Annotated in this window: 82 protein-coding genes and 2 pseudogenes; 38 read left to right on the plus strand and 46 right to left on the minus strand. The window is 64.9% G+C overall.

Annotated elements, in window-relative coordinates; genetic code table 11:
- Window positions 1-358 precede the first annotated feature (358 nt).
- From gad to D9V34_RS14070, 7 genes are all read right to left on the minus strand, one after another.
- The gene (gad, locus tag D9V34_RS14040) at window positions 359-1,759 is read right to left on the minus strand and encodes a glutamate decarboxylase (protein WP_121689127.1); all 1,401 of its coding nucleotides are present in this window, start codon (window positions 1,757-1,759) and stop codon (window positions 359-361) included.
- A gap of 72 nt (window positions 1,760-1,831) precedes the next feature.
- Entirely contained in the window at window positions 1,832-3,778 is a 1,947-nt protein-coding gene (locus tag D9V34_RS14045) for a YhgE/Pip domain-containing protein (protein ID WP_121689128.1), read from the minus strand.
- On the minus strand, window positions 3,775-4,623 hold the full coding sequence (locus tag D9V34_RS14050; protein ID WP_220700599.1) for an ATP-binding cassette domain-containing protein: 849 nt from the start codon (window positions 4,621-4,623) through the stop codon (window positions 3,775-3,777). The genes D9V34_RS14045 and D9V34_RS14050 overlap by 4 nt, the downstream gene beginning before the upstream one ends.
- A 459-nt stretch (window positions 4,624-5,082) precedes the next feature.
- Window positions 5,083-6,579, minus strand: a complete 1,497-nt coding sequence (locus tag D9V34_RS14055; protein WP_121689129.1) for an amidase — start codon at window positions 6,577-6,579, stop codon at window positions 5,083-5,085.
- Window positions 6,580-6,617: 38 nt separating this feature from the next.
- On the minus strand, window positions 6,618-7,217 hold the full coding sequence (locus D9V34_RS14060) for an energy-coupling factor transporter transmembrane component T family protein (protein WP_121689130.1): 600 nt from the start codon (window positions 7,215-7,217) through the stop codon (window positions 6,618-6,620).
- Window positions 7,214-7,900: an energy-coupling factor ABC transporter ATP-binding protein gene (locus tag D9V34_RS14065; protein WP_121689131.1), complete on the minus strand. Its 687-nt coding sequence runs from the start codon at window positions 7,898-7,900 to the stop codon at window positions 7,214-7,216. Before D9V34_RS14065 ends, D9V34_RS14060 begins: the two co-directional genes overlap by 4 nt.
- A 3-nt stretch (window positions 7,901-7,903) precedes the next feature.
- The gene (locus D9V34_RS14070; protein WP_121689132.1) at window positions 7,904-8,542 is read right to left on the minus strand and encodes a biotin transporter BioY; all 639 of its coding nucleotides are present in this window, start codon (window positions 8,540-8,542) and stop codon (window positions 7,904-7,906) included.
- A gap of 81 nt (window positions 8,543-8,623) precedes the next feature.
- On the opposite strand from D9V34_RS14070, the gene D9V34_RS14075 reads away from it, so the two are divergent.
- Entirely contained in the window at window positions 8,624-9,208 is a 585-nt protein-coding gene (locus tag D9V34_RS14075; protein ID WP_121689199.1) for a TetR/AcrR family transcriptional regulator C-terminal domain-containing protein, read from the plus strand.
- Window positions 9,209-9,283: 75 nt separating this feature from the next.
- On the opposite strand, the gene D9V34_RS14080 is transcribed toward D9V34_RS14075, so the two are convergent.
- The gene (locus D9V34_RS14080; RefSeq protein WP_121689133.1) at window positions 9,284-10,075 is read right to left on the minus strand and encodes an SDR family NAD(P)-dependent oxidoreductase; all 792 of its coding nucleotides are present in this window, start codon (window positions 10,073-10,075) and stop codon (window positions 9,284-9,286) included.
- Window positions 10,076-10,211: 136 nt separating this feature from the next.
- Here D9V34_RS14080 and D9V34_RS14085 point away from each other — a divergent pair, with 136 nt between their 5' ends.
- Window positions 10,212-10,721, plus strand: a complete 510-nt coding sequence (locus D9V34_RS14085) for a MarR family winged helix-turn-helix transcriptional regulator (protein ID WP_121689134.1) — start codon at window positions 10,212-10,214, stop codon at window positions 10,719-10,721.
- Between the two features lie 72 nt (window positions 10,722-10,793).
- Here D9V34_RS14085 and D9V34_RS14090 read toward each other — a convergent pair whose 3' ends face one another.
- The 4 genes from D9V34_RS14090 to D9V34_RS14105 are packed head-to-tail and all read right to left on the minus strand — an operon-like array spanning window position 10,794 to window position 13,923.
- Window positions 10,794-11,351, minus strand: coding sequence for an OsmC family protein (locus D9V34_RS14090; RefSeq protein ID WP_121689135.1), 558 nt, complete (start codon window positions 11,349-11,351; stop codon window positions 10,794-10,796).
- A gap of 53 nt (window positions 11,352-11,404) precedes the next feature.
- A complete protein-coding gene (gene trxA / locus D9V34_RS14095; RefSeq protein WP_121689136.1) occupies window positions 11,405-11,770 on the minus strand; it encodes a thioredoxin in 366 nt (121 codons plus the stop codon).
- Window positions 11,771-11,803: 33 nt separating this feature from the next.
- On the minus strand, window positions 11,804-12,904 hold the full coding sequence (locus tag D9V34_RS14100; RefSeq protein WP_121689137.1) for a flavin monoamine oxidase family protein: 1,101 nt from the start codon (window positions 12,902-12,904) through the stop codon (window positions 11,804-11,806).
- Window positions 12,901-13,923: an alcohol dehydrogenase catalytic domain-containing protein gene (locus D9V34_RS14105; protein WP_220700600.1), complete on the minus strand. Its 1,023-nt coding sequence runs from the start codon at window positions 13,921-13,923 to the stop codon at window positions 12,901-12,903. Before D9V34_RS14105 ends, D9V34_RS14100 begins: the two co-directional genes overlap by 4 nt.
- 122 nt (window positions 13,924-14,045) lie before the next feature.
- Between D9V34_RS14105 and D9V34_RS14110 the strand changes: the two genes are divergently transcribed.
- The 3 genes from D9V34_RS14110 to D9V34_RS14120 all read left to right on the plus strand — a co-directional run bounded on the left by D9V34_RS14110 (window position 14,046) and on the right by D9V34_RS14120 (window position 16,146).
- A complete protein-coding gene (locus D9V34_RS14110) occupies window positions 14,046-14,966 on the plus strand; it encodes a LysR family transcriptional regulator (RefSeq protein ID WP_121689138.1) in 921 nt (306 codons plus the stop codon).
- 97 nt (window positions 14,967-15,063) lie between these two features.
- Complete coding sequence (locus D9V34_RS14115; RefSeq protein WP_121689139.1) at window positions 15,064-15,345, plus strand: hypothetical protein; 282 nt, start codon at window positions 15,064-15,066, stop codon at window positions 15,343-15,345.
- A gap of 30 nt (window positions 15,346-15,375) precedes the next feature.
- The gene (locus D9V34_RS14120) at window positions 15,376-16,146 is read left to right on the plus strand and encodes an SDR family NAD(P)-dependent oxidoreductase (protein ID WP_121689140.1); all 771 of its coding nucleotides are present in this window, start codon (window positions 15,376-15,378) and stop codon (window positions 16,144-16,146) included.
- Window positions 16,147-16,315: 169 nt separating this feature from the next.
- On the opposite strand, the gene D9V34_RS14125 is transcribed toward D9V34_RS14120, so the two are convergent.
- The gene (locus tag D9V34_RS14125; protein ID WP_121689141.1) at window positions 16,316-17,065 is read right to left on the minus strand and encodes an SDR family NAD(P)-dependent oxidoreductase; all 750 of its coding nucleotides are present in this window, start codon (window positions 17,063-17,065) and stop codon (window positions 16,316-16,318) included.
- Between the two features lie 88 nt (window positions 17,066-17,153).
- Between D9V34_RS14125 and D9V34_RS14130 the strand changes: the two genes are divergently transcribed.
- A complete protein-coding gene (locus D9V34_RS14130) occupies window positions 17,154-17,744 on the plus strand; it encodes a TetR/AcrR family transcriptional regulator (RefSeq protein ID WP_183091982.1) in 591 nt (196 codons plus the stop codon).
- A 10-nt stretch (window positions 17,745-17,754) separates the two neighbouring features.
- Here D9V34_RS14130 and D9V34_RS14135 read toward each other — a convergent pair whose 3' ends face one another.
- From D9V34_RS14135 to D9V34_RS14150, 4 genes are all read right to left on the minus strand, one after another.
- Window positions 17,755-18,882, minus strand: a complete 1,128-nt coding sequence (locus tag D9V34_RS14135) for an AI-2E family transporter (protein WP_121689143.1) — start codon at window positions 18,880-18,882, stop codon at window positions 17,755-17,757.
- A gap of 237 nt (window positions 18,883-19,119) precedes the next feature.
- Window positions 19,120-19,635, minus strand: a complete 516-nt coding sequence (locus tag D9V34_RS14140; RefSeq protein ID WP_121689144.1) for a GNAT family N-acetyltransferase — start codon at window positions 19,633-19,635, stop codon at window positions 19,120-19,122.
- A gap of 9 nt (window positions 19,636-19,644) precedes the next feature.
- Window positions 19,645-20,337 carry a uracil-DNA glycosylase gene (locus tag D9V34_RS14145; protein WP_425454454.1) on the minus strand — a complete coding sequence of 231 codons (693 nt, stop codon included), beginning with the start codon at window positions 20,335-20,337 and terminating at the stop codon, window positions 19,645-19,647.
- A 191-nt stretch (window positions 20,338-20,528) separates the two neighbouring features.
- A complete protein-coding gene (locus D9V34_RS14150) occupies window positions 20,529-21,254 on the minus strand; it encodes a type 1 glutamine amidotransferase family protein (protein ID WP_121689145.1) in 726 nt (241 codons plus the stop codon).
- A gap of 141 nt (window positions 21,255-21,395) precedes the next feature.
- Between D9V34_RS14150 and D9V34_RS14155 the strand changes: the two genes are divergently transcribed.
- Window positions 21,396-22,952, plus strand: a complete 1,557-nt coding sequence (locus tag D9V34_RS14155) for an MFS transporter (RefSeq protein ID WP_121689146.1) — start codon at window positions 21,396-21,398, stop codon at window positions 22,950-22,952.
- A gap of 50 nt (window positions 22,953-23,002) precedes the next feature.
- Here D9V34_RS14155 and D9V34_RS14160 read toward each other — a convergent pair whose 3' ends face one another.
- The 4 genes from D9V34_RS14160 to D9V34_RS14175 are packed head-to-tail and all read right to left on the minus strand — an operon-like array spanning window position 23,003 to window position 27,031.
- A complete protein-coding gene (locus tag D9V34_RS14160) occupies window positions 23,003-23,896 on the minus strand; it encodes a nucleoside hydrolase (RefSeq protein ID WP_121689147.1) in 894 nt (297 codons plus the stop codon).
- A 44-nt stretch (window positions 23,897-23,940) separates the two neighbouring features.
- Window positions 23,941-24,798 (minus strand): carbohydrate ABC transporter permease, encoded by an 858-nt coding sequence (locus D9V34_RS14165; RefSeq protein WP_121689148.1) that lies wholly within the window; start codon window positions 24,796-24,798, stop codon window positions 23,941-23,943.
- Window positions 24,795-25,745, minus strand: coding sequence for a carbohydrate ABC transporter permease (locus D9V34_RS14170; RefSeq protein ID WP_121689149.1), 951 nt, complete (start codon window positions 25,743-25,745; stop codon window positions 24,795-24,797). Before D9V34_RS14170 ends, D9V34_RS14165 begins: the two co-directional genes overlap by 4 nt.
- Window positions 25,742-27,031 carry an ABC transporter substrate-binding protein gene (locus tag D9V34_RS14175; protein WP_183091983.1) on the minus strand — a complete coding sequence of 430 codons (1,290 nt, stop codon included), beginning with the start codon at window positions 27,029-27,031 and terminating at the stop codon, window positions 25,742-25,744. Before D9V34_RS14175 ends, D9V34_RS14170 begins: the two co-directional genes overlap by 4 nt.
- Window positions 27,032-27,228: 197 nt before the next feature.
- Between D9V34_RS14175 and D9V34_RS14180 the strand changes: the two genes are divergently transcribed.
- A complete protein-coding gene (locus tag D9V34_RS14180; RefSeq protein WP_121689151.1) occupies window positions 27,229-28,236 on the plus strand; it encodes a LacI family DNA-binding transcriptional regulator in 1,008 nt (335 codons plus the stop codon).
- 7 nt (window positions 28,237-28,243) lie between these two features.
- On the opposite strand, the gene D9V34_RS14185 is transcribed toward D9V34_RS14180, so the two are convergent.
- The gene (locus tag D9V34_RS14185) at window positions 28,244-29,020 is read right to left on the minus strand and encodes an SDR family oxidoreductase (protein ID WP_121689152.1); all 777 of its coding nucleotides are present in this window, start codon (window positions 29,018-29,020) and stop codon (window positions 28,244-28,246) included.
- A gap of 293 nt (window positions 29,021-29,313) precedes the next feature.
- On the opposite strand from D9V34_RS14185, the gene D9V34_RS14190 reads away from it, so the two are divergent.
- Entirely contained in the window at window positions 29,314-30,642 is a 1,329-nt protein-coding gene (locus D9V34_RS14190; protein ID WP_121689153.1) for a bifunctional o-acetylhomoserine/o-acetylserine sulfhydrylase, read from the plus strand.
- Window positions 30,643-30,728: 86 nt separating this feature from the next.
- Here D9V34_RS14190 and D9V34_RS14195 read toward each other — a convergent pair whose 3' ends face one another.
- Window positions 30,729-31,598 carry a hypothetical protein gene (locus D9V34_RS14195; protein WP_121689154.1) on the minus strand — a complete coding sequence of 290 codons (870 nt, stop codon included), beginning with the start codon at window positions 31,596-31,598 and terminating at the stop codon, window positions 30,729-30,731.
- A gap of 173 nt (window positions 31,599-31,771) precedes the next feature.
- On the opposite strand from D9V34_RS14195, the gene metX reads away from it, so the two are divergent.
- The 4 genes from metX to D9V34_RS14215 all read left to right on the plus strand — a co-directional run bounded on the left by metX (window position 31,772) and on the right by D9V34_RS14215 (window position 36,192).
- Window positions 31,772-32,983 (plus strand): homoserine O-acetyltransferase MetX, encoded by a 1,212-nt coding sequence (gene metX, locus D9V34_RS14200; protein WP_121689155.1) that lies wholly within the window; start codon window positions 31,772-31,774, stop codon window positions 32,981-32,983.
- A 10-nt stretch (window positions 32,984-32,993) separates the two neighbouring features.
- Window positions 32,994-34,259: a sensor histidine kinase gene (locus tag D9V34_RS14205; RefSeq protein ID WP_121689156.1), complete on the plus strand. Its 1,266-nt coding sequence runs from the start codon at window positions 32,994-32,996 to the stop codon at window positions 34,257-34,259.
- A gap of 114 nt (window positions 34,260-34,373) precedes the next feature.
- Complete coding sequence (locus D9V34_RS14210) at window positions 34,374-35,552, plus strand: hypothetical protein (RefSeq protein WP_121689157.1); 1,179 nt, start codon at window positions 34,374-34,376, stop codon at window positions 35,550-35,552.
- On the plus strand, window positions 35,542-36,192 hold the full coding sequence (locus D9V34_RS14215; protein ID WP_030148896.1) for a response regulator transcription factor: 651 nt from the start codon (window positions 35,542-35,544) through the stop codon (window positions 36,190-36,192). Before D9V34_RS14210 ends, D9V34_RS14215 begins: the two co-directional genes overlap by 11 nt.
- 138 nt (window positions 36,193-36,330) lie before the next feature.
- On the opposite strand, the gene D9V34_RS14220 is transcribed toward D9V34_RS14215, so the two are convergent.
- Window positions 36,331-37,566, minus strand: a complete 1,236-nt coding sequence (locus tag D9V34_RS14220; RefSeq protein ID WP_121689158.1) for an MFS transporter — start codon at window positions 37,564-37,566, stop codon at window positions 36,331-36,333.
- A gap of 189 nt (window positions 37,567-37,755) precedes the next feature.
- Between D9V34_RS14220 and D9V34_RS14225 the strand changes: the two genes are divergently transcribed.
- Window positions 37,756-38,295, plus strand: a complete 540-nt coding sequence (locus tag D9V34_RS14225) for a GNAT family N-acetyltransferase (RefSeq protein WP_121689159.1) — start codon at window positions 37,756-37,758, stop codon at window positions 38,293-38,295.
- Here D9V34_RS14225 and D9V34_RS14230 read toward each other — a convergent pair.
- Window positions 38,243-39,703 carry an MFS transporter gene (locus D9V34_RS14230; protein ID WP_121689160.1) on the minus strand — a complete coding sequence of 487 codons (1,461 nt, stop codon included), beginning with the start codon at window positions 39,701-39,703 and terminating at the stop codon, window positions 38,243-38,245. The two genes, D9V34_RS14225 and D9V34_RS14230, sit on opposite strands and share 53 nt — an antisense overlap.
- Before the next feature lie 76 nt (window positions 39,704-39,779).
- On the opposite strand from D9V34_RS14230, the gene D9V34_RS14235 reads away from it, so the two are divergent.
- From D9V34_RS14235 to D9V34_RS18300, 5 genes and pseudogenes are all read left to right on the plus strand, one after another.
- Window positions 39,780-40,355, plus strand: a complete 576-nt coding sequence (locus tag D9V34_RS14235; protein WP_121689161.1) for a TetR/AcrR family transcriptional regulator — start codon at window positions 39,780-39,782, stop codon at window positions 40,353-40,355.
- A 196-nt stretch (window positions 40,356-40,551) separates the two neighbouring features.
- Window positions 40,552-41,442, plus strand: a complete 891-nt coding sequence (locus D9V34_RS14240) for a sce7726 family protein (RefSeq protein WP_121689162.1) — start codon at window positions 40,552-40,554, stop codon at window positions 41,440-41,442.
- A 20-nt stretch (window positions 41,443-41,462) separates the two neighbouring features.
- Window positions 41,463-42,398 (plus strand): sce7725 family protein, encoded by a 936-nt coding sequence (locus D9V34_RS14245; RefSeq protein ID WP_245992028.1) that lies wholly within the window; start codon window positions 41,463-41,465, stop codon window positions 42,396-42,398.
- Window positions 42,391-43,425 carry an RES family NAD+ phosphorylase gene (locus D9V34_RS14250; protein ID WP_147441699.1) on the plus strand — a complete coding sequence of 345 codons (1,035 nt, stop codon included), beginning with the start codon at window positions 42,391-42,393 and terminating at the stop codon, window positions 43,423-43,425. The genes D9V34_RS14245 and D9V34_RS14250 overlap by 8 nt, the downstream gene beginning before the upstream one ends.
- Before the next feature lie 14 nt (window positions 43,426-43,439).
- Window positions 43,440-43,583 (plus strand): annotated as a pseudogene (locus tag D9V34_RS18300) (phosphotransferase); the annotation flags it as partial.
- A gap of 24 nt (window positions 43,584-43,607) precedes the next feature.
- Here D9V34_RS18300 and D9V34_RS17875 read toward each other — a convergent pair.
- Together D9V34_RS17875 and D9V34_RS14265 are read right to left on the minus strand one after the other, a co-directional pair.
- Window positions 43,608-43,835, minus strand: a complete 228-nt coding sequence (locus tag D9V34_RS17875) for a hypothetical protein (RefSeq protein WP_183091984.1) — start codon at window positions 43,833-43,835, stop codon at window positions 43,608-43,610.
- Window positions 43,836-43,868: 33 nt separating this feature from the next.
- Window positions 43,869-48,788: a DUF7927 domain-containing protein gene (locus D9V34_RS14265; protein ID WP_183091985.1), complete on the minus strand. Its 4,920-nt coding sequence runs from the start codon at window positions 48,786-48,788 to the stop codon at window positions 43,869-43,871.
- Between the two features lie 264 nt (window positions 48,789-49,052).
- On the opposite strand from D9V34_RS14265, the gene D9V34_RS14270 reads away from it, so the two are divergent.
- Together D9V34_RS14270 and D9V34_RS17640 are read left to right on the plus strand one after the other, a co-directional pair.
- Window positions 49,053-49,946: an alpha/beta fold hydrolase gene (locus D9V34_RS14270; RefSeq protein ID WP_121689167.1), complete on the plus strand. Its 894-nt coding sequence runs from the start codon at window positions 49,053-49,055 to the stop codon at window positions 49,944-49,946.
- Window positions 49,947-50,714: 768 nt separating this feature from the next.
- The gene (locus D9V34_RS17640; protein WP_147441700.1) at window positions 50,715-51,356 is read left to right on the plus strand and encodes a hypothetical protein; all 642 of its coding nucleotides are present in this window, start codon (window positions 50,715-50,717) and stop codon (window positions 51,354-51,356) included.
- A gap of 156 nt (window positions 51,357-51,512) precedes the next feature.
- Here the strand turns inward: D9V34_RS17640 and D9V34_RS14280 are convergent.
- Window positions 51,513-51,650, minus strand: a pseudogene (locus D9V34_RS14280) (thiamine-binding protein); the annotation flags it as partial.
- 874 nt (window positions 51,651-52,524) lie between these two features.
- Between D9V34_RS14280 and D9V34_RS14285 the strand changes: the two are divergent.
- Genes D9V34_RS14285 through D9V34_RS14300 form a run of 4 tightly spaced genes read left to right on the plus strand, consistent with a single transcriptional unit; the run spans window position 52,525 to window position 56,320 of the window.
- Window positions 52,525-53,820 carry a DNA cytosine methyltransferase gene (locus D9V34_RS14285; RefSeq protein ID WP_121689169.1) on the plus strand — a complete coding sequence of 432 codons (1,296 nt, stop codon included), beginning with the start codon at window positions 52,525-52,527 and terminating at the stop codon, window positions 53,818-53,820.
- Window positions 53,821-53,822: 2 nt separating this feature from the next.
- Window positions 53,823-54,638: an endonuclease gene (locus D9V34_RS14290; RefSeq protein ID WP_121689170.1), complete on the plus strand. Its 816-nt coding sequence runs from the start codon at window positions 53,823-53,825 to the stop codon at window positions 54,636-54,638.
- Window positions 54,639-54,646: 8 nt separating this feature from the next.
- A complete protein-coding gene (locus D9V34_RS14295) occupies window positions 54,647-55,459 on the plus strand; it encodes a hypothetical protein (protein WP_121689171.1) in 813 nt (270 codons plus the stop codon).
- Between the two features lie 6 nt (window positions 55,460-55,465).
- A complete protein-coding gene (locus tag D9V34_RS14300) occupies window positions 55,466-56,320 on the plus strand; it encodes a DNA-processing protein DprA (RefSeq protein WP_121689172.1) in 855 nt (284 codons plus the stop codon).
- Window positions 56,321-56,368: 48 nt separating this feature from the next.
- Here D9V34_RS14300 and D9V34_RS14305 read toward each other — a convergent pair whose 3' ends face one another.
- Window positions 56,369-57,247 (minus strand): SMEK domain-containing protein, encoded by an 879-nt coding sequence (locus D9V34_RS14305; RefSeq protein ID WP_121689173.1) that lies wholly within the window; start codon window positions 57,245-57,247, stop codon window positions 56,369-56,371.
- 445 nt (window positions 57,248-57,692) lie between these two features.
- Here D9V34_RS14305 and D9V34_RS14310 point away from each other — a divergent pair, with 445 nt between their 5' ends.
- Window positions 57,693-58,106: a recombinase family protein gene (locus D9V34_RS14310; RefSeq protein WP_121689174.1), complete on the plus strand. Its 414-nt coding sequence runs from the start codon at window positions 57,693-57,695 to the stop codon at window positions 58,104-58,106.
- A 500-nt stretch (window positions 58,107-58,606) separates the two neighbouring features.
- Here the strand turns inward: D9V34_RS14310 and D9V34_RS14315 are convergent, their stop codons facing one another.
- From D9V34_RS14315 to D9V34_RS14325, 3 genes are read right to left on the minus strand one after another with little or no spacing between them, the layout of a single operon-like run.
- Window positions 58,607-58,933: a thiamine-binding protein gene (locus D9V34_RS14315; RefSeq protein WP_121689175.1), complete on the minus strand. Its 327-nt coding sequence runs from the start codon at window positions 58,931-58,933 to the stop codon at window positions 58,607-58,609.
- Window positions 58,934-58,945: 12 nt separating this feature from the next.
- Complete coding sequence (locus D9V34_RS14320; RefSeq protein ID WP_121689176.1) at window positions 58,946-59,134, minus strand: thiamine-binding protein; 189 nt, start codon at window positions 59,132-59,134, stop codon at window positions 58,946-58,948.
- 1 nt (window position 59,135) lies between these two features.
- Window positions 59,136-60,389 (minus strand): glycosyltransferase family 87 protein, encoded by a 1,254-nt coding sequence (locus D9V34_RS14325; protein WP_121689177.1) that lies wholly within the window; start codon window positions 60,387-60,389, stop codon window positions 59,136-59,138.
- A gap of 83 nt (window positions 60,390-60,472) precedes the next feature.
- Here D9V34_RS14325 and D9V34_RS14330 point away from each other — a divergent pair, with 83 nt between their 5' ends.
- Together D9V34_RS14330 and D9V34_RS14335 are read left to right on the plus strand one after the other, a co-directional pair.
- Window positions 60,473-61,087, plus strand: a complete 615-nt coding sequence (locus D9V34_RS14330; RefSeq protein ID WP_121689178.1) for an HAD family hydrolase — start codon at window positions 60,473-60,475, stop codon at window positions 61,085-61,087.
- Between the two features lie 23 nt (window positions 61,088-61,110).
- Window positions 61,111-62,193 (plus strand): NADH:flavin oxidoreductase/NADH oxidase, encoded by a 1,083-nt coding sequence (locus tag D9V34_RS14335; protein ID WP_121689179.1) that lies wholly within the window; start codon window positions 61,111-61,113, stop codon window positions 62,191-62,193.
- 60 nt (window positions 62,194-62,253) lie between these two features.
- Here D9V34_RS14335 and D9V34_RS14340 read toward each other — a convergent pair whose 3' ends face one another.
- Entirely contained in the window at window positions 62,254-63,318 is a 1,065-nt protein-coding gene (locus D9V34_RS14340) for a hemolysin family protein (RefSeq protein ID WP_121689180.1), read from the minus strand.
- A complete protein-coding gene (locus tag D9V34_RS14345) occupies window positions 63,315-64,763 on the minus strand; it encodes a hemolysin family protein (RefSeq protein WP_121689181.1) in 1,449 nt (482 codons plus the stop codon). The genes D9V34_RS14340 and D9V34_RS14345 overlap by 4 nt, the downstream gene beginning before the upstream one ends.
- Before the next feature lie 283 nt (window positions 64,764-65,046).
- Between D9V34_RS14345 and D9V34_RS14350 the strand changes: the two genes are divergently transcribed.
- The 3 genes from D9V34_RS14350 (at window position 65,047) to D9V34_RS14360 (ending at window position 70,219) form a co-directional block, all read left to right on the plus strand.
- Complete coding sequence (locus D9V34_RS14350) at window positions 65,047-68,790, plus strand: multifunctional oxoglutarate decarboxylase/oxoglutarate dehydrogenase thiamine pyrophosphate-binding subunit/dihydrolipoyllysine-residue succinyltransferase subunit (protein WP_121689182.1); 3,744 nt, start codon at window positions 65,047-65,049, stop codon at window positions 68,788-68,790.
- A gap of 94 nt (window positions 68,791-68,884) precedes the next feature.
- The gene (locus tag D9V34_RS14355) at window positions 68,885-69,670 is read left to right on the plus strand and encodes an alpha/beta fold hydrolase (RefSeq protein ID WP_121689183.1); all 786 of its coding nucleotides are present in this window, start codon (window positions 68,885-68,887) and stop codon (window positions 69,668-69,670) included.
- Between the two features lie 180 nt (window positions 69,671-69,850).
- Window positions 69,851-70,219 (plus strand): hypothetical protein, encoded by a 369-nt coding sequence (locus D9V34_RS14360; protein WP_121689184.1) that lies wholly within the window; start codon window positions 69,851-69,853, stop codon window positions 70,217-70,219.
- A 72-nt stretch (window positions 70,220-70,291) separates the two neighbouring features.
- Here the strand turns inward: D9V34_RS14360 and D9V34_RS14365 are convergent, their stop codons facing one another.
- The 8 genes from D9V34_RS14365 to D9V34_RS14400 form a co-directional block, all read right to left on the minus strand.
- On the minus strand, window positions 70,292-71,272 hold the full coding sequence (locus D9V34_RS14365) for an ROK family protein (RefSeq protein ID WP_220700601.1): 981 nt from the start codon (window positions 71,270-71,272) through the stop codon (window positions 70,292-70,294).
- Complete coding sequence (locus D9V34_RS14370) at window positions 71,269-73,056, minus strand: dipeptide ABC transporter ATP-binding protein (protein ID WP_121689185.1); 1,788 nt, start codon at window positions 73,054-73,056, stop codon at window positions 71,269-71,271. The genes D9V34_RS14365 and D9V34_RS14370 overlap by 4 nt, the downstream gene beginning before the upstream one ends.
- A complete protein-coding gene (locus tag D9V34_RS14375) occupies window positions 73,053-73,955 on the minus strand; it encodes an ABC transporter permease (RefSeq protein WP_121689186.1) in 903 nt (300 codons plus the stop codon). Before D9V34_RS14375 ends, D9V34_RS14370 begins: the two co-directional genes overlap by 4 nt.
- Complete coding sequence (locus D9V34_RS14380) at window positions 73,952-74,947, minus strand: ABC transporter permease (RefSeq protein ID WP_051701935.1); 996 nt, start codon at window positions 74,945-74,947, stop codon at window positions 73,952-73,954. The genes D9V34_RS14375 and D9V34_RS14380 overlap by 4 nt, the downstream gene beginning before the upstream one ends.
- Before the next feature lie 29 nt (window positions 74,948-74,976).
- Window positions 74,977-76,788, minus strand: coding sequence for a peptide ABC transporter substrate-binding protein (locus D9V34_RS14385; RefSeq protein WP_121689187.1), 1,812 nt, complete (start codon window positions 76,786-76,788; stop codon window positions 74,977-74,979).
- A gap of 133 nt (window positions 76,789-76,921) precedes the next feature.
- Complete coding sequence (locus D9V34_RS14390) at window positions 76,922-77,683, minus strand: copper homeostasis protein CutC (protein ID WP_183091986.1); 762 nt, start codon at window positions 77,681-77,683, stop codon at window positions 76,922-76,924.
- Window positions 77,684-77,733: 50 nt separating this feature from the next.
- Window positions 77,734-79,224 carry a M81 family metallopeptidase gene (locus D9V34_RS14395; RefSeq protein WP_121689189.1) on the minus strand — a complete coding sequence of 497 codons (1,491 nt, stop codon included), beginning with the start codon at window positions 79,222-79,224 and terminating at the stop codon, window positions 77,734-77,736.
- Between the two features lie 117 nt (window positions 79,225-79,341).
- Window positions 79,342-80,622 carry an ROK family transcriptional regulator gene (locus tag D9V34_RS14400; protein ID WP_245992029.1) on the minus strand — a complete coding sequence of 427 codons (1,281 nt, stop codon included), beginning with the start codon at window positions 80,620-80,622 and terminating at the stop codon, window positions 79,342-79,344.
- A 159-nt stretch (window positions 80,623-80,781) separates the two neighbouring features.
- Between D9V34_RS14400 and D9V34_RS14405 the strand changes: the two genes are divergently transcribed.
- The 3 genes from D9V34_RS14405 to D9V34_RS14415 all read left to right on the plus strand — a co-directional run bounded on the left by D9V34_RS14405 (window position 80,782) and on the right by D9V34_RS14415 (window position 86,979).
- Entirely contained in the window at window positions 80,782-82,239 is a 1,458-nt protein-coding gene (locus D9V34_RS14405; RefSeq protein ID WP_121689190.1) for a 3' terminal RNA ribose 2'-O-methyltransferase Hen1, read from the plus strand.
- Window positions 82,240-82,372: 133 nt separating this feature from the next.
- Window positions 82,373-85,195: an AAA family ATPase gene (locus D9V34_RS18200; protein ID WP_121689191.1), complete on the plus strand. Its 2,823-nt coding sequence runs from the start codon at window positions 82,373-82,375 to the stop codon at window positions 85,193-85,195.
- Window positions 85,196-85,254: 59 nt separating this feature from the next.
- The gene (locus tag D9V34_RS14415) at window positions 85,255-86,979 is read left to right on the plus strand and encodes a cation:proton antiporter (protein ID WP_121689192.1); all 1,725 of its coding nucleotides are present in this window, start codon (window positions 85,255-85,257) and stop codon (window positions 86,977-86,979) included.
- Between the two features lie 81 nt (window positions 86,980-87,060).
- Here the strand turns inward: D9V34_RS14415 and rsrA are convergent, their stop codons facing one another.
- Together rsrA and D9V34_RS14425 are read right to left on the minus strand one after the other, a co-directional pair.
- Window positions 87,061-87,309 carry a mycothiol system anti-sigma-R factor gene (gene rsrA / locus D9V34_RS14420; RefSeq protein ID WP_030148920.1) on the minus strand — a complete coding sequence of 83 codons (249 nt, stop codon included), beginning with the start codon at window positions 87,307-87,309 and terminating at the stop codon, window positions 87,061-87,063.
- Complete coding sequence (locus D9V34_RS14425) at window positions 87,306-87,923, minus strand: sigma-70 family RNA polymerase sigma factor (RefSeq protein ID WP_051701974.1); 618 nt, start codon at window positions 87,921-87,923, stop codon at window positions 87,306-87,308. The genes rsrA and D9V34_RS14425 overlap by 4 nt, the downstream gene beginning before the upstream one ends.
- A gap of 136 nt (window positions 87,924-88,059) precedes the next feature.
- Between D9V34_RS14425 and aroA the strand changes: the two genes are divergently transcribed.
- From aroA to bcp, 3 genes are all read left to right on the plus strand, one after another.
- Window positions 88,060-89,448 carry a 3-phosphoshikimate 1-carboxyvinyltransferase gene (gene aroA, locus D9V34_RS14430; RefSeq protein WP_121689193.1) on the plus strand — a complete coding sequence of 463 codons (1,389 nt, stop codon included), beginning with the start codon at window positions 88,060-88,062 and terminating at the stop codon, window positions 89,446-89,448.
- Window positions 89,449-89,479: 31 nt separating this feature from the next.
- On the plus strand, window positions 89,480-90,544 hold the full coding sequence (gene rsgA / locus D9V34_RS14435) for a ribosome small subunit-dependent GTPase A (protein WP_121689194.1): 1,065 nt from the start codon (window positions 89,480-89,482) through the stop codon (window positions 90,542-90,544).
- A gap of 98 nt (window positions 90,545-90,642) precedes the next feature.
- Window positions 90,643-91,122, plus strand: a complete 480-nt coding sequence (gene bcp / locus D9V34_RS14440) for a thioredoxin-dependent thiol peroxidase (protein ID WP_030148924.1) — start codon at window positions 90,643-90,645, stop codon at window positions 91,120-91,122.
- A gap of 150 nt (window positions 91,123-91,272) precedes the next feature.
- Here bcp and D9V34_RS14445 read toward each other — a convergent pair whose 3' ends face one another.
- On the minus strand, window positions 91,273-91,812 hold the full coding sequence (locus D9V34_RS14445) for a MarR family winged helix-turn-helix transcriptional regulator (RefSeq protein WP_121689195.1): 540 nt from the start codon (window positions 91,810-91,812) through the stop codon (window positions 91,273-91,275).
- A gap of 59 nt (window positions 91,813-91,871) precedes the next feature.
- Here D9V34_RS14445 and D9V34_RS14450 point away from each other — a divergent pair, with 59 nt between their 5' ends.
- A complete protein-coding gene (locus D9V34_RS14450) occupies window positions 91,872-92,798 on the plus strand; it encodes a DMT family transporter (protein WP_183091987.1) in 927 nt (308 codons plus the stop codon).
- Here D9V34_RS14450 and D9V34_RS17880 read toward each other — a convergent pair.
- Window positions 92,795-93,125, minus strand: a 331-nt coding sequence (locus D9V34_RS17880) for a hypothetical protein (RefSeq protein ID WP_121689197.1), incomplete at its 5' end; no start/stop codon positions are given. The two genes, D9V34_RS14450 and D9V34_RS17880, sit on opposite strands and share 4 nt — an antisense overlap.

The raw sequence follows: 93,125 nt of genomic DNA on the forward strand, positions 1-93,125 counted from the left end.
GACGCCGCCGTGTTGTCAAAGTGCCAGATGTTCATCGCGCTGCCCAGCACAAACAGCGCCGAGCCGATCATGAACAGGGCGCTCTGCCTGCTCAGGGTCGGCACCAGGAACGGCAGCGAGGCCGGCTGTGCCTGGGGGAAGGGGGTGCTGCTCTGGGTCATGAGTGACGCTTTCTCTCTGCGAGTCCCGGTCCCGCCCACACGATCTGGGGTGTGGGCGGGACCGGGAGGGTGCCTAGTGAGCGAACGAGGTACGGGCCTTTTCGCGCGGACCCTCAGGTACGTGCGGCGGCATGCCTAGTGAGCGAACGAGGTACGAGCCTTTTCGCGCGGACCCTCAGGTACGCGCTGCGGCATGCCTAGTGAGCGAACGAGGTACGGGCCTTTTCGCGCGGAATCGGTGCGTCCAGGTTCTCCAGGAACGCCACCTCCTCCTTGATCGCGGCCAGCAGCAGCTCGGCGAGGTCCTTGCTCAGTCCCAGGCGCACCACGATGCGCTGCACCACCAGGGCCGACAGGTCATCGGGCATCGGGTAGGCGGGCACCAGCCAGCCGCGCATGCGCAGGCGGTCGGCGAGGTCGTACAGGTCCCAGTTGCGCTTACCCGGGTTCAGCTTCCAGGCGAACACCGGGATGGTGTCGCCGCGGCTGACCAGCGAGAACGGATCCAGCTTTTCGATCTCCGAGGACAGGTAGGTGGCCACGTCGATCGAGTTCTGCTGCACCTCGCGGTATCCCTCGCGACCCAGACGTAGGAACTGGTAGTACTGCAGCAGCACCTGGGCACCGGGACGGGAGAAGTTCAGGGCCAGGGTCGGCATGTCGCCGCCGAGGTAGCTCACGTGGAACACCAGGCTCTCCGGGCACACCTCCTTATTGCGCCAGACAACCCAGCCCACACCGGGGTAGACCAGGCCGTACTTGTGGCCCGAGGTGCTGATCGAGTTGACCCGCTCAACCGTGAAGTCCCACTCCAGGTCGGGCTGGCAGAACGGGGCGACCATCGCGCCCGAGGCACCATCCACGTGGATGCGCACGTCGAGGCCGGTGGAGGCCTGGATCTCGTCGAGCTTGGCGGCGATCTCCTTAACCGGCTCGTACAGGCCGGTGTAGGTCTGACCGAGGATCGCGACCACACCGATGGTGTTCTCGTCCACGTACTTTTCCAGCTCATAGCCATCGAGGACCAGGTGGTCCTCGGTGACCGGCACATAGCGGGCCTCAACATCCCAGTAGTTGCAGAACTTCTCCCAGACTACCTGCACGCCGGCGGAGAGGATCAGGTTGGGCTTCTCGGTGGACTTTCCCTCGGCCCGGCGGCGCTCCTGCCAGAGACGCTTGAGCGCCAGGCCGCCGAGCATGCAGGCCTCGGAGGATCCGATGGTCGAGGTACCGATGGTGTTGTGCGGGTCCGGCACGTGCCAGAGGTTCCCGAGGATGCGCCAGCAGCGGTCCTCGATGGCCGCGGTGGCCGGGTACTCGTCCTTGTCGATCATGTTCTTGTCGGCGGCCTCGACATAGAGCTTGCCCGCGTTGTCATCCATCCAGGTGGAGACAAACGTCGCCAGGTTCAGGCGGGAGTTCCCATCCAGCATGGCCTCATCGTGCACCAGCTGATACGCGGTGTCGCCGGACATCTGGTTCTCGGGAAGATCAAAGCGGGGCAGCACCGTGGCTTCACCCGGACGCGCAAACACGGGATTGATCGAGATCTGCGACTCGTCCTCGCGTTCGGCGGCATTGCGATACAGCTCTGACATGGTGGTCCTTTCTGATTGACGGAAAAGCTCGCGACACTAAATTCTGAGAAAAACGCTGCAGGGCACTGCCCGCTACACCTCGATGGGTGGGTAGAGCCGGTCCATGTTGTACTGGCGGTTTCGACGCGCGGCCCAGGTGGACACCGCCAGGAACACCAGCGTGAGTGCCCCGATCACGGCGAGCGCGACCCCGAATCGATAGTCGATCCCGCCCATGATCAGCTGTCTGAGCCCGGTCACGGTATAGGTCATCGGGTCGAAGGGGTGCAGCCACTGGAACAGCGGACTGGTGGTCTGGACCGGGTAGATGCCGCCCGCCGAGGTGAGCATCACCATCAGCAGGGCCAGGGTGGCCACGCGGCCCACCGCCGCTCCGAAGAGGGCATTGAGCATCTGGATCATCGCCAGGAACATCGCGGACATCAACCACATGAACGCCAGCGTGCCGATCGGATACTCGGGTTTGAGTCCCAGCCCGAAGTAGATCACCAGGAACAGGATTGTGCCCTGGATTCCGCCCACCGCGAGGGTGGGCATGAACGAGGCCAGCACGGTGCGGAAGGATCCCAACCCCTGCGCCAACGGACGTGCCTGAAGCGGGGTGAAGAGCATCCAGGCGATAATGCTGCCCACAAACAGGGCGAGTCCGAGGAAGAAGGGCGCAAAGCCGTAGGCGAAGGTTTTGGCCTCGTGCTCGGTCTTCTCGAGCAGCTTGACCGGTTCGGCCAGCGTCTGGATCACGCTGCGCTCCTGGTCCTTCCCCCACTTGGGAATCAGGCTCAGGCCGGTCTTGGCGGCCTCGGCCAGCTGCTCGGTTCCGGCGGCCAGCTTGGGGGTGCCCTCGGCCAGGGTGTTCGCCCCGGCGCTGAGTTCCCCGAGTCCGGTGCGGAGCTGGTCGGCACCGCTGCGCAGCTGATCGGCACCGCTGCGGGCCTTGTTCAGGTCGCCGACAACCTGATCGTTTTCGATGGCCTGTAGTACCACGTTGAACTGGGTGCCCGGGCTGTTGAGCTGGCCGGCCAGCAGGTTGGTGTCCCGCCGTACCTCGGCAATGGTGGTGTTCGCCTGGGCTACCTGAGGGTTCGCGGCGATCGAGTTGCGCACACCCTGGATCTGGTCGGCCAGGCCGCCCTCCCCCTTGGCGCGCAGGTCGGCGATCACGGCGTCCAGATCCTGGGCGGCCTTCTGCTGTGTGGCGGCCGCATCGTTGAGCAGCGTGGCCGCGGTGTTGACACCCGCGTCGATGCGCTGCACGGCCGAGCGGACCTCGGCACCGGAAATGCCCGATCCCTGGACCAGGCCCTGAGCCTTACCGATGATGCCGTCCAGCCCGGTCACGATCTCGTCCACCGCCCCGGCCAGCTTGTCGCTCCCGTCCTTCGCGGTCACCAGGTTGGTCGCGAGTTCCTGCGCGCCCTGGTTGGCCTGCTGCATGCCGGAGTTCAGGGTGTCCACCCCGTTGGCCGCCTGGATGAGCTTGGGAATAGCTCCCTTGGCCCCGTCCAGTGCGGCTTCAAACACCTGGCTCCCCACCTGGGCACTGACCTGGTTGATGACCTCCTCGGCGGCGTCCTGACCGATCACGGTGGAGAGGTAGTTGTTGGTTTCGTCGTAGGTGAAGATCAGGTCCGCCGAGCGCGGGTTATCTCCCGAGACCGAGGCGATGGCGGTGGAGAAGTCCGCGGGGATCGTGATCGTGAAGTCGTACTTGCCGTGGGACAGTCCGGTTTTGGCCTCCTCCTCGCTCACCTCGATCAGGTTGAGCTGCTTGGAGTCGATCAGCCCCTTGACCACCTGCGGACCGGCATGAATGCGCTGTTTGCCGGCATCCGCCCCGGTGTCCAGGTTCACGATCGCCACGGGGACCTTGTCCACGTTGCCAAACGGGTTCCAGAAGGCCCAGAGGTAGAGTGCGCCGTACATCAGCGGCATGATCAGGATGACCAGCAGGGCCAGCCGAGGCATGGTCCCGCGGTAGTACCGTTTGAAATCGCTTCCCGGGGAGAATGCGGCGATCATCGGGCTTCCTCAACTTCCTCGAGGGCCAGGCTCACAAACTGTTGGTTGGTGAGATTGGGCACCTCCACGTAGTCATCGGCGATCACCGAACCGCGTCGGCCGTTGACATCGGCGGTGATCACCGTCTGTTCTGTGCCCAGCGCGATCAGGCGCTCCAGGAGCTTTTCCGAGGCCTGGTCGCTGGAGAGGTTGTCCACCCCGCCCACCACGAGCAGCTCGGGTTTGCGCACGTTGGCCGCGGCGATGCGGAACAGCGCGGCTGTCAGTTCGGGGAGCTCCTCGACCATATCGTCGAGGCCGGGCAGTGCCAGATCGCCAAAGACCGGGCGGCACATGCGCTCCAGATCCTCCTCGCGGGCGACGCGGACCCAGCGATACCAGGGAGCACCCCAGCGCAGCTGCTCGGTCACGATGTCGCGGACGCGGATGGCCTGCACCACCTCGTCCACCTCATCGATCCAGCCCAGGGCGGCGTTTTTGAAGAGGTGACCGGGATTGTTGTTCAGCCCGAAGGAGACCACGGTGCCGCTTGAGGCACGCATACGGCCGGCAAGGGTCAGCAGCAGCGCGGTTCGACCGCGTCCGCCGTGGCCCACCAGGACGGTGGTGCCCCCGCGCTTGACCGAGAAGTTCACCGGCCCAAAAATGTGTCCCCAGGAGGCGCGCACGCTGACCTCGGAGAGGGTGAGCAGGTTGTCGGGACTCGCCCCGTGTCGGCCGTGAGGCTCTGCGGCCTCATGCATGTCCCGGGACTGCCGTTCCTGGGCCTCGATGATCGCCGTTTCGACGGTTTCCACGGGCGGCTCGGCTTCGTGCTGGCCGCCGTGTGCCGGGTGTGAACTCATCGTGCGCACCCTCGACCCGCGCGAGGCCCACGGCCTCGAATTTGACCAGAATTGCGCGCTACAAATGCGCCGGCCTGAGCCAGTTCCCCCATTGAATACGATCCATTCTCGGGATGTTTCCCCATCAAAGTCCGATCAACGTACCATCGTTTCGCGACAGGAAGATAGAACTATCTTTTTGGAGGTTTTTCCGATATTTTCCCGGACCGAACCACTTTTTATTGTTGGTCTCAGACAAAAAAGGGCGGAATTCTTTCGGTCCCCTCGACGAGCCCCGCGGGCATGGGGGACAAAATATTGATGCCACAATCCGACGTCACCGCGGGATCTCCCCTCGCCATACTCGCCCCGGCGCGGGATACCCCGGGATTCGGGCACACAAAAATGCCCCACGCGGGAGAAGGCTCTCGCGCGTGGGGCATTCATGGGGGACAAATTCCCCGACGGCCGGCTTGACCGTTAGGCGAAGTCGGCGGGCACCCGTTCGTGCCAGCCAATTCGATTCTCCAGCTGCGCGCCAAGGCTCAGCAGGGTTAATTCGTCGCCGGGGCGACCGATCAGCTGAATCGCCGCGGGCAGACCCTGCGCATCCTGGCTGACCGGCAGCGCGATGCCCGGCAGCCCGGTAGCGTTCACAAACGAGGTCCAGGGCGAGTACAGCACCTGCTGTTCGAAGCTCAGGTCGGGATCGGTCTGGCTGTACCAGTCCAGAGTCCGCGGGCTCTGACCGAGCGCCGGGGTGAGGATCGCGTCAAACCCGGCGAACTGATCGATCACGTCGCGTTCGAAGCGCGCGAAGAAGCCCAGGGCGGCGATCAGATCCGTTGCGCGCACCTCCTTGCCCGACTCGCGCAGCTGCGCGGTCACCGGCTCCAGCAGCGCCTCGGCCCCCTCGGGCAGCGGGGCGGCCGCCGGGAAGCTGCGCCACAGGGTGCGGAAGGCGTTGGAGTATCCGGCACTGCGTTCCAGCGGAATCTCGGTGAGTACGTGGCCGAGGGCACGCAGGTGCTCGATGCCCTCGGAAAAGGCCAGTTCACCGGACTCGTCCAGGCCGATCGAGTACTCATCCGCCCACGGAGAATCGCGCAGGATGCCGATGCGGAACCGGCCGTGCGGGGTGTCGGCGGCGCGCAGCAGCGCACCGGGTTCCAGCTCGGGGGCGCGCAGCGCGAAGCGGGCGGGGGCCGGGGTGCCGATCATGCCCTCGAGCAGCAGTGCCGCATCGCCCACGGTGCGGGCGATCGGACCGGCCACACCCAGTCCGCCCACGCTGCCGATGCCCGATCCGCCGGGGACGCGGCCGCGGGAGGGCTTGAGCCCCACCAGGCCGGTCGCTGCGGCGGGAATGCGGATCGAGCCGCCCCCGTCCGATCCCGGAGCAAAGGGCAGCAGTCGGGCAGCCACCGCGGCGGCCGCTCCCCCGCTGGAGCCACCGGCGTGCAGGCTGCGGTCCCAGGGGTTGCGGGCAGGACCCGCGACCAGGTTGTCGGTGAAGCCGTGCTGCCCGAACTCGGGGGTGTTGGTTTTACCGAGGCTGATCGCGCCGGCGGCATCCACGGCCTCGACGATCTCGTCACTCTGCTCCGATACCACCCCGGCAAACACCCGCGAGCCATAGCTGGTGGGCAGCCCGGCACGGGCCTCCAGGTCCTTATCGGCCAGCGGCAGGCCCCAGAGCACCTGGTCGGGGCTCTCCCCGGGGGATTCGATTCGGAAGTGCTCGGGATCGCTCAGACTAAACGAGCCGGTGGGGGTGGAACGGGGGTGCCCGGTGGCCTCCAGCGCGGCGGCGCGCTCGCGGGCACCGTCGGCATCCACCACGATGAACGCGCCGATGGACGCACCGTGCTTCTCGATGCGATCCAGGTAGTGCTCCACCAGCTCACTCGGACGCAGGGCGCCGGTTCGCAGCAGGAAGCTCTGTTCACGGGCGGTAAGTTCGTGCAGCTGTGCCATGTCCCCAGCCTATTCCGGTTTCGAGTTTGGTGCACACGCTAGGAGCGCAGGCCCCGGGCCACCAGCGCCTCGCCCAGTTCGTCGGCGAAGCGCATCGTGTGGACCAGCAGCGGCACCACAAATGTGCGCGGGCCCGGGCGCACCCCGCGGGCGCGGTGAGCGGTGATGATGTCCCGGGCAAAGCCCAGGATCACCGGGATCACGGTGATGGTCAGTGCCAGCAGCAGCGCTATCCGATCGGCCCGCACCCCGATCTTCGACAGCGGGGTGAGGCCACGCTCGATCGCGTCGAGCATTGCCGAGGTCTGCGTGGTCAGGCTGATCAGCGCCGCGCACAGAATCACCAGCAGGATCCGGGTGGTGGTGATCGTCGCCGCCTGCCAGGGCACAAAGATCAGCTGAAACACCCCGGTGAAAACGATCAGCATCCAGACCATCCGCACCTGACGCCAGAGCCCGGAAAACCCGAGCCCGGCAATCAGGTATCCGGCAACCACGATGGCCGCCGCGATACCGAGGGTCCACAGCGTGTGTGGAAAGATCGAGATGACCAGAACCAGCACCCCAATCAGAGCGAGCTTGCGTCCCGCGGGCATCCGGTGCAGCGGGCTGGTGCCCGGGCGATAGAGGGAGATCACGCGTAGGCCTCGCTGTAGCGGGTGATGATCTCGGCCGGATCGCCGTGCTCAAGCAGGCGTCCGTCCTCGAAGCGCAGCACCACGTCGCAGCGCGCGGCGAGGTCGAGATCGTGAGTGACCAGGACCAGCTGCGGTACCCGTTCGGAGAACAGGTGGTCGATGATCAGCCTCCGGTTGCGGGCATCCAACAGCGCGGTGGGTTCATCGGCGATCACCAAGTCCGGCCGGGTGATCAGCACCGCACACAGCGCCAGCAGCTGTTTCTGCCCGCCCGAGAGCTCGTGCGCGGGTGCGTCGGCCAGCGCGCTCAGTCCGAATACCTCTAGCTCGGCGGCCACCCGCGCGGCGATTTCGGCCTTGGGCACCCCGCGACCGCGTAGTGAGAACGCCACGTCCTCAGCCACGGTGGGCATGATGATCTGCGCATCCGGGTTGGCAAACACGAACCCTGCGATCTGGCGCACCCGGGCGGCCTCGGCGCTCGGGTTGATCCCGTGCACGCGCACCTCCCCGGCACCGGGCAGGACGAGCGCGTTGAGCATCCGGGCGAAGGTCGACTTGCCCGAGCCGTTGAGCCCGATGATGCCGATCCGCGCCTGGGTCAGCGTGATCGTCACATCCCGCAGCGCATCGTGGTCGCCAAAGCGCACGCCGACCCGGTCAAAGGTGATGGTACCCGCCACGCGCTAGGCCTGCGGGGTGGTGGGGGCGGATTCGTTCACGGAGGTAACTGTATCCGACGATGCCGACGGGCGGCGCGAGGTTTGCCCGAACGCACGCGGGTAGGCCCGCCAGAGCGCGAGGGTCAGCGCGACGGCGATCACGGCCTTAATCAGGTCGCCGGGGAGGAAGAGCAGGCTGGAGAGGAAGGTCGGCCCGAAGCCCAGGCCGGTGATGCCCGCCTGGAAGGGGATGCCGAACGCATAGATGGTGACGATGCCGCCGAGTACCACGCCGATCGAGGTACGCAGGATCGTGGGGCGGCGGCGGTCGGCCCGCACGATCAGGCCGATCACGATAACTCCGGCGATCCAACCGATCAGGTAGCCCACGCTCGGCCCGACAAAGACACCGGCGCCGCCGCGCCCGCCGGCGAGAACCGGAAGTCCGGCAAAGGCCAGCAGCTCCAGCACCAGCACGGCTGCCGCGCCACGCCAGGGGCCGAGGATGGTACCGGCGAGCATCACACCGAGGGTCTGCGCGGTGATCGGGACGGCCCCGCCAAACGCGGCGATGGCCGGGGGCATGCCGAGGACCGCGATCAGCGCGGCGAAGACGGCGATGCGGGCGAGGTCTGCGCCACCAAACGAGGTACGGGTGGTCATGGGGATCCTTCCGACGGGGAGTGCCTGAACGGTGTTCTCCTGAACGGTGTTCATGTGGTGTTCACTGAGTATAGTATGACCATGACGAGTTCACGCAACCCCCGGTCCGCGCCGACCCGTCACTCCCGGGAGGACGTGGCCGATGCGGCCCTGGATATCCTGAACTCCTTCGGCCTCGCCGACCTCACGATGCGCCGCCTGGCACAGTCCCTCGACGTGCAGCCCAGCGCCCTGTACTGGCACTACGAGAATAAGCAGAGCCTGCTGGCGCACCTGGCGGATCTGATCGTCGAGGTGCCCTCATCCGAGACTTCCCCCGGCACCGACCGGGTGCGCGCCCGCTGCCTGGCCCTGCGTGAACGCCTGCTCGCCTACCGCGACGGCGCCGAGGTGGTCGCCAGCACGCTCGCCCTCGGTCTGGGCGCCGAGGCACCGGGGATCGACCTCACCGCGGCCCTGGTGGATGCGGGCACCGACCCGGAAACCGCGGCGCGCGTCTCCGGCGTGCTGCTGCACTTCATCCTCGGCCAGGTCTCCCACGAGCAGCAGCGCGCTCAGGCGGGCTCGCTCGGCGCCGCTGCACCCACCGACACCTCGGAGAGCGAGAGCGCCGAGTTCGGCTTCGGCATCGACCTCATCCTGGGCGGGCTCGCGACCCTGCGGTAGGGCCCCACAGCGTCGGCGACGCGGTCTGCGCCACACAGAGCCGTTTTGACGCTCGAGTCGTCGCACCCTCACGGCTTACAGCATCGTTGTGAGCACACCCCCGTCGACCCGAATCGCCGCTCCATTGGTGGCCGATGCCCGTGGGCTGGCGAGATACGTCACCATGTTCGCAATCTCGGATGGCTCGATGAACCGCTCCAGGAGGGTTGTTCTGTTCTGGTCGATGATCGCCCCCTTGACCTCTTCCACGGAAGCGGACTGCGCCCCCGCAAGCGACTCGACGGCCGCCGCGACGCCATCTGAGTAGGTGGGGCCGCCCAGCACCGTGTTTACCGTCACGCCGGTGCCGCGAGTGAGCTTAGCCAGCCCATTGCCCAGCGCAATCATCGCCGCCTTGGTTACGCCGTAGTGCACCATGTCCGCCGGCACGTTCACCCCGGATTCGCTGCTGATGAACAACATGCGCCCCCACCCGCGCTGCAGCATGCCGCCCAGCAGATGACGCGAGAGGCGCACACCACTCATCACGTTGACGTCGAAATACCGCATCCACTCGGCGTCGGAGACCGACTCGAACTCGGCGAGTCCGAAGAGCCCGACGTTGTTTACGAGGATGTCCACATCCTCGAGCCCGTCCAGCAGGCGATCCACCTCGTCGGGAGCGGCGAAGTCCGCGCTCAATCCCGTGTGGTCGGCGTCCGGATACTCGGCGCGGAGCTTCCTCACGGCATCCTCGACACGATCGGAGGACCTTCCGTTCACGATCACTCGCGCCCCTTCGGCGGCCAGACCGGACGCGATGGCGAAGCCGATCCCCTGCGTCGATCCGCTCACAAACGCCGTCTTACCGCGCAGCTGTAATTCCATGTATCGCTCCCTCTCAGACTGTTCCATGCAGGCAATTCACTTGCCTGAGCAAGTAACACTATGTGGATTTACTTTCCCAGGCAAGTTAATCGGCGTGGCGAGTGAGCGGCTCTGGGCCGTGGCATAGCCTGGTGTCATGCAATACTCCTCCAACGAGCCCGGGCTGAGTGCTAGCCAGCTCGAAGTATGGGCGTCGGTCGCGACCCTGATCGAGCGCCTTCCCACAGCGCTCGATGCACAACTGCAGCGCGACAGTGGGCTGACCCACTTCGAGCACGGCCTGTTGTTTGCGCTCGACACCGCACCCGAGCGAACGCAGCGCCTGAGCACACTCGCCGGCTACGCGAGCAGCACGCTCTCACGGCTGTCGCGCGCGATCTCCCGGCTGGAGAAGAAGGGCTGGGTCCGCCGAGAAATCGACCCGACCGACGGGCGCGTAACCCTGGCCGTGTTGACGGACGCGGGGCACGAGCACGTCCTGCGGTCGACGCCGGCGCACCACGCCCTCGTCGAGAGACTCGTATTCGAATCGCTCACCGATCAGCAGGTGCGCCAACTCGGCGTGATCAGTACGCGCATCTCCCAGGCGATCGCCCCCGCCACCGCCGCCTGGAGCCCAGGCGGAGATCGACCCGCATCATCATAACCCTCCCGCCGGAAACGACAGTTTCTGGCTAGCTCGGCGCTGAGTGATGTCGCCCCGGGTAAGGGGCGAGCATCACTTGAGGTGAGTGATGACCTCCACCGGGTGCGCGAGGGTGTATCGCACAGTGGAGGTGCGCTCGACTTCAGCAACCAGATCTTCCAACTGCTGGCGGTCGGCGTTCGAGGACGTGGCCGTGATCGCAGCGCGAATCTGAGTCAGGCCGGGGGTGACGGTTTCATCGACCCCGAAGAAGGCTGCGAGGTCAACGTCACCGTCAATGTCGATGGTGTAGGAATCCAGAGCGATGCCCCGCTGAGCTGCGGTGGTTGCCAGTCCCACGGTGTAGCAGGCGGCAAGCGCCTGAAGTACGTACTCGACGGGGTTGGGTCCGGCGTCGCTTCCCAGTGGGATCGGCTCGTCACTGGTCATCGTGAAGCGGCCGGCACGGGCCGTGTCGTGAAAACCGCCCATGTGTGCTGAGCCTGTGGTGGCTGTCATTTTGCTGCCACCGTCCCAGGATCCGGAAACTGCAAAGGAGAACTTGGTGGTCGAGCGGTCCTTTCGGCCGTTCTCGCCTAGTTCTGCGAGTGCGTCGAGGTTTACTCCGTTGAGGGGTGCATTTGCGGTCATTTGTAGTCCATCCTTCGGCGAAATTATCGTTGTGAATTGAGAGTGAGTGAGGTTTAGCTTTGGGGGCTGGAGGCGATCTGAGCGCGGACCTCGTCCATGTCCAGTTCGCGGATCTGCGCAATGAGGTTTTCCAACGCAGCTTCCGGCAGCGCTCCTGCCTGCGAGAAGACTCGGATACCGTCACGGAAAGCCATCAGCGTGGGAATCGAGGTGATTCTCATAGCTCCGGCCAGTTCTTGGTTGGCTTCGGTATCGACCTTGGCAAACACCACGTCAGGGTGCTTCTCTGCGGCCTTTTCAAAGACCGGGGCAAACATGCGGCATGGGCCGCACCACGCGGCCCAGAAGTCCACGAGCACTATCCCGTCTGAGAGCGCGGTAGTTTCGAAATTTTCTTTGGTGAGATCGTGGGTTGTCATAGTGGTTTCCTTGCAGCTCGTCTATTGGTTGGTCTATCGGGGCGCAGATCTGGTCTGATCGAGGATGCGGCGAGCTGCACTGTGTCCTGCTCGGATCGCACCTTCAACATGACCGGCATACGCGGTGGCTGTTTCGGTGGATGCAAAATGGATGTGTCCTCCAATCGCCTCGTTGAATTGCGATGAACCGTATGTTGCGGTCGAGGATTGCTGCGCAATCACCGTTGGGGTCGTGTATCGCTCGCGGCTCCAATCCTGGACATACACACGGGTAGCCCCTCGTGCATCGGCTCCGAACAATCGTTCAAGCTGAGCGAGAAAACTGTGCTTCGCGTCATCGAGGCTCACTCCGGCAAATGCGTCGGCCGAAGCGAAAGCAAAAATGGCGGGCGGCGCAGAGTCAGGGCCGCTGTGGTCATGGAATTCCCTAAATGGTCCGCTGTAGCTAATTGCGGATCCAGAGAGTCCTTCGCTTTGCCAAAACGGTGTCGCGTACACCGCGACGGCCTTGACCGTGGACCCCATCCACACTGTGGTTGATTCTGCGATGCGGCGCAGCTGTGGGGGCAGGTCCGGTTCGAACCGGATCTGCTCGGCGGCGAGAGCGGGTGGCACCGCAACGATGACGTGTTGTGCGAGCAGCCTCGTGTGGAGGGCTTCGACTCGAACCCCGTTCGGGGTGAGGGTCAAAGCTCTTACCGGGTCTTCGAGACGGAGCGTGCCGCAGCTCAGACGATCTGCGAGACGTTCTGGCAGAGATTGCATGCCGTCACTCAGGCGGTAGGCGGGAGAGTCGATGGGGTTTCCATCTAACCGTTGTGCTCCCTCGTTGGGCGTTTCAAGGAGAGCATCCCCCGCGGTTCGCTGCGGGAACGCCTCTAGCCCAAGTTCTGTGCGTGAGGTCTGAACCGTGGGTTCGTTCGGCCAGAACCAGGTTGCTCCAAGGTCGAGGCGTTGTTCACCGGCAGGGGTGCTCAGTGCGCGGCCGCCCACTCGGTCGCGTGCTTCCAAGACCATCACGGTGGCCCCTGCACTTGTAAGAATATTGGCAGCACTAAGACCAGCGACCCCGGCCCCGACAATGACAACATCGCAGCGTGCCAGGTCGTCATCGTTGAGGGTGACGTGGTTCATCGGCTCGCCGTCGCGTCAAGCACGATGCGGAACCTGGGAGTTCCCGCGGCAAGCTCCGCTACCGCTCGTTCGGCCTGCTCAATGGGCATGCGTTCGATGAGCGGCCGCACGTTGTTGAGCAACGCAAACTGCATTGTTTCTTCAATGTCCCGCGGGCTACCAGTGAGGTGGCCGGTGACAGTCAACGACTTCATGACTACCTGCGCCACCGGGACTTCCACGACGCCATCATCCACGCCCAAAAGCATCAGCTTCCCGCCAACTCGCAAGCCCGCGATCAGTTCAGAAACCGGCTTCGTGGTCGCGGCGGTGCTGATAATCAGATCGACCCCGCCGAGCTCCTGCAAGGCGGCACCAGGTTCCCTATCCTCACTGTCGATGTAGTGCTGCGCACCCAAAGACCGGGCCAATTCTTCACGCTCGGTTCCGCGGGCAATCGCCACAACTTCATATCCCATACGTGCGGCGAACTGCACCGCAAGATGCCCCAGCCCCCCGATGCCGAACACTGCAACTCTCCCGCCCGCAGGAACGTCCGCGACACGCACGGCATTGAACGTGGTCACGCCAGCGCAGCCCATAGGTGCGGCATCAAATGGGTCTAAGCCCTCCGGGATCCGAGCCAGCGCATCGGCCGGGACGATCACCGATTCAGCCCACCCTCCGGGGTAGGAAAGTCCAGGAATCTTCCGCTCTGCACAGTGAACGACATCACCGCTGCGGCAGAAATCACAGTGTCCACAGCTTCCACCAAACCAGCCCACGGCGACGTTTTCACCGAGGCCCCATCCTTTGACGCCCTCTCCCAGCGCGTCAATTACACCGGCGATCTCGTGCCCCGGTGTGACCGGCAAACTGGCACCGTGAGCTTTCACGGTGTTGAGGTCCGCGTTGCACACACCGCTTGCGGTGATGCGAATACGCACCCATCCTCGCGGCGGCGTGGAGAGTTCCACCCGTTCTGCGACGAGTGGCCCGCGTTCGGTATGAACCCTCATCATCATGCCGGTATCAGTCATGGGTGCTCCAGTCTTTGCCACGAAAGTGGTCAGCAGGGAAAGTCGGTCAATGAGACCGAGACTAGAAGCTCCGCCACACATGGAGTAGGGGTGATCCGCGAATCTGGTGATAACTTTAGGTAATGACTGAAAAGTTCAGTGTTGAGAGCCTTCGCTATGCCCAAGCTGTATCCGAGACCGCATCATTCAGTGCGGCGGCACGTGCCTATGGCGTCTCACAACCGGCGCTGTCAAACGGTATTGCCAAGCTCGAAGAGCGACTGGGAGAACGGCTTTTTGATCGCTCACCTCGCGGAGTCCAAGCGACTGCCTTCGGGGTTCAGATGCTCCCCCTCATTGACCGAGCACTCAAAGCGCTCGATGAGATTCCCGCGGAAGCGGCCCTGTGGAAAGGACCAGCCACGGGTGACATTCGCATCGGCGTCTCGCCTCTGATAAACCCGGCGCTTATTGCTCGCGCTTACAGTGCCGTGTGCTGCCTCGACATGCTGCCCGGCCCTCGACAACTCGTTCTTAGAGAGGCCAATGTTGCTGAGCTGCGAACCGCTCTGCTTGCCGATGAGCTGGATCTCATTCTGATCCCGTCTGTGGCCCCGATGCCACGCCACAAGCACCGAATCATCGACTCAGAACCGCTGGTGGTTGTGGAATCTTGGCCACGGAGCCTGAACCAAATTGAATTGGCAGAGCTGACGTCAAAGCCACTCATTCTGATGCCCAATACATGTGGTCTTACGACGTTTACCCGCGACCTCTTTTCGGCCCACGACTTAGCGCTGCGCGAGTACCCTGGCGAGGCCGCCACCTACCGAGTGCTTGAAGAGTGGGCAAAGCTTGGACTCGGCGCTGCGATTATCCCGCGCTCGAAACTAGCGACCCCCGACGCCGCGCACCGACCCCTGTACGACGATGGTATTGAGGTGGAAATCTTCTACGAAGCAGTCTGGAGTCCAGAGAGCTCACTGGCCACGGACATAGAAGCCCTTACGGGAATGCTGTCGAACGGAGCCGCCTCGCCAGAAGTCATAACGAAGGGCTATTGATTCATTCATCGCGGCCTCCTACCGCACCTGCTTCGCTCCACCTATCGTCGGAAGTCGGCGGGCCACACCGCCACCCCGACCTAGGAGGAAGCCAAGCATGGCCTATTTGCAGATCACCCTTGCCGTGAACGACAGCGACCGCGCCGCCGCGGCCGCCGTTTACGCCCAGTACAAGCAGCCCTTCCTGGACACGATCACCGGTGCCCAGAGCAAGGAACTGCTCATTCGAGACGAAGACGTGCAGGTGATGCACGGCTTCGACACCGTCGCCAACGCCCAGGCATACCTTGCCTCTGAACTGTTCACGACCGACGTCGTCGGAGGGCTGTCACCGTTCCTTCAGCGCGAACCCGAAGTTCGTATCTACGACGCCGCTTAAGACAGACCAGAACCAGAGGAAAACAAAGACATGACTTTTGAAAACACGAAGCTTGTGGTCATCGGCGGATCGTCGGGAATGGGCTACGCCATCGCTGATCGGGTTTCTTCCGAGGGAGGCAGCGTTGTCATCGTTGGACGTAACGCGGCCAAGCTGGAAGAAGCGCGCGGCAACCTTGCCAAGCACGGCAACCCGGTGGCTGCTCTGGTTGCAGACCTCAACGATTTCGATGCAGTCGCACACCTCCGTGAGCAGCTGACCACCGAGCACTCAGATGCAACGCTCCTGGTCAACGCCGCAGGCGTATTCGTACCTAAGCCGTTCATCGAGCACACCGAGGCCGATTACAACTCCTACCTCGACCTCAACCGGTCCACGTTCTTCATCACCCAGACCGTTGTAGCAAACATGATCGCTGCGGGTCAGGGCGGTTCGATTGTGAACATCGGCTCCATGTGGGCGCAGCAGGCTATCGCTGCAACACCGTCATCCGCGTACTCAATGGCCAAGGCCGGTCTGCACTCGTTCACGCAGCACCTCGCTATGGAGCTGGCAGGAGAGAAGATCCGCGTCAACGCCATTGCCCCGGCCGTCGTTCGCACTCCGATCTATGAGGGCTTCATCCCCAAGGAAGAGGTTCAGGAGGCTGTCAGCGGCTTTGACTCCTTCCACCCAATTGGCCGTGTTGGCACCTCGGAAGAAATCGCCGCTATCGCTGCGTTCCTGCTCTCTGATAACACGGGATGGGTCACCGGTGCCGTCTGGGACGCTGACGGTGGGGTCATGGCGGGCCGCAACTAATCTGCGAAGCGACTAGATGTAGGTCGAGCCTCGCTAAGCTCACGTAGCAGACAGGGACGGAACCATTTTAAGGTTCCGTCCCTGTCTTCGGTCATGGCTTACCTACTCCGTGCGGAATTTCCGATATCTCGGCCCACATGCCGGAAGTCACTTCACACTCGCACCTCGTCTAGATCGCCGACCAGCCGCCATCGGAGGCCAGAATCACGCCGTTGATGTTGGCGCTGTCACCGCTGGCCAGCCAGGTGATGGCGGCGGCGAGTTCCTCGGAGCTCGCCGGTGCGGGCACAACAGACTGCATGATCGGCCCGAGCACCGCGGCCGCACGCTCCGAGTGGAACGGTGCCTCAATGTTGGTGGCCACCGCACCCGGCGCGACCGCGTTGACGCGGATGCCGTCCTTGGCGTAGAGCACCGCGGTGTTCTTGGTGAGACCAACCACCGCGTGCTTTGAGGCCGTGTAGGCCGCACCCGAGGTGGCGCCGCGCAGAGCGGCCTCGGAGGCCACATTGACGATCGTGCCACCGCCCGCCTCAACCATCAGGGGCAGAACGGCGCGGCTCAGGCGCATCACCGCGGTGACGTTGACCGCAAATACGCGATCCCAGGTGGCATCATCCACCTCGCCGCCCGCGAGGAAGCCGTCCATGATTCCGGCGACGTTGGCGAGCGAGTCAACGCGGCCGTCCGCGGCCGCAACGATGGCCTCCACACCGGATTCGGCCGTGATGTCGCCCACCACGGGGACGATATCGAGGTCCGGGTTTTCCGCCACGAGGGCATCCAGACGCGGTGCAGACACCTCGGCCGCAATCACGCGCGCACCCTCACGGGCGAATCGGAGGGCACTCGCGCGCCCAATTCCCGAGCCCGCTCCCGTCACGATAACCGTCTTGCCTGCAAATCGTTCAGTGGTCATGATCGCTGCCTTTCCGTGTGTGCGTCATTGCCTTACACATATTATGACACTGAGTGCCATTAATAGCCAGGGTGGGTACGATGGGGACATGTCCGATTCGCAACCCGCACGCGGCCGGCCCAGTCACATCGACCCGGCCGCCATCGCCGATGCAGCGATCGCGCTGTTTCAAGCGCACGGATATGACGCCATCAGCATGGATCGGGTGGCCGAGGAGGCCGGAATCAGCCGCCGCAGCCTGTTTCGCTACTTCCCGGCGAAGGGCGACCTGGTGTGGCACGGATCTGCTCCGGTCGAGGCGCGGCTGCACGGCATTCTCACCGCCCTCCCGGCCGGCGCACTCACCTACGCCGTCCTGACGGACGCCGTGGTGGACTCCCTGCACGCGCTCGATCACCGCGAGGGGGTGACCCGCGCCCGGCTGCGCCTCATCGCCAGCCATGCGGATCTCCTCGCTCAGGGCCCCACCAAGCTCGCCACGTTCTGGACTGCGCTCGCAGACTTCCTCACCGCCAAGCTCCGTGATCCGCACCGCGCCCGCGTGCTGGCTCTGGCCATCAGGACCGTCGTCTTTGACGCACTCTTGCGCTGGGCGGCGGGCGAGGAACACGACTTCTCGGCAACCGTGAGCACCGCACTGGAGAGCCTCGGCACCCTGGGCACGCTCTCCGAGTGCTAGCGGCTCCGCGCTAAACCTCTTCGGGGCGTTTTTGCTGGGCCGGGATGGCGGGGGTGTTTTCGCCGTTCCAGACCGAGATGATGCCCCAGGCGACCGCGGCGATCGGCACAGCCAGGACGGCACCGATGATGCCGGCGATCAGCGTGCCGGCGGTCAGGGCGAGCAGCACCACCAGGGCGTGCAGCTTGAGCGAGCGGGCCATCAGGACCGGCTGCAGGAAGTTCCCCTCAAGCTGGTTGACCAGGACCACGATACCGATCACGATGATCGCGGCCACCGGACCATTGGCCACCAGGGCCACCAGCGCGGCAATCGCCCCGGCCAGTGTTGCACCCACGATCGGAATAAACGCCATGATGAACACCACCACGGCCAACGGCAGCGCGAGCGGAACGCCCACGATGGCCAGACCGATCCCGATCCCGATCGCATCCACGGCAGCCACAGCGGCGGTCCCGCGGAAGTAACCGCCCAGCACGCTCACGGTTTTGTCGCCGACCCGGCGCGCACGCTCATAGCCCTCACCGGTGAAGGGACGCAGCAGGAACTCCCAGATCTTCGGGCCGTCCTTGAGGAAGAAGAACAGCACCACGATCATCAGCACCAGCCCGGTGAAGAAGCTGGTGGCCGCCGAAACCCCGGCCAGGGCACCGTTGCCAAACTGTGCGCTGGTGAGGAACCCGGTGATGGAGTCCTTGAAATCATCCAGCTGGTCGTCGGAAATGGTGAAGGGCAGATCCTTGAGGTAGCCCTGGAGCGCACTCAGGCCGTCGGAGGCGGAATCGACCAGATCATCCCACTGGCTCTGCACAGCCCAGACGATCAGCCACACCACGGTGCCGAGGATGATCACGATGGCCAGCAGCGCGATCCACGTGGCCAGCATCGTATGGATGCCGCGACGGCGCATCCACGAGACAAACGGTGAAATCGCGGCCGAGAGAATCAGGGCGAGGAGCACCGCGATCAGGATCACGCTGACCTGGGACACCAGATACAGCACCGCGGCCACGAGCGCGAGCACCACCAAAACCTGCAGGCTGCGGGTCGCGACCCGGCCAAACCCGTCGGTCCACAGCGTGGGCTTTTTCGGAATCGGCGCAGCCTGCGAGGACCGGCGACGGGAAAACAGGGGCATACGGGTGCTCCGTTCGATAGGCTACGGCATCCACACCCATCACGATCTGGATGCCCGGGCTGTCACGTCAGGCTGTCACGTCTGCGTCCGGGAAGCAAGGATGCGGCGGGCGCGTTCCTGGTTACGCCGCGCGCGATCACGCGGCCCGCGAGCATCCGGAAGGCACGATTCGCCGGGCTGCGAGTCCTCGATCAGGCACCGCACGGCCGGCACCGCGGCGAAGCCGCCAACCGGGGGTCAGGCCCCGGGCTGCGGGATCTCGCGTTGGAAGAAACGCACCCCGACCCAGCGGTCAAACTTATACCCGACCCGAGCCAGTGCACCGGCATCGGTGAATCCGAAACGGCGGTGCAGGGCCAGGGAGGCTTCGGTCCCCTCGTCGGTGATCACCGCGATCATCTGGCGCAGACCGGCGGCGGCCGAGGCATCCAGCAGCGCACCGAGGAGAAGCGACCCGAGCCCCTGACCGGCGGCGGCCGGGTCGAGATAGATCGAGTGCTCGACGGTATAGCGGAAGGCCGACTTATCACTCCACGGGTTGGCCACGGCGTAGCCGAGCACCGCGTTGGTGTCCGTCTCGACCGCGACCAGGAACGGGAGCCCGGCCGCATCCGCCCGCGCGATCCGCGCCTCCCAGTCGGCGACGGGACGCGGCACCTCGTCAAAGGTGATCGTGGTGGTGGCCACATAGTGGTCGTAGATCGCGGCGATGCCGGGGGCATCCTCCGCGCGAACGGGACGAAGCGAGATCATGGGGAAATTCTAGAACAGGGTGTCCTCGGGGAGCGACCAGTCCACGGGTTCTTGTCCCGCCGCGACCAGCGCCGCATTCGCCGCCGAGAACGGCCGAGACCCAAAAAAGCCGCGCGAGGCCGATAGCGGACTCGGATGCACACCCTCGATCACCGTGGTCCCAGCCAGTGCGGGGGCCAGAGTGCGCGCATCGTTACCCCAGAGGATCGCGACCGGTGGCTGCGGGAGCGCCGCCAGGACCGCAATCGCCCGGTCGGTGAACTCCTCCCAGCCGCGACGACGGTGGGACCCTGCTCGTCCCGGGGCCACGGTTAACACCCGGTTGAGCAGCAGCACGCCGCGCTCGGCCCAGGCCGAGAGGTCGGCCGAGGCGGGCGGGGTGATGCCTAAGTCGGTGTGCAGCTCCCTGAACATGTTGGCCACGCTGCGCGGGATCGGGCGCACCGCGGGATCGGCCGAGAAGGCCAGGCCCACCGGGTGTCCCGGAGTGGGATAGGGGTCCTGCCCAACTATCAGCACCCGGGTGTGCGCGGGCGGACGGGCAAACGCCCGCAGTACCAGCTCGGGCGCGGGCAGAAACTCCGGCTCTTCCGCCAGGCTCGCGACCGCCCGCGCATACGCCTCCGCGGCCGGCGCGAGCGCCGCAGCCCACTCGGGGTGCAGCAGCCCACGCTCGGCCGCGGAAGAAAGCGTTGCAGGCAGCAGCACATTGTCGGACTCAGGCGCCGGGTGCAGCAGCCCACGCTCGGCCGCGGAAGAAAGCGTTGCAGGCAGCAGCACAGTGTCGGACTCAGGCGCCGGGTGCAGCAGCCCGCGCTCGGCCGCGGAAGTAAGCGTTGCGGGCAGCAGCCCGTGCCCGTCCGACGAAGCGGGCGTTGCCGGGAGGCTCAAGCTCACGCGCCGCGGGTGGAGACCGTGACGCCGTGCTCGGAACCGATGACCTGCCACAGGCTGCCCTTGCCCACAACCTCGAGGCGGCCGTCGGCGATGATCAGCGCGGTCTCGGTGTCGATTCCGATACCGCCGGGCACCAGCGCGCCCTCGGTTGCGGCGACCAGACGGCCGAGGCTGCCGGTGGCGGCGGGGGCGGTCACGACGCTGAGGTCGAGCAGACCGAGGCCCTGGGCCACGGTCACCTCGTCCAGACCGAAGCCGTACTCCTCGGGGCTCACCGGCACTCCGCCGATCCGCCAACCGCCGATCAGGGCCTTCTCGGCGGCCACGATCGCGCCCGCCCCGATGCCCAGGTAGGGGGTGTCGGCAGCCACGCGACGACGGATCTCCCCGTCGATCGGGGCCAGGGCCGCACGCACGGCCTCGGGCTCGCCATCCACCACCACGATGGCGCTGGCAACCGCGATGGCCTGCAGGTCAAAGGTGTCGGAGGTGGTGACCACGCTGAAGCGTGCATCCCCCTCACGGTGAGCGGCCTCGACCAGCTCACGCGCCTGGTTGGCCGCGGTGTCCCCCACCGCGAGCACCACGATGCGGGTGTCTTCCCCGGCCTGGCTGCGCACGTCGGCGATGAATCGGCCCCACAGCTCCGCACACAGGCTTCCGGCCGCGGCGGCGGTTCCAGCCGCCGGTACGCGAAGCCCACCGGTCAGATAGATTCCCATTGTTTGTATCTCCTGAAGATTGAGGTTTGCCGGATGGGTCGCATCCCGCCTGTTCAACCGTAGCTCGCTCCCGCCGTAATCCGAGGACTCGGTTGGGCATGCCGCGGCATGAACCCTCGACTTTACCCCTACTATTTCGACATGGTCGAATTACAGGGACGTTTTGCCCGAAAGGGAGGCCGGGCGCTGGGCGTCACCGCCTCGCTGATCGGTTTTTTGGTGCTGGTGGAAATCTGCAGCGGCATCATCCAGGGCTACTACATTCCCCTGGTTCCCGACATTGTGAAGCACCTGGGCATCCACGATGCCGACTTCAACTGGTTTGAGGCCTCGCAGCTGCTGCTCACCGCCATCGTGGTGCCGATCATGGCCAAGCTTGGCGACATGTACGGGCATAAACGCATCCTGCTGATCGCCACCGTGTTTACCGCGATCGGAAGCTGGGCGCTGGTGGCCGCCGACTCATTCTGGGTGTTCCTGGGTGCCTGGGCGATCCAGGGGTTCTTCTCGGTGTGGCTTCCGCTGGAAATCGCCCTGATCTTTGACCGCGGCCGCCGCACCGGCAGCGCCGCCGGAGATACCCGCCGCGCGGCGGGCCTGCTCGTGGTGGCGCTGGAGCTCGGTGCGATCCTCGGGGCGCTCGGTGGCGGGCGCATCTTTGAGGCGCTGGGTGGGGATGTTCCGACCACCCTGGCGATCCCGGCCATCGCGGTCACCCTGGTGTTTTTTGTCATTCTGTTTGGGGTGCGGGAGTCCGAGCCGCTGCCCGAGAAGCGCACGCTGGATCTGACCGGGTTTGTGCTGCTGAGCATCAACATCGCGCTGATCACCGGCGGGCTCTCGCTGCTGCGTCTGAACGGCGTGGAGACCTGGTGGGTGTGGATCCCGATCGCGCTGGGCATCATCGGCTTCTGGCCGTTTGGCCGCTATGAGCTCAAGCAGAAGGACCCCGCCATCGACCTGCGTCTGATGCGTCAGTCGCGCATGTGGCCGGTGCAGCTCACCGCGGGCCTGGTGGGTATCAGCGTACTGGGCGCGCAGGTGCCGCTGAGCACCTACGCGGGCACCCCGCGCGAAAACGGCTACGGGCTGGGGCTGCCCGCCGGACAGCTCTCGCTCCTGATCGGTGCCTATCTGATTTCGATGATCATCGGCGCGATCCTGTTCCCGATCGTCTCCAAGCGGGCGACCCCGCGAATCGCGCTGATCGCCTCGGCGATCTCGGTTGCGGTGGGCTACCTGCTGCTGATCCCCTTCCACCTCGAGGTGTGGGAGGTGGTGATGTGCATGATGATCGCCGGGGTCGGATCGGGTGCCCTGGTGGGTGCGCTGCCCGCCGCCGCGGCCGCCGCCGCTCCCCCGGGCCGCACCGGCATTGCCTCGGCACTGACCAGCACGTCCAAGACCATCGGAGGCTCGTTCTCCTCGGCGATCTTCGGCATCGTGCTGATCGGCGGCGCGGCCACCACGGTGACCGCCGGCGCATCCTCGCTGGCCGGATACATGACCGTCTGGGCCGTGTGTGGCCTGTCGGCCGCCGTGGCCGTGGTGCTGCTGCTGTTTGTGCCCAAGCTGTCGTTCTCGGATGCACCGGAGGGCGGTGCACCGGACGATGGTGCGTCCGAGGGCGGTGCGCCAGCGGAAGCCGCCCCAGCAGAAGCCGCCCCAGAGGGCGACACCCCCGCCGACGCACGCTAGCCTAAACACAACAACGGCCCTCCCCACTCGGGGAGGGCCGTTGTTCGTTATTAGCCCTTGGCGGCGCCGGCGATGCCGATCGCGGTGACGATCTCCTCGCCCACGGCCACGCCGTCCACATCGGTGGCCACCCGCACGGTTCCGGCGGCATCGAGGTGGAACAGGCTGCGGCCGTCCTCCTCGCCGCCCTCGATCATTTCGATCCGGCCCTGCGGGGAGAACCCAAACAGGTCGGGACGGGTCATCGTGAGCACGGTCACCGGGTCGTGCGGCACGTTCCAGGTCTCGTTCCAGTAGTCCCACCACTGCTGCACGTCGGCGCGCAGCGCGGCACCGAGCTCACCCGAGCGGCCGATCTCCTCCAACTGGTCGGCACGGATCTCGATCTTCCGGGTCACCTCCAGCCCGGTCACGGTGGTGGGAATCCCGGCGCCAAACACGATGTTGGTGGCGGTGATATCGCTGCGGAAGTTGTGCTCGGGTTCGGTGCTGGTGAACGCACCACCCATGATCCACAGGTGACGCACCGAGGAGGCGAAGTCCGGGTGGGCCTGGATCGCCGCGGCAATGTTGGTCAGCGGACCGATCGCGATCACGTCGATCTCGCCCGGACGTGCGGTCACGGTGTCCACCAGGAAGCGGATCGCCTCGCCCTCGTGCACGCTCTCGCGCTCGAGGTTCGGGTGCAGGCTCCCCTCGTGTCCGGGCCACCACACCTCGCGGCCGGACATGGTTTCGCGCAGCCCCGAGTACACGGGGATATCGCGGCCGGCCATACCGGCCAGGCGCCGTGCGAGGCGTCCACGCAGCAGGGTGTCGCCGTAGACGGTGGTCACGCCCAGCAGGGTCACGTTGGAGGTACCCAGCAGCTGGGAGAGAGCCAGGGCGTCATCAACATCGGAGCCGATATCGGTGTCGAGGATGACGTGGTGAAGCGAGGTCATGAAGGGGTTCCTTCTGGGTTGAAGCGGGTGTCGGGCACGGGGGGCTACTTGAGCCCGGACGTGCTCACCGACTGAATGAAGTAGCGCTGGCAGATCATGATGATCAGCAGCGGGATGAGGGTCAGGATGACCGAGGCTGCAAACATCACGCCGTAGTCCACGTTGAACTGGCCCTGCAGGTTGGACAGCGCCACCGGACCCACGATGTGGTTCTGATCGGTGCCCATCAGCAGCGGCCACATGTACGCCTGCCATTGGAAGAGGAACAGGGTCAGCCCGGCACCGATCAGCGCCGGCCTCGAGAGCGGCAGGTAGATCCGGCGGAACACGCCCCACCAGCCCAGGCCGTCCAGGCGCGCGGCCTCGACCAGCTCGGTGGGGATCGCTAGGAAGAACGTGCGGATCAGGAAGATCGCCATGCCGTTGCCGATTCCCGGGAGAATCAGGCCGATGAACGTGTTTTGCAGGTTCCAGTCGCGGAACATGTCCGCGAGCGGAATCGCGATTGCATCAAACGGGATCAGGAAGGAGAGGATCACGATGCCAAAGATCGCCCCGCGTCCGCGGAACGGAATGGCCGAGAGCCCGAAGGCCGCCATCGCGCAGATCAGCAGACCCGCCACGACCGTGACCACGCTGATGAACAGCGAGTTGCCGATTGCCCGGCCCAGGTCCCCGCTCAGCAGCGTGACGTAGTTGTCGAGGTTGGGACTCAGCGTGAAGAAGGTCTGCCAGCTCAGCGGGTTGAGGAAGGCGAAGGTGTCGCTGCCCGGACGCAGCGAGTTCACCAGCGTCCACCACAGCGGCAGCAGGAAGGCCAGCCCGATCAGGGCCCCCACCAGCGAGAGCAGCAGATAGCCGGTGCGCAGTCGGCGCGGACGCCGGGTCACGGTCGCACTCATGCGGCGTCCTCACTCTTGAGCAGGCGGAACTGGACCGCGACAATCGCCAGGGTCAGCAGCACCAGGATGATGACCTCGGCCTGGGCCGTATTGAGGTCCCCGAGCGTATAGGCGCGGTTGAAAATATCGTGCATGAGCAGGTTTGTTGATCCCTCCGGGCCCCCCTTGGTCAATATCTGAACCGGTGCGAACACCAGGAAGTTGGACACCGTATCGGCCACCAGCACAAAGGCCAGCGGGCGGCGCACCAGCGGGAAGGTGATCGTCCACAGCTGACGCCAGGCACTCGCCCCATCCAGGGAGGCGGCCTCATACAGCTCGGTGGGGACGTCGTTGATGCCGGCAATCAGGAACAGCATCCAGTAGCCCACCCCGACCCAGCTGAGCAGCACCATGATCGCGGTGAGCGACTGGGTGGGCGAGGTGAGGAAGGGCTGCGCGGGCAGGCCCAGCATCCCCAAAAACGCGTTGCCCAGGCCGTCGGGACGGTAGATGACGCTCCAGATGACCGCGGAGACCGCGGGCGGAACGGCGATCGGCAGGATCACCAGCGAGCGCCAGAATCCCGATCCCGCCGCCCGCCGGGTGTACAGCACCGCGAGCAGGAACGCGATCGCGACCTGCACCGGGTTGATGATCACCGTAAAGAGCAGGGTCACCAGCAGTGAGCCGATGAAGTCGGCGCTTGAGAACAGCTCAACATAGTTGTCGAGGCCCACGAAATGTTCACCCCCGGAGAGGATGCCACCACCCTGCAGGCTCTGCCAGAACGCGACCACCGCGGGGGCGAGGCGCAGCAGCACCAGGCCGATCAGCGCGGGCGAGAGGAACGCCAGCGCGACCAGCGTGGGCCGCCAGACCAGGCGGGAGCGCCGGCGCGGGCGCCGCGTCCTCGAGAGGGAGGACGCGGTGCCCGGGCGCTGAATGCGTGCGCCGGGTGCGGTCATCGCAACTTTTTCCAGGCGGCTTCGATCTGGGACTGGGCGTCCTTCAGGCGTGCCTCCACCGGGGAGCCGTTACGAATGTCGGCGAAGGCCTTGTTCATCATCGACTCGAACTGCACATAGCCCACCGAAACCGGACGCGGGACGGCGGTGTTCTTGATCTCCTCGGTGATCAGATCGGCGACCCCGGCGCTGTGGGTACCGCCGAGGGCCTCGAGAGTCGGCAGGTACTTGGCCTGCGCCTCGGTGTTGGCGGGGATGATCGTGGTCTTCTCGGTGGTGGCGAGGTTACCGGCGGGGTTCAGCGCGGCGAACTCCAGGAACTTCTTGGCGGCATCCTTGTGATCCGAGGCGGGATTGATGCCCCAGGACCAGGAGCCGTTGGGGGTCACGGCCTTTCCGCCGGCAAACGCGGGCATCGGGACGACGCTCCAGTTGAACTTGGCGTTCTCGGCGAACTTGCCCACGTCCCACGGCCCACCGATAAAGAAGGGCACGTCGCCGTCGGCGAAGACCGGGCTGGTCTGGAATCCGCCCACCCCACGCGGGGAAACGTTGTTGGAGTAGAGGTCGGCGTACCACTGCATGGCCTTGGTCCAGCCGGGGTTGGTCACATCGGCGGTCAGCATGTCCTTGCCGGTGATGCCCGAGCCGCCGCCGAGGGATTCGGCGAGGGGCTGCAGCTGGTAGTACCCCTCAACCTGCTCGAACAGCAGGCCCCACTTGCTGCCGGCGGCCTGTGCGGCCTTACCGGCGTCCACCGTCTGCTCCCAGGTCCAGCGATCGGCCGGGTTGGCGCTGGGGGCGGCGATGCCGGCCTTGGCCAGGGCGTCGTTGTTGACAAACATCATCTGGGTGGAGTTCCAGACCGAGAGCGCCCAGAGCTTGTCCTGGTACACGTTGACCGAGTACTGCTCGGGGGTTGTGGCCTTCTTCGCCTGGTCCTTCAGATCGCTGAGGTCCTCAAGGAATCCCTGCGCGGCGAGCTGGGACACGTTGGGCTGATCGACCGTGTAGACGTCGATGTCCTTGTCCTTGGCGGCCAGCCGCTGCTGCAGCGTGCTGGAGAGCTGGTCGAAGGGCACCTGGGTGTACTTCACGGTGGTGCCCTTGTTTTCGGCCTCGAAGGCGGAGATGACCGGGGCGAAGGTGGCCGGGTCCTCGGCACCGAGAAGCTTCACCACGGAACCATCCGCGGAACCGGAATCACCCGAGCTGGCCGAGCAGCCGGAGAGTGCGAGCGCCGCGGTGGCCGACAGGGCTACCAGCGCGAGGGAGACACGCCTCATGTGAGGAGTCCTTTCACGAGAGTGAGGGGTGGTGTGAACTTCAGGGGGGATCATCCACACCACCCGGATCTAACCGCATAGACTAAGCGGTTAGATGACCCTACCGCGCGGGCGACGCGCATGCAAGCGGATCCCGACTCCCGTGAGCAGCCGCGCTAGGATCGTGATATCTAACCGAGTAGAAACAGGGGTGCCCCGTGGCCACAGGCAGGGACGTAGCGCAGCTCGCGGGAACCTCCACCGCGGTCGTCTCCTACGTGTTCAACAACGGCCCGCGCAATGTCTCCCCGGAGACTCGGGAGCGCGTGCTCGCCGCCGCCGCGGAGCTGAACTACCAGCCCAACGCGCTCGCCCGCGCACTCAGCGCCGGTAAAACCTCCTCGATCGGGCTGATCGTGCCCAACATCGCCAACCCCTACTTCGGCGAGCTGGCCCGGGCCCTGGAGGATGCGGCCCTCGCCCACAACCACCTGCTGATCATCGCCGACTCCGCCGGAAACCCCGAGCAGGAAACCCGGCACTGCGCGTCCTTCCTCGGCCGCCGGGTCGACGGGGTGATCCTGGTTTCACTCTTCGATAACCCCGATCTCAGCGCATTCCGCCGCGAGAATGTGCCGGTTCTGGTGCTGCACCCGATCGATCACGCACACGGGGTCAGCTCGCTCACCATCGATTACGAGGCCGCCGCCCGGGACGCCACCGCCCACCTGCTGGACCACGGCTACGACAGCATCGGCATGCTCAACGGGCTGGGCGAAACCGCCGGTGCCCAGCAGCACCGCGCGGGCTTTGAGGCCGCGCTGGCCCGGCATGCCGAGCGCAATCCGGGAGTCACCGTGCGCGCCGAGGAGCGTCCGGCCGAGATCTCCCGCGCCGCCGCGGCCCGGATCGCGACCGCCTGGCTGGCCGAGCCCGACCGTCCGCGCGCGATCTACTCAACCACCGATGAGCAGGCCTTCGGGGTGCTCTATGCGGCACACGTCAACGGGCTGCGGGTACCCGAGGACCTGGCGATCGTCGGATTCGACGGCACCGAGCAGACCGAGTTCGCGGTGCCCCCGCTCACCACGATCGCCCAGCCGATCCGGCAGATTTCCAACCGGGCCATCGAGCTTCTGGTCCGCTATGTCCCCGACTCCCCGGTCCACGAGCTGTTTGCCTACACGCTCACCCGGCGCTCCTCCTGCGGGTGCGAGCCGAGCTAGCCCGAAACTAGCGCTTCATCTTCAGCTCGCCCTTGGCGACCTTATGCGGGGCGGCCTGGGCGACCGGCTTGACCGTGAGGTGGTCGATGTTGACGTGGCCGGGCAGTTCGACCGCGTGCACGATGGCCTCGGCGATATCCTCGGCGCTCAGCGGGTTGGGCACCTCGGCGTAGACCGCGTCGGCGCGGGCCTGGTCGCCGCCGAAGCGCACCAGCGAGAACTCCTCGGTGTGGACCATGCCCGGGGCGATCTCGATCACTCGGATCGGCTCGCCGGAGAGTTCCAGACGCAGCACGTCCAGCAGCGCACGCTCGGCAAACTTGGCCGCGTTGTAGCCGCCACCACCCTCATAGGCGGTGTGTCCGGCAATCGAGGTCACCCCGACGATCGAGGCGGTCTCACCGGCCGCGGTGCTGCGGCGCATGGTGGGCAGCAGGGCCGAGATGACCCGCTTGGTGCCCAGCACGTTGATGTCGAACATCTTCTGCCAGTCCTCGACCGAGGACTCCTCGATACTGGCCAGTCCGAACGCGCCCCCGGCATTGTTGATCAGGATCTGTACGCCGCCGTTTGAGCGCACGTATTCGGCGAGCGCCGCCACATCGTCCTCCGAGGTGAGGTCGGCCGCAAACACGTCGGCACCGGTGCGCTTGGCCAGCTCGGTGAGCTTATCGGCACGGCGGGCCACTCCGAGCACCTCGTATCCCTTTTCACGGAACAGGGCGACGGTTGCCGCCCCGATTCCCGAGCTTGCTCCGGTTACCACTACGCGCTGTGAAGTCATGAGAATAGAGTACGCCCGCCGGGGTCAAAACACCGATCCTGCAAGGATGCTCGAATCCGCCGGACACACCCCCGACGGACCCCCACACACGATAGTGTTTCGGTGGGCGAATCACCCCGCACCCGCGTCCCCGACACAATCGCCGGATGCGGACACCGTGTCCCCCAGTCTCCGCGCATGACGTCGTGTGTCGGTCGGGGGTTCCCTCGGGCGGCGGGTTCGGTTTAGCCTCAACCCACTTCTACTTTTTCGATCAGCCCGATCGCCACAGTTTCCGACCCGTGAGGACAACCATGACCGATGCAGCAAACGCCGCCAACTGGCGGTTTGAGACCAAGCAGATCCACGCCGGTGCCGCACCCGACCCGGTAACCGGTGCCCGCGCCACCCCCATCTACCAGACCACCAGCTACGTGTTCCGCGATGCCCAGCACGCCCAGAACCTGTTCAGCCTGGCCGAGCCGGGCAACATCTACACCCGCATCCAGAACCCCACCCAGGACGTGGTTGAGCAGCGCCTCGCCGCCCTCGAGGGTGGATCGGGTGCCCTGCTGGTTGCCTCGGGTCAGGCCGCCACCACCAACGCGGTTCTCAACATTGCCCAGGCGGGCGACCACATCGTGTCCTCCTCCTCCATCTACGGTGGAACCTTCAACCTCTTCAAGTACACCCTGGCGAAGCTCGGCATCGAGACCACCTTCGTGATCAACCAGGACGACCCCGAGGAGTGGCGTCGCGCCATCCGCCCGAACACCAAGCTGCTCTTTGCCGAGACCATCGGTAACCCGCAGATCAACGTGCTCGACATCCGCGGCGTCTCGGACATCGCTCACGCCGCCGGCGTTCCGCTGGTGGTGGACAACACCATCGCGACCCCGTACCTGATCCGCCCCTTCGAGCACGGTGCGGACATCGTGGTGCACTCGGCCACCAAGTTCCTTGGCGGTCACGGGACCGTCGTGGGTGGCGCGATCATCGACGGTGGCCGCTTCGAGTGGTCGAAGAACGCCGAGCGTTTCCCCGGCCTGACCACCCCGGATGAGTCCTACCACGGCATCACCTACTCGGAGGCCGTGGGCGACGCGGTGGCCTACATCATCAAGGCCCGCGTGCAGCTGCTGCGCGACATCGGTGCGGCGATCTCGCCGAACAGCGCCTGGCAGCTGCTGCAGGGCATCGAGACCCTGTCGCTGCGGATCGAGCGTCACGTATCCAACGCTCAGCAGATCGCCGAGTGGCTGGAGAACAACCCGGATGTGGCCTCGGTCAACTACTCGGGTCTGCCCTCAAGCCCCTGGTATGCCTCGGCCAACCGCTACGCCCCCAAGGGTGTCGGCGCGGTGCTCTCCTTCGAGCTCAAGGGCGGCGTGGACGCGGGTCGTGCACTCGTGGACAACCTCTCGCTGTTCTCGCACCTCGCCAACATCGGTGACGTGCGCTCGCTGGTGATCCACCCGGCCTCCACCACTCACGCGCAGCTGAGCCCCGAGGCCCAGCTCGCCGCCGGTGTGACCCCGGGTCTCGTGCGCCTCTCGCTCGGCCTGGAAAACATCGACGACATCAAGGCCGACCTCGAGGTGGGTCTGGCCGCGGCTCGTGCGCTGGTGCTCTCGCGCGCCTAGCCTGCACACACACAACCGGCCGGATGCATCAGCATCCGGCCGGTTTTGTGTTGCGTGAGACTGGGCGTTCCGAAGACTCGTCCAGGCTAGGCGTGGCTCGGGGCGGGGGCGAGCGGTGCCGGTGTGGGCTCGGCCGAGTCCAACACAAAGGAGATGTCGGCCCGGGCCGGCCACTCGGGCTCACCCAGCATCGGCTCCTCGTACATGCCGTTGGGGTCATCGATCAGCTCGGTGACCAGGCGGCGCATGCGGCCATCTTCGATCTCCAGGCTGGCCTCAACCGGGATCCCGTAGGAGCGGAAGCGCGCCTTGACCGGGAAGACGAAGGTGTGCGGGACCGCGCGCGGGGCGCTCTCGTCCACGCTCAGGATGACGGTGTCCCCACCATCCACGCCGAGCAGCGGGATGGTTTCGCGAGCCACCGTGAGCTGGGAGCGCAGGGCCTTGGAGGAGTGGTCGGCGGTGAACTCCAGCATCCCGGCGATCACATCATAGGCACCGGCCTCAAGTTCCACCGTGTGTTCGGGGTGCTCATCGTGGGCGGTGATGGTCATGGTGTCGCGCATGTCCACGGCGCTGGCCGCAAGCGAGAGAGCACCGGTGGCACCCGCCAACAGGAGGCGCGGATTGCGCACGCGCCGGGTGACCAGGGCGCTCATCACGGCGGCGTCCATCTTCTCGCCAACCTCGGCGAAGGCCATGGTGGCGCCGGCGGCACCGACGGAGACGCCGAGCCGGGCCAGAGGGTTACGGGCGAGGCCATCTTCACGGCCGAGGCTCACCCAGGTGAGCACACCGGTGGTAACGCCGAGTCCGGCGCGAAGGGCAAGTCGGCCTGCTGGGGAGCGCTTGGCCGGGTCGATCAGGGTCAGGGCACCAAGAATTCCGGCCGCCGCCAGCGCATGCTGGGGCGAGGTGGGATCCATCAGTCGACGAAGGAATCGGGGCTGCTGCATGCGCTTAGTCTAGCCCCGGTTCCAGATTCGGGCGTGCGCGCGGAGGGAACGCCCAGTTCTGACCGGTGGTCGGTGCGTCATATCCGCCCCGCACGCCCGGTTATTTTCTCAGTTCCGTTCGGATGCGACGTCACAATGTCGCATTGATTCCGGGAAGCGGCCACAATGGGGGCATGGACTGGCAGACACCCGAAGAATCCGTGCCCTCGAGTATGATCACCGAGGATCTGGCACGGGCGCTCATGGGTAAGCCTCCGGCAACGGGGGCGTGGCGTGACGGGGATAAGCCCGGCAACCGTCAGTTCGCGGGCCTGGGTGCCTTTGAGCCCGAGCGCGGTGGCCGGCTGCCGTTTGTGCGCATCGCCTATGAGACCTTTGGGGAGCTCTCCCCCGAGCGCGATAACGCGATTCTGATCATTCACGCCTTTACCGGAGACAGCCACGTGCGCGGTGAGGCCGGCCCGGGCCACTACACCGCGGGCTGGTGGTCGGAGCTGGTGGGTCCGGGCCTTGCCATCGACACCGACCGCTATCACGTCGTGGTGCCCAACATCCTCGGCGGTTGCCAGGGGTCCACCGGCCCCGCATCCTTCGCCCCCGACGGCCGTGAGTGGGGTGAGCGTTTTCCCTATCTGACCGTGCGTGATCAGGTGCGCGCGCAGGCGCTGCTCGCCGACCACCTGGGCATCGAGCGCTGGAACGCGGTAATCGGCGGTTCGATGGGCGGCATGCACGCGATCGAGTGGGGTGTCACCCATCCCGAACGCGTGGCCCGGCTCGCGGTCCTCGCAGCCCCCGCGGCGATCAGCGCCGACCAGATCGGTTCAAACCTCACCCAGCTGCAGGCGATCACGATGGATCCGGGCTGGGCACAGGGCCGCTACTACGATGCCGATGACGGCGAGGGTCCGCACGCGGGCCTCGCGCTGGCCCGGCGCATCGCGATGCTCAGCTACCGAGCACCGGACGAGCTCAACGCGCGCTTTGACCGGATCTGGCAGTCCTCGATCAGCCCGCTGGGTGATGGTGGCCGCTTCGCGCTGGAATCGTACCTGGATTTCCACGGCAATAAGTTCACCCGCCGCTTCGATGCCAACTCCTATCTGACCCTGCTGCAGGCGATGAACTCTCACGACGTGGGCCGGGATCGCGGCGGCGTCGAGGCGGCCCTGGCGCGGGTCACCGCACCCACGCTGGTCCTGGGCATCGATTCGGACCGGTTGTTCCCGGTGGAAACCCAGCATCGAATCGCCGCCGGAGTCCCGCGGGCACTCGATGGGGATACCGCCACCGTGATCAACTCGATCTACGGCCACGACGGCTTCCTGATCGAGTTTCCCGCGGTGGGCGCGGCCATCACGCGACTGTTATCCACTGAGCCCTAAACTGCCAGGTATGGACCCCGAGGACGCGACCACCCCCGAGCTGCCCGGTCGGCACCTGGGGCGGGCACCGCGCCGCTCCCCCGCGCTGGGACTCAGCGAGGCCGACCACTCACGCTTCCTCTGGCAGCGGGCCCGGCTGCTCTCGGGCACCACCCTGTCCTTCGCGATCGCCGCCGAGCTCACCGTACTCCTCGCGGTTTTTGCCCCCGGCGCGATGACCACCACCGGGCTCGGGATCACCCTGTCGCTGATCCTGATGCACCTCGCCGCACACGTCATGCTCGCCGGACGCCCCAGCATGTTCCGCGTGCTCACCGCCTTTGGGCTGGGCCAGGCGGTGATGCTCGTGCTGTGGAACGATCCGGCAGGCAAATCCGCGGTGGCAACCATCACCGCGGTCATCGCCATCGCCGGATGGGGGCTGGGATCAGTGGCCACGATTCTGGTGTCCACCCGCGGGGAGACCCTGATCCTCGCCGGGCTCTTCGCCGCAACCCTGGCGCACCTGATGATCGCCCTGCACGCGATGCAAACCAGCGTGTTTGCCCCGCTCGTACTGGTGCTGGGTTCCTGGGCGGTGTCACTCGCCTTTGGGATCTGGCTCAATCAAACCTTCCCACGCATCATGCGTCGCATCTCAGGCATCGGCGGGGCCTACCTGGCCGAGCGTCAGGGCAGCGAGCGTGAGGCTCAGCGGCACCGGGATGCCCGACTGCTGCACGACACGGTCCTGGCCACGCTGACGCTGCTGGCCCACTCGGGACGCGGAGTGGACGAGAACGCCCTGCGCGCCCAGGCGGCCTCGGATGGCAAGCTGCTGGAGCGCCTGCGCACCGGCGAGGAGGTGCACCCCCAGGCCTCGGGCGACTACCTCCTGACCACCACCGAAGCCTCGGCCCCCGACTATGAGCTCAAGCTGCTGCGCGAACGCTTCGAACGGGCAGGCCTCACCGTCTCTATCCACGGCAGCGCAAACCTCTCCGCCTACACCCACAGCGGTCAGGCGATCCTGCTGGCCCTCGCCGAAGCCCTGGAAAACGTGCGCCGCCACGCGGGAGTGTCCACCGCCGATGTGACCCTGAGCGAGACCGACACCGTGGTGCGCGCCGTGGTCACCGACAGCGGTGTCGGATTTGACCCCAATGCCGAGCGCGATCCGAACCGACTGGGCATGTCCGAGTCGATCATCGGCCGCGTGGGTGAGGTGGGCGGAACCGCACGGGTGTTCAGCGCACCGGGTGCCGGCACCACCATCATGCTGGAGGTCCCGCGATGAACCAGCGCAGCCACCACAACACGCACGGCACCACCACCACGCCGGAGGTCCCGCGATGATTCAGCGCAGCCACCACAACACGCACGGCACCACCAGCACGCCGGAGGTCCCGCGATGAACCAGCGCGAGAATCATCCCCGGGCCCCGCGCTCCACCGCGCGGCTCAGTACCGTGCACCTGGGGACCGGTCTGGCCCTCGCGGGCACAATCGTGGTCGCGGTCTCCTACCTGCGCCTGATCGAATACTGGTCGCGGTATATGGTGTCCCTGCCCACCCGTTTTGCCTGGATCCTCCTGGGCTGCGTGGTGGTGGGTACCGTGCTACACCTGCGTAAGACATCGGCGCGTCTGGGGCCGGTAGCCTTCCGCGTGATCGTGACCCTGCTGCTCAGTGCGGCCGCCCTGGACTTTGCCGGGGTCTGGGATATCGCCGACAACCCGGTCTATCCCACCGCCGCGGTGGCCGTGGGCGGGGTGCTGGTGGCGATGACCACGCTGCGTCCCACCGGCGAGATGATCCTGCCCGGAGCACTCCTGACCGCGGGATTCGCGTTTCTCCTGATCATCCAAACCGCCTATGAACCTCACCGCAGCCCTCCCGAGGGCGTGATGATGGTGTTTGCGCTGGTGCCGCTGGCGATCGCGATCACCATCGTCGGCACGTATCGCCGGATGGTGACCCAGGCCCTCGACCGGGTACTGCTGCAGGCCACGATCGAGCTACCCACCTACGGCCCCGGCTCGGGCACCTCGGCCGGACTGACCGCGCTGGACCGCGAAGTAGAGGAGATGTTTGCGCGGATCGCCGACGGTACCCTGACCCTGCCCCTCGATCCCGAACATGCCAAGCGCGCGGGTGAGCTGGCCACCGAACTGCGTGCACACCTGATCGCCGGACACCAGCAAACCTGGCTCGCCCACGCGATCTCCGAGTCCGCGGTTTTGGCCGGTCGGCTAAATGTTATCGATCCGCAACGTTTGGCCGCGAAGCTCAATCGAGAACAGCGCGACGGGCTGCTGTCGGCACTCTGGCTGCTCGCCGTGACCGATGGTGACACCGATCCGAGGGCCACGATCGAGTTCCGCGATGAGGCCCCGGATGCGCCTCAGATCACATTTGTCATCATTATTGATGTGGATGGATTGACACGTTTGGAAATTGAACCGGCGACGTGGCCCGGTTTGGACCGTGTCGGACGCTATGGTGTTAGCAATACCGTTACCGGAGTTCAGATATCCGTGCGGGTGGCAAACCCTGTCTTGGGGACGACGAGAGGAAGCTATGAGCCGTGAAGACGCTCACATTCGGTTGGCGATCATTGACGATCACCGGATGCTCTTATCGGCCCTGACCGAGTGGATTCGCGCCGCCGCCGAAGACATCGTCCCGGTGGCCGCCGTGGCAACCTGGCCCGACCTGCTGGGCCACCCCGAATTCCCGGTAGATGTGGTTCTGCTGGACCTGGACCTCAAGGACAACATCCCGATCTCGCTGAAGATCGCGACCCTCAACACCACCGGCGTTCGCACCGTGCTGATGAGCACCTACTCCGAGCCCGCCGTGGTTCGAGAGGCCCTCGCCGCCGGCGCCATGGGCTACCTGGCTAAGAGCGAGGATGCCACGATGATTGTGGAGGCGATCCGCGCGGCTAACCGCGGCGAGAACTTCGTCTCCGCCGAACTCGAGGGTGCCCTGAACAACACCGCCCAGGGTGGTGCCCCCAAGCTCAGCGCACAGGAGCGTCGCGTGATGGCGCTGTACGCCTCCGGCGAGCCGGTCAAGTCCGTCGCCTTCGAGCTGAGCATCTCCGAAGAGACCGCCAAGAGCTACCTCAAGCGCATCCGCGAGAAGTATCGCGGTGCCGGACACGACGTGGGCACCAAGGTTGCGCTGCGCAAGCGCGCAATCATCGACGGCATCATCGTCGACTAGTACGCACACAAATGGCCCCGTCTTTCGACGGGGCCATTTTTGCTGCCTCACGAACGATAGTCGCGCTCACGCAGAGTGCCAGACTGCCGTCTCACGAACGATGGTCGCGCTTAGGCAGGAGACGGTGCCGCTCTGGCGCTAAACCCGCTCGTGCGGGGCCAGGTGCCGCTGGGCGCGGTAGGAGGCCATCACGATCAGGATGCCGGCGATGGTGAGCGCAAGGCCCACCCAGATCGGGGCGCGGTAGCCCAGCTGGGCACCGATCACCAGGCCACCGAGGAAGGCACCCACGGCGTTACCGATGTTCATGGCCGAGTGGTTGAGGGCCGCGGCGATGGACTGGGCGTCGCCGGCCACATCCATCAGGCGGGTCTGCACGGCCGGGCCGATACCGCTGGAGGCGAAGCCCACCAGGAAGATGAAGATAAACAGGCTCGGTGCCCATCCGGCGGCGAAGTACAGTCCGATCAGCACCACCACCATCATCAGGAAGTAGCCGTAGAGGGTGCGGCGCACGCTGCGGTCCACAAAGTGTCCGGCGGCGAGGGTTCCGATGGTCATACCCAGACCCATCGTGGCCAGCAGCCAGGGGATGTGGGCGGGGTCGATGCCAGCCACGTCGGTCCCGAGCGGTGCCAGGTAGGAGTAGACGGCGAAGAATCCGCCGAATCCGATGGCGCCGATGCCGATCGCGAACCACACCTGGGGACGCTTGAACACGGTCAGCTCACGGCGCAGGGTCTGCTCGGAGTTTCCCTTGACCCGCGGGATGACCAGGGCCACGGCCACGGCGGTGAGGGCAAAGATGCCGGCCACCAGCAGGAAGGCCGCCCGCCACCCCATGCTCTGACCAATCGAGGTGGCCAGGGGCACACCGATCACGTTGGAGACGGTGAGGCCGGTCATCACCAGGGTGATGCCGCGACCGCGCTTCTCGGGGCCCATCAGGCGTGCGGCGACCAGGGCGGCGATGCCGAAGTAGGCACCGTGCGGCAGACCGGCGAGGAAGCGGGCGGCGAGGATCCAGCCGAAGCTCGGCAGGACCGCGGTGGCCAGGGTACCCACGGTGAAAGCCACGGCGAGCCAGAACAGCACGGTCTTCCGGGAGAACCGGGCAACACCGGCGGCGATGGTCGGCGCACCGATCACCACACCCAGGGCGTAGAGGGTGATCATCCAGCCCGCATGGGAGTTGGCCAGTTCGGGGTTGGTGGCGTACACGTCGGGCAGCAGGTCGCGGGCAATATCGGGCAGCAGGCCCATCGCGACAAACTCGGTGGTACCGATGCCAAAGGCCCCGATGGCCAGGGCGAAGAGGGAGAGACGGACCCGGGCCGGAGTAATACTCGCCGGGTCGACATAGGTGCGGGACATTACACCCATTTTACGGCATTACTCAAATCGATTCGACCGTATTACCAAAGGTTCATTCGTGCAGATTATTTGTGTGGTCAAGCGGGGCCCTGCCCACTTGGGGGCCGAGGCACCCGAGCGGCACACGGATAGGATTGTTGACGTCATCTTCGTCTTTGAGGTCCGTCCACAACGCAGGAGCGCCACCGCATGGATCAGCCGGGATCCCCGCCGCCGATCATTCGGCTTGGCAGCACTCACCGTCACGCTGCCCTCCGGCTACTCGTGCATGTGTTTGACCGGGATCCGGCCTGGCGACGAATCATCCGCTGGGCACCGGCCCGCGCGCTGGTGCTGCGGGTGTACTACCGCCGTGCAATGCGGGTGGCCCTCGCCGAGGGTCGGGTCGACCTGATCACCGGCCCCACCGGCACCCCGCTCGCCCTCGCGCTGTGGTTCCACCCACACCCGAGCTCCGGTGCCGCGGATGTCTGGCATCTGGAAGCGATCGTGGTGGCCGAGGCTGCCCGCGGGCGCGGCCTCGGCGGACACCTCATCCGGCACGCCCTGGCCGACATCGACGCCGCGGGCGCCATCGCCACCCTGGATGCCAGCACCCCCGACAGCCAGCGCCTCTATGAGCGCCTGGGCTTCACCCCGGTCGGCCCGGTGCCGCCCTGGCCGTGGCCGCGTGATCTCAGGATGCGGCGTGAAGCTCGCGCAACCGGCGCCGAAACAGCAGCGCCGTAAGTAGCGCCCCGCCCACGAAAATCCCCGCGGTAATCGTGTACACGACGGCGTAGCTGTGGACTGCGGCATCGGCCATCACCTGCGGGGTGGCCGGCACATGCCCCACCAGATAGGCGGTCATTGCCGAGGCGGCGAGGGTGTTCAACAGCGCGGTTCCGATGGATCCACCCACCTGCTGGCTGGTATTGACCAGTGCCGAGGCTACCCCCGCATGCTCACTCCTCACCCCCAGGGTTGCCGTCTGAATCGACCCCGGGAAGATCGTGCCGATCGCAAAGCCGAGCACAATCATCGGCGGCATGATGTCCGCGACATAGGTACTGGAGAGATCCAGTGTTGTCAGCCAGGCCATGCCGAGGGCCGCGAGCACAAATCCGATGGGCACCAGGATCTTGGGTCCAAACCGGGGAAGCAGCAGGTTTGTTTCCAGCTGTGCGGCGATTACCAGGGCCCCGATCAAGGGCAGGAACGATGCCCCCGTCTGGGTCGGAGTGTAGCCGAGGCCGGTCTGCAAATAGTAGGTGAGGAAGAGGAAGATCGCGAACATCCCCACACTCGCCAGCAGCAGCGCCGAGTAGGCGGCACCGCGGTTGCGGTCGAGGACGACCGAGGGGTGCATCAGCGGGTTGCGGGCCCTGAATATCCACACCACGAAGGCGACCAGCAGGACGCCCGCGGCGATCAGCATGCCCCAACTACTCGCGGCACCCCAGCCGTCGGTGTCCGCGTTCGAGAATCCGAAGACCAGGAAGAACAGCCCGCCCGAGACCAGCACGGTGCCCAGAATATCCAGGGGCGTGCGCTCACCGGGTGCGGCCGCCGGGCGAATAAAGAGGAGGGCCCCGATTCCGGCGATCAGCGCGATGGCAATGTTCACAAACAGGGTCCAGCGCCAGTCGAAGTGCTCCGTCAACATCCCGCCGAGCAGCAGTCCGAGCGCACCACCGGCACCGGAAATGGCGCCCCAGATCCCAAACGCCCGCGAGCGCTCCCGGGACACGGTGAAGGTGGTGGTCAGCACCGAGAGTGCGGTGGGGGCAAGCAGCGCACCGAAGGCACCCTGGAGCGCGCGGGCCACAACGAGTACCCCGAAATCGGGCGCAGCGCCGCCGATGGCCGATGCCAGCGCAAAGCCGATCAGCCCGATCATGAAGGCCCGGCGACGGCCGACGAGGTCGGCGATCCGACCACCCAGCAAGAGCAGCGAGCCAAACGCCAGCGCATAGGCGGTGATCACCCACTGTCGTTCGCCGTTGGAGAACCCCAGGTCTGCCTGGGCCGAGGGGAGGGCGATGTTCACGATTGTGGTGTCGAGATTCACCATGAGTTGAGCGAGTGCGACGGTGGCCAGGGTCAGCCATCGCCTCGGATCGGGGACGGTGCCAACGGGCGGGGTGGTGCGGTTCATGTCTGCTCCAGCTAAGATAAGGACTATCAGTCCGTTTAGCATACGGACTACCGGTCCGTTTAGCAAGGGAAGTGTCATGACGAGTCTTCGAGCCGACGCCGCGCGTAACCATGCGGCCATCCTTCGTGCCACCGGCGAGCTTTTTGACGACGCCGCAAACCCGCAGAGTATCTCCATGGACGAGATTGCCGCCGCCGCCGGGGTGGGCAAGGGCACGCTGTTTCGACGCTTCGGTGATCGACAGGGGCTCATCTGCGCCGTGGTCGAGGAGCGCAGCAAGCCCTTCCAGGCCGCCGTCCTGTCGGGCCCGCCACCACTTGGACCCGGAACCCCTGCCGACGAGCGCATCCTCGCCGTGCTGGATGCGATCATCACCTTCAAGCTGGAGACGCTGCGCCTGAGCCTGGCCAGCGAAACCGTAGCCGCCGATCCCTATCTGCTGCCGATTTACACCTGGTGCCACACCCTTTTGGTCTCACTCCTGCGCGAGCTGGGCCGCATCGAGGACCCCGATTTCACCGCGCACATGCTGCTGTCCCCCACGCGCGTCGACTTCCTGGTTCACGAAATCGAGGTGGCCCATTTCAATCCCGAGCAGATTCGCGCAAGGATACGCGCAACCGTGGCCGCGCTGATTCGTCCAGCGGCCTAGCACCTACGATTCCATGGAGGTTGAGATCCGGACGGTGAACCAGCCGACAGCGCGATGCTGCGAATGATCGTCGAAAACTGCCCGGCGATCTCGGAGGTCGCGGACAACCAGGCCAAATCGGAACCTCCGTGGTCCACCGATTCAACGTGGGCGAAGCTAGGATGAGACAAGCCACGAAACGCCGGAGGAGGTGCCCGTGAGCAGCACATCGACCGGAGAGCTCACGGCGCTCTCGCGCATTTTTTCGGCATCGGCGATCCGGGAAATCGGGAGTCGGGGATACTCACCGGCCCTGGCCCGGGCACTATCTGAAACGGCGATTCCTGAGCGACTTCCCGCGCACGCGACCCTGGCCGAGGCCTACACGATGGCGTTTCACACGCTGCAAAAAATCGGCAACCGAGACGACTACGTGTACCGTTCGGCGCTGACACAAAAAATTCTGCTGGGTCGCCACAATCTGCGCACAGCGACCGTTCTCAACGAATTCCGTGCGGGCCGATCCAAGGCTGACCTCGTTGTCCTCAATGGCACGTCGACCGCATATGAAATCAAGTCCGAACGCGACTCGTTTCAGCGTCTCCATACCCAGCTTTCCGACTACCGATCGGTCTTTGGAAGCGTGTACGTCATAACCAGCCCCACCCAGGTTAAGGCCGCGCTCCGCCTCACTTCCGAGGATGTTGGGGTGCTCACACTGTCGGATCGGTTCCGAATTCAAACGGTCAGACCAGCCCTCGATCAACCCGAGCGCACCAGCGCCCTATCGATTCTCGAAACCCTGAGGTTCGATGAAGCACTGAAGGTTCTAGACGGCCTGGGGATAGACTTCCCGGAAGTTCCCAACACTCGGCGCTGGGGCGCACTTCGACACATCTTCGCAGCACTCGATCCGGCAACCGTTCACGCACACACGGTAGCGGTGCTTCGGGAATCACGATCCCAGGCACACCTGGAATTCTCAATCAGGGAACTTCCGCGGCCATTGACCGCGGCGATCTTGGCAACTAATCCGTCAGCATCGGCCCGACACAACATTCGGTTGGCCACCCGCCAACCGGTCTCGGAAGTACTCACCTGGAAATAGCGTCACCTGGAGTTAGGACAATGATGTACTACCCGTTTTTTCGCGGTAAGCAGTTTGAATTCCTCGCGATCAGGGAGCTTGCGCCCGTGATCGCACGGGCCGGGTTCACCCCGATCATCGAGCCGGTGCACGAATCGTTTACGACGCTCAACCGGACCCTAGACGAACTTATTCTCCACGGAGCCACGTCCACGGTGATTGTGAATCCGCGTCACGGAGCCTATAAGGACGACGGAGAGGACCTTGCCGCTGAGCTGCGGGACGTATTTGGAGATAATGACGCGGTCATTCCCGCGCTCCTTCTCACTCCTACGATGAGTCTGGAACGTGCCCGTGCCCTGATCACCCAGTATGAGGAGCGCCCGTTTACCGTCATCCACGCGGGTTTCTCCGACGGTAAGGGCCTAGCAGAACATCTACCCGACACCGACATCACCCATGTTTTTCTAGACGCACAGAACACGCTTTATCGCAGACCCTTCCGCGGTGGACGCAGAGTCCTTATCTCCGACGGATTTATCCGAAAAAAGAACGCCGACTATGACGAGGTGGATCGCTTCTCCGATCTGCACGTAACCTATAGCGAACTGGGCGGCGACGGGTACGGGGACTTTCTCACCGTTGGTGATTTCTTCGCCCAGGGCGGCGGGCCCGCCTATGCGGTGGCTATCCACCTGACGTATATCGATCCCAGCCAGGATGATCAGATGTTCGTGGCGCACTTCAAATCGGATTCAAACGATACGCCGCTTGATCCCGCAGGCAAGTTCAGCCAGGCACTAAATAAGCTCGTGGCAAAGGTTGATGAACCGAATTCGCCAGTGGCCAACACCAGCGCCGTAAGGGAGTTTCAAGAGCTACACGAGCGCGGGCATTTCCCCGGACTCGGGTACGTGAAGAAGCTCTCGATCAAGCACCACATCGAGACCCTTGCAGGGTTCCACGGTCGTGTCTGAACGCCGATGCTGTGCTACCTGTTTTGGTGACCGGCTGATTCGTGAGCAGTTCATTGCACAGTGTAATCCGCTCTCCCAGACTTGTGATTATTGCGGAAGCGCCGGTATGGAATGCGTCCTACCTGAACAACTGAGCTTGTGGTTTAACACCCTGATGGCGACCTACCGGGTTGTCCGCGATGGAAAACCCATCATTGACCTCCTCAGGGAAGAGTGGGGTCTCTTTGAGGGATCAGGGTTGAGCACTGCCGATGCGATGTGGCTGTTGGCAGATGTCTTAGATGACGGTCAAATAGTACGAAAGTCCTTCGAGCCGATCCAGGATCCCGCTGCAGGTCAGCTTCACCGGTGGGACGACCTGCGCGATGAGATGATGCATGAGAATCGCTGGTTTCTGAATCAGCCGATGAATCTTGATCGGCTCAAGGAGTTGCTTGGTGGGCTCACAACTTCCCGCGCCGACCTCGAAGGTCTGAACTGGTACCGCGCACGGCTAATGAGCGGTTCGACTCCGTTTCATCTGTCCGAAATGGGCGCGCCGCCGCGCCATCTAGCCGGTCATGGGCGCGCGAATCCGGCGGGCATTCCGTACCTGTACCTCGGCTCCACCATCGAGACGTCGGTGGCTGAGTTGCGCCCTCATACGGGCGAAAGCGCGAGTGTTGCAACATTCCAACTTGCGCAGGAGGACCTGAAGTTTGCGGACCTTCGCGATCCGCGCCGTCTGCTTTCACCGTTCATCTGGGACGAGACGGGAATCATCGAACTGCGCGCCGATCTCCCACTCATCGCGCGCCTCGGTTTCGAACTTACCCGCCCGATTCATCCGCGAGGTGCACCATATGAGTACATTCCCACCCAGTATCTCAGCGAGTTTGTGAAGTCCTGCGGTTTCCACGGGGTCCTGTATCGCAGCTCGGTCAGCAGCGACGGCGGGGTCAACGTTGCATTGTTTGACCCTGCGCGCGCGACCCTGATCGATGTACAGGAGGTTGCCGTGAAGCAGGTCAGCGTTCAGCTTCGGTAGGGGGGCGTCCACAGGAGCTCGAGGTACGCACGCGTGCACGCGAAATCGTGGACGCGTTGGCAGAGCTCCCTCCCGAAACTCCGGTGCTCTCACCCAGAGACCTCGGGGGTCACAACGTGTTGTGGAACAACGGCCGAGTAAGCGGGATTCTGGATTGAGACCTCGCCTCCCCCAGCGACCGCTCAACCGATCTGGCGAGCCTTGGAGTGTGGCACGGCGGGAACAGGCTTGCCCGGATTGCGCCCACCGATCAGGTACATCGCGCCCTGATTCGCCGGCGCACGTTCTGGCTCCAACAGCTCGGCTTCCTGCTGGTGTCCAAACACCCGGAAACCGAGATCTCCCCGGTTGCCGCCCGGGCTTCCCGGTGGCTGAGCGAGGAGGAAACCCGCTGAACCGGGGCCATTCATGATCACACCATGGATGGCCCCGGGTTCACTCCACTACCCCGGTGACCCGGCTCGGGCCCGGCGCAGCATCACCGCGCCACCCAGCATCAGCAGGAGCGCCGCGAGGAACAGCATCTCCAGTGGCGACTGCGAACCGGTTGTGGCCAGCCCGCCCGGAGGCGGGGTGCCCGCGGGATCCCCGGGGGTGACGGTCGGAGGTGTGACCACCGGGCTCTCGGGCTTGGGCGGAACCGGGTGCTCGGTGTCGGCCGGCGGCGGCGTGATCGGCGGCAGCCCCGGCGGCTGGGCGCTAGCGGTCACCCGGTTTTCCAGGAGCTCGCCCCCGGCGTTCTGGTTGACGGTCACCGAGTAGGTGATCTCCACCGTCTGTCCCGCGGCGAGCGCACCGGTCCACACCAGGGTGGCCTCCTCGGGATCAACAACCGGGTCAACCGTGCGGAAGCCGTTGATCGTGGCCACCGCATCATCGTTGTAGGTGACAAACTCCCACAGCCCGGCCATATCGTCCTCGATCACCACCGGATCCAGCACCGTTTCACCGGTGTTGGCACCGGTGACCGTGTAGGTGATCCGGCTTCCGGGAAGAACAACCGTGCCCGATGCGGGATCGGCACTCTTACCCAGCTCGAACCCCGGAGTGGGAACCGGATGCTCGGTTTCACCCGGCGGCGGCTCGATCGGCGGCAGCCCCGGCGGGGTCGCCTCTCCGCTCACGCGGTTGCGGAGCAGCGCACCCGAGGCGTCCTGGTTGACGGTCACCGAATAGGTGATCGTCACGGTTTCGCCCGGTGCCAGAACCCCGGTCCAGACCAATGATTCGCCGTCCTCGCCGGGAACCAGGGTCCCTGCCGGATCGGTTCCGTTGATGCTCGCCGCGGCATCCTCGTTATAGGTGACGTGCTCCGACAGTCCGCTCAGATCATCGGTAATCACCACCGGATCCAGCACCGTCTCACCCGTGTTGATCCCGCTCACCGTGTAGGTGATGGTGTCCCCCGGATGAACGGCAGTGCCGTTTTCCGGATTGGCTGACTTGCCCAGCTCGAACCCCGGGGTCGGCACCTGGTGTTCGGTATCCACGGGCGGCGGAACAATCGGCGGCAGTCCCGGCGGGGTTGCCGTGCCGCTGACGTGGTTGTTCAGGGTCTCGCCCGACGCATCCGCGTTGACCGTCACCGAGTACGTGATCGTGACGGTTTCGCCCTCGGCCAGCACACCGGTCCAGAGCAGCGTTGCCGCCTCGGGGTCGTGTGTCAGGGTTCCGGCGGGATCGGTACCGTTGATGCTCGCCGCGGCATCATCGTTGTAGGTGACGTACTCCGACAGCCCGCTCAGATCATCGTTGATGACCACCGGGTTCAGGATCGTCCCTCCGGTGTTCTTCCCCGTCACCGTGTAGGTGATGGTGTCACCAGGGTGAACGGTGGTTCCGCTCACCGGATCGGCGGACTTGCCCAGCTCAAACCCCGGAGTCGGCACCGTGTGCTCGGTGTCCACCGGCGGCGGAATAATCGGAGGCCGCTCCGGCCCCGGCGGGGTGGCGGACCCACTCACGTGGTTTTCCAGCAGCTCGCCCACCGCGTTCTCGTTCACCGTCACCGAGTAGGTGATGGTCACCGTCTCGCCCGGGGCCAGCGCACCGGTCCAGAGCAGCGTGGCCTCGTCGAGGTCGGGCGTCAGCGTTCCCGCGGGGCCCGTCCCGTTGATCTTCGCCTCGGCATCGTTGTTATAGGTGGTGTAGTCCGAAAGACCGGCCATCTCGTCCAGGATCGTGACCGGATCCAGCACGGTACCGCCGGTGTTACGGCCGGTCACCGTGAAGGTGATCTTCTCTCCGGGGTTCACATCCGCGCCCGAACGCGGCACCGAGGTTTTGCCCAGCACAAATCCCGGGGTGGGGACCGGATGTTCGGTGTCCACCGGCGGGGGCTCGATCGGCGGCAAGCCCGGAGGCGTTCCGGCACCGGTCACCCGGTTTTCGAGCGTGTGCCCCACGGCGTTTTCGGCAACCGTCACCGAATACGTGATGGTCACACTCTCACCCGGGTCGAGTACCCCCGTCCAGACAAGGTTCGTTACCACCGGTTCCGGAGTGAAGGTGCCTGCGGGGGTGCTCCCGTCAATGGTCGCGGCGTGATCGTTGTTATAGGTGGCAAACTCCAGTACCCCGGTGAGGTCATCCTCGATCACAACCGGGTCCAGCACGGTCTCCCCCGTGTTGGTTCCCACCACCGTGTACTTGATGATCTGGCCGGGATGTACCTCGGTGCGATCCGCGGGGTTCGCCACCTTGGTGAGTTCAAAGCCCGGAGTCGGGACCGAGTGCTCGGTATCCGTGGGCGGCGGAGTGATGGGGGGAACGCCAGGCCCCGGCGGCTGCGCCGAACCGGTGACCGCGTTCTGCAGCTCCTGACCGATGGCGTTGGGGTTCACCGTCACCGAGTAGGTGACGGTGACGGTTTCGCCGGGTTTCAGCGCGCCCGCCCAGTCGAGTTTCCCCGTGGTCTTGTCCAGGGTGAGGACTCCCGCGTCCGTGGTCCCGTCGATCGTCGCAAACGCATCGTCGTTGAAGGTGACGTACTCCGAAAGCCCACTCAGATCATCGTGAATCTCCACCGGGTCGAGGATGGTTCCGCCTGTGTTGACACCCGTCAGCGTGTAGGTGATGGTGTCACCCGGGTTTACCTCGGAACCGTGCGGCGGGTTAGCGGTCTTGCCCAGGGTGAACCCGGGGACGGGCACCGGGTGCTCGGTCTCCCCGGGCGGTGGGGTGATCGGCGGGCCCACCGGCGGCACCGCGGTGCCGGTTACCCGGTTCTCCAGCACCTCACCGAAGGCATTGGGCTTGACCGTCACCGAGTAGGTGATGGTGACGGTTTCACGGGCGTTCAGGGCACCGGTCCAGCCGAGCTGCGCGTTCTTCGGATCGGTGTTCAGGGTGCCCGCCGAGGTGGTTCCATCGATGGTCGCGAACGCGTCGCCGTTGTAGGTCACGTAGTCCCAGAGATCATCCAGGTCATCGGTGATGGTGACGGGGTTCAGCCGGGTGTTTCCGGTGTTGGAACCGGTCACCGTGTAGGTGATGACATCCCCCGGCGCCACGCTCTCCCCGTTGGCCGGGTCGGAGCTCTTGCCCACCACGAATCCCGGTGCCGGGGCGGGCAGCAGGGTGTTGGTGACCACCACGTTCACGGGGTCCTCGGACTGACCGTCGGCGGTGATGGTGAGGGTCGAGGGCACCACGCTCGCGGTTCCCCACACCCCTCCGGGTACCGCCGGGGGCGTCGACTCGGTCAGGGTCAGGATGGCCCCCACGGGAAGCTCTCCGCTGGTTTTCACCTCGCCGTTGGCGGGCAGAAGAAGGGTCCCGCTGCCGGCCGGGAATGATCCATCGGCGGCCGCGGGGTAGGTGTAGTTCAGGCGGAAGTCGGCCAGCCCCGAGGGTGCCAATCCGTTGGCGTCCACCAGGACCTTCCTGGCCGAGAATGCGCCGACCGAGGGCTCCTCATAGTTCGCCTCGTTGGTCACCCGATAAAAGGTGAGGGCTCCCAGGTTGCCGTTTGCGGAGGTAAACGTCACGTCAAAAACGCTGTCGCCCTCCGAGCCGGGAATGGGGTTTCCGCTCGCATCCACGAGCTGGAATTCACCGTCCCAGACCACGTTCTCGGGCTCGGTCGGGGTGACCTCTTCGCCCACCACTCGGGTCCCCGCGGGGAAGGAGCTGGACCATGTGGTCTTGCCGGGGCGCAGCGTCAAGGTCCCGTCCATGCAGCCGGGACCGGAGTGCGAGGCGTGGTTGTATCCGGGCTTGGTGGTATCGCACGCCTTGTAGTTCACGCCGTAGGCGGTGGGGAGATCGGGATCGCGCTCGGCGGTGCCGGTGATCTCCTTCTCAAATGCCAGTCGGCCCTGATTGGTGCCCACGGCGCCGCCGCTGCCGCTCTGGTTGGTCACCGAGCCGTCGACCTCGGTTCGCTCTCCGTCATCACCCACGATGATCGTGGCGCTGTTGCGATAGGTGCCCTGGGCACCGTGGTCCAGGGTCTGAACCTTCCAAGTGACCCAGTACACGCGGCCCTTGAGCCCGCGCTCACCCTCGGGAAGGGTGGGGTCTTGGTAGCGGTTTCCGGTGGCGGTGATGAAGTCTACCTGTGTACCGCCTTTGCTGACGGTGAACTCATCCTCGGGCAGAAAGGTTCGTGAGTAGAAGTTAAGCTCTTCGCGGCCGTCCGGCTCCACGACCACAACGTCGAAGTACTCAACGTAGGGGCTGCCTGGCAGGACCTCGTAAATGGAGGTGTCGATCTCGTCGATGACGGTGACCGGAACGCCGATCTCCATGCCGTCCGATCCGGGGGTAGGAACACGAACCTCCCACCCGATGGTGTCGTCGGTCTTGTCGTACCAGCCGATCTTTGAGCCATCCTCAGGATCGAGCTCACAGTCCTCCTCACACTGACTGCCTCCCGGGCGAATGGTCACCTCGTTTGTGAAGTTGTCAACGATGGGGAAGCGGACGGTCTCATCCTCGGTGTTGCCGTTGATGACCGTTACCTCAAACTTGAAGAACCCCTCCATGTTCTGCGGGTGCTCCTCGACGTAGTCGTCATCGAGCTCGCAGTACACGGACGTAGTGCTCACCGTGCAGGTTCCGTTCGGTGTGCCATCGGGTGCGTAGAGTGTGATGGTCTCGGGCTCACCGCGAAGCTCTCCGGGGAGCGGAATCGTGCCGGAAACCGGAACGACCGCGTCTCCCGGGATGGACATCTGGATGTCCAACCACTGCTTGGTGCCATCCCGGAACTCATCAATCTGCACACCCTCTTCGGTGACAAACGTGATGCTATCGATGTTGACCTGATTGGATGCAGCGACCGCGGCGGAACCAAACCCCACCGCCGTCCCGAGCATCAGGGCCACACTCGCGATCACCGCCGCGGTTTTGCGTAGCAAGCCCCGTTTTTGGCGTCGATAATTACCGCTGGAAAGTCCAGGCATGGCTGTGTAATTCCCCCCGTTTCGCTGCCCGCATACCGATCGCACTGCGTCATGTCGGTGCGCCCCCGCGGACAGCTTGTACGAATGTTATCCATACCTGGCACACAAAGCTAGGGTGTGTTTTGTCCGGGATTTTGGTATGGGGAGCCACGCCCCTGGGCATAGCCTGGCTGTAGCGGTCGAAGCGTTTGGCCGCGAGCCCCGATCAAAGGACTCCGCATGCCCATCAGCGACGTCGCATTTGTCGACACGCCCACGCTCCGCATCGGCTATGAGGAGCTCGGCGATCCGGCGGGCCGCCCGGTGCTGCTCCTGCACGGGTTCCCCTATGACGTCCGCTCCTACGACCGGGCGGCCCCGATCCTGGCAGACGCGGGGATGCGCGTGATTGCACCGTACCTGCGCGGGTTTGGTCCGACCCGGTTCCGCTCCGACCAGACGCCACGCTCGGGCCAGCAGGCGTCGCTCGGCCGGGACGTCATCGACCTCATGGATGCGCTGGGCATCGAGCGGGCAATCGTTGCCGGATACGACTGGGGTGGACGGGCGGCCTCGGTGGCCGCGGCGCTGTTCCCCGAGCGGATCGACGGCCTGGTCACGGTGTCCGGCTACCCCATCCAGGACATTGCCGGATCGGTTGAACCCGACCTGCCCGCCGAGGAGAAGCTGTCCTGGTATCAGTACTACTTCCACTCCGATCGGGGTCGGCGCGGCCTGGAGCGATACCGCGAAGACCTATGCCGCGGGCTCTGGCGCGACTGGTCGCCGGAATGGGCCGAGGCGGACACCGCGTTTGCGGACACCGCGGTCAGCCTGCACAACCCGGACTTTGTGGACGTGGTGATCCACTCCTATCGGCATCGCTGCGGACTGGCCGAGGGAGACCCACGCTACGACGAGCTGGAAGAGCGCCTCGCCCGGCGACCAGCCATCACCGTCCCCACCGTCTCGGTAGACAGCGGGGCGGATGGGTTCGGCTGGTTCGACTCCTCGGAGCACGCGTCCCTCTTCTCCGGCTCCTTCCGGCGCGTGATCCTGCCCGGTGTCGGACACAACCCGCCACAGGAGGATCCGGCAGGATTCGGTGCCGCGGTCCTCAGTCTCATCGGCTGAGGCCGCAGAGCCCGACGCTCCGAGACCCGATGTGTAGAAGTCTGATGCCTCCGGCGCCGGGGAACAATTTGTCTGAGCATCGCCTCTCGGCTACTCCGCAAGCACCTCTTCCAGGTGATCCAGCTTGGAACTCAGCTCGCCGCTGTCGCGCGGGCGAATGCCCGCCTTGAGCGCCAGCGAAACGCGGGATCCAAACGCGCCCACAACCCCGGCTTAGCTCCAATCGTCCTCGATGATGGTGAGGGCGTACGCCCTACCTTCGGACAGACCCGAGTCCCTTCGGCTGGCCAGTTCCATCGGTAGGAGGATTTGTGCCATGAAATGATGCATAAGATTCGTTAGTTTCTCGATCGACCCATGAACCGCAACCGTCTCAATGAACTTCCCTCCGCTCATCGCTCAACGCTCAACGCTCAACTCAGATTTGACCTCATCTGCCCCATTCACCCTCTGAGCGCTTCCTATGAGGATAATCTCCCTGCAATCCCTGAAAGATTTGGTGAAGTCCTGCGGATTTGACAGTTTGCTATGTCGCAATTTCGTCAGTTGCGACGGCGGAGTTAGCATTGCATTCTTTAAACCAACCCGCGCGACGGTAGTGGGGGCGCAGGCGGCCGTCGTAACGCGGGTCAGCGTACACATCGATTAGCAGCGGAGAACAATTCACCTTTCCGACTCGATCAAGACCCACAGCAATCCCAAAATAGATGAACTCCGACCCAAAGTGGGGCTATTGCAGCCGGGCAACAAAATGATCTGATTGCAACCATGGTCAATCTAGGTCGGAAACTCGCAGATGGGCTGTATGGAAAACTCGAATTTGATTTTTCGTGCAACCGTGGTCACGCATTTGGTGAACACTATCTTCATGGCGTTTTGAATGAGATTCTCGCTTCTCATATTGCCCCCAATGAAACAAGCCTTGAACCAAGTTTCGCTGCACCTGCGTTACAGAAACCTAACTCTCCGGGACGCAAACGAGAACTCGATTTCGCACTTGTAGACAGGGAAGATAACTCGTCTTTTGTTCATATCGAGGCCAAATGGGCTGGCAGTTCCCACTGCAAACCGAACACGATTCTGAATGATTTGGGGCGACTTGTAGTAATGAAGAATTCTAACCCAGGTTCTACGAATTTGTTCGTTCTTGCTGGCGGTAAAGATCGAGTTGATCACTTGCTAAACAGCGGCTTACTCGCGCCCCAAGGTGCCAAACGGCAACGTCTCTTGGCCTATCCATTCGATAGCCGTGTCCGTACCTTCAATTTCGACAGAAATCTCAGGCCGACTGTCAAAGCGGAACTATCTTCACGACTGCCGTTTTTACCTTCAGGCGTGCACTCTACGCTTTACAAACCTTCTCATGACAATGTGCCAAATTGGCGCGTCTTGGTTTGGCGAGTGCAGTAGTAGCGTTTGATGAGAGAATCCTGTACTTGGCCACACAGCTGTCATTGCCCTAGCGATTTTCCAACGACAAAGCGACGAAGACAATCAATTGCTACCGCAGAATTGCCATCAAATCGCGCATTTAGGATAAGTCCAGGTCTGTAAGTCCGGATCGACCTAAATTCCCAGCGACTCTTCCAGGCTGTTCAACTTGGCCGTCAGCTCGCCGCTGTAGCCCGGGCGAATGTCCGCCTTGAGCACCAGTGAAACGCGCGACCCAAATTGGCCCACGGCTTCGGTGGCGGCCTGCGCGACGCGGTTGCCCCGATTGTTTTCATCATGTACCGATCCGGCACGGTACCATGATCCGAGAAGCGGCACACTCAGATCTCCCCGAGATCAAGCTCGAGCAGCAGCCAAATCGTGAAGAGTTCGCAGAGCATTCCTCGCAGACAAGCACATATCACGATGGTCTTCGCGCGAAGGGCCCCGAGCGCTCCCCTTCCGAATCCTCCACCCCATGCGCTGGAACAGGTATTCGCCGCTGTTTAGTACGTCAACCGTCTCACATGCGATGGCTAGACCTTTTGTCCGGGAACGTAGGAAAAAGTATCTTACGATCCCCTCAGGAATCTGTCACAGGAGTTCGATCTCATCAGCGAGTTGGCAATATAGCCGTTACCAAACTCCCCGCACCCTTTCCCTCCAAAATGCTCTCCAAAGCCGGAGACGCTCTGCCAGTCACCGTCATCTTAATCAAGATAGTCGCCGGACGCACCCAGGCGCAAAGTGCGCCGCACTGGAGATCGGGAATCTTTTCGAATACGCGTTCGTACTCAGCGCCACACATAGGGTGATTTCGTCACGTATGGGGATGTACTGGTGGTTCAGACATCAGAGTCCTTCGCAAGCCAGCGAAAGGCAGCACTACCCGCCGTAAGTGTCGGGCCGCTCGCGACTAGTCAGCCTGCGATGCAGGGGGCAAGGCACTAACCCAGAAGGTCGAGGCAGTGTCATAAGTGGCGACTACGGTCATGCTGAGGTCTTCTTATGAGCAGGGGACACCTCTGTCTGCGATCTGCCCGGAGCTAACTTTAGCGGAGACTGGAGCTCGGATACGAGTAAAAAGACACCCTCCATCGTCGCGCAAACCAGGCGAACATCGATCGTTTAGGATAGTCTTTGCATTATGCTAATCGATGTTCGCCGCCCCCTCGCTGTTGATCTTTTTGCCGGTGCCGGAGGCCTCTCTCTCGGGCTCGAACAGGCCGGATATGAGATTGCGGCGGCAGTTGAGTATGATCCCATCCACGCTGCCGTACATGAGTTCAACTTCCCGTACGGCAAGACTTTCGCTGACGATGTATCGAAGGTCACAGGTGCCAAAATCCGTAAGGAATCTGCCATCGGGGACCGTGAGATCCACCTCGTAGCTGGCGGCCCACCGTGCCAGGGCATCTCGATGATCGGACGCCGGGCGATCGACGATCCGCGAAACACGCTCCTCAAAGAGTTCATCCGCGTCGTGCTGGAGCTGGAGCCGCGCTACTTTCTGATGGAGAACGTGGCCGGGCTAATGGTGGGGGGCCACCGCCAGCTCATCGACGAGGTTGTCGAGATGGTTGAGGCTAGCGGGAAGTATCGAGTGAAAACGCCGATCAAGGTTCTTCAAGCGGCTGACTATGGATCGCCTCAGTCACGACGTCGTGTCTTCCTTGTAGGCGCACGCAATGACGTCGTCCTGCCCGAATACCCTGAGGCGACACACACGCCTCGCACAATCAAGGGTGAAGTCCCCAAGAACCCGACGCTCCCGGTCGGCCCGAGTGTGTCTGAGGCTCTCGGCGATCTCCCTGATGCTGACCTGTTCGACGAGCTGCTGCACGACGACAACGTCGAGTCTGTCGAGTACGGGAAGGCGAGCGAATATGCGGCGCGGCTGCGTGGCTCGAAGGCAGACCCGACCGACTTCTCGCGTCCCCGTCCGCGCTTGGCAAGCGGGCTCACTTCGTCGACTCGAACTGTACACACCAAAAAGTCGATCGACCGGTTCAAGGAGGCCGAGCCGGGCACAACCGAGACCGTGAGCAGGTTCCTTCGCCTGCACCCGGACGGGGTCTGCAACACGCTCCGCGCTGGCACTGCATCGGACCGCGGAGCGTTCACAGCGCCTCGCCCCATCCACCCGGTGCACCCGCGTGTGATCACTGTCCGTGAAGCCGCTCGACTCCATGGATATCCCGACTGGTACAGGTTTCACGTCACGAAGTGGAACGGCTTTCGCGAGATCGGGAACTCCGTCCCAGCTCGTCTGGGACGCGCTGTCGGCGCAGCGATTCTTGCCGCCGATAAGGTCACGCCGATCAAGGGCAAGCCGGTGAAGCTTGGGTCCGCCGATCTCCTCTACATGACGGCTGGCCAGGCACACACCTATTTCGGGCTCACTGAGCGCGTGATTCCGCAGCGCGACCGAAAGGTGGGTTGAACATGGCGACGCCCAAGTCACCGCCTCGTTATGAGCAGATCCTCAGCTGGGTGTTCGAGAAGCGGCATACTGCCGGCTCATTGCAAGTCTCTTGGGATCGTGAGGACCTCGATACTGGGGCTGAGGTCCTCGGGCTGAAGCGCGTAAAGAATCTCGGAGACATTCCCTATACATATCGCTTCCGGAAAGACATGCCTGCTTCGATCAACGGGACGGCACCGGCAGGGATGGAGTGGATCATCCGAGGTGCCGGAGATGGAAAGTATCGATTCGATGCGATCCCGACCCAGATCCAAATTGTGCCGAATCCCTCACTGAGTGTCACGAAGATCCCAGATGCGACGCCAGAGATCATCACGGCGGCTGCTCTCAACGATGAGCAGGCGCTGCTTGCCAAGGTTCGATACAACCGGTTGATCGATATCTTCCTCGGTGTTGCGTCTTACTCGCTCCAGAGCCACTTGCGAACGAAGGTGGCTGAAATTGGCCAGGTTGAGGTCGACGAAATCTACGCCGCCGTTGACCGCTACGGGCGACAGTTCATCCTCCCTGTGCAAGCCAAGGGGGGGAGTGACCGACTCGGAATCACGCAAGTTGAGCAGGACATGGCAGCCTGTGATGTTCGTTGGCCGAACATGATTTGTCGGAACATCTCGGTACAGTTCGCTGGCGATCTCATCGCCCTCTTCGACCTCACAGTCCAAGATGATCGGGTTGTTATCCGCCGAGAGGCACACTACAAGCTAGTGCCGTCGAACGAAATTACAGTCGCAGATCTCCAGAGCTATGGCCTAGCTGCGGGCCCCGAAGATGCCTAGGAGGACGCATGGATTCATCAATTCAATTTCCGCCGTTCTCCGCCGACAGCCGCGGGAACAAGCTGAAGAGCTACGACATCCGGGACCACAAGGGCGACCCGAACTCGATGTTGATGTTGTGCGGCCCCGAAGAAGTGATTGCTCAGATCGCCGCAGTGGCCAAAGGTTCATGCGTGGAAAGGTCGCTGAACGGCAAGGGTCGAGAACGATGGACGCACGCACTTTACTTCCAGAACGGCGTCTCTCAGGAGATCGCAGACCTTTGTGAGGATCTCACCGAGCTGCTCTCTATTCCGAACAGCGCCAGCATCGACCTTTCGTTGAGCCTGGATTGGTACAAGCAGGCCGATGATGAGGGCGAGTTGGTCCACACGCCCGCGGGCCAACTCATCTATCGCACAAAGTACGCGAACAATCCAACGTGGAGCAGCTCACGGCAGGCACGACGTGATCTACTGAAAGCGATGAGTAGCACTATCGAGACCCACCCAATTCTGGCAAGGTCACAGGTTATATCGGCTCCGCCAGGGAGCAAAGGTGACGGGACCAGCTTCGGTGAAATCCTTGGTCAGGACGTCGCGAAGCAGTCGGGGCGAGAGTTTATGCCGATGATCGGACCGGCGCGCGCGCCTCAAAAGGAGCAGATCGGCAGGAACGTTCGCGACGACTTCGAGCTGAGCGAAGTAGACTGGGGGGCGGTTCTCCTCATTGACGATGTGTTTCACACGGGCGTCACTCTTGAGTCAGCGGCACGAGCAGCACGACGCGCGGGTGCCAGTGAGGTGTTCGCACTCACCGCCGCGCGAACGCTGAGAAAGTGACAGCCCGTGATTGACATCCTAGAGCTCGCACTCTCAGCGTTCGAGACCCTGCGGACACCGGGACGGATTACGTCCGCGCTTCGCCATGGCGGTATCGCCGCGCTTGAGCACGAACATGCCAAGCTTTCCCCCGCAGTTCTCGACGACATAGAGAAGAAGGCCCACGAGATGCGGCGCAACGACGTCGGAGTCGTCATCTTCACGATGCCCGACTTCCCGAGCAGTTTGCTCTCGGAGCAAAGACCAGTCGCTCCGATCATCTTCTACCGAGGCAACAAGGACTTGTTCTACCGGGATGGCATCGGCATGTGCGGGTCACGGCATGCGAGCGCTAGAGGTCTGGAAGCAGCATCTCGCTGTGGTGCCCTAGCGACGCTGAAGGGGATGACCGTCGTATCCGGCTATGCAGCGGGCATCGATACCGCGACACACCTGGCAGCCCTCCGTAAAGGTGGAAGCACAGTTGTGGTGCTTGCCGAGGGAATGGACCATTTCCGCGTAAAGCGCGACTTTGCTGACGCATTCGACTGGGATCGTATCCTCGTGCTGTCCCAGTTCGCTCCGTCGCAGCCGTGGAGGGCACATGCCGCAATGGCGAGAAACGGGATCGTCTTCAGCCTCCCCAAGGCGCTGTTGGTGGTGGAGGCAGGGGAGAAGGGCGGCACGCTCGCAGCCGGAGAAGGTGCTCTCAAACTCGGTCGCACGGTCCTGACGGTCGGTTTCGGCGACGAAACTCCCCCAGGCAATCGCATCCTGATCGAGAAGGGGGCCACGGCAGTCAGTTCACCTAAGGAGCTGCGGGATTCATTCGACGAAGTACGATCCGCCGAGCCCGTGGTGGATCTACCAACCTTGTTCTAGCTGGACTGGCTCGAACCCCAGCTCGCCTCGACGAGGTCGATGACTCCTCTAGTCACCCGACCACACCCGAATCCGTCGACCGTGGTTGTTCGCGTCGCAGAAGGCGTTCACCAAGTTGACCAATTCGTGCCTCATTAAATCGACCTTCGTTGCAACCTTCCACGGAAGGTAGTCAGTTGTTTTGGTGTTCCGCTGGACCAAACTGCGCATGCGACCAACACTCTCATCGATTTCGAGGAGGATGTCCTGATACTTCTGTGAGTAAAGCGGGAGCGGTTTAGCGAGATGACGAGTCCCCGGAATCTCGCCGCTGTTTACTATCCGTTTGATGTCCATCAGGCCTGTGGTCATGGCCCCGAAGTCGCCTTCCTGAGAGGTCTCGTGCCGAATAGCGTCGCGATCAAGGATCCCCATGACTACGTCAAAACAGTGTCGGTCGGACATCTCGACGAAGGCGTGCCAGGAGATGCTTTGCGCAAGTCGCGAATCGAGGTGTTCTAGCTGCTGCAAATCCAGGTTCTCAAGATTCAGCAGCTTGCTCTGGGACCAAATTTCTGCCCACAACTCAAGCTTGCTCGATGTCTTCAGCGATTCGATACCGATGAAAATAAGCTTGTCGTACGCCTGATCGAGTTTGTGATCTTGAAAAGCCTTCTGGGTCTTGACGATCTTCGTGGTGTCGCAGGTTGCTGTCACTTGGACGGCAATTCGCTGACCTTCGTCGTGTAAGTCGACTGCGGGGAAATCGTGTTGTCCGAAGTTCGCGGAAGTCAGGTTCCAGCCTCGTGTCATGTTGAGCACCTCCCGATAAAGGGTTTCGATCGCAGTGCTCGCATCATTCAAACCGTGCTTTGTGCGGCCCTTTACATGCGCGTCTATCACACTCATCCGGTCGACGATTCGTCTCTTCAAATCGTCCTCGCGCATTCTGTTCTCCTTATCAGGTGCTTGCGTTTGGTCATTATGACAGACAGGCGTCACACGTTCAGGCTACGTGCTCACGGTATCGAGATTTCGAGAGCTTCGTTCGACTCCTCGGCAGGTTCTTACCAGCTCGACTAAAAATCAGGTCTCTGAAATTGTTAATTGTGTTATACCCCGCGGATCACCGAGTAATACATCGGAATTACTATCAGTCTAATTGATGTCGCAATACCGGTGGGTGTAATTGGCGAAAGGTCTAGACATTAGTGACCAAAACGGCAGTCTGAAAGGGGCGCGTCAACGCTGCTGGCCAAAACAAGGCATGGCAACCCGAAGCGCGCGGTGACGTCGACGAGGTGTTTTTGGAAAAGAACTCGGGCGAGTGCATAGCCGACCGCGCGCAGGTCAACGGAATCCTTGCGAACGTCCACGCGGTGACCAAGCGCGCGTGAAATCGCCGGACCTATCGACCACGCCCACGGCCGGCCTGCTGAGTCTCGTCGAGCTGCTCAAGTCGCAGAACGTCGTCCTAAAGCTCATCGACAACCCGGCGCTGAACGGCGGCACTCCCCGGGCCAAAACCACACTTACAATAATTACGGCGAGATCGCAGTTCGAACAGAAGCTGATCCGGGACTGGAAAGTCGAGGTATTAGTCGTCACAAAACCCAAGAAAGGATATGGCCAGGTGCCGAAGTTCAGCTCAGCGCAGATCAAGGAAACACGCCATCGGGGCACTGCCGACGTGCCGAAAGCAAAAGCGAATCAATATCTTAGCGTGTCCCGTCAGACACCGACTGCGGTGCTAAGCGACAGTGGCAGGTTTGCGTTGTTGTTACTGAGTTGTCAGCACAATAACTAAAAGCAAAACAACGATGAGTACCCGCACTCAAGTGGAAGTTTTGCAATTCGCGCCACTTTCCCATCGATCATACGTTTTCCATCGGTCATAGGCGAAGAGTGCGCGGCCTTCCTCGCTATAAATGTCAAGGGCGCTTCCCGGCTATCCGCCGCCTCCGAGTAGGTTCGGTCGCGGCGAAAGTCACACCACGACGAGGATTTTGCTAAAGGGGATGACGTGCGGGCTACCGCTTGTATCTAGGCGCATCCAAAGTATCGGAGGTCCGGACTCGCAATATCAAAAGTCAAAGCAGCCGCAACACAGGTCCCTAACGCACTCATCATAAGCGAGAACATGAACGACGAAGCGCGAGCCTGGCACGCACATCAAGTGGATGCAATTTTTCTCTCGCGCATACCTAGGAAGACGGAAAGGAAGAAACAAGTGTCGTGCCGTGGCTTAACCTAGATTAAAAGAATCACCCATGAGGTGCCGCAACGCGCGAACTACAGCCCAGACTATTAGTACTTGATCGCCGCTCCAGATACGCCTTCGATTGCCTGCTCCAGGCGCTCAACCTTCGCATCGATCTCGCCCTCGTATCCGGCTCGGATGTCGGCCTTGATAACGAGCGAAATGCGTGATCCGAACGGTGCAACTGCGTCAGTAGCACGCTTGACCACGTCGAAGACCTCGTCCCAGGAACCTTCAATCTCAGTGAACATACTGGTGGTCCTATTGGGCAAGCCCGAGTTACGGACGACTTTGACAGCGGCAGCGACAGCGTCGTGGACGGAGCCGTCCTCATGACCTGTGCCGGATGGAGCAACCGAGAATGCAAGCAGCATGATCGAACCTTTCTAGAACAACGATGAGTGGACAGGGTGACCAAACCTTTGATCGACGCCCTCGATGGTGGTAAACATCGAGTCGGTGTGGTTGGGCAGGCCCGAGTCACGGACGATCTTGACGGCGGCGGCTACCGCGTCGTGCACCGAGGCGTCGGCGTTGTCGCTGCCACTGGGTGAAACCGAAAATGCAACCAGCATGTTAGCTCTCCTTGGTAATGGGGGTGGCCGCGGCCTGAGCGGCAGCGGCACGGGTCTCGGCGCTGGGCAGCACGTGCGGGGCACCCAGGCGCCACAGCTCGCGCACGCACCAGACCAGTAGCACCAGCGTACCGATGTTACGCAGGGTGATCGTGATGACCGCCCACAGCTCGGCCCGCAGCAGCGACCCGTAGAGGTACGGATAGAACAGCTGGGTCAGCAGGCCCAGCACCAGGGCCAGCACCGCGGGGAAGCGGAAGCGTTCGGCCGAAACCACCAGGCCGAACACGATCGGGGCGATCAGCCACACCATAAACTGCGGCGATCCCACCTTGTTCACGGCGATCATCGCGGTCACCAGGGCCAGGACCAGCACCGGCAGAATGCGCAGCGCACCGGTGCGGGTGCGCTGGGCACGCCAGGCGAGAACCGCGATCAGTGCGACCACCAGCACGAGCACCGGAGTCATCACGGCCGAGAGCGTTTCCACACCCTCACCGCGCACCTGATAGGTGAGGATATCGCGGTCATAGTACAGCTCGGCGTTGCCCCCGAGCGAGGCGATCCACAGGTAGGGCACCGCAACCGGGGCCTCGATCTGAATGCCACGACCGGTCTGCTGGGTAATGAAGGACAGCACATTGGGGAATCCACCGATGAACAGCGCGGCTACCAGCACCACCAGGGTCGTGTAGATCCCGCCCACCAGAATCTTGACCCGCTGGCGCAGCACCAGAATCGCCGCTCCGATGGCCGCGGCCGGCCAGATCTTCATCCAGGTTGCGATGCTCAGGATGACCGAGGCGACCATCGGATGCCGCGAAATGATCAGCAGCGCCACGATCGCCATCGGCACGGTCACCGCGTCGATCCGGCCCATCACGATCGGCCCCAGCACCACGATAAACGCCATCCACCAGACGGCAGCCCGCTTACGACCGAGTGAACGTCCGTTACCCAGCAGTACCGCGTAGGCGATCGCGTTGAGTACCGAACACATCACCAACCAGCCCACCGCATAGAGTTCGTGGCCGAAGGCCAGCGGCGGGATCATCGGCAGCAGCGCCAGGATCGGATAGACCCAGGGCTGGTTGATGCCCACGATCGACCCACCGTTCATGGCCTGCTCGGACCACGGCAGGTAGACGATCGTGACGTCTCCCAGCGGGTACCCCGAGGAGGTCAGCGCGAGCCAGAATGCCCAGAGGTGGACAAGGACAAAGATGACCCAGTACGGGGTAAGTCGGGAATTCACATCCTCATCCTAGGTGGCGCGCGTAACGATTCCATGAGTTTGGCAGGCAAACGGATACGCTGGGCCCCAAAGAAGGGACACCTATGAGCCTCAACCTGAACCCCCGCACCGTCGTCTTTGACTACGGGGATGTCATCTCACTTCCGCAGAACGCCGAGGATTTTGCCCGCACCGTCGAGCTGACCGGCCTGGACGCAGAGACCCTGCTGCCGCCGTATTGGAAGCACCGCGCTCCGCTGGATCAGGGCACGATCAGCGTCCTTGAGTATTGGCGACTCATCGCCGAGGAGCTGGGTACCCACTGGGATGAGGCCCGGATCCAGGAGATCTGGATCAGCGACTTCCGCAGCTGGCTCTCGATTGACCCCGAGGTGTTTGCGATCATCCGTGAACTCTCCGAGGGTGGCACCCGCCTCGCCCTGCTTTCCAATGCCGGGGCCGATTTTGGTGGCTACTTCCGTCACGGCCCGCTCTCGGGCTACTTCGATGAGTTTGTTGTCAGCGGCGAGATCGACATGATCAAGCCCAATCACGACATCTACGTTCACACACTGAACCTGCTGGGAATCGACGCCGACCGGATGGTGTTTATCGATAACAAGGAGGAGAACATCTCCGCCGCACGCGAGCTCGGCATCACCGGCCACGTGTACACCTCCCCCGGCAGCCTGCGCGCGTTCCTGACCGAACTCGCCTAGCTCCGGCCAGTCAAAAGGTTTTCATGTCATCACCCTTTAGCCCGCTGACCCTGCGCTCGATCACCGCACGCAATCGCATTTGGATTGCCCCGATGTGTCAGTATGCGGTGGAACGTCAGGACGGTGTTCCCACCGCCTGGCATGCCGTCCATCTGGGACAGCTTGCGATCGGCGGGGCCGGCATCGTCCTGACCGAGGCCACCGCGGTCTCGCCCGAGGGGCGCATCTCCCCGCAGGACACCGGCATCTGGAACGATCAGCAGGCCGCCGCCTGGGCACCGATCACCGCGTTTATCACCTCGCAGGGGGCACTGCCGGGGATCCAGCTGGCTCACGCCGGGCGCAAGGCCTCGGTCTATCGTCCCTGGGGCACCGATCAGACCGGCAGCGTACCGGAGTCCGAGGGTGGCTGGGCCACCATCGCCCCGTCGGCGATCGCCTTTGACGGTTACAACAGCCCGCGCGAGATGACGACCGCGGATATCGCCGGAGTCGTGCGCGACTTCGGTGCCGCCGCACGGCGCGCGGTGGATGCCGGCTTCAAGGTGATCGAGATTCACGCGGCCCACGGCTACCTGCTGCACTCATTCCTCTCCCCGCTGTCCAACACCCGCACCGACTCGTTTGGCGGCACCCCGGAGAACCGGGCCAAACTGCTGGAGCTGGTGATTCGTGAGGTGCGCACCCGGGTCGGCGACCTGCCGATCTTTGTGCGTCTGTCGGCGACCGACTGGGCCGAAGGCGGCCTCACCGAGGAGCTCATCACCGACATCGGTCGCCGCGCCGAGGCCGCCGGTGCCGATCTGCTGGACGTCTCGACCGGCGGACTCGTCGCCCACCAGCACATCCCCGTTGCCCCCGGCTACCAGGTGCCCTTCGCCGCGAGCCTGCGTGCGGCAACCGGCATCCCGGTCGCCGCGGTGGGCCTGTTCACCACGCCCGAGCAGGTGGCTGAGACGCTGACCGAAGCACAGGCCGATGCGATCCTGATCGGCCGCGAGGCGCTGCGCGATCCGCACTTCCCGCTGCGGGCGGCGCACATCCTGGGGGCCGAGATCGACTACGTCCCGGGACCCTATGGACGGGCCGCCTACCCCTCGCACTAGGGGTCATAACTACAGCGCCCCCGCCGAGAATTCTCGGCGGGGGCGCTGTGGTGTTGGGAATTAGCTGTCACGGCGGGTGGCGTCGTGCACCTCACCCACCAGCTCCTCGATGATGTCCTCGAGGAAGAGCACACCGGTGGTCTGCCCCTCGGTGTCGATCGCGCGGGCCAGGTGCGAGCCCGAGCGACGCATCGTCGCCAGCGCGTCCTCCAGGTCCTGGGTCTCGGGCAGCGAGATCAGCCGGCGGATCCGACGCAGCGGGATCGGCTGATCCGGCGAGTCCTCGTCGCCCCCGGTATCAAAGCGCAGCACGTCCTTGAGGTGCAGGTAGCCGAGGAGGTCGTGTTCCTCCCCCTCACCAGACCCGGTGATCACGTAGCGCGAGAAGCCCTTCTTGGCGACCGCCCGCTCCAGCTGCGAGGTGGTCACACCCGCGGGCAGGGTCACCAGCTCGGCGGTGGGGATCGCCACATCGGAGACCTTCTTGCCGGTGAACTCAAACGCCGCAGTTAGCGCGCCCGAGTTATCGGTCAGCACACCCTCACGGGTGGACTGGGACACGATCGTGGCAACCTCGTCCAGGGTAAAGGTTGAGTTGGCCTCGTTCTTGGGCACCACCCGCATTGTGTGCAGGACCAGGTTCGCGAACCAGTTCAGCCCCCAGATGATCGGCTTGAACACGCGGGCGATGAACACCAGCGGCGGGGCCAGGATCAGCACCGCGCGGTCGGGTACCGAGAAGGAGAGGTTCTTGGGAACCATCTCACCAAACACCACGTGCAGGTAGGACACCAGCAGCAGGGTGATGATGAACGCAACCGTGCTCACCACACCGTCCGGCAGTCCGGTCAGCGCCAGCGGATACCCCAGCAGGTGGTGGATCGCCGGCTCGGACACGTTCAGGATCAGCAGCGAACACACGGTGATACCCAGCTGGCTGGTGGCCAGCATCAGGGTCGCGTGTTCCATCGCCCAGAGCGCGGTGATCGCGCTGCGCTTGCCCTTTTCGGCCAGCGGCTCGATCTGCGAGCGGCGTGCGGAGATCACCGCAAACTCGGCGCCCACGAAGAAGGCGTTACCCAGCAGCAGAATAAACAGCCAGGCGATTCCAGCCCAGTCACTCATCGCTGCACCTCCCTATCCGTCGGGTCGTCATTCGGGCGGGTGATGGCCTCCGGGATCAGGGTGACGCCGGTGCGCGGGGCGCTGTTTTCGGCGTCGGACACCGCGGGGGCCACGGTCTCGGCCTCGCCGGTGGCGGCGGCATCGGATTCCAGACGTTCGGTGCTGCGGAAGCGGATCCGGTCGATCCGGTGTCCGTCCATCCGCTCCACCCGGAAGGTGCCGTGCTCGGCGGCGTACTCGTCGCCGATTGCCGGGACGCGTCCCAGCATCGCCATCAGGTAGCCGGCAACGGTCTCATAGGGGCCCTCTTCGGGCACCAGAATGCCGGTGCGCTCGCGCAGTTCGTCGGGGCGCAGGCTGCCCGGGAAGAGCACACCCTCCACCGAGTTCACCACGCCCGCGCTGGTGCGGTCGTGTTCGTCGGATACCTCACCGACGATTTCCTCGACCAGGTCTTCCAGGGTCGCGACGCCGGCGGTTCCGCCGTATTCGTCCACCACCACGGCCATCTGCAGGCCACGGCCGCGCAGTTCGCCCAGCAGGAAGTCCAGGGGCATCGTCTCGGGAACACGCAGTACGTCAACCTGCAGGGCCGACACCGGCACGTCCGCGCGACGCTCGCGCGGAACGCCCACCGCGTGCTTGAGGTGGACGATGCCGACGATGTCATCGATATCGGTGTCGATCACCGGGAAGCGGGAGAATCCGGTCTCGCGGGCGAGATCCAGGACCGCCTGGGCAGGATCGGTGCGGGATGCGGCGACCACGCGCAGGCGCGGGGTCATCACATCGGAGGCGTCGTGAGCCGAGAAGCGCAGGGTGCGATCCAGCAGCGTCGCGGTGTCCTCTTCCAGGGTTCCCGCCCCCGCCGAACGGCGCAGCAGGCTGGAGAGCTCCTCGGCGGTTCTGGCTCCGGAGAGCTCCTCTTTGGGCTCAATGCCCACCGAGCGCAACACGCCGTTGGCGCTTCCGTTCAGGACTTGTACAGCGGGTCGAAAGATTGCGGTGAAGGCGGTCTGGAACGGCACCACAACCTTCGCGGTTGCCAGCGGCAACGCGAGGGCGAAGTTCTTGGGAACCAGTTCACCAATCACCATCGAGATCAGCGTGGCGATCACGATGGCCACCACACTCGAGATTGGCCCGATCGCGTCCTCGCTCACACCCCAGCTAATAAAGGGATCGGCGAGCAGCCGCGAAATACCGGGCTCCAGGGTGTAACCCGCGAGCAGCGTGGTGAGCGTAATGCCCAGCTGCGCGCTGGAGAGGTGTGTAGAAGTATGGCGCAGCGCGCCAATGGTGCGGGTGAGCTTTTGCTCACCACGGTCGCGTCGGGCCTCAAGATCGGAACGATCGAGGTTCACCAAGGCGAATTCGGAGGCAACGAAGAATCCGGTACCTACCGTCAGCAACAAACCGATGCCCAGCAGCACCCATTCCGACATTTAGATCACCGCCGTGAGGGCGTGTCTATGTCGAAGGTGGCCGGGCATGAGAGATCGAGGAGGGTCATCCATTGTGCCAAATAGCATAACAAACCGCGCCGAACCCCGCACAAGAAAGTCCACAAAATGTCTGCGTGACAAGACCCATGACGGAATTCTCACCTCACCGGGCCCGAACATTCCTGGAACATAAAAAAAGGTCTAGGCTTGTGCAGTAGATATGCAGCGTCGCAACCTACGTCGCTGAGTTCGCAAATGTCACGGAGAGAGTGGTGGTCTGGCGGTGTCAAGCCAGTTGACCGGAGTCGGAGCCGGGGACGGTTCGTCCGGAGAGTTCGGTGCCAACGAGTGGTTGGTCGAAGAGCTTTACGAGAAATTTTTAGCGGATAAGAACTCGGTGGATGAGTCGTGGTGGCCCACGCTAGAGGCCTTCCACACGAGCCAACAAGCCGGGCAGACCGGAGCGGTCGGCGGTGGTGTCCCTGCGACATCAGCCCCCGCAACATCGGCTCCGGCGCAGCCGACCGGTGCGCAGCCGGCACCCCCGGCCCCCACCACCGGCGCGCAGCCGGTGGCACGCACCACCGCGCATCAGCCCAATGCAAACCCGATCCCCGCGCAGGCCCCGCGTCCGGCAAAGAAGCCCGACGCCGACGCCACCAGCCCCGCGGTGGAGCCCGCAGAGGACGTGGTCACGCCGCTCAAGGGTCTGGCCAAGACCCTCGCCAAGAACATGGATGCGTCGGTTGCGGTTCCCACCGCCACCAGCGTGCGCACCATCCCCGCCAAGCTGATGATCGACAACCGCATCGTCATCAACAACCATCTGGCCCGTGCCCGTGGTGGCAAGGTGTCCTTCACCCACCTGATCGGCTGGGCGCTGATTCAGGCGATCAAGGAGACCCCGAGCCAGAACGTCTACTACGCCGAGGTTGATGGCAAGCCGAGCGTTGTGGCTCCGGCACACATCAACCTGGGTATCGCAATCGACGTGCCCAAGCCCGATGGAACCCGCTCGCTCGTGGTTCCCTCGATCAAGGCCGCCGACACAATGAGCTTCAGCGAGTATCTCTCCGCGTATGAAGACCTCATCAAGCGCGGACGCAACAACAAGCTCACGATGGCCGACTATGCCGGCACCACGATCTCGCTGACCAACCCCGGCGGCATCGGCACCGTGCACTCGGTCCCGCGTCTGATGTCCGGCCAGGGCTGCATCATCGGTGCCGGTGCACTGGACTACCCGGCAGAGTTCCAGGGCTCCAGCCCCAAGACGCTGGTGGACCTGGGCATCGGCAAGACCATCACCCTGACCTCCACCTATGACCACCGCGTCATTCAGGGTGCGGGTTCGGGTGAGTTCCTCAAGCGTGTGCACGAGCTGCTGCTCGGTCAGCGTAACTTCTACGAGGACATCTTCGCCGCCCTGCGCATCCCCTATGACCCCATTCACTGGGCACCGGACATCTCGGTGGATGTCAGCGGATTCCTGAACAAGACCTCCCGGGTCCAGGAACTCGTCAACGCCTTCCGCGTGCGTGGACACCTGATGGCCGATGTGGACCCGCTGGAATACGTCCAGCGTCGCCACCCCGACCTCGACATCTCCAGCCACGGCCTCACCTTCTGGGACCTGGACCGCGAGTTTGTCACCGGTGGCCTCGGCGGCACTCAGACAGCCAAGCTGCGCGACATCCTGGGCATCCTGCGCGACTCCTACTGCCGCACCATCGGTCTGGAGTACATGCACATCCAGGATCCGGCCCAGCGTCAGTGGATGCAGGACAAGGTCGAGCGTCCCTATGCCAAGCCGACGCGCGATGAGCAGCTGCGCATCCTCGGCAAGCTCAACGAGGCCGAAGCCTTCGAGACCTTCCTGCAGACCAAGTACGTGGGTCAGAAGCGCTTCAGCCTCGAGGGCGGCGAGTCGGTTATTCCGCTGCTCGATGCCATCCTGCAGGGTGCGGCCGAGGCAAACCTCGACGGCGCGGCCATCGGTATGGCCCACCGTGGACGCCTGAACGTCCTCACCAACATCGCCGGCAAGACCTACGGTCAGATTTTCCGCGAGTTTGAGGGACGCACCAACGAGAACATCTCCGGTTCCGGAGACGTCAAGTACCACCTGGGCACCGAGGGCACCTTCCACGGTGCCGGCGGGGAGCAGCTGCCGGTTTATCTGGCCGCCAACCCCTCGCACCTCGAGGCCGTCAACGGTGTCCTGGAGGGCATCGTGCGCGCCAAGCAGGACCGTCAGCCCATCGGCACGTTCACCACGCTGCCGATCCTGGTGCACGGTGACGCAGCGATGGCCGGACAGGGTGTGGTCCTGGAGACCATGCAGATGTCCCAGCTGCGCGGCTACCGCACCGGTGGAACCATCCACGTGATCGTCAACAACCAGGTGGGCTTCACCACGACGCCGGGCGAGGGTCGTACCTCGACCTACTCGAGCGATGTGGCCAAGACCATCCAGGCACCGATCTGGCACGTCAACGGGGATGATCCCGAGGCCGTGGTCCGGGTGGCCGAGCTCGCATTCGAGTTCCGTCAGAAGTTCCACAAGGACGTCGTGATCGACCTGATCTGCTACCGTCGTCGCGGTCACAACGAGGGCGATGACCCCTCGATGACCCAGCCGTTGATGTACAACCTGATCGAGGCCAAGCGCAGCGTTCGTAAGCTCTACACCGAGGGCCTGGTTGGCCGAGGCGACATCACCCAGGAGGAGTACGAGGCCGCCCACCGCGACTTCCAGGACCGCCTGGAACGCGCGTTCATGGAGACCCATGCAGCGCAGACCTCCTCCAACGTGCTGGTGCTGCCCACCGAGGGTGAGGGTGAGGACGACGGTTACACCGGCGAGCCCGCCTCGACCGGTGTCAGCGAGGCGCTGGTTCACCAGATCGGCGACGCGTTCAACAACAAGCCCGAGGGCTTCACCGTGCACCCCAAGCTGCAGCAGCTGCTGCAGAAGCGCCTGGATATGAGCCGCAACGGCAGCGTGGACTGGGGCTTTGGCGAGCTGCTCGCCCTGGGTTCACTGCTCATGGAGGGCACCCCGGTGCGCATGAGCGGTCAGGACAGCCGCCGCGGCACCTTCGTGCAGCGTCACGCGGTCCTGCACGACCGGGTGAGCGGCCAGGAGTGGCTGCCGCTGGCGAACCTCTCCGAGTCGCAGGCTCGATTCTGGATCTACGACTCGCTGCTCAGCGAGTACGCGGTGATGGGCTTCGAGTATGGCTACTCGGTTGAGCGTCCCGATGCCCTGGTGCTGTGGGAGGCACAGTTTGGTGATTTCGCCAACGGTGCGCAGACCATCATCGACGAGTTCATCTCCTCGGCCGAGCAGAAGTGGGGCCAGCGTTCCAGCGTTGTGCTGCTGCTGCCGCACGGATTCGAGGGTCAGGGACCGGACCACTCGTCCGCCCGGATCGAGCGCTTCCTGCAGCTCGCCGCCGAGAACAACATGACCGTTGCGCGTCCGTCGACCCCGGCCAGCTATTTCCACCTGCTGCGCCGTCAGGCCTACGCACGTCCGCGTCGTCCGCTGGTGGTCTTCACGCCGAAGGCCATGCTGCGTCTGCGCGGTGCGACCAGCGAGATCAGCGATTTCACCTCGGGCAAGTTCGAGCCGGTTATCGACGACGCCAGGATCACCGATCCCGCCGCCGTGACCCGGGTCCTGCTGCACGCCGGCAAGATCCACTGGGACCTGGCCGCCGAGCTGGCCAAGAACCCGGACGAGAAGATCGCCCTGGTGCGTCTGGAGCAGTACTACCCGCTGCCCGGCCACGAGCTGACTGCGGTCGCCGAGCGCTACCCCAACGCCGAGCTGGTGTGGGTGCAGGATGAGCCGGAGAACCAGGGTGCTTGGCCGTTCATCGCCCTGGAGACCCGCAAGCTGCTGCCCGAGCGTCGCGTTCGCGTGATCTCGCGTCGCGCCTCGGCCTCCCCCGCTACCGGGTCGGCCAAGCGTCACGCCGCCGAGCAGACGGCGATCATCACCCGCGCACTCGAGCAGTAGGCTCGCGCACACGAACGGCCCGTCGGTTTCCGGCGGGCCGTTTGTGTTGCGCCCTGTGTCGGGGCGCGTCGGCGCCCGCGGCTAGGCTGGGCGCATGCATGCGATTGAACGTGGCGCGGGCACACCGCTGATTCTGCTGCACGGATTCGGGGTGGATCACCGCAGTCTGCTGCCGCTGGACCCGGTATTTGAGCGGGCAGGCGGCTGGCGTCGCCTCTACCTGGATCTACCCGGCACCGCCGGCACCCCGGTGGGCGAGGTGCGCAGCACCGCGGACATGGTGGACGCCGTGGCCGCCGAGATCACCGCACGGATCGGTTCGGAGCCGTTTGCGCTGCTGGGGTACTCGTTTGGCGGGATGATCGCCCGCGCGATCGCGCACCGCCTCCGCGATCGGGTGATCGGCCTGGCCACGGTGGTGGGCGTGGTGGTCTCCCGGCATGAGGTGCGCGATGTGCCCGAGCCGACCGTGCTGCGCCACGACCCCGAGGCTCTCGCCCTCGCCGGGGATGCGGCCTCCGCCTACGCCGAGCTGGCGGTGGTGCAGAGCCCCGAAAACGTGCGCGCCTTCCTCGACCACGTGCAGCCGGGCCTCGCCTCGGTCGATCCGATCGGCCTGGGCCGGATCGCCGCCCGCTATACACTGCCGATCGAGCCCGAGGCGGCCTCCCCCGAGCCCTGGACGCGGCCGGCGCTGTTCCTCACCGCCCGGCAGGACAACGTGGTGGGCTATCGGGACACCTGGGCAACCCTCGACCACTATCCCCGCGCGACCTTTGTCGCCCTGGACGCCGCGGGCCACAACGTCCACCTCGACCGGCCAGAGCTCACCGCGGCTCTGCTCGACGACTGGGCGGCCCGGGTGCGCGCCGAGCGCTAGTGAGACATTGAGGACAACGCCACGGCTGCCCACCTGTGCGATTGCTGAACTTCCAAGGCGGTGCTTGTCGGGGCGCGATGGGCGGCGTAGCGTGCCCTCAACGGTCACTTACTAGGAATCGGGGGATTCTCTCATGACCATTCAGCTCCCTTCTCTGCACCCAGGTCTGGGTCCTCGGCGATGAGGGAAACGAGCTGGCGCTCGATCGATGCGCCGCCCGAGATCCCCGCCCCTCCGCGTCCGCCGGGGTCGATTACCGCTGGTTTTCTCACCGGGCTCGGCGGTTTCCTCGGTTCCCGCAGTCCCATCCTGCCGACCGTGGTGTTTGCGCTCATCATGCTCTCGAGCTCGCTTGCGTCTTTGTGGCTGACCGGCAACAGCGTCCCGGGCGTTCCGATCGGCCTGGTGCTCGCCTGGGGGTTCCTCGCACTGTACCCGCGCATCAGAAAACGGGATCAGGCGCTCATCGAACGCCGAGACCGCGAACGGGATCAGGCCGACCGGGTGGACCGTAACTCGGTCGAACCGAAGCCTCCCGTCGTTCCCTAACCGCCGCATAACAGCAACGCGCCGGACCCCGCATCGGGTCCGGCGCGTTCTTGTGTGTGGAGAGAGGTGAGGCTAGCCGGCGACGGGTGCGGCCACGAGGGCGCGGGCGCTGCTGGCGGCCCCCAGCGCGACCGCGTGTGAGCCCAGCTCGGCGCGGCTGATCACCAGGGTGCGGCCGCTGACCGGCGGGTGCTCGGCGAGGTAGGTGCGGATGCCCGGTTCGATCAGGTCCCAGGCGCCGCTCACCCCGCCGCCCACGACGAGGTGACCGAGGTCAAGGGTGGCCGCCAGGGTCACCGCGGCCTGGCCGATCATCAGCCCGGCCTCGGCAAACACGTTGGCCGCCGCGCCATCGCCCGCGCGGGCACGGGCGGCCAGGGCTGCACCGTCGCCCACCGGCAGATCCGCGGCGCTCTGCCCGGCGCGGGCTCGGTAGCGGCGCTCGATCGAGCGTCCCGAGGCGATCGACTCCAGGTGCGCCGACTGCCCACACGTGCACGGCTCCTCACCGTGCCCGGGCACCACGTAGCTCGGGCTGTGCCCCAGCTCACCGGCGGCACCCTCGGGTCCCTCCCAGAGCGCCCCATCGAGATAGATCGCGCCACCCACGCCTGTGCCCAGGGTGATCCCGGCCACGTTATCCAGCCCACGAGCAGCCCCGAAGGACAGCTCGCCCAGCAGGAACGCGTTCACGTCGTTGACCAGCGAGTTGGGGATGCCCAGCTCGCGGTCCAGGTGCGCGCCCACGCTGTAGCCCGCCCAGCCCGCAAACGAGGCGCTGGCCGCCACGATGCGCCGAGTCTGAGGATCCACAACCCCGGCCGCACCGATGCCCACCGACGCCGGGGACAACCCGGTCTCGGCGCTCAGCTCGGCAATCAGGTCCACCGCGAGCTGCACCATCGCCTCGCCACTCACCAGCGCGGGGGTTACCCCGCCACGCTCGGCGACCACGCGGCCGTGCTCATCCACAAAAACCACCAGGGTGGAGGTGCCGCCAATGTCGACACCCGCAACCACGTTTTCCCCCGAGGCGGCTACGGCAGCGCTCACGCGACGCTCTCGGCGAGAATCGCGCGGGCCGCGCGGCGACGCGCCTGCTCGACCGGATCCGGCGAGGGCGCCGAGGCCAGCAGTCGCTTGCTGTACTCGTGCTGCGGCCGGACCAGGACGTCGGAGCTCAGGCCCTCCTCAACGATGCCGCCGCGATACATCACCGCCACGCGGTGCGCGATATCGTGCACCACCGCGAGGTCGTGGCTGATGAACAGGCACGCAAATCCATAGCGCTCCTGCAGCTCACGCAGCACCGCGAGCACGCTCGCCTGGACCGAAACGTCCAGGGCCGAGGTCGGCTCATCGGCGATGATCAGTCCCGGCTCAAGCGCGATCGAACGCGCCAGACCCACCCGCTGCCGCTGTCCACCGGAGAGCTCATGCGGATAGCGGTCGGCGAAGTCCTTGGGCAGCTCGACCGCATCCAGCAGCTCGGCCACACGCTTGCGGCGCAGCGCCGAGGAGGCTCGCTTACCCTGCCAGCCGTGCACCACGAGGGGTTCGGCGATACAGTCGGCGATGGTCATCCGCGGATCCAACGAGGAACCCGGATCCTGGAAGATCACCCCCACCCGGGCGCGGGCTGCACGCTCGCGCCGGTTGAGCAGCGCGCGGTCCCGGACCGGCTGCCCGAAGATGTTGACGTGTCCGCCGGCCAGCGGGGCAAGTCCCAGGGCCGCGCGACCCAGGGTCGACTTGCCCGAACCCGACTCTCCCACCAGACCGACGATCTCGCCGCGGGCGATGGTCAGGCTCACGGCGTCCAGCGCGGTGAAGGTGGAACCCTTGCGGGTGTACTGCACGGTGGCATCCACCAGTTCCAGGGCCGCATCGGACCCGCCCTGGCGGGCAAATTCGGCCTCGGTTACCGGCGTCGCCCCGTCCACGGCGGGCTCGCTCACCACACCATCCATCTGAATGACCTGACCCGGCACGCCCTCGGCGATACCGGCGATCTCACTCCAGGCAGCCTCGGGCAGCTTGGGCACAGCATCCAGCAGGCGACGCGAGTAGTCGGCCTCGGGGGCCAGCAGCACGCGCTCGGCCGGGCCCTCCTCGACCAGGTTTCCGCGGAACATCACGGCCACCCGGTCGGCCACATCCGCCACCACACCCATGTTGTGGGTGACCAGCAGGAACGCGGTGTTGGACTCGGCGGCCAGGCCGCGAATCAGGTCGAGGATTTCAGCCTGCACGGTCACGTCCAGCGCGGTCGTGGGCTCGTCGGCGATGATGATGCGCGGGTTGCAGGCCAGCGCGATCGCGATGACCACGCGCTGGCGCTGCCCACCCGAAAGCTCATGCGGGAAGCCTTTGGCGCGGCGCTCGGGCTCGGGAATACCGACCCGGCCCAGCAGCTCAACCGCGCGCTCCCATGCCTGGTCCTTGGGGCAGATGTTGTGGTTCAGAAGCACCTCGGTGATCTGCTCGCCGATGCGCATGGTGGGGTTCAGCGCCGTCATCGGCTCCTGGAACACCATCGCGATGTCCTTCCCGCGCACCCCGTTCATCTTGGCCTCGCTGAGGGTGGCCAGATCGTTGCCGGCAAAGCGGATGGTGCCGCCCACCCTGGCGGTACCGGGCAGCAAGCGCAGCACGGCCATCGAGGTGACCGACTTGCCCGAGCCCGACTCGCCGACCAGGGCCAGCACCTCGCCCGGATACAGGTTCAGCGAGATGCCCTTGACCGCGGGAATCACACCGTTATCGGTGTGGAAGTCGACGGTGAGGTCGGTGATTTCCAGCACGGGCTCGCGTGCGGAGGTGTTTTCGGAACTCACTTGAGTCGTCCCTTCACGTCGAAGTAGTCGCGCAGACCGTCACCGATGCAGTTGAACGCAACCACAACCAGGACGATGCAGAATCCGGCGGGCAGGATCAGCCACCAGGCGCCGCCGTAGGTGTAGGAGATACCGCTGGTGAGCATCGCTCCCCAGTCGGTCGCGGGCTTTTGCACACCCATGCCCAGGAAGGAGATGTAGGCAACCAGCAGGATCGCGTCAGCCACCTGGAAGGTCGCGTTGACGATGATGGTGCCCACCGAATTGGGGATGATGTGGCGGGTGATTGCGCGGGAGTGGGTGCCACCCATCGCCCGGATCGCCAGCACGTATTCGCGGGACTTCAGCGAGATCGACTCGGCCCGCACCAGACGGGCGGGTACCAGCCAGGAGACCAGGCCGATGACCAGGATCATCAGCGGGACACTCGGCCGGGCGATGGTTGAGATGATCAGCAGCAGGAAAGTCGCGGGGATCGCGATACCGGCGTCCACGATGCGCATCATGACCGAGTCGACCCAGCCGCCGACGTATCCGGCGATGGCACCCCAGAAGGAACCGATCAGGGTGGCCAGCACACCGGCGGCCAGACCGATGATGATCGAGGTCTGACCGGCGATCATCAGCCGGCCCAGCACGTCATATCCCACGTCATCCGTGCCGAGCAGGTGACCCCGCTCGCCGGGACGCAGCGAGGCTTCGGAAAGGTTCGTGTGCACCTGGTCGGTCTGATAGAACAGCGGACCGAGGAAGCAGAAGATCAGGAACAGCACCAGGACGATCAGTCCGAAGACGGCCAACCGGTTCGAGGTGAAGCGGGCGAGGGCCCGGCGTCCGGGCTTCGCGGTGCGCGGCTGCGGCGCGGGGGTCGCGGCCGGGGTTGCGGTGACGTCGCTCATGCGAGTTCCCCTCTGGTTCGTGGGTCAAGCAGTGCCTGGATGAGGTCGGCGAGCAGCGAGCCCACCACGGTGGCGATCGCGATGATCAGCACACAGCCCAGCAGCACGGGGTAGTCCGAGGTCTGGGCGGCGGTCCAGAACAGCAGGCCCATTCCCGGATAGTTGAAGAGGGATTCGACCACGATCATGCCGCCGAACATCACCGGCAGGTAGTAGCCGAGCATCGCGATGACCGGGGTCAGCGAGTTACGAACCACGTGCCGGGTCACAACCACGGTGACCGAGGTGCCCTTGGCGCGGGCGGTGCGGACGTAGTCCTCGGAGAGGTTGTCGATCGTGGCCGAGCGCATGTAGCGCGAGAAGGTCGCGATAATACCCAGCGCCATGGTCAGCACCGGCAGCACGAGCCCCGCCGGATTGGCGAGCACCTCGCCGACGGTCGAGCCCTGTGGGGCCTGGGCGGGGAACCAGCGCAGCCACTGGCTGAACACGATCACCAGGATCAGGCCCAGGAAGAAGGAGGGCGTGGAGTAGATCACAAAGTTCCACGCTGTGAGGGCCACATCGCCGATCTTGCCGCGGCGGGTGGCCTGGTAGATACCCATCGGGATGGCCACGATCAGGGCGACGATCATGCCGATCAGGGCGAGGGCCATGGTCTTGGGCAGGCGCTGACCGATCGCCACCGAGACCGGCTTATTCAGGGTGAACGAGGCCCCGAGGTCTCCGTGCAGCAGCTGCCACAGGAAGTTCAGGTACTGCTGCCACAGGGGCAGATCGAAACCGTTTTTGTGGTTGAAGGCGTCGATCTGCTCCTGTGTGGCCTGCATACCCAGGACCCCGAGTGCGGGGCCCTGGGGCAGGGCCAGGTGTAACAGTGAAAACACGATGAGCGTGACGATCAGGATCACGATCACGGATTGGAATATCCGTCGCGCGAGGAACGTACCGATGTTTCCCCGTGGTCGCTTGGTTTTTGTCAGTGTGCTCATGGTGCTTCCGTTAGAGGGGTGTTATCCGATTACTTCCAGGACCAACGCTGCGGGTAGAACGAGGCTCCCGGGTCCTGCTGTCCGCCGATGTCCAGGCCCTTCTTGATGACCGAGACCTGGTATACCGGGTTCGGCATCCACATCACGGGCAGGTCCTGAGCCAGCAGCGCCGAGTACTTCTTGGCGATGTCCTTGTCGGTCGAGAAGGTCAGATCGGTGATCAGCTTCTCAGCCTCGGGGTTGTCGTACTGGCCGGCGTTCCACTTGGTGTCCTTGGCGAACACGCGCTCACCGTTGGGGTAGGCGGAGAAGTACCAGCTACCGGCGGTGCCGAAGAAGACCAGCTCCCACTTGCAGTCGCCACCGGTCTTGCAGCTCTGAGCCTCGGTGAGTACCGAGTCCAGCGGGATCGCGTCGATGGTCATGTTCACGCCGACCTTCTGCAGCGAGGACTTGATCTCGGCCATCATGTTGTCGGTCTCCTGCGAGCCGTTCTGGGTGGTGACCACGATGTTCATGGCCTGGCCGGCGGCGATTCCGTCACCACACTGGTCGGCGCCGGAACCGGCGTTTTCACAGGTCAGGACACCCTGGGCGTTCTTCTTCCAGCCGTGGTCGGTGAAGAGCTTCTCCGAGGCCTTGAGGTCGAACGGATACGGGTTGTTCTTCTGCTCATCGGAGAGGTAGTCGGTGGCGGGGTCCTGCGGGATCGGGCCGTAACCCGGGGTCGCGGCACCCTTCCAGATGACATCCGAGATCGACTTCTGGTCGATCGCGTGCTGCAGGGCCTGACGCACGTAGAGCTGCTTGTATACCGGGCCCATGGTGGGGTTGGCGAAGTTGTACGGCATGTAGGTGATCGACCAGCCCTTCCAGGGGTCAATCTTGTAGCCGAGGTCCTCGAACTGAGCCTTGGAGCTCAGCTGAGCCGAGGTGATGTAGCCGTAGTCCACATCGCCCGAGCGCACCACGTTCATCTCGGCGTCGGCCGAGGTGAAGGGCATGAACGTGACGTTCTTGATCTTGGCCTTGTCCACGCCGGTGTACTTCTCGTTTGCGGTCAGCTCAACCTGGCCGGCATCGGTCCACTTGCCCACGGTGTAGGGCCCGTCCACGGTCTTCCACAGCGGGTTGGTGGCGTAGGTGGACATGTCTTCGGCCTGCTTGAACAGGTAGTCCAGAACCTTCTGGGCACCGGCCTCGTCGCGGTCGTAGTCGCCCACGGCTTCGCTATCGGAGGTCTTGTCCCAGACGTGCTGCGGCATGGGGTACATCAGGGTCAGCTGGTTGGCCAGCAGGAAGTCCTGGTTGTACACCTTGTCGAAGGTCAGGGTGAAGTTCTTGTCGTCGTTGATCTCGAACTTCGTGACGTTATCGGGCATGTTTCCAGCCGAGTAGCCACCGATCTTGGTGTTGTTGTAGCGGGCCAGGTTGTACCAGAACTCCACGTCGCGGGAGGTGACGGGCTTGCCGTCGCTCCAGTCGAGGTCGTTCAGGGTGATCTTGACCGAGGTTCCGTCGGCTGAGAACTCGTAGGACTTGGCGGCCGAAGCCTTCTTGTCCCAGCCCATCGCGCCGCCGGTGCCGTCGTATTCAAACAGCGGAACCCACATGGTGGACTTCAGCGCCTTGTTGTGGGTGGCCATCTTGTCCGGCGGGGACATCGGCAGCAGCCAGTTGGGGCCGGTGCCCGCGGGCAGGGCGTAGGTCACGTTGTCCTTGTTCGAGGCCCCGCTGTCACCGCCATTGTCGGCACCGCCGGCACAACCGGCGAGGATCAGTGTTGCCGCGGCCGCGGCGGCCACGGTGGCCACCCAGCGACGGGTCGATAATGTACGCATCAAACCTCCTTGTTTTGGCATTGCCAAATTTACTCAAAAGTTGCTTCGAAAATTGGCGTAAGTAAACTGTTACACGAATTAAGCCCCCTCCGATAGTCGGAGCAGGTTACGTTCGGATAACTACGCCTGAGGGTTAGTCCCGGGTGCGCAGGAGGCGCACAAAGGTTTTGGCCCGGGCACGGTCGGTCGCCCACACCATGCCGGGTCCGGATCCGGTCGCCGAGCCCAGGGAAACCCCGGCCTCGGCGGGCCTCGCCGAGCGTGCCGAGAAGTGCAGGGCACCCACCCCGGTCGCCGCCACGGCCTCGCAGTTTTCGGGGCTGAGCCCGCCACCGGCCATCAGGGTGATGTCCCCGGCCAACGGCACCAGCTCCCGCAGCCGCGGGAGTGCATCCCCCACGCTGCTTTCCCCACCCGAGGTGAGGATGCGCCCGATCCCCGAGCCCCGCAGGGACTCCAGGGTGCGCGCCTGATCACGGACGTAGTCGAAGGCGCGGTGCAGGGTCACAAAGACCCCGTCCGCCGCTTCGATCAGCCGATCGAGAGTGTCTCGGTCCAGCTCGCCGTCGCGCAGCGCACCGATCACCACCCCGTCCACGCCGCGGCGCGCATAGGAGCGCACCTCGGCGACCATCACGGCCACCTCATCCTCGGTGAAGTCGAATCCACCGGGGCGGGGCCGCACCAGCACGTGCACCTGAGCGGGGGTAACCGCGGTGTGTGCCAGTTCGAGGGCGGTCTCCACGAGACCGTCCGAGGGCGAGAGCCCGCCGAGCTCCAGCCCGGCGCACAGCTCGATTCGATCCAGGCCCAGATCCGTGGCGATACGGATGCCGGCGAGGTCGCCGACCGCCATTTCCAGGGTCTGGTGGGTCGTGTTTACGGTCGCGCTCATGGCAGGATCACTCTCGTTCGAGTTCAGTGCGGGTCCGCTGTTGTTCGCGCTCATGGCAGGATCACTGCTTCTAGTGCGGGTTCATGATCGAACGTATCGAAGGGGAACATCGGCCGGTCGATCCGGTGATGGCCGAGACGTTCGAGGTCTTGGTCGACGCCGCCCGGGGTCAGGGCGAGGGTCCATCCGCGCTGCACATCGTAGAGTTCGGGTTCCAGGTACCCGATCTTGGTGACCACAATCTGGGCGTCGGCGGGCGAGAGCCCGATCGCCGTGAAGTCGGTCACCGCGTGATATGCCTTGCGGAATTCGGTCACGATCACGTGCAGCCCGCCCACCCGGATGACGGCGATGCGGCCGGCGGCCGGGTCGCCCTCGTGGAGCGAGTGCAGGATGCCCACCACGCGGGCGGGGCCGGCTGGACCAGAGTCCACGCGGGCACCCACGGCGATGTCGACGGGGGCACCGATCGGGGTCTGGGCGAGTACCTCCAGGGCCTCGTGGTCAAAGACCGAGGCGCACAGGGTGATCGGGGAGTCTTCGGCGGTCAGTCGCTCGTCGGCGAGCAGCTGGGTCAGGGTCCAGGTCACATCCCCGGTACCACCGGCGCCGGGGTTGTCGCCCGAGTCGCTGATCAGGTAGGGGTGAGTGGCGCTGGCCAGGCCCGCGTCCACGCCCTCGGCCAGGGTGCCGGGAGGGCCCACAAATTCGAACTCGTCACGCACATCCCAGAAGGCGCGGGCCAGCTCGTGGGCGCGGGCTGCGATGACCTCGCGGTCATAGCCGGTGACCACAACGGTCGCGTTGCAGCGGGGCTCATCGGCCCAGGCGTAGCCGACCCAGATGGCCGCATCCACAACCTCGGGCAGCGCCTCGATTGCCGGGATCCGCTCATACAGGCTCTTCGCGGGCTCGACCCGAGTGCTGGTCTTTTCTCCGGGCAGCAGGATCGGCACGCGCACCCACGCCTTGAGCGGAGTGCGGCCCTGGCGCAGCGCGTCCACCAGGTTGATGATCGCGCGGTCGCGGGTTTCCCAGGCGTCCTCATGCGGGGCCAGGCGGAAGCAGGTGATGAGGTTGACGGCGTCCAGCAGCGGCTGGGTCACATTGCCGTGCAGGTCCATTGCCGCCGAGATCACGGTGTCGGGTCCCACCAGGGCACGCACGGCCGAGACAAAGTCACCCTCGGCGTCGTCCATACCGTCCACGCTCATGGCACCGTGGATGTCGAGGAAGACACCGTCCAGCGGGCCCTCGGCCAGCAGTGCGGCGAGGCCGTCGAGGATCTGGGTGCGGATGCTGGCGTAGACGTTCGCCAGGACCGGACCACCGGGGATGGCGCGGGCACCGAGCACCGGCAGCCACTGCGCGGCGTCGCGCAGTTGTGTGCCGGGGGCGATCGAGGCGTAGCGGTTCACGAGGGCGTCGCCGGTGACGATCGGGAAGTCGCGGAAGTCGGCGCGGTGCGGCGAGAAGGTGCTCGATTCGATGGCGAACCCGGCGATCGCGATGCGCGGAAGAGTGGAGGACGAAGTGCTCATATCCCCAGCATCGGCTCACTCGGGCATTCGAGCAAGCCCCGAAGGCTAAATCTCCAAAAACGTAACAAGCACGTAATATATTTCGTAAATTCCGAACTAAGTTTCTACGAATTCGAATTAACTACCGCTGGTACGCAATTCCGCATCGATCCGCGCCGGGTCAATAATCTCCTCAAGCAGGGCCCAACCGATCCCCTGCACTCCTCCGGTCCAGCCAATCTCACTCACCGAGACGTCGAGGAAGTCGGTCGCCATCGGCAGACACTGCGTATAGATCGCCTGGCGCACCCCGGCCACAAACGCCTCGGACTGCGAGAGCTTGCCGCCCAGCACCAGGGCCTCGGGATTGAAGAAGTTAACAATCGTCGCCAGCACCTCGCCGGTGCGTCGTCCGGCATCACGCAGGTAGCGGGTGGCCAGGGGGTGGGCATCGCTGGCGATCGCGATCAGCTCGTTCATCGACTCAACCTCGACCCCCTCCTCGCGCAGCGAGTCGAGGATCGCCGATCCGCTCGCGATCACGTCGAGGCACCCCAGGCGTCCGCAGGAACACGGGATCGGCTCGGCATCGCTCAGCGACACGTGACTGATGTCCCCGGCGATCCCGCGGAACCCGCGGTGCAGGGCACCCGAGGCGATCACGCCGCAACCGATACCGGTTCCGGCTTTGACAAACACCAGGTTGTCAATATTCTGACCACGGTAGACGTACTCCCCCAGCGCCATGATGTTGGCGTCGTTGTCGACGCGGGCGGGCAGTCCCGAGTAGGACTCCAGCAGCTCGCGCACGGCAACCCCGTTCCAGCCGGGCATCCGTGAGGGTGCCACCAGCTTGCCCGTGCGGGAGTCCACCGGACCCGGCAGTCCCATCGCGATGCCGGCGAGTTCCAGACCCTCCCCAGCCTCGGCCACGAGGGCACGGCTGCGCTCAACCAGCTGGCGCACCACGGCCTCGGGTCCGTCAATCAGCGAGACGGTTTCCAGGGACTGGGCGATCAGCCGGGCGCGACGATCCATGACCCCGAGGGACGCATGGTGCTCCCCCAGATCGATGCCGACAACCACCTGGTTGCCCACCTTGAGGGAAAGTGAGCGGGGCTTGCGTCCACCGGTGGATTCCCCCTTGCCGGTTTCCTCGAGATAACCGGCGGCAATCAGTTCCTCCACCCGCATCGCGACGGTGGACGCCGAGACGCCGGACAGGCGCGCGAGTTCGGCACGTGAGGAGGCCTGCCCGGTCCGGATCAGGTGAAACAGGGACCCGGCGCTCGCCCCGGCGTTCTGCGCGGCGGCGGCCTTGCCGCCTCCGCGACGCCCGGGCACCCCCGGCACCACCGGTTCTGCGGGCACAGCCTGGCGCGGTTCGACCGATGCGGTGGGGACGGGATTCGCGGTCACGGGGCCTCCTGAAAGCGTGGGTTCTCGCACACTATCGCACTTAGTCCGCGATTGGAGAAAGGTTCTTCGAAACTCGCGGTAATATCGCCCGAGAGGTCGAAATATGACATTTTCGGCGGGCGTCCCCGAGCCAGGAACACCGCGTGTAAGAATGGCCGCATGTACCTGTCGATCACCCTCACCGGCACCCACGCCTCGGGGCTGAACCACCTCCTGCACAAGCACCCCGATCGGGTGCATCGGCGTGAAAAGAACGGCAGCACGGCCACCGTGTTCACCCCGGTTTTTGAGCCCGATCGCGTTACCGTGGGGCTGCTGCTTGAGATCGACCCGATCGCGCTGGTGCGCGGACGAGGAGCCGCACGGGATTCGTTTACCCTCGGCCAGTACGTGAACGACCGGCCCTATGCGGCCAACTCGCTGCTCGCGGTCGCGCTGAGGCAGAGCTTTTCCACCGCGTTTGCCGGGAACTCCACGGCCCGTGCAGACATCGTGGACATCCCGCTTCCGCTGCGCTTCGAGATTCCCGCGCTGCCCGGAGACTCGCTGATTCGCGAGCTGTTTGAGCCGCTGGGATGGCGGGTGAGTGAAACCGAGGTGCCGCTGGATCCCGAAATTCCCGCCTGGGGCGAAGCCGCCGTGCGCCGGGTGGTCCTGGAACAGGACATCGTGCTGGCCCGCGCCCTCAGCCAGTTCTACGTTCTGTTGCCGGTACTCGACGGAGCCAAGCACTACTGGGTGGATCAGAGTGAAACTCAGACGCTACTGCGTCACGGCGGCGACTGGCTCGCGAGCCATCCCCGGCGCGAGCTCATTCTGCGACGCGCACTCATCCATCAGGGCGAGTATGTGGATGAGGCGACCGCGGCCCTGGATGGTGCGGCGGATGCACCGGACGCTCAGGGCACACCGGGTGCACAGGCCACGCCAGCCACCGGTTCGGCGGCGGGCGCGACCGGTTCCGCGGCTAACATGACCGGTTCCGCGGGGAGCGCGACCCCGCGCATCTCCCTCGCCCGTGAGCGACGCGACGGCATCCTGGCCCGGCTGCGCGAACTCCCGGTGTCCACCGTGGTCGACATGGGATGCGGGCAGGGCGCGCTGCTGAACGTCCTGCTGCGGGATGCTCGTTTCACCCGCGTGATCGGCGCCGATGTGTCCCCGAGCGTGCTCGCCCAGGCCGAACGTGCGCTGGGCTTGGACCGGATGCCCGAGACGCAGCGAGCCCGGCTGGAACTCGTCCAGTCCTCGCTCACCTACCGAGATGACCGCCTGGCTGGGGCCGACGCGATGGTCCTGATGGAGGTCATCGAACACCTAGACACCGAGCGCCTACCCCGGCTCGAACTCGCCGTCTTTACCCATGCCCGGCCCGCCCATGTGCTGGTGAGCACCCCGAATGCCGAGTACAACGTGCACTATCCGGGCCTGGCTCCCGGAGCATTCCGCCACACCGATCACCGCTTCGAGTGGACCCGCGCCGAGTTTGCCAACTGGGCCGAACGGGTGGCCGCCGAGCACGGTTACCGGGTCAGCTATTCCGGTCTGGGCCCCGAGGAACCCGCCACGGGTGCCCCGACCCAGCTCGCGACCTTCACCCGGGAAGGCAGCGCATGAGCACCCACCCGGCGACTCTACCCGGCGACCTTTACCCAGTTGAGCACCGCATGAGCACCCTGGGGCTGCTCCCCCGGCGCATCCGCATGAGCACCATTAGCCCCCTCCCCACCGATTTCCGAGGAGTATCCGCATGAGCGAGTCCATCACGCCGACCGAGGTGCGTATTCCCGAGGTGTCGCTGGTCCTGCTGATCGGCGCCTCCGGCTCGGGAAAGTCCACGTTCGGGCGGGAGAAGTTTGCCCCGTTCGAGGTGGTGTCCAGCGACTTCTGTCGCGGCCTGGTCGCCGGGGATGAAAACGATCAGTCTGCCAGCAAGGACGCCTTCGACGTACTCGAGTACATCGTGGGCAAGCGCCTGGCCGCCGGCCGGCTCACCGTGGTGGATGCTACCAACGTGCAGCCGGGCTCACGCGCCTCGCTGATCAATCTGGCCCGCGCCCACGATGTGCTCCCGGTCGCGATTGTCCTGGACATGCCCGAGCGGGTCTGCCGCGAGCGCAACCGCACCCGCCCCGACCGTCAAAATTCCGACGCGGTCATCACCCGACAGCGCGATGCCCTCCGCCGCTCCCGTAAGTCGATGGGCCGTGAGGGTCTGCGTGGTGTTCACGTGCTCTCCTCCCCCGAGGAGGCGGAAGCCGCGGTCATTGTGCGCGAGAAGCTGCGCACCGATCTGACCGATCAGCACGGACCCTTCGACGCGATTGGCGACGTCCACGGCTGCCTGAGCGAGCTGGAAACCCTGCTCACTACCCTGGGCTATGCCCTCACCCGGGATGATGCCGGTCGCCCCATCGACGCCGAGCATCCCGAGGGACGCCGGGTGATCCTGCTGGGAGACCTGGTGGATCGCGGCCCCGATTCGGTGGGCGTGCTGCGTCTGGCGATGGGTATGCACGCCGCCGGCCACGCACTGGTGGTGCCCGGAAACCATGAGCAGGCGCTGATCAATGCGCTGGGCGGCAAAAAGGTCAACCTGTCCCACGGGCTGGGCGATACCCTGGCCCAGCTCGCCGCCGAGCCGAAGGAGTTCACCGACGCTGTGCGCGCCTGGCTGTACTCGCTGGTCTCGCACCTGGTGCTGGATGACGGCAACCTGGTGGTCGCGCACGCGGGGCTCAAGGAGGCCTATCACGGGCGCAGCTCGGGCCGGGTGCGCAGCTTCGCGCTGTACGGGGACACCACCGGGGAGGTGGATGAGTATGGCCTGCCGATCCGTCTGCCCTGGCAGCGTGACTACCGCGGATCCGCCGTGGTGCTCTACGGTCACACCCCGATGCTCACCCCGCGCTGGGTCAACAACACGCTGTGTCTGGACACGGGCTGCGCCTTCGGTAATGCCCTCAGCGCGCTGCGCTATCCCGAACGCGAGATTGTCCAGGTGCCGGCCGAGCGCACCTACGCCGAATCGCGGCGTCCGCTGGGCGACCCCGAGGACGTGCCGGTGCCCGCGGGACAGAGTCCCGCCGCGGCATCCGCGACCGCGCCCGAACAGGCCACGGTGCCCGCGACCTCAACCGCACCGGCCCCGGGATCCGAACCCACACGCGCCGACGGCTCGGCACCCGCGTGGGCCGAGGGCACAACGGCCGGATCCTCCGACGACACGGCACCCCCACACACCGAGGCGGGAACCCAGGATCGGTCAGCTCCGGGAAACGCATCGCTGCTCGGTCGGGCCCAAGCCACCCGCCCTCCCCGCGAGCGCGCCGCCGATGAGCTGCGCCTCGACGACGTCCTGGGCCGCCGCTCAATCGAGACCGGGCTGCACGGCCGGGTCGCGATCCGCTCGGAGAACGCCGCCGGTGCCCTGGAGGTCATGAGCCGCTTCGCGCTCTCCCCGAACCTGCTGCCCACCCTGCCCGCGACCATGGCCCCCGTGGAGACCAGCCGCGAGGCAGGCTACCTGGAGTATCCCACCGAGGCGTTTGCCGGATATCTGGCCGCCGGGATCACCGACCTGATCGCCGAGGAGAAGCATATGGGCTCCCGCGCCCACGTACTGGTGTGCCGGGATGCGGATGCGGCCGCCCGGGTGCTGGGTACCTCCGCGGATACCACCGGCGCGGTCTTTACCCGCACCGGTCGTGCCTTCTTCGATTCGCCCACCACCGAGGTGCTGCTCGGCCGGATCCGCACCGCGGCCGACACCGCCGGTCTCTGGGACACCCTCGACACCGACTGGCTGCTGCTGGACGGTGAGCTGCTGCCCTGGTCGCTCAAGGCCGAGGACCTTCTGCGCGGCACCTACGCGGCCACCGCCGCCGCGGGTCGGGCCAGCCTCACAACCGCCGGGGACGACCTGGCCCGCGCCCTCGCCCGCGGGGTCGAGGTCGAGCCGGAGGCCGAGCGGACCGCATCCCGGCTCGGTCACATCGAGGACTTCGCCGCTGCCTACCGTCGTTATGTCTGGCCGGTGGAGGGTCTGGACGGTGTGGAGTTTGCCCCGTTCCAGCTGCTCGCCTCCCGCGGGGCCGTTCATCATGAGCGCGATCACGGCTGGCACCTGGACATTGCCGACGCCCTGGTCGCCGCCGACCCAACAACGTTCCGCACCACCCGGCGGCTGCGCATCAACGCCGCCGACCCCGACGAGGTAGCGGCCGCCACCACCTGGTGGCTGGAGCTGACCGCGGCGGGCGGGGAGGGCATGGTGGTGAAGCCGTTTGCCGGCACCAGCTTCGATAAGCATGGGCTCGTGCAGCCCGGGCTCAAGGTGCGCGGACGCGAGTATCTGCGCCTGATCTACGGTCCCGACTATACCGATCCGAGCCAGTTGTCTCGGCTGCGCGATCGCCACCTGGGTCTGAAGCGTTCCCTCGCGCTGCGCGAGCATGCCCTGGGCATCGAGGCACTCACCCGGTTTGTCCAGGGCGAGCCGCTGTGGCGGGTACACGAGGCGGTTTTTGGCATTCTGGCATTGGAATCCGAGCCGGTGGATCCGCGACTCTGATTCGCGCCGGGCGGCCCCAACGCTACCGTTCGTTTACCCACGAAGCGTAAACTAACCAAATGGAATTTGCGCTCATGCTCGTGGTTGGTGTGTTCATTCTCGTGCTGGTGAGCGTCTTCGCAAACCGGCTGGGGGTGGCGGCACCGCTGATCCTGGTGGTGGTGGGCGTGGGGATGAGCTTCCTGCCCTGGCTGCCGCCGGATTTCCACATCGACCCGTGGATCATCCTGGTGGTGGTGCTTCCCCCGCTGCTGTATTCCTCGGCGGTGAACGTGCCGCTGATGGACTTTAGGCGGAACCTGCGCCCGATCGGCTGGCTCTCCATCGTGCAGGTCATCGTGACCGCACTGCTGGTGGGCCTGATCATGAACGCGCTGATCCCCGACCTCGGCTTTGCCCTGGGTGTGGCCCTCGGTGCCGTGGTGAGCCCAACCGATGCGGTGGCCGCCACCTCGATCGCCAAGCGGTTAGGTCTCCCCACCCGACTGGTCACCCTGCTCGAGGGCGAGAGCCTGGTGAACGACGCATCGGCCCTGGTGCTGCTGCGCACGGCCGTGGCCGCCACCGCCGGTGCCGTCTCGATCTGGGGTGCCCTGGGCGACTTCCTCTACGCGGCGGCCCTGGCCATCGTGATCGGTGTGATCGCCGGTTACGTCACCGTGTGGATCCGCTCGAAGATCAACGACCCGGTACTCAACACCGCGCTGTCCTTTGTGGTTCCGTTTGTGGCCTATATTCCGGCCGAGGAATTCCACGCCTCGGGTGTGCTGGCCGTGGTGGTTGCGGGTCTGATCACCGGCCATCGAGGCGCCCGCTACTTCCGCGCTCAGGACCGGGTGAGCGAGCGATTGAACTGGCGTACGGTGCAATTCCTGCTGGAAAACGGCGTGTTCCTGGTCATGGGAATGCAGCTGAACAGCCTGCTCGGCGATGCCCGAGCCGGGGTCACCGGTACCTGGTGGACGATCGCGATCGGCCTGATCATCACCGCGACCCTGATCATCCTGCGCTTCCTGTTTGTCACCCCGATGATCTGGGGCCTGCGCTCCGAGGAACGCCGCGCGGCGGCGATGCAACCACGGATCGAGAGCGTGCGATCAAAGATCGAGGAGGTGGACAGCGAACGCTGGGATGATGCCCGCAAGGATCGTGCCCGCCGCCTGCTCGCCCGGCGCAGCGCCGATATCAGCTTCCTCACCAACGAGGGTCTGGGCTGGCGCGGTGGCGCGGTCATCGCCTGGTCCGGAATGCGCGGCGTGGTCACCCTGGCCGCCGCCCAGTCGCTGGATCTCAACACCCCGCACCGGGCCGAGCTTGTGCTGATCGCCTTCACCGTGGCGTTTGTCACCCTGATGCTGCAGGGCGGAACCCTGCCCTGGGTGATCCGCAAGCTGGGTGTCTCGGGCCCCACCGCCGAGGCCGAGCAGCGCGAACTCCAGTCGCTGATGGCCGAGATCAACCAGGCCAGCGATGCCGCCCTGGCCAGCCCCGAGCTGCGCCGTCCCGACGGCAAGAAGTTCTCCCCCGAGCTGCTTGAACGCACCCGCAAGCAGGCGGCCGTGCGTGCCGAGTGGACCGCCAAGGTGGAGCAGGAGGATGCCGAGAACGGCATGAGCATCAGCGATGAGTTCCGGGCCCTGCGCCGGGTCATCCTTGATGCCCAGCGCAACGCCCTGCTGGATGCCCGCTCGACCGGAAACTACAGCTCCCCGCGCCTGGCCGCCGTGCAGCACCTGCTCGACAACGAGGACATCCGGCTCTCCCCCGGGGAGCAGGGCCACTAGGCCCCCGCCTTCCGCACATAACAAAACGTCCGCCCCGGCAACGGGACGGACGTTTTGTTATTGGCGTGGGGTGCCGGGCTGCTAGCCGTGCGAGGCCTGGATGCTGCGCAGGCGCTCGAGCACCTGGTCGCGCAGATCCTGCGGGGCCGATTCCTTGCAGGCACGCTGGATAACCTCGGTCAGGGTGCGGGACAGATCCGCCTCTCCCTGGCAGGACGGGCAGGTTTCCAGGTGCGCCCGGATGTCCGCGGCGTCGGTCTTGCAGACCTCGTTACGCAGATACTCTTCCAAATTTGTTTTGGCCGCTTCGCAGCCGCAGTCTCCACTCATTGACCGCTCCTTGCCTCTGAGGGGATCGAAATCCCACGTTCGATTGCATAGTCCGCGAGTAGCTCGCGGAGGAGGCGACGCCCCCGGTGTAGTCGGCTCATGACGGTCCCAACCGGGGTCTTCATGATGTCGGCGATTTCCTGGTAGGCAAAGCCCTCCACGTCCGCCAGGTAGACGGCCAGGCGGAAGTCCTCGGGAATCGCCTGCAGCGCTTCCTTCACCGCGCTGTCGGGCATCCGGTCGATGGCCTCGGCCTCGGCCGAACGCGAGGCGCGCGCGGTGGTGGACTCGGCCCCGCCGAGCTGCCAGTCCTCAAGATCATCGATCGTGCCCTGATAGGGCTCGCGCTGCTTCTTGCGGTACTGGTTGATGTAGGTGTTGGTGAGAATCCGGTACAGCCACGCCTTGAGGTTGGTCCCCTGGCGGAACTGGCCAAACGCCGCATAGGCCTTCACGAAGGTTTCCTGCACGAGGTCTTGGGCGTCCGGCGGATTCTTTGTCATCCGCATCGCGGCACCATAGAGTTGGTCAAGGAAGGGCAGTGCCTGTTCCTCGAACAACGCCCGGGGGTCGTCGCCCGCGGGGGGATTCTGGGATACTTCGTCTTCTGACATCGCAACCCAGTCTACGTCGAGTGCGGTCCCGGGGTCTGGAAGGTCGCCAATTACCTCCGCAAACTGGTCCCGCACCGGGGTCTGAACTACCACCCGTCCACCTTTCCTCGCTTAGTGCCGCTAGATTAGGTAAACAATGCTTGAGTCACAGTATTCCGCGCCCGAGTTCGATATTTACGGTGTCAACCGCCCCGGCGGCGAGCCCGGAGACTGGCCCGCGCCGGTTGCATCCGCGCCAATCCGCGCCACGGTGCCCCTGCCAGGGTCCAAATCCCTCACCAATCGCGAGCTGATTATTGCCGCGTTGGCGAACGGTCCGACCCTGCTGCGGGCGCCCCTGCACTCGCAGGACAGCGACAATATGGTCGCCGCGCTGCGCGCCCTGGGTGTCAGCATCACCGAGGTGGCCCCGGCCACCGAGGGCGGCTTTGGCAACGACCTGAAAATTGTGCCCGCCGAGGAGCTGCTGGGCTCGACCACCGTGGACTGCGGCCAGGCCGGTACCGTGATGCGCTTCCTGCCGCCGGTGGCCGCGCTCGCACTTGGACCGACCACGATCGACGCCGATGCCTCCGCGCGTCGCCGCCCGATGAACACACTGATCCAGGCGCTGCGCGCGCTCGGGGTCGACATCAACGATGACGCCCGCGGCACCCTGCCCTTCACCGTGCACGGCACCGGCGAGGTGCGCGGCGGCCGGATTGAGATCGACGCCTCCAGCTCCAGCCAGTTTGTCTCGGCCCTGCTGCTGGCCGGATCCGCGTTCACCGAGGGTGTACACGTGGTGCACACCGGCGAGCGCCTGCCGAGCATCCCGCACATCGACATGACCATCAGGGTGCTCGCCGAGCACGGCGTCGAGGTCACCTCCCCGGCCACCGGCGAGTGGATCGTGGCCCCGCAGACCATCCGCGCCCAGGACGTCACGATCGAGCCCGACCTCTCCAACGCCGCCCCCTTCCTGGTGGCCGCGGTCGCGACCGGCGGCACCGTGTCGGTGCCGAACTGGCCCGCCGAAACCACCCAGGTGGGCGCCCACCTGGCCGAGCTGCTGCCGCAGTTTGGTGCCACCGTGACCTATGCCGACGGTGTGCTGACCGTCACCGGCCCCGACACGATCGTGGGTGCCGACATCGATCTGACCACCGGCGGCGAGCTCGCTCCCCCGCTGGCCGCCCTGGCCGCGCTGGCCTCCACCCCGACCACCCTCACCGGCATCGGGCACATTCGCCACCACGAGACCGACCGCCTGGCGGCCCTGCGCACCGAGATCGAACGTCTCGGCGGACAGGTTGAGGAGCTTGAGGACGGCCTGCGGATCACCCCGCAGCCGCTGCACGGCGGCCAGTGGCTGAGCTATGAGGACCACCGGATGTCCACCGCCGGCGCGATCATCGGCCTGGTGACCCCGGGCGTGGAGATCGAGAACATCGGGGCCACCGCCAAGACCATGCCCGACTTCCCGCAGATGTGGGCGCGCATGCTCGCCGGAACCGTGGACCCGACCCGGGCGGTCCAGGCATGATCCGCATCGGCCGACCCACCAAGGCACGCGCATGAGCTGGTGGGATGAGGTTTCCGGCCCCGATGAGGACGACGACTACATCGATGAGTCCTCGATTCGCACCCGACCCAACCGCAAGGGCACACGTCCGCGCACCAAGGTACGACCGAGCCACAGCGACGCCCAGACCGGGCGCATCGTCGCGGTAGACCGCGGCCGCTACCAGGTCATGGTGGACGAGAACGGTGCCGATGAGCGCACCATCACCGCCTCGCGCGCCTCCGAGCTGCGCAAGCAGGGCATCGTCGCCGGCGACCGGGTGGACCTCGTGGGTGACCTCTCGGGTGACGACGGCACCCTGGCCCGGATCGTCCGCATCCAGGAGCGCAGCACGCTGCTGCGCCGCTCGGCGGATGACACCGACGAGGTCGAGCGGATCATCGTGGCCAACGCCGATCAGATGCTGATCGTGGTGGCCGCCGCCAACCCCGAGCCGCGCGCCCGCCTGGTGGATCGCTACCTGATCGCCGCCTACGATGCCGGGGTCACCCCGATGCTCGTGGTCACCAAGACCGACCTGGCCGACCCCGAGGAGTTCCTGGCGAACTTTGTCGGCCTGGACATCCCGGTCTTCACCAGCCGCACCGACTCGATGCCGCTGGAAGAGATTCATGCGGCCCTGCGCGGCCACTCAACCGTGTTTGTGGGCCACTCCGGTGTGGGCAAGTCCACACTGGTCAACGCACTGGTTCCCAGCGCTCAGCGCGCCACCGGGCACGTGAACGCGGTGACCGGGCGCGGTCGACACACCTCCTCCTCCACGGTGTCCTACCGGATCTCCGATTCCGAGGGTGCGGGCTGGGTCATCGACACCCCGGGTGTGCGCTCCTTCGGGCTCGGCCACATTAACACCGACAACATTCTCAAGGCCTTCGGCGACTTCGCCCAGGTGGCCGACACCTGCCCGCGCGGATGCACGCACCTCGAGGATGCCCCCGACTGCGCGATCGCCGCGGCCGCCGCCTCGGGCGAGCTGGGTGAGGCGGGTCCCGCCCGCCTGGACTCGCTGCAGCGTCTGTTGAAAACCTTCGCCAAGCGCGCCGAGCCCGAGAGCTAGGACACACACGGCCGGGGCCGGGGAGCACATGCTTCCCGGCCCCGTTTGTGTCTGCGTCCCCACTCGTGTCCGTCGGCCGTGCTGGGTAGGCTTATGGCATGACCGATTATCCTCGTCTCGCACTCGGCGACACCGCACCCGATTTCACCCTGCTCGACCAGGACGGCCAGCCCGTTCACCTCGCCGATCTGCGCGGCAAGAAGGTCATCCTGTATTTCTACCCCGCCGCAATGACCCCCGGCTGCACCACCCAGGCCTGCGACTTCCGCGACAACATCGCCTCGCTCGGTGCCGCCGGCTACACGGTCATCGGCATCTCCAAGGATGCCCCCGGCAAGCTCAAGACCTTCCAGGAGCGCGACCACCTGCCCTTCCCGCTGCTGAGCGATGAGAACCTCGCGGTGCACCAGGCCTACGGTGCCTACGGCGAGAAGAACAACTACGGCAAGATCATCCTGGGCACCATCCGCTCCACCGTGGTGCTGGATGAAAACGGCGTGGTGACCCTGCCCTGGTACAACGTCAAGGCCACCGGCCACGTGGCCAGCCTGCGCAAGAAGCTCGGCATCGACGCCTAAACGCCGTACCCAAAAAGCCGGGCCGATCTGAATGATCGGCCCGGTTTTTGTTGCGCCCGCCATTCCTCGGCGGCGAGGTTCTGTTGTGCTGGCAGGTTCCGGCGCCGAGGTTTTGTGATTCGGGCGGTTACCGGGCGGCGACGGTTTTTGTTATTCGGGCTCGGTACTGCCCGGTTCCGGCGTCCGCTCGGCCTCGATCCGGCGCAGCCAGCCGCTCAGGATACGCTCCAGATCCGCACGATCCTGCGCATCCAGTCCGGCCAGCAGACGCTGCTCCTCGGCCACGTGCGCGGTGTAGGCCGCATCGATCAGCTTCCGGCCCGCGGGGGTGAGCGCGATGACCCGGCCGCGGGCATCGCCCTCGGCGGTGCGCCGGGTGATCAGGCCCGCACGCTCCAACCGGTCCACCCGCTTGGTCATCGCGCCGGTGGTCACCATGGTGTTGTGGGCGAGGTCCGAGGGTGAGCGCTCGAAGGGGGTGCCGGCTCGGCGCAGGGTGGCAAGCACGTCGAAGTCGCCCTCACCGAGGCCGAAGCGCGCGTAATTGGCCAGGATGTCCACCATCAGGAAGCTGCCCACGCGGTGCAGGCGTCCGATGACGCCGAGCGGGGAGACATCGAGGTCCGGGCGCTCGGCGGCCCAGGCTGCCTGAATCCGGTCGACGTGATCCGGGGTCTCGGGGGAAGTCATGCCCCTAGCCTAACCCAGAACCGGAGATAGTTTCCATGGAAAGTGTTACAGTACCTTCCATGGAAACTAATTTGCGCTGGATCTTGATCACGGCCATAGCCCCGATCCTCTGGGGATCCACCTACTACGTCACCGCGCACCTGCTGCCCGCCGACTCCCCGCTCTGGGGCTCGGCCATTCGCGCGCTGCCCGCCGGACTGATCCTGCTGGCGATCAGTCGGAAGCTTCCGCGTGGATCCTGGTGGTGGCGCTCACTCGTGCTGGGCACGATCAACATGGGGGCGTTCTTCGCCCTGGTCTACGTCGCCGCCCAGCTCCTGCCCACCAGCATCGCCTCGACGATCATGGCGACCGGACCGATCGTGATGATGCTGGTCGCCTGGGCGCTGATCCGCGAGCGCCCGAAAATCATCGCGGTGGTCGGGGCCGTTCTCGGGCTCGCCGGCGTCGCGATCATGCTGGGTGGGGGCGGCGGCGCGATCAGCACGCTCGGGGTCCTCGCCTCGGTGGCCGCCATGGCCCTCAGCGCGTTCGGCTTTGTCCTCGCCAAGCGCTGGGCCGGGCAGGTGGACCCGCTTTCGCTCTCCGCCTGGCAGCTGATCGCCGCGGGCCTGGTTCTGCTGGTTGCGGCAGCTCTGGTCGAGGGTGCACCGCCGGCCCTCACCCCGAACATGCTGTGGGGATTCGGCTACGTCTCCATCCTCGCCACCGCGCTCGCCTACACCGCCTGGTTCACCGGCCTCAAGCACCTCAGCGCGGGCAGCGTGGGCCTGATCGGCCTGCTCAACCCGGTGGTTGGTGTCCTGCTGGGCACCGTTCTGGCGGGCGAATCACTCACCCTGCAGCAGATTCTCGGGCTGGCCCTGATCCTGGTGGGCATCGTGCTGGGGCAGCCAATCATCGACCGCTTCCGGGCGCGCAAAAACACCGCCCGCTCCGCCGTGACGACCTCAACACAGGCGGCGGCATCCGCCACACGGGACTAGCGGCGCTGGCTGCGGTAGCGAGCTTCCTCGTCGGGATCCTCATGCCGCAGCACCGCCGTGACCGGCTTGGAGAGCAGCAGCGCGATCGCGATGACCGAGGGGATGAGGATCGCAATACCCGCAAGCGGCTGCGCGGTCTCACCCTGGAACGCACCCACGGCAATCGCCAGCTGCAGGACCTGCCAGATCAGCGCGCCCGCCCGCACCCAGCGCGCCAGGCGCAGCGAGGCGATAAAGAGGGCGACCACCCAGAGCGCACCGGCGGCCACCAGCACGGTGAGCGCGATCGCGGTGGGCATCGAGGTGGCTCGCTCGGTGAACAGATCC

It is taken from the genome of Mycetocola lacteus (genome assembly GCF_003667575.1).
Taxonomy (GTDB): Bacteria; Actinomycetota; Actinomycetes; order Actinomycetales; family Microbacteriaceae; genus Mycetocola; species Mycetocola lacteus.

Excerpts from the sequence above, each read along its gene's own strand:
- D9V34_RS14305 (WP_121689173.1), bottom strand. The coding sequence starts at position 57,247 with ATGCGCGAGGACGATTTGAAGAGACGAATCGTCGACCGGATGAGTGTG.
- D9V34_RS14335 (WP_121689179.1), top strand. The coding sequence starts at position 61,111 with ATGTCATCACCCTTTAGCCCGCTGACCCTGCGCTCGATCACCGCACGC.
- gad (WP_121689127.1), bottom strand. The coding sequence starts at position 1,759 with ATGTCAGAGCTGTATCGCAATGCCGCCGAACGCGAGGACGAGTCGCAG.
- D9V34_RS14045 (WP_121689128.1), bottom strand. The coding sequence starts at position 3,778 with ATGATCGCCGCATTCTCCCCGGGAAGCGATTTCAAACGGTACTACCGC.
- D9V34_RS14385 (WP_121689187.1), bottom strand. The coding sequence starts at position 76,788 with ATGCGTACATTATCGACCCGTCGCTGGGTGGCCACCGTGGCCGCCGCG.
- D9V34_RS14155 (WP_121689146.1), top strand. The coding sequence starts at position 21,396 with ATGGTCGAATTACAGGGACGTTTTGCCCGAAAGGGAGGCCGGGCGCTG.
- D9V34_RS14170 (WP_121689149.1), bottom strand. The coding sequence starts at position 25,745 with ATGACCGCACCCGGCGCACGCATTCAGCGCCCGGGCACCGCGTCCTCC.
- D9V34_RS14215 (WP_030148896.1), top strand. The coding sequence starts at position 35,542 with ATGAGCCGTGAAGACGCTCACATTCGGTTGGCGATCATTGACGATCAC.
- D9V34_RS14160 (WP_121689147.1), bottom strand. The coding sequence starts at position 23,896 with ATGACCTCGCTTCACCACGTCATCCTCGACACCGATATCGGCTCCGAT.
- D9V34_RS14320 (WP_121689176.1), bottom strand. The coding sequence starts at position 59,134 with ATGCTGGTTGCATTTTCGGTTTCACCCAGTGGCAGCGACAACGCCGAC.
- D9V34_RS14105 (WP_220700600.1), bottom strand. The coding sequence starts at position 13,923 with ATGACTGATACCGGCATGATGATGAGGGTTCATACCGAACGCGGGCCA.
- D9V34_RS14295 (WP_121689171.1), top strand. The coding sequence starts at position 54,647 with ATGGATTCATCAATTCAATTTCCGCCGTTCTCCGCCGACAGCCGCGGG.
- D9V34_RS14165 (WP_121689148.1), bottom strand. The coding sequence starts at position 24,798 with ATGAGTGCGACCGTGACCCGGCGTCCGCGCCGACTGCGCACCGGCTAT.
- D9V34_RS14220 (WP_121689158.1), bottom strand. The coding sequence starts at position 37,566 with ATGTCCCGCACCTATGTCGACCCGGCGAGTATTACTCCGGCCCGGGTC.
- D9V34_RS14390 (WP_183091986.1), bottom strand. The coding sequence starts at position 77,683 with ATGAGCGCGACCGTAAACACGACCCACCAGACCCTGGAAATGGCGGTC.
- D9V34_RS14285 (WP_121689169.1), top strand. The coding sequence starts at position 52,525 with ATGCTAATCGATGTTCGCCGCCCCCTCGCTGTTGATCTTTTTGCCGGT.
- D9V34_RS14195 (WP_121689154.1), bottom strand. The coding sequence starts at position 31,598 with ATGCAGCAGCCCCGATTCCTTCGTCGACTGATGGATCCCACCTCGCCC.
- D9V34_RS14340 (WP_121689180.1), bottom strand. The coding sequence starts at position 63,318 with ATGAGTGACTGGGCTGGAATCGCCTGGCTGTTTATTCTGCTGCTGGGT.
- D9V34_RS14140 (WP_121689144.1), bottom strand. The coding sequence starts at position 19,635 with ATGATCTCGCTTCGTCCCGTTCGCGCGGAGGATGCCCCCGGCATCGCC.
- D9V34_RS14120 (WP_121689140.1), top strand. The coding sequence starts at position 15,376 with ATGACTTTTGAAAACACGAAGCTTGTGGTCATCGGCGGATCGTCGGGA.
- D9V34_RS14090 (WP_121689135.1), bottom strand. The coding sequence starts at position 11,351 with ATGACCGCAAATGCACCCCTCAACGGAGTAAACCTCGACGCACTCGCA.
- D9V34_RS14355 (WP_121689183.1), top strand. The coding sequence starts at position 68,885 with ATGCATGCGATTGAACGTGGCGCGGGCACACCGCTGATTCTGCTGCAC.
- D9V34_RS14415 (WP_121689192.1), top strand. The coding sequence starts at position 85,255 with ATGGAATTTGCGCTCATGCTCGTGGTTGGTGTGTTCATTCTCGTGCTG.
- D9V34_RS17875 (WP_183091984.1), bottom strand. The coding sequence starts at position 43,835 with ATGAATGGCCCCGGTTCAGCGGGTTTCCTCCTCGCTCAGCCACCGGGA.
- D9V34_RS14130 (WP_183091982.1), top strand. The coding sequence starts at position 17,154 with ATGTCCGATTCGCAACCCGCACGCGGCCGGCCCAGTCACATCGACCCG.
- D9V34_RS14345 (WP_121689181.1), bottom strand. The coding sequence starts at position 64,763 with ATGTCGGAATGGGTGCTGCTGGGCATCGGTTTGTTGCTGACGGTAGGT.
- D9V34_RS14405 (WP_121689190.1), top strand. The coding sequence starts at position 80,782 with ATGTACCTGTCGATCACCCTCACCGGCACCCACGCCTCGGGGCTGAAC.
- D9V34_RS14290 (WP_121689170.1), top strand. The coding sequence starts at position 53,823 with ATGGCGACGCCCAAGTCACCGCCTCGTTATGAGCAGATCCTCAGCTGG.
- D9V34_RS14225 (WP_121689159.1), top strand. The coding sequence starts at position 37,756 with ATGGATCAGCCGGGATCCCCGCCGCCGATCATTCGGCTTGGCAGCACT.
- trxA (WP_121689136.1), bottom strand. The coding sequence starts at position 11,770 with ATGACAACCCACGATCTCACCAAAGAAAATTTCGAAACTACCGCGCTC.
- D9V34_RS14175 (WP_183091983.1), bottom strand. The coding sequence starts at position 27,031 with ATGAGGCGTGTCTCCCTCGCGCTGGTAGCCCTGTCGGCCACCGCGGCG.
- metX (WP_121689155.1), top strand. The coding sequence starts at position 31,772 with ATGGACTGGCAGACACCCGAAGAATCCGTGCCCTCGAGTATGATCACC.
- bcp (WP_030148924.1), top strand. The coding sequence starts at position 90,643 with ATGACCGATTATCCTCGTCTCGCACTCGGCGACACCGCACCCGATTTC.
- D9V34_RS14450 (WP_183091987.1), top strand. The coding sequence starts at position 91,872 with ATGGAAACTAATTTGCGCTGGATCTTGATCACGGCCATAGCCCCGATC.
- D9V34_RS14185 (WP_121689152.1), bottom strand. The coding sequence starts at position 29,020 with ATGACTTCACAGCGCGTAGTGGTAACCGGAGCAAGCTCGGGAATCGGG.
- D9V34_RS18200 (WP_121689191.1), top strand. The coding sequence starts at position 82,373 with ATGAGCGAGTCCATCACGCCGACCGAGGTGCGTATTCCCGAGGTGTCG.
- D9V34_RS14135 (WP_121689143.1), bottom strand. The coding sequence starts at position 18,882 with ATGCCCCTGTTTTCCCGTCGCCGGTCCTCGCAGGCTGCGCCGATTCCG.
- D9V34_RS14075 (WP_121689199.1), top strand. The coding sequence starts at position 8,624 with ATGACGAGTTCACGCAACCCCCGGTCCGCGCCGACCCGTCACTCCCGG.
- D9V34_RS14395 (WP_121689189.1), bottom strand. The coding sequence starts at position 79,224 with ATGAGCACTTCGTCCTCCACTCTTCCGCGCATCGCGATCGCCGGGTTC.
- D9V34_RS14050 (WP_220700599.1), bottom strand. The coding sequence starts at position 4,623 with ATGAGTTCACACCCGGCACACGGCGGCCAGCACGAAGCCGAGCCGCCC.
- D9V34_RS14245 (WP_245992028.1), top strand. The coding sequence starts at position 41,463 with ATGATGTACTACCCGTTTTTTCGCGGTAAGCAGTTTGAATTCCTCGCG.
- D9V34_RS14270 (WP_121689167.1), top strand. The coding sequence starts at position 49,053 with ATGCCCATCAGCGACGTCGCATTTGTCGACACGCCCACGCTCCGCATC.
- D9V34_RS14230 (WP_121689160.1), bottom strand. The coding sequence starts at position 39,703 with ATGAACCGCACCACCCCGCCCGTTGGCACCGTCCCCGATCCGAGGCGA.
- D9V34_RS14100 (WP_121689137.1), bottom strand. The coding sequence starts at position 12,904 with ATGAACCACGTCACCCTCAACGATGACGACCTGGCACGCTGCGATGTT.
- D9V34_RS14115 (WP_121689139.1), top strand. The coding sequence starts at position 15,064 with ATGGCCTATTTGCAGATCACCCTTGCCGTGAACGACAGCGACCGCGCC.
- D9V34_RS17640 (WP_147441700.1), top strand. The coding sequence starts at position 50,715 with ATGGTCAATCTAGGTCGGAAACTCGCAGATGGGCTGTATGGAAAACTC.
- D9V34_RS14380 (WP_051701935.1), bottom strand. The coding sequence starts at position 74,947 with ATGAGCACACTGACAAAAACCAAGCGACCACGGGGAAACATCGGTACG.
- D9V34_RS14205 (WP_121689156.1), top strand. The coding sequence starts at position 32,994 with ATGGACCCCGAGGACGCGACCACCCCCGAGCTGCCCGGTCGGCACCTG.
- D9V34_RS14210 (WP_121689157.1), top strand. The coding sequence starts at position 34,374 with ATGAACCAGCGCGAGAATCATCCCCGGGCCCCGCGCTCCACCGCGCGG.
- D9V34_RS14190 (WP_121689153.1), top strand. The coding sequence starts at position 29,314 with ATGACCGATGCAGCAAACGCCGCCAACTGGCGGTTTGAGACCAAGCAG.
- D9V34_RS14425 (WP_051701974.1), bottom strand. The coding sequence starts at position 87,923 with ATGTCAGAAGACGAAGTATCCCAGAATCCCCCCGCGGGCGACGACCCC.
- D9V34_RS14330 (WP_121689178.1), top strand. The coding sequence starts at position 60,473 with ATGAGCCTCAACCTGAACCCCCGCACCGTCGTCTTTGACTACGGGGAT.
- D9V34_RS14360 (WP_121689184.1), top strand. The coding sequence starts at position 69,851 with ATGAGGGAAACGAGCTGGCGCTCGATCGATGCGCCGCCCGAGATCCCC.
- D9V34_RS14315 (WP_121689175.1), bottom strand. The coding sequence starts at position 58,933 with ATGCTGCTTGCATTCTCGGTTGCTCCATCCGGCACAGGTCATGAGGAC.
- D9V34_RS14125 (WP_121689141.1), bottom strand. The coding sequence starts at position 17,065 with ATGACCACTGAACGATTTGCAGGCAAGACGGTTATCGTGACGGGAGCG.
- D9V34_RS14085 (WP_121689134.1), top strand. The coding sequence starts at position 10,212 with ATGCAATACTCCTCCAACGAGCCCGGGCTGAGTGCTAGCCAGCTCGAA.
- aroA (WP_121689193.1), top strand. The coding sequence starts at position 88,060 with ATGCTTGAGTCACAGTATTCCGCGCCCGAGTTCGATATTTACGGTGTC.
- D9V34_RS14080 (WP_121689133.1), bottom strand. The coding sequence starts at position 10,075 with ATGGAATTACAGCTGCGCGGTAAGACGGCGTTTGTGAGCGGATCGACG.
- D9V34_RS14235 (WP_121689161.1), top strand. The coding sequence starts at position 39,780 with ATGACGAGTCTTCGAGCCGACGCCGCGCGTAACCATGCGGCCATCCTT.
- D9V34_RS14070 (WP_121689132.1), bottom strand. The coding sequence starts at position 8,542 with ATGACCACCCGTACCTCGTTTGGTGGCGCAGACCTCGCCCGCATCGCC.
- rsgA (WP_121689194.1), top strand. The coding sequence starts at position 89,480 with ATGAGCTGGTGGGATGAGGTTTCCGGCCCCGATGAGGACGACGACTAC.
- D9V34_RS14445 (WP_121689195.1), bottom strand. The coding sequence starts at position 91,812 with ATGACTTCCCCCGAGACCCCGGATCACGTCGACCGGATTCAGGCAGCC.
- D9V34_RS14375 (WP_121689186.1), bottom strand. The coding sequence starts at position 73,955 with ATGAGCGACGTCACCGCAACCCCGGCCGCGACCCCCGCGCCGCAGCCG.
- D9V34_RS14055 (WP_121689129.1), bottom strand. The coding sequence starts at position 6,579 with ATGGCACAGCTGCACGAACTTACCGCCCGTGAACAGAGCTTCCTGCTG.
- rsrA (WP_030148920.1), bottom strand. The coding sequence starts at position 87,309 with ATGAGTGGAGACTGCGGCTGCGAAGCGGCCAAAACAAATTTGGAAGAG.
- D9V34_RS14110 (WP_121689138.1), top strand. The coding sequence starts at position 14,046 with ATGACTGAAAAGTTCAGTGTTGAGAGCCTTCGCTATGCCCAAGCTGTA.
- D9V34_RS14150 (WP_121689145.1), bottom strand. The coding sequence starts at position 21,254 with ATGGGAATCTATCTGACCGGTGGGCTTCGCGTACCGGCGGCTGGAACC.